The organism is Streptomyces sp. NRRL S-350 (genome assembly GCF_000719705.1).
In the GTDB taxonomy this organism is placed as follows: Bacteria; Actinomycetota; Actinomycetes; order Streptomycetales; family Streptomycetaceae; genus Kitasatospora.
Map to the genome: position 1 here is coordinate 1 of NZ_JOHO01000013.1, position 106,089 is coordinate 106,089.

At 70.6% G+C, this 106,089-nt stretch carries 137 protein-coding genes and 9 tRNA genes (1 of these 146 only partly in view); 79 read left to right on the plus strand and 67 right to left on the minus strand.

Translation table 11 applies throughout. The features are described from left to right. The first annotated feature begins 80 nt into the window (after positions 1 to 80). The 15 genes from IF30_RS46700 (at position 81) to IF30_RS0115105 (ending at position 7,991) form a co-directional block, all read left to right on the plus strand. Positions 81 to 680 carry a hypothetical protein gene (locus IF30_RS46700; RefSeq protein WP_030237569.1) on the plus strand — a complete coding sequence of 200 codons (600 nt, stop codon included), beginning with the start codon at positions 81 to 83 and terminating at the stop codon, positions 678 to 680. Between the two features lie 341 nt (positions 681 to 1,021). Continuing rightward, positions 1,022 to 1,225 (plus strand): hypothetical protein, encoded by a 204-nt coding sequence (locus IF30_RS0115040; RefSeq protein WP_030237571.1) that lies wholly within the window; start codon positions 1,022 to 1,024, stop codon positions 1,223 to 1,225. Between the two features lie 91 nt (positions 1,226 to 1,316). Then, positions 1,317 to 1,553 (plus strand): hypothetical protein, encoded by a 237-nt coding sequence (locus IF30_RS0115045; RefSeq protein WP_030237573.1) that lies wholly within the window; start codon positions 1,317 to 1,319, stop codon positions 1,551 to 1,553. Between the two features lie 61 nt (positions 1,554 to 1,614). Next, positions 1,615 to 1,794: a hypothetical protein gene (locus tag IF30_RS0115050; RefSeq protein ID WP_030237574.1), complete on the plus strand. Its 180-nt coding sequence runs from the start codon at positions 1,615 to 1,617 to the stop codon at positions 1,792 to 1,794. Between the two features lie 89 nt (positions 1,795 to 1,883). Beyond that, positions 1,884 to 2,114: a hypothetical protein gene (locus IF30_RS0115055; RefSeq protein WP_030237575.1), complete on the plus strand. Its 231-nt coding sequence runs from the start codon at positions 1,884 to 1,886 to the stop codon at positions 2,112 to 2,114. A gap of 112 nt (positions 2,115 to 2,226) precedes the next feature. Next, positions 2,227 to 2,517, plus strand: coding sequence for a hypothetical protein (locus IF30_RS0115060; RefSeq protein ID WP_030237578.1), 291 nt, complete (start codon positions 2,227 to 2,229; stop codon positions 2,515 to 2,517). Between the two features lie 265 nt (positions 2,518 to 2,782). Then, positions 2,783 to 3,415 carry a hypothetical protein gene (locus IF30_RS0115065; RefSeq protein ID WP_158835081.1) on the plus strand — a complete coding sequence of 211 codons (633 nt, stop codon included), beginning with the start codon at positions 2,783 to 2,785 and terminating at the stop codon, positions 3,413 to 3,415. A gap of 83 nt (positions 3,416 to 3,498) precedes the next feature. Beyond that, positions 3,499 to 4,071, plus strand: a complete 573-nt coding sequence (locus tag IF30_RS43595; RefSeq protein WP_051710328.1) for a PH domain-containing protein — start codon at positions 3,499 to 3,501, stop codon at positions 4,069 to 4,071. Beyond that, positions 4,068 to 5,414: a PH domain-containing protein gene (locus tag IF30_RS0115075; protein ID WP_030237593.1), complete on the plus strand. Its 1,347-nt coding sequence runs from the start codon at positions 4,068 to 4,070 to the stop codon at positions 5,412 to 5,414. The genes IF30_RS43595 and IF30_RS0115075 overlap by 4 nt, the downstream gene beginning before the upstream one ends. A gap of 257 nt (positions 5,415 to 5,671) precedes the next feature. Beyond that, entirely contained in the window at positions 5,672 to 6,031 is a 360-nt protein-coding gene (locus IF30_RS0115080; protein ID WP_030237594.1) for a hypothetical protein, read from the plus strand. 64 nt (positions 6,032 to 6,095) lie between these two features. Further along, the gene (locus IF30_RS0115085; RefSeq protein WP_030237596.1) at positions 6,096 to 6,443 is read left to right on the plus strand and encodes a hypothetical protein; all 348 of its coding nucleotides are present in this window, start codon (positions 6,096 to 6,098) and stop codon (positions 6,441 to 6,443) included. Positions 6,444 to 6,592: 149 nt separating this feature from the next. Further along, a complete protein-coding gene (locus IF30_RS0115090) occupies positions 6,593 to 6,928 on the plus strand; it encodes a hypothetical protein (protein WP_030237598.1) in 336 nt (111 codons plus the stop codon). Then, positions 6,925 to 7,197, plus strand: a complete 273-nt coding sequence (locus tag IF30_RS0115095) for a hypothetical protein (protein WP_158835083.1) — start codon at positions 6,925 to 6,927, stop codon at positions 7,195 to 7,197. Before IF30_RS0115090 ends, IF30_RS0115095 begins: the two co-directional genes overlap by 4 nt. Positions 7,198 to 7,255: 58 nt before the next feature. Continuing rightward, complete coding sequence (locus IF30_RS0115100) at positions 7,256 to 7,519, plus strand: hypothetical protein (RefSeq protein ID WP_030237601.1); 264 nt, start codon at positions 7,256 to 7,258, stop codon at positions 7,517 to 7,519. A 46-nt stretch (positions 7,520 to 7,565) separates the two neighbouring features. Beyond that, complete coding sequence (locus IF30_RS0115105; protein ID WP_158835085.1) at positions 7,566 to 7,991, plus strand: 6-carboxytetrahydropterin synthase; 426 nt, start codon at positions 7,566 to 7,568, stop codon at positions 7,989 to 7,991. 303 nt (positions 7,992 to 8,294) lie between these two features. Here IF30_RS0115105 and IF30_RS0115110 read toward each other — a convergent pair whose 3' ends face one another. Next, entirely contained in the window at positions 8,295 to 9,185 is an 891-nt protein-coding gene (locus IF30_RS0115110) for a hypothetical protein (RefSeq protein WP_158835087.1), read from the minus strand. A 232-nt stretch (positions 9,186 to 9,417) separates the two neighbouring features. After that, complete coding sequence (locus IF30_RS0115115) at positions 9,418 to 9,615, minus strand: hypothetical protein (protein ID WP_030237606.1); 198 nt, start codon at positions 9,613 to 9,615, stop codon at positions 9,418 to 9,420. 282 nt (positions 9,616 to 9,897) lie between these two features. Here IF30_RS0115115 and IF30_RS0115120 point away from each other — a divergent pair, with 282 nt between their 5' ends. From IF30_RS0115120 to IF30_RS0115130, 3 genes are read left to right on the plus strand one after another with little or no spacing between them, the layout of a single operon-like run. Next, on the plus strand, positions 9,898 to 11,241 hold the full coding sequence (locus IF30_RS0115120; protein ID WP_158835090.1) for a hypothetical protein: 1,344 nt from the start codon (positions 9,898 to 9,900) through the stop codon (positions 11,239 to 11,241). 14 nt (positions 11,242 to 11,255) lie between these two features. Continuing rightward, positions 11,256 to 11,729 carry a hypothetical protein gene (locus tag IF30_RS0115125; RefSeq protein WP_030237612.1) on the plus strand — a complete coding sequence of 158 codons (474 nt, stop codon included), beginning with the start codon at positions 11,256 to 11,258 and terminating at the stop codon, positions 11,727 to 11,729. 13 nt (positions 11,730 to 11,742) lie between these two features. Further along, positions 11,743 to 12,201: a hypothetical protein gene (locus IF30_RS0115130; RefSeq protein ID WP_030237616.1), complete on the plus strand. Its 459-nt coding sequence runs from the start codon at positions 11,743 to 11,745 to the stop codon at positions 12,199 to 12,201. 59 nt (positions 12,202 to 12,260) lie between these two features. On the opposite strand, the gene IF30_RS0115135 is transcribed toward IF30_RS0115130, so the two are convergent. Then, the gene (locus IF30_RS0115135; protein ID WP_030237618.1) at positions 12,261 to 12,692 is read right to left on the minus strand and encodes a hypothetical protein; all 432 of its coding nucleotides are present in this window, start codon (positions 12,690 to 12,692) and stop codon (positions 12,261 to 12,263) included. A 36-nt stretch (positions 12,693 to 12,728) separates the two neighbouring features. Here IF30_RS0115135 and IF30_RS47825 point away from each other — a divergent pair, with 36 nt between their 5' ends. The 3 genes from IF30_RS47825 (at position 12,729) to IF30_RS0115150 (ending at position 14,587) form a co-directional block, all read left to right on the plus strand. Then, a complete protein-coding gene (locus IF30_RS47825; RefSeq protein WP_158835093.1) occupies positions 12,729 to 12,884 on the plus strand; it encodes a hypothetical protein in 156 nt (51 codons plus the stop codon). A gap of 730 nt (positions 12,885 to 13,614) precedes the next feature. Beyond that, positions 13,615 to 14,001, plus strand: a complete 387-nt coding sequence (locus tag IF30_RS0115145; protein ID WP_030237620.1) for a hypothetical protein — start codon at positions 13,615 to 13,617, stop codon at positions 13,999 to 14,001. Positions 14,002 to 14,266: 265 nt separating this feature from the next. After that, complete coding sequence (locus IF30_RS0115150) at positions 14,267 to 14,587, plus strand: hypothetical protein (protein ID WP_030237622.1); 321 nt, start codon at positions 14,267 to 14,269, stop codon at positions 14,585 to 14,587. Between the two features lie 308 nt (positions 14,588 to 14,895). Here IF30_RS0115150 and IF30_RS0115155 read toward each other — a convergent pair whose 3' ends face one another. From IF30_RS0115155 to IF30_RS0115195, 9 genes are all read right to left on the minus strand, one after another. Further along, complete coding sequence (locus IF30_RS0115155) at positions 14,896 to 15,381, minus strand: hypothetical protein (RefSeq protein ID WP_030237623.1); 486 nt, start codon at positions 15,379 to 15,381, stop codon at positions 14,896 to 14,898. Then, positions 15,378 to 15,596, minus strand: coding sequence for a hypothetical protein (locus IF30_RS0115160; RefSeq protein WP_158835096.1), 219 nt, complete (start codon positions 15,594 to 15,596; stop codon positions 15,378 to 15,380). Before IF30_RS0115160 ends, IF30_RS0115155 begins: the two co-directional genes overlap by 4 nt. Before the next feature lie 23 nt (positions 15,597 to 15,619). Further along, a complete protein-coding gene (locus IF30_RS0115165; RefSeq protein WP_030237625.1) occupies positions 15,620 to 16,048 on the minus strand; it encodes a hypothetical protein in 429 nt (142 codons plus the stop codon). A gap of 73 nt (positions 16,049 to 16,121) precedes the next feature. Further along, positions 16,122 to 16,712, minus strand: a complete 591-nt coding sequence (locus IF30_RS0115170) for a hypothetical protein (RefSeq protein WP_030237626.1) — start codon at positions 16,710 to 16,712, stop codon at positions 16,122 to 16,124. 81 nt (positions 16,713 to 16,793) lie between these two features. After that, positions 16,794 to 17,279: a hypothetical protein gene (locus tag IF30_RS0115175; protein ID WP_030237627.1), complete on the minus strand. Its 486-nt coding sequence runs from the start codon at positions 17,277 to 17,279 to the stop codon at positions 16,794 to 16,796. 44 nt (positions 17,280 to 17,323) lie between these two features. Next, positions 17,324 to 17,917, minus strand: coding sequence for a hypothetical protein (locus tag IF30_RS0115180; RefSeq protein ID WP_030237629.1), 594 nt, complete (start codon positions 17,915 to 17,917; stop codon positions 17,324 to 17,326). A 146-nt stretch (positions 17,918 to 18,063) separates the two neighbouring features. Beyond that, entirely contained in the window at positions 18,064 to 18,792 is a 729-nt protein-coding gene (locus tag IF30_RS0115185) for a hypothetical protein (RefSeq protein ID WP_158835099.1), read from the minus strand. After that, positions 18,773 to 19,294, minus strand: a complete 522-nt coding sequence (locus tag IF30_RS0115190) for a hypothetical protein (RefSeq protein ID WP_030237635.1) — start codon at positions 19,292 to 19,294, stop codon at positions 18,773 to 18,775. The genes IF30_RS0115185 and IF30_RS0115190 overlap by 20 nt, the downstream gene beginning before the upstream one ends. Positions 19,295 to 19,417: 123 nt before the next feature. Beyond that, entirely contained in the window at positions 19,418 to 20,074 is a 657-nt protein-coding gene (locus IF30_RS0115195; protein ID WP_030237638.1) for a hypothetical protein, read from the minus strand. 100 nt (positions 20,075 to 20,174) lie between these two features. Here IF30_RS0115195 and IF30_RS47830 point away from each other — a divergent pair, with 100 nt between their 5' ends. Together IF30_RS47830 and IF30_RS0115205 are read left to right on the plus strand one after the other, a co-directional pair. Beyond that, positions 20,175 to 20,336, plus strand: coding sequence for a hypothetical protein (locus tag IF30_RS47830; protein ID WP_158835102.1), 162 nt, complete (start codon positions 20,175 to 20,177; stop codon positions 20,334 to 20,336). 149 nt (positions 20,337 to 20,485) lie between these two features. Next, entirely contained in the window at positions 20,486 to 22,006 is a 1,521-nt protein-coding gene (locus tag IF30_RS0115205) for a nuclease-related domain-containing protein (RefSeq protein WP_158835105.1), read from the plus strand. Between the two features lie 16 nt (positions 22,007 to 22,022). On the opposite strand, the gene IF30_RS46705 is transcribed toward IF30_RS0115205, so the two are convergent. From IF30_RS46705 to IF30_RS0115230, 5 genes are all read right to left on the minus strand, one after another. Further along, positions 22,023 to 22,727 (minus strand): hypothetical protein, encoded by a 705-nt coding sequence (locus IF30_RS46705; RefSeq protein WP_030237644.1) that lies wholly within the window; start codon positions 22,725 to 22,727, stop codon positions 22,023 to 22,025. Further along, the gene (locus tag IF30_RS0115215) at positions 22,724 to 23,242 is read right to left on the minus strand and encodes a hypothetical protein (protein ID WP_030237646.1); all 519 of its coding nucleotides are present in this window, start codon (positions 23,240 to 23,242) and stop codon (positions 22,724 to 22,726) included. The genes IF30_RS46705 and IF30_RS0115215 overlap by 4 nt, the downstream gene beginning before the upstream one ends. Continuing rightward, positions 23,239 to 23,877, minus strand: a complete 639-nt coding sequence (locus IF30_RS0115220; RefSeq protein ID WP_030237649.1) for a hypothetical protein — start codon at positions 23,875 to 23,877, stop codon at positions 23,239 to 23,241. Before IF30_RS0115220 ends, IF30_RS0115215 begins: the two co-directional genes overlap by 4 nt. A 159-nt stretch (positions 23,878 to 24,036) precedes the next feature. Continuing rightward, complete coding sequence (locus tag IF30_RS0115225) at positions 24,037 to 24,462, minus strand: hypothetical protein (protein WP_030237653.1); 426 nt, start codon at positions 24,460 to 24,462, stop codon at positions 24,037 to 24,039. 35 nt (positions 24,463 to 24,497) lie between these two features. After that, positions 24,498 to 24,869 carry a hypothetical protein gene (locus IF30_RS0115230; protein ID WP_030237656.1) on the minus strand — a complete coding sequence of 124 codons (372 nt, stop codon included), beginning with the start codon at positions 24,867 to 24,869 and terminating at the stop codon, positions 24,498 to 24,500. 185 nt (positions 24,870 to 25,054) lie between these two features. Between IF30_RS0115230 and IF30_RS0115235 the strand changes: the two genes are divergently transcribed. Further along, positions 25,055 to 25,351: a sigma factor-like helix-turn-helix DNA-binding protein gene (locus IF30_RS0115235; protein ID WP_030237659.1), complete on the plus strand. Its 297-nt coding sequence runs from the start codon at positions 25,055 to 25,057 to the stop codon at positions 25,349 to 25,351. Between the two features lie 374 nt (positions 25,352 to 25,725). Here IF30_RS0115235 and IF30_RS46715 read toward each other — a convergent pair whose 3' ends face one another. Next, positions 25,726 to 26,373 carry a hypothetical protein gene (locus IF30_RS46715; protein WP_234322708.1) on the minus strand — a complete coding sequence of 216 codons (648 nt, stop codon included), beginning with the start codon at positions 26,371 to 26,373 and terminating at the stop codon, positions 25,726 to 25,728. A 109-nt stretch (positions 26,374 to 26,482) separates the two neighbouring features. Between IF30_RS46715 and IF30_RS0115245 the strand changes: the two genes are divergently transcribed. Together IF30_RS0115245 and IF30_RS47835 are read left to right on the plus strand one after the other, a co-directional pair. Beyond that, a complete protein-coding gene (locus IF30_RS0115245) occupies positions 26,483 to 26,920 on the plus strand; it encodes a hypothetical protein (protein ID WP_030237663.1) in 438 nt (145 codons plus the stop codon). 132 nt (positions 26,921 to 27,052) lie between these two features. After that, positions 27,053 to 27,349 (plus strand): hypothetical protein, encoded by a 297-nt coding sequence (locus IF30_RS47835; RefSeq protein ID WP_158835108.1) that lies wholly within the window; start codon positions 27,053 to 27,055, stop codon positions 27,347 to 27,349. Between the two features lie 53 nt (positions 27,350 to 27,402). On the opposite strand, the gene IF30_RS0115255 is transcribed toward IF30_RS47835, so the two are convergent. From IF30_RS0115255 to IF30_RS43600, 7 genes are all read right to left on the minus strand, one after another. Further along, complete coding sequence (locus IF30_RS0115255) at positions 27,403 to 27,759, minus strand: hypothetical protein (RefSeq protein ID WP_030237666.1); 357 nt, start codon at positions 27,757 to 27,759, stop codon at positions 27,403 to 27,405. 81 nt (positions 27,760 to 27,840) lie between these two features. Continuing rightward, positions 27,841 to 28,149 carry an integration host factor, actinobacterial type gene (gene mihF, locus IF30_RS0115260; RefSeq protein WP_030237669.1) on the minus strand — a complete coding sequence of 103 codons (309 nt, stop codon included), beginning with the start codon at positions 28,147 to 28,149 and terminating at the stop codon, positions 27,841 to 27,843. A gap of 257 nt (positions 28,150 to 28,406) precedes the next feature. Continuing rightward, positions 28,407 to 30,605 (minus strand): hypothetical protein, encoded by a 2,199-nt coding sequence (locus IF30_RS0115265; RefSeq protein WP_030237672.1) that lies wholly within the window; start codon positions 30,603 to 30,605, stop codon positions 28,407 to 28,409. A gap of 16 nt (positions 30,606 to 30,621) precedes the next feature. Beyond that, a complete protein-coding gene (locus IF30_RS0115270; protein ID WP_030237675.1) occupies positions 30,622 to 31,644 on the minus strand; it encodes a hypothetical protein in 1,023 nt (340 codons plus the stop codon). A 16-nt stretch (positions 31,645 to 31,660) separates the two neighbouring features. Further along, on the minus strand, positions 31,661 to 32,107 hold the full coding sequence (locus IF30_RS0115275; RefSeq protein ID WP_030237678.1) for a hypothetical protein: 447 nt from the start codon (positions 32,105 to 32,107) through the stop codon (positions 31,661 to 31,663). Positions 32,108 to 32,249: 142 nt separating this feature from the next. Further along, the gene (locus tag IF30_RS0115280; RefSeq protein WP_030237681.1) at positions 32,250 to 32,465 is read right to left on the minus strand and encodes a hypothetical protein; all 216 of its coding nucleotides are present in this window, start codon (positions 32,463 to 32,465) and stop codon (positions 32,250 to 32,252) included. Between the two features lie 137 nt (positions 32,466 to 32,602). Continuing rightward, positions 32,603 to 34,297: a hypothetical protein gene (locus IF30_RS43600; protein WP_051710331.1), complete on the minus strand. Its 1,695-nt coding sequence runs from the start codon at positions 34,295 to 34,297 to the stop codon at positions 32,603 to 32,605. A gap of 123 nt (positions 34,298 to 34,420) precedes the next feature. Here IF30_RS43600 and IF30_RS0115290 point away from each other — a divergent pair, with 123 nt between their 5' ends. Continuing rightward, positions 34,421 to 34,618, plus strand: a complete 198-nt coding sequence (locus IF30_RS0115290) for a type II toxin-antitoxin system Phd/YefM family antitoxin (protein WP_158835114.1) — start codon at positions 34,421 to 34,423, stop codon at positions 34,616 to 34,618. Positions 34,619 to 35,043: 425 nt separating this feature from the next. Beyond that, complete coding sequence (locus IF30_RS0115295) at positions 35,044 to 35,829, plus strand: hypothetical protein (protein ID WP_051710333.1); 786 nt, start codon at positions 35,044 to 35,046, stop codon at positions 35,827 to 35,829. A gap of 386 nt (positions 35,830 to 36,215) precedes the next feature. Here IF30_RS0115295 and IF30_RS0115300 read toward each other — a convergent pair whose 3' ends face one another. The 5 genes from IF30_RS0115300 to IF30_RS0115320 form a co-directional block, all read right to left on the minus strand. Then, positions 36,216 to 36,761, minus strand: a complete 546-nt coding sequence (locus tag IF30_RS0115300) for an AAA family ATPase (RefSeq protein WP_030237693.1) — start codon at positions 36,759 to 36,761, stop codon at positions 36,216 to 36,218. Between the two features lie 60 nt (positions 36,762 to 36,821). Further along, positions 36,822 to 37,097 carry a hypothetical protein gene (locus IF30_RS47840; protein WP_030237695.1) on the minus strand — a complete coding sequence of 92 codons (276 nt, stop codon included), beginning with the start codon at positions 37,095 to 37,097 and terminating at the stop codon, positions 36,822 to 36,824. Positions 37,098 to 37,310: 213 nt separating this feature from the next. Next, positions 37,311 to 37,448 (minus strand): hypothetical protein, encoded by a 138-nt coding sequence (locus tag IF30_RS47845; protein ID WP_158835117.1) that lies wholly within the window; start codon positions 37,446 to 37,448, stop codon positions 37,311 to 37,313. Positions 37,449 to 37,507: 59 nt separating this feature from the next. Further along, a complete protein-coding gene (locus IF30_RS0115315) occupies positions 37,508 to 38,338 on the minus strand; it encodes an endonuclease/exonuclease/phosphatase family protein (RefSeq protein WP_030237699.1) in 831 nt (276 codons plus the stop codon). Then, complete coding sequence (locus IF30_RS0115320; protein WP_234322709.1) at positions 38,335 to 39,423, minus strand: aldo/keto reductase; 1,089 nt, start codon at positions 39,421 to 39,423, stop codon at positions 38,335 to 38,337. Before IF30_RS0115320 ends, IF30_RS0115315 begins: the two co-directional genes overlap by 4 nt. A 61-nt stretch (positions 39,424 to 39,484) precedes the next feature. Here IF30_RS0115320 and IF30_RS0115325 point away from each other — a divergent pair, with 61 nt between their 5' ends. After that, positions 39,485 to 40,096, plus strand: a complete 612-nt coding sequence (locus IF30_RS0115325) for a hypothetical protein (protein WP_234322710.1) — start codon at positions 39,485 to 39,487, stop codon at positions 40,094 to 40,096. 53 nt (positions 40,097 to 40,149) lie between these two features. On the opposite strand, the gene IF30_RS0115330 is transcribed toward IF30_RS0115325, so the two are convergent. The 12 genes from IF30_RS0115330 to IF30_RS43605 form a co-directional block, all read right to left on the minus strand. Beyond that, on the minus strand, positions 40,150 to 42,339 hold the full coding sequence (locus tag IF30_RS0115330) for a radical SAM protein (RefSeq protein ID WP_199807869.1): 2,190 nt from the start codon (positions 42,337 to 42,339) through the stop codon (positions 40,150 to 40,152). Positions 42,340 to 42,512: 173 nt separating this feature from the next. Continuing rightward, entirely contained in the window at positions 42,513 to 43,148 is a 636-nt protein-coding gene (locus IF30_RS0115335; protein ID WP_030237711.1) for an HAD family hydrolase, read from the minus strand. Beyond that, on the minus strand, positions 43,148 to 45,091 hold the full coding sequence (locus tag IF30_RS0115340) for a phosphoribosyltransferase (RefSeq protein WP_158835120.1): 1,944 nt from the start codon (positions 45,089 to 45,091) through the stop codon (positions 43,148 to 43,150). Before IF30_RS0115340 ends, IF30_RS0115335 begins: the two co-directional genes overlap by 1 nt. Beyond that, positions 45,088 to 45,870 carry a class I SAM-dependent methyltransferase gene (locus IF30_RS0115345; RefSeq protein ID WP_030237715.1) on the minus strand — a complete coding sequence of 261 codons (783 nt, stop codon included), beginning with the start codon at positions 45,868 to 45,870 and terminating at the stop codon, positions 45,088 to 45,090. The genes IF30_RS0115340 and IF30_RS0115345 overlap by 4 nt, the downstream gene beginning before the upstream one ends. Further along, positions 45,867 to 46,334, minus strand: a complete 468-nt coding sequence (locus IF30_RS0115350) for a hypothetical protein (protein ID WP_158835123.1) — start codon at positions 46,332 to 46,334, stop codon at positions 45,867 to 45,869. Before IF30_RS0115350 ends, IF30_RS0115345 begins: the two co-directional genes overlap by 4 nt. After that, entirely contained in the window at positions 46,327 to 47,832 is a 1,506-nt protein-coding gene (locus IF30_RS0115355; RefSeq protein ID WP_158835126.1) for an NAD(P)-dependent oxidoreductase, read from the minus strand. Before IF30_RS0115355 ends, IF30_RS0115350 begins: the two co-directional genes overlap by 8 nt. Positions 47,833 to 47,879: 47 nt before the next feature. Continuing rightward, a complete protein-coding gene (locus IF30_RS0115360) occupies positions 47,880 to 48,743 on the minus strand; it encodes a GNAT family N-acetyltransferase (protein ID WP_030237724.1) in 864 nt (287 codons plus the stop codon). Positions 48,744 to 48,779: 36 nt separating this feature from the next. After that, positions 48,780 to 49,172, minus strand: a complete 393-nt coding sequence (locus IF30_RS0115365) for a LuxR C-terminal-related transcriptional regulator (RefSeq protein ID WP_030237727.1) — start codon at positions 49,170 to 49,172, stop codon at positions 48,780 to 48,782. 134 nt (positions 49,173 to 49,306) lie between these two features. Beyond that, complete coding sequence (locus tag IF30_RS0115370; RefSeq protein ID WP_078891403.1) at positions 49,307 to 51,223, minus strand: glycoside hydrolase family 15 protein; 1,917 nt, start codon at positions 51,221 to 51,223, stop codon at positions 49,307 to 49,309. Between the two features lie 129 nt (positions 51,224 to 51,352). Continuing rightward, the gene (locus IF30_RS0115375; RefSeq protein WP_030237733.1) at positions 51,353 to 51,763 is read right to left on the minus strand and encodes a roadblock/LC7 domain-containing protein; all 411 of its coding nucleotides are present in this window, start codon (positions 51,761 to 51,763) and stop codon (positions 51,353 to 51,355) included. Positions 51,764 to 51,776: 13 nt separating this feature from the next. Continuing rightward, complete coding sequence (locus IF30_RS0115380) at positions 51,777 to 52,583, minus strand: ATP-binding protein (protein ID WP_030237736.1); 807 nt, start codon at positions 52,581 to 52,583, stop codon at positions 51,777 to 51,779. A 1,038-nt stretch (positions 52,584 to 53,621) separates the two neighbouring features. Beyond that, complete coding sequence (locus IF30_RS43605) at positions 53,622 to 54,224, minus strand: ATP-binding protein (RefSeq protein WP_234322711.1); 603 nt, start codon at positions 54,222 to 54,224, stop codon at positions 53,622 to 53,624. 466 nt (positions 54,225 to 54,690) lie between these two features. Between IF30_RS43605 and IF30_RS0115390 the strand changes: the two genes are divergently transcribed. From IF30_RS0115390 to IF30_RS0115400, 3 genes are read left to right on the plus strand one after another with little or no spacing between them, the layout of a single operon-like run. Further along, complete coding sequence (locus tag IF30_RS0115390; protein ID WP_030237742.1) at positions 54,691 to 55,566, plus strand: helix-turn-helix domain-containing protein; 876 nt, start codon at positions 54,691 to 54,693, stop codon at positions 55,564 to 55,566. Further along, on the plus strand, positions 55,563 to 55,820 hold the full coding sequence (locus tag IF30_RS0115395) for a DUF397 domain-containing protein (protein ID WP_078891405.1): 258 nt from the start codon (positions 55,563 to 55,565) through the stop codon (positions 55,818 to 55,820). Before IF30_RS0115390 ends, IF30_RS0115395 begins: the two co-directional genes overlap by 4 nt. Positions 55,821 to 55,860: 40 nt before the next feature. Further along, positions 55,861 to 56,106, plus strand: coding sequence for a DUF397 domain-containing protein (locus IF30_RS0115400; RefSeq protein ID WP_051710339.1), 246 nt, complete (start codon positions 55,861 to 55,863; stop codon positions 56,104 to 56,106). Positions 56,107 to 56,294: 188 nt separating this feature from the next. Here the strand turns inward: IF30_RS0115400 and IF30_RS0115405 are convergent, their stop codons facing one another. From IF30_RS0115405 to IF30_RS0115440, 8 genes are all read right to left on the minus strand, one after another. Beyond that, the gene (locus tag IF30_RS0115405) at positions 56,295 to 56,579 is read right to left on the minus strand and encodes a hypothetical protein (protein WP_158835129.1); all 285 of its coding nucleotides are present in this window, start codon (positions 56,577 to 56,579) and stop codon (positions 56,295 to 56,297) included. Positions 56,580 to 56,740: 161 nt separating this feature from the next. Continuing rightward, positions 56,741 to 57,712 (minus strand): hypothetical protein, encoded by a 972-nt coding sequence (locus IF30_RS0115410; RefSeq protein WP_030237752.1) that lies wholly within the window; start codon positions 57,710 to 57,712, stop codon positions 56,741 to 56,743. A 353-nt stretch (positions 57,713 to 58,065) separates the two neighbouring features. After that, positions 58,066 to 58,404 carry a hypothetical protein gene (locus tag IF30_RS0115415; protein ID WP_030237754.1) on the minus strand — a complete coding sequence of 113 codons (339 nt, stop codon included), beginning with the start codon at positions 58,402 to 58,404 and terminating at the stop codon, positions 58,066 to 58,068. Further along, entirely contained in the window at positions 58,401 to 58,679 is a 279-nt protein-coding gene (locus IF30_RS0115420; RefSeq protein WP_030237756.1) for a hypothetical protein, read from the minus strand. Before IF30_RS0115420 ends, IF30_RS0115415 begins: the two co-directional genes overlap by 4 nt. A gap of 827 nt (positions 58,680 to 59,506) precedes the next feature. After that, positions 59,507 to 60,484 carry a hypothetical protein gene (locus IF30_RS0115425; protein ID WP_158835132.1) on the minus strand — a complete coding sequence of 326 codons (978 nt, stop codon included), beginning with the start codon at positions 60,482 to 60,484 and terminating at the stop codon, positions 59,507 to 59,509. Between the two features lie 223 nt (positions 60,485 to 60,707). Next, positions 60,708 to 60,962 carry a hypothetical protein gene (locus IF30_RS0115430; RefSeq protein ID WP_030237761.1) on the minus strand — a complete coding sequence of 85 codons (255 nt, stop codon included), beginning with the start codon at positions 60,960 to 60,962 and terminating at the stop codon, positions 60,708 to 60,710. An 8-nt stretch (positions 60,963 to 60,970) separates the two neighbouring features. Further along, positions 60,971 to 61,345, minus strand: coding sequence for a winged helix-turn-helix domain-containing protein (locus tag IF30_RS43610; protein ID WP_051710342.1), 375 nt, complete (start codon positions 61,343 to 61,345; stop codon positions 60,971 to 60,973). Then, on the minus strand, positions 61,342 to 61,824 hold the full coding sequence (locus tag IF30_RS0115440; protein ID WP_158835135.1) for a replication/maintenance protein RepL: 483 nt from the start codon (positions 61,822 to 61,824) through the stop codon (positions 61,342 to 61,344). Before IF30_RS0115440 ends, IF30_RS43610 begins: the two co-directional genes overlap by 4 nt. 1,424 nt (positions 61,825 to 63,248) lie before the next feature. On the opposite strand from IF30_RS0115440, the gene IF30_RS0115445 reads away from it, so the two are divergent. The 5 genes from IF30_RS0115445 to IF30_RS43615 all read left to right on the plus strand — a co-directional run bounded on the left by IF30_RS0115445 (position 63,249) and on the right by IF30_RS43615 (position 66,527). Next, positions 63,249 to 63,542 (plus strand): hypothetical protein, encoded by a 294-nt coding sequence (locus IF30_RS0115445; RefSeq protein ID WP_030237771.1) that lies wholly within the window; start codon positions 63,249 to 63,251, stop codon positions 63,540 to 63,542. Between the two features lie 41 nt (positions 63,543 to 63,583). Further along, complete coding sequence (locus IF30_RS0115450; protein ID WP_030237774.1) at positions 63,584 to 64,213, plus strand: GNAT family N-acetyltransferase; 630 nt, start codon at positions 63,584 to 63,586, stop codon at positions 64,211 to 64,213. Positions 64,214 to 64,478: 265 nt separating this feature from the next. After that, positions 64,479 to 64,613 (plus strand): hypothetical protein, encoded by a 135-nt coding sequence (locus tag IF30_RS50220; RefSeq protein ID WP_267884537.1) that lies wholly within the window; start codon positions 64,479 to 64,481, stop codon positions 64,611 to 64,613. A 184-nt stretch (positions 64,614 to 64,797) separates the two neighbouring features. Then, positions 64,798 to 65,181, plus strand: coding sequence for a glutamate ligase domain-containing protein (locus IF30_RS41535; RefSeq protein WP_199807870.1), 384 nt, complete (start codon positions 64,798 to 64,800; stop codon positions 65,179 to 65,181). Continuing rightward, positions 65,178 to 66,527 carry an NUDIX hydrolase gene (locus IF30_RS43615; RefSeq protein ID WP_051710345.1) on the plus strand — a complete coding sequence of 450 codons (1,350 nt, stop codon included), beginning with the start codon at positions 65,178 to 65,180 and terminating at the stop codon, positions 66,525 to 66,527. Before IF30_RS41535 ends, IF30_RS43615 begins: the two co-directional genes overlap by 4 nt. A 159-nt stretch (positions 66,528 to 66,686) precedes the next feature. On the opposite strand, the gene IF30_RS0115480 is transcribed toward IF30_RS43615, so the two are convergent. The 11 genes from IF30_RS0115480 to IF30_RS43625 all read right to left on the minus strand — a co-directional run bounded on the left by IF30_RS0115480 (position 66,687) and on the right by IF30_RS43625 (position 77,311). Next, entirely contained in the window at positions 66,687 to 66,875 is a 189-nt protein-coding gene (locus IF30_RS0115480) for a hypothetical protein (protein WP_030237780.1), read from the minus strand. Positions 66,876 to 66,915: 40 nt separating this feature from the next. Further along, positions 66,916 to 67,605, minus strand: coding sequence for a hypothetical protein (locus tag IF30_RS0115485; RefSeq protein ID WP_158835138.1), 690 nt, complete (start codon positions 67,603 to 67,605; stop codon positions 66,916 to 66,918). A 213-nt stretch (positions 67,606 to 67,818) separates the two neighbouring features. Further along, positions 67,819 to 68,553 carry a protein phosphatase 2C domain-containing protein gene (locus IF30_RS0115490; protein ID WP_030237786.1) on the minus strand — a complete coding sequence of 245 codons (735 nt, stop codon included), beginning with the start codon at positions 68,551 to 68,553 and terminating at the stop codon, positions 67,819 to 67,821. Positions 68,554 to 68,639: 86 nt separating this feature from the next. Continuing rightward, positions 68,640 to 68,981, minus strand: a complete 342-nt coding sequence (locus IF30_RS0115495; RefSeq protein ID WP_030237789.1) for a MazG-like family protein — start codon at positions 68,979 to 68,981, stop codon at positions 68,640 to 68,642. A 54-nt stretch (positions 68,982 to 69,035) separates the two neighbouring features. After that, entirely contained in the window at positions 69,036 to 70,259 is a 1,224-nt protein-coding gene (locus tag IF30_RS43620) for a lanthionine synthetase C family protein (protein ID WP_051710347.1), read from the minus strand. Continuing rightward, complete coding sequence (locus IF30_RS0115505) at positions 70,252 to 73,056, minus strand: lantibiotic dehydratase (protein ID WP_078891407.1); 2,805 nt, start codon at positions 73,054 to 73,056, stop codon at positions 70,252 to 70,254. The genes IF30_RS43620 and IF30_RS0115505 overlap by 8 nt, the downstream gene beginning before the upstream one ends. Before the next feature lie 72 nt (positions 73,057 to 73,128). Further along, entirely contained in the window at positions 73,129 to 73,296 is a 168-nt protein-coding gene (locus tag IF30_RS48645) for a hypothetical protein (protein ID WP_199807871.1), read from the minus strand. Between the two features lie 72 nt (positions 73,297 to 73,368). After that, positions 73,369 to 74,604, minus strand: coding sequence for a methyltransferase, FxLD system (gene fxlM / locus IF30_RS0115515; RefSeq protein WP_037900071.1), 1,236 nt, complete (start codon positions 74,602 to 74,604; stop codon positions 73,369 to 73,371). Between the two features lie 71 nt (positions 74,605 to 74,675). Further along, positions 74,676 to 75,344: a hypothetical protein gene (locus IF30_RS0115520; RefSeq protein WP_051710351.1), complete on the minus strand. Its 669-nt coding sequence runs from the start codon at positions 75,342 to 75,344 to the stop codon at positions 74,676 to 74,678. Next, positions 75,341 to 76,384, minus strand: a complete 1,044-nt coding sequence (locus IF30_RS0115525) for a phosphotransferase (protein WP_158835141.1) — start codon at positions 76,382 to 76,384, stop codon at positions 75,341 to 75,343. Before IF30_RS0115525 ends, IF30_RS0115520 begins: the two co-directional genes overlap by 4 nt. Positions 76,385 to 76,621: 237 nt before the next feature. Further along, a complete protein-coding gene (locus IF30_RS43625) occupies positions 76,622 to 77,311 on the minus strand; it encodes an ATP-binding protein (RefSeq protein ID WP_051710352.1) in 690 nt (229 codons plus the stop codon). Positions 77,312 to 77,520: 209 nt separating this feature from the next. On the opposite strand from IF30_RS43625, the gene IF30_RS0115535 reads away from it, so the two are divergent. Both IF30_RS0115535 and IF30_RS0115540 read left to right on the plus strand, forming a co-directional pair. Further along, the gene (locus IF30_RS0115535; RefSeq protein WP_030237805.1) at positions 77,521 to 78,768 is read left to right on the plus strand and encodes a hypothetical protein; all 1,248 of its coding nucleotides are present in this window, start codon (positions 77,521 to 77,523) and stop codon (positions 78,766 to 78,768) included. Beyond that, on the plus strand, positions 78,765 to 79,280 hold the full coding sequence (locus tag IF30_RS0115540; protein ID WP_030237809.1) for a GNAT family N-acetyltransferase: 516 nt from the start codon (positions 78,765 to 78,767) through the stop codon (positions 79,278 to 79,280). The genes IF30_RS0115535 and IF30_RS0115540 overlap by 4 nt, the downstream gene beginning before the upstream one ends. 79 nt (positions 79,281 to 79,359) lie before the next feature. On the opposite strand, the gene IF30_RS47850 is transcribed toward IF30_RS0115540, so the two are convergent. Further along, positions 79,360 to 79,791, minus strand: coding sequence for a hypothetical protein (locus tag IF30_RS47850; protein WP_158835144.1), 432 nt, complete (start codon positions 79,789 to 79,791; stop codon positions 79,360 to 79,362). A gap of 408 nt (positions 79,792 to 80,199) precedes the next feature. Further along, the gene (locus tag IF30_RS0115550; RefSeq protein ID WP_030237816.1) at positions 80,200 to 80,547 is read right to left on the minus strand and encodes a hypothetical protein; all 348 of its coding nucleotides are present in this window, start codon (positions 80,545 to 80,547) and stop codon (positions 80,200 to 80,202) included. Positions 80,548 to 81,071: 524 nt separating this feature from the next. On the opposite strand from IF30_RS0115550, the gene IF30_RS0115555 reads away from it, so the two are divergent. The 4 genes from IF30_RS0115555 (at position 81,072) to IF30_RS0115570 (ending at position 83,247) form a co-directional block, all read left to right on the plus strand. Then, positions 81,072 to 81,881 (plus strand): hypothetical protein, encoded by an 810-nt coding sequence (locus tag IF30_RS0115555; protein WP_030237819.1) that lies wholly within the window; start codon positions 81,072 to 81,074, stop codon positions 81,879 to 81,881. 27 nt (positions 81,882 to 81,908) lie between these two features. Next, positions 81,909 to 82,049: a hypothetical protein gene (locus IF30_RS47855; RefSeq protein ID WP_158835147.1), complete on the plus strand. Its 141-nt coding sequence runs from the start codon at positions 81,909 to 81,911 to the stop codon at positions 82,047 to 82,049. Continuing rightward, positions 82,046 to 82,573: a hypothetical protein gene (locus tag IF30_RS0115565; protein WP_030237821.1), complete on the plus strand. Its 528-nt coding sequence runs from the start codon at positions 82,046 to 82,048 to the stop codon at positions 82,571 to 82,573. The genes IF30_RS47855 and IF30_RS0115565 overlap by 4 nt, the downstream gene beginning before the upstream one ends. Positions 82,574 to 82,698: 125 nt before the next feature. Further along, entirely contained in the window at positions 82,699 to 83,247 is a 549-nt protein-coding gene (locus IF30_RS0115570) for a hypothetical protein (protein ID WP_030237823.1), read from the plus strand. A 154-nt stretch (positions 83,248 to 83,401) separates the two neighbouring features. On the opposite strand, the gene IF30_RS0115575 is transcribed toward IF30_RS0115570, so the two are convergent. Beyond that, positions 83,402 to 84,082, minus strand: coding sequence for a hypothetical protein (locus tag IF30_RS0115575; protein ID WP_030237825.1), 681 nt, complete (start codon positions 84,080 to 84,082; stop codon positions 83,402 to 83,404). A 238-nt stretch (positions 84,083 to 84,320) separates the two neighbouring features. On the opposite strand from IF30_RS0115575, the gene IF30_RS0115580 reads away from it, so the two are divergent. From IF30_RS0115580 to IF30_RS0115670, 21 genes are all read left to right on the plus strand, one after another. Then, positions 84,321 to 84,908, plus strand: coding sequence for a hypothetical protein (locus IF30_RS0115580; RefSeq protein ID WP_051710354.1), 588 nt, complete (start codon positions 84,321 to 84,323; stop codon positions 84,906 to 84,908). Between the two features lie 75 nt (positions 84,909 to 84,983). Next, entirely contained in the window at positions 84,984 to 85,496 is a 513-nt protein-coding gene (locus tag IF30_RS0115585; protein WP_030237829.1) for a hypothetical protein, read from the plus strand. Beyond that, the gene (locus tag IF30_RS0115590; protein ID WP_030237830.1) at positions 85,493 to 85,951 is read left to right on the plus strand and encodes a hypothetical protein; all 459 of its coding nucleotides are present in this window, start codon (positions 85,493 to 85,495) and stop codon (positions 85,949 to 85,951) included. The genes IF30_RS0115585 and IF30_RS0115590 overlap by 4 nt, the downstream gene beginning before the upstream one ends. After that, on the plus strand, positions 85,941 to 86,378 hold the full coding sequence (locus IF30_RS48650; RefSeq protein ID WP_051710356.1) for a DUF6283 family protein: 438 nt from the start codon (positions 85,941 to 85,943) through the stop codon (positions 86,376 to 86,378). The genes IF30_RS0115590 and IF30_RS48650 overlap by 11 nt, the downstream gene beginning before the upstream one ends. Before the next feature lie 64 nt (positions 86,379 to 86,442). Continuing rightward, positions 86,443 to 86,838: a hypothetical protein gene (locus tag IF30_RS0115600; protein WP_030237835.1), complete on the plus strand. Its 396-nt coding sequence runs from the start codon at positions 86,443 to 86,445 to the stop codon at positions 86,836 to 86,838. A gap of 159 nt (positions 86,839 to 86,997) precedes the next feature. After that, positions 86,998 to 87,228 carry a hypothetical protein gene (locus tag IF30_RS0115605; RefSeq protein WP_030237837.1) on the plus strand — a complete coding sequence of 77 codons (231 nt, stop codon included), beginning with the start codon at positions 86,998 to 87,000 and terminating at the stop codon, positions 87,226 to 87,228. 13 nt (positions 87,229 to 87,241) lie between these two features. After that, positions 87,242 to 87,844, plus strand: coding sequence for a hypothetical protein (locus tag IF30_RS0115610; RefSeq protein WP_030237839.1), 603 nt, complete (start codon positions 87,242 to 87,244; stop codon positions 87,842 to 87,844). Between the two features lie 173 nt (positions 87,845 to 88,017). Then, positions 88,018 to 88,227 carry a hypothetical protein gene (locus IF30_RS0115615; RefSeq protein ID WP_030237842.1) on the plus strand — a complete coding sequence of 70 codons (210 nt, stop codon included), beginning with the start codon at positions 88,018 to 88,020 and terminating at the stop codon, positions 88,225 to 88,227. Further along, complete coding sequence (locus IF30_RS0115620; protein WP_030237845.1) at positions 88,224 to 88,622, plus strand: hypothetical protein; 399 nt, start codon at positions 88,224 to 88,226, stop codon at positions 88,620 to 88,622. Before IF30_RS0115615 ends, IF30_RS0115620 begins: the two co-directional genes overlap by 4 nt. 24 nt (positions 88,623 to 88,646) lie before the next feature. Then, entirely contained in the window at positions 88,647 to 88,946 is a 300-nt protein-coding gene (locus IF30_RS0115625) for a hypothetical protein (RefSeq protein WP_030237848.1), read from the plus strand. A gap of 9 nt (positions 88,947 to 88,955) precedes the next feature. Beyond that, positions 88,956 to 89,474 carry a hypothetical protein gene (locus IF30_RS0115630; protein WP_030237851.1) on the plus strand — a complete coding sequence of 173 codons (519 nt, stop codon included), beginning with the start codon at positions 88,956 to 88,958 and terminating at the stop codon, positions 89,472 to 89,474. Further along, positions 89,467 to 90,000: a hypothetical protein gene (locus IF30_RS0115635; protein ID WP_030237854.1), complete on the plus strand. Its 534-nt coding sequence runs from the start codon at positions 89,467 to 89,469 to the stop codon at positions 89,998 to 90,000. The genes IF30_RS0115630 and IF30_RS0115635 overlap by 8 nt, the downstream gene beginning before the upstream one ends. A gap of 161 nt (positions 90,001 to 90,161) precedes the next feature. Beyond that, positions 90,162 to 90,239, plus strand: a tRNA-Met gene (locus IF30_RS0115640). 81 nt (positions 90,240 to 90,320) lie between these two features. After that, positions 90,321 to 90,396: transfer RNA gene (locus IF30_RS0115645), tRNA-His, on the plus strand. Position 90,397: 1 nt separating this feature from the next. Then, positions 90,398 to 90,470 (plus strand) — tRNA-Leu (locus IF30_RS47860). Between the two features lie 5 nt (positions 90,471 to 90,475). Further along, positions 90,476 to 90,550: transfer RNA gene (locus IF30_RS0115650), tRNA-Leu, on the plus strand. 5 nt (positions 90,551 to 90,555) lie between these two features. Then, positions 90,556 to 90,640: transfer RNA gene (locus IF30_RS0115655), tRNA-Ser, on the plus strand. A gap of 51 nt (positions 90,641 to 90,691) precedes the next feature. Then, positions 90,692 to 90,778: transfer RNA gene (locus IF30_RS47865), tRNA-Ser, on the plus strand. A 1-nt stretch (position 90,779) separates the two neighbouring features. Then, a tRNA-Trp gene (locus IF30_RS0115660) sits at positions 90,780 to 90,854 on the plus strand. Positions 90,855 to 90,859: 5 nt separating this feature from the next. Further along, positions 90,860 to 90,931, plus strand: a tRNA-Gln gene (locus IF30_RS0115665). A gap of 4 nt (positions 90,932 to 90,935) precedes the next feature. Beyond that, positions 90,936 to 91,010, plus strand: a tRNA-Leu gene (locus tag IF30_RS0115670). 107 nt (positions 91,011 to 91,117) lie between these two features. Here IF30_RS0115670 and IF30_RS0115675 read toward each other — a convergent pair. Next, complete coding sequence (locus tag IF30_RS0115675; RefSeq protein WP_037900076.1) at positions 91,118 to 91,555, minus strand: DUF3307 domain-containing protein; 438 nt, start codon at positions 91,553 to 91,555, stop codon at positions 91,118 to 91,120. Between the two features lie 214 nt (positions 91,556 to 91,769). Between IF30_RS0115675 and IF30_RS47870 the strand changes: the two genes are divergently transcribed. The 6 genes from IF30_RS47870 to IF30_RS0115705 all read left to right on the plus strand — a co-directional run bounded on the left by IF30_RS47870 (position 91,770) and on the right by IF30_RS0115705 (position 95,454). After that, entirely contained in the window at positions 91,770 to 91,931 is a 162-nt protein-coding gene (locus tag IF30_RS47870; RefSeq protein WP_158835150.1) for a hypothetical protein, read from the plus strand. A gap of 181 nt (positions 91,932 to 92,112) precedes the next feature. Then, complete coding sequence (locus tag IF30_RS0115685) at positions 92,113 to 92,670, plus strand: hypothetical protein (RefSeq protein ID WP_030237860.1); 558 nt, start codon at positions 92,113 to 92,115, stop codon at positions 92,668 to 92,670. A gap of 82 nt (positions 92,671 to 92,752) precedes the next feature. Beyond that, positions 92,753 to 93,064 carry a hypothetical protein gene (locus IF30_RS0115690; RefSeq protein ID WP_030237863.1) on the plus strand — a complete coding sequence of 104 codons (312 nt, stop codon included), beginning with the start codon at positions 92,753 to 92,755 and terminating at the stop codon, positions 93,062 to 93,064. Positions 93,065 to 93,205: 141 nt separating this feature from the next. Next, positions 93,206 to 93,652 (plus strand): hypothetical protein, encoded by a 447-nt coding sequence (locus IF30_RS0115695; protein WP_051710358.1) that lies wholly within the window; start codon positions 93,206 to 93,208, stop codon positions 93,650 to 93,652. A gap of 117 nt (positions 93,653 to 93,769) precedes the next feature. Beyond that, positions 93,770 to 94,339: a ParB N-terminal domain-containing protein gene (locus IF30_RS0115700; protein WP_051710360.1), complete on the plus strand. Its 570-nt coding sequence runs from the start codon at positions 93,770 to 93,772 to the stop codon at positions 94,337 to 94,339. A gap of 11 nt (positions 94,340 to 94,350) precedes the next feature. After that, positions 94,351 to 95,454, plus strand: a complete 1,104-nt coding sequence (locus IF30_RS0115705; RefSeq protein WP_051710361.1) for an AAA family ATPase — start codon at positions 94,351 to 94,353, stop codon at positions 95,452 to 95,454. Here IF30_RS0115705 and IF30_RS43635 read toward each other — a convergent pair. Both IF30_RS43635 and IF30_RS0115715 read right to left on the minus strand, forming a co-directional pair. After that, complete coding sequence (locus tag IF30_RS43635; protein WP_051710363.1) at positions 95,410 to 96,075, minus strand: hypothetical protein; 666 nt, start codon at positions 96,073 to 96,075, stop codon at positions 95,410 to 95,412. The two genes, IF30_RS0115705 and IF30_RS43635, sit on opposite strands and share 45 nt — an antisense overlap. Continuing rightward, on the minus strand, positions 96,072 to 96,563 hold the full coding sequence (locus tag IF30_RS0115715) for a hypothetical protein (RefSeq protein ID WP_030237877.1): 492 nt from the start codon (positions 96,561 to 96,563) through the stop codon (positions 96,072 to 96,074). The genes IF30_RS43635 and IF30_RS0115715 overlap by 4 nt, the downstream gene beginning before the upstream one ends. A 99-nt stretch (positions 96,564 to 96,662) precedes the next feature. Between IF30_RS0115715 and IF30_RS0115720 the strand changes: the two genes are divergently transcribed. From IF30_RS0115720 to IF30_RS0115760, 9 genes are all read left to right on the plus strand, one after another. Beyond that, entirely contained in the window at positions 96,663 to 96,992 is a 330-nt protein-coding gene (locus IF30_RS0115720) for a hypothetical protein (RefSeq protein ID WP_030237880.1), read from the plus strand. Continuing rightward, positions 96,989 to 97,624 (plus strand): hypothetical protein, encoded by a 636-nt coding sequence (locus IF30_RS0115725; protein WP_234322712.1) that lies wholly within the window; start codon positions 96,989 to 96,991, stop codon positions 97,622 to 97,624. The genes IF30_RS0115720 and IF30_RS0115725 overlap by 4 nt, the downstream gene beginning before the upstream one ends. Before the next feature lie 90 nt (positions 97,625 to 97,714). After that, complete coding sequence (locus IF30_RS0115730; RefSeq protein WP_030237885.1) at positions 97,715 to 98,218, plus strand: XF1762 family protein; 504 nt, start codon at positions 97,715 to 97,717, stop codon at positions 98,216 to 98,218. A 37-nt stretch (positions 98,219 to 98,255) separates the two neighbouring features. After that, positions 98,256 to 99,833 (plus strand): phage terminase large subunit, encoded by a 1,578-nt coding sequence (terL, locus tag IF30_RS0115735; RefSeq protein WP_078891409.1) that lies wholly within the window; start codon positions 98,256 to 98,258, stop codon positions 99,831 to 99,833. Then, the gene (locus IF30_RS0115740; protein ID WP_234322713.1) at positions 99,769 to 102,414 is read left to right on the plus strand and encodes a phage portal protein; all 2,646 of its coding nucleotides are present in this window, start codon (positions 99,769 to 99,771) and stop codon (positions 102,412 to 102,414) included. Before terL ends, IF30_RS0115740 begins: the two co-directional genes overlap by 65 nt. A 50-nt stretch (positions 102,415 to 102,464) precedes the next feature. Further along, positions 102,465 to 103,748, plus strand: coding sequence for a hypothetical protein (locus IF30_RS0115745; protein WP_030237894.1), 1,284 nt, complete (start codon positions 102,465 to 102,467; stop codon positions 103,746 to 103,748). A gap of 49 nt (positions 103,749 to 103,797) precedes the next feature. Further along, positions 103,798 to 105,522, plus strand: coding sequence for a hypothetical protein (locus tag IF30_RS0115750; protein WP_030237897.1), 1,725 nt, complete (start codon positions 103,798 to 103,800; stop codon positions 105,520 to 105,522). 77 nt (positions 105,523 to 105,599) lie between these two features. Then, the gene (locus IF30_RS0115755; protein WP_030237900.1) at positions 105,600 to 105,878 is read left to right on the plus strand and encodes a hypothetical protein; all 279 of its coding nucleotides are present in this window, start codon (positions 105,600 to 105,602) and stop codon (positions 105,876 to 105,878) included. Beyond that, a protein-coding gene (locus tag IF30_RS0115760; protein WP_030237902.1) for a hypothetical protein crosses the window boundary here: on the plus strand, positions 105,875 to 106,089 show its 5' portion. It continues 40 nt past the right edge of the window; the window shows 215 of its 255 coding nt (coding positions 1-215); it begins with the start codon at positions 105,875 to 105,877; the stop codon falls past the right edge of the window. Before IF30_RS0115755 ends, IF30_RS0115760 begins: the two co-directional genes overlap by 4 nt.

Consider the following 106,089-nt stretch of genomic DNA (forward strand, 5'->3'; position numbering starts at 1 on the left):
CTTGACACGTTAGTGCCTAGGCACTAACTTTGTCCATGTCGGGCCGCACAAGAGCAGCCCACCGACAAGGGAGACAAGCAGTGACGTACTCCAAGCCCCGCAAGGTCACACCCCGCAAGACGGCCGCCCCCGCCCCCCAGGCGGGCAGCAAGGCCGGACGCGGGCTCGCCGCCGTCGCGCTGATCGGCGCGGTCGGCGGAGCGGCCCTGATCGGGCGCTACACCGCCCACTCGGCGGGTACCAACGCGAGCCTCCCCGCCGCAGCCGGGACCACCCCGGCCAGCACCCCGGCCAGCACCATCCCCGCCTGGCCGTCCGAGTTCCCGACCGCCCCCAGCGGCCTGGATCTCACCCCCCAGCCCGCGATGTCCCCGGCAGCGACCCTGCCGACCATCGCGACGCTGACCGGCAACGCGACGACCCCGAACCTCGCCACGCTGCCGACCGCCCCCCAGTTCAGCGCCCAGGCGCCGTACACGGTCGCAATGCCGACCGTCACGGTGACCGCGACGGTCACAACGACCGCAACGGTCACGGCGACCGCGACCGTCACGATCGCGGCCCCGTTCCCGAGCGTCACGAACAGCCCGACCGCCCAGGACAGCCCGAGCGCACCCAGCACCCCGGCACCCGGCACCCCGTCGAGCACCCCGTCCCACCCGGGACCCATCGGGGGCTAACACCCAACCAGCTGACCCCCGCCCGGATCGGGCGGGGGTCAGCCCTTTTGCGTTTCCCTGGGAAACACCCCCTCTCATGTCACGGGCCGCCAGGGGGCCGCCAGCGAGCGCCCATGAACACTCACGCATTGCCCGTACCGAGCACACCCCCAGAGCTCTGGCGACGCCCCCTCGGGCTGCCTCGCTGCGCCGTCGCTCCGAGACGCACGCGCCCGCCAGCCGGCCCACTTCGAAGACCCAGTTCGGCAAGTTTCTTCCTTGACGACTTAGTGCCTAGGCGCTAACTTTGTCCATGTCGGGCCGCACAAGAGCAGCCCACCGAGTGAGAACGGACCAGCCCAATGCAGCTGATGCGCCACTTCAAGCCGTACGAGACCGTCGCCCTCCGCACCTACGGCCAGCACTCCCGGCCCGTCGTCGCCCCCGGCACCGTCGGCCGCGTCGTCGAGACCGACACCCGCCTCGGGCTGGTCGCGATCACCTGGACCGGCGGGATCGAGGACGTCATCTCCTTCAACGACGGCGACATGATCCGCCTCGCCTGACACCCCGGCCGCCCCGCCCGACCGGGCGGGGCGGTCCCCACCGCCCGGGCCGCACAAGAGCAGCCCACCAACACCGAGAGAAGGACACACCGTGCCTGCCGAACTGACCGCCACCCTGTTCATCAACATCACCGACTCCCGGTGCGGGAACTGCCGCAAGCCGACCATGCCGAGCGACACCCACCACCGCGACATCTCGGGCTGGAACCGCCGCCCGGGCGGCGGCTGCGGGGCCCGATTCATCAACACTGCCTCGGACTACGCGCTCGTTCCCGCCGAACGCCTGCGGGAGATGCGCCCCGACCTGCCCGTCCGCAACGACCGGTAGCCGCTCTGCTGTGCCCCGCCCAGACCGGGCGGGGCACAGCCCCACCCCTCTGGAGACTCGAATGATCAAGAAACGGACTGCCGTCCTGATCCTGCTGACCGTGACCGCCAGCGTGTGGCTCGGCGCGAACACCTCCTACTACGACGCCCCCGGGAACGCTGGCATCGCCATCGGCCCGAGCGAGTCATGCCAGCTCGGCTACGAGTGGCGCGGCACTCCTGGCTTCTTCGCCTACTGCTGACAGCCGCCCCGGCGACCCGAACCCGCCGGGGCCCAGCCCCGCCTCCCCGGGCTGCACCGAGCAGCTCACCGCCCCGCAAGGACGACACGATGACCAACCCCACGCCAGAGCTGGACCTCCCCGTGGTGCGCTCCCTCGCCAACCTGCTGGCCGCCCTGATCCGCAACTACCGCAACGACCCCGAGATGACCGCCAACGTCGAATACCTGGAAGGCGTGGAGACCGAGCTGCAGAGCTTCCTGCGCAACCCCACAGACCCGGAGCAGCGCGAGCGGATGATCGCCGTCCTGGACGAGGTCACCCGCTTCACCGGGCAGTAGCCCGCCCGGCTGCGCCCCGGCTACCCGAACCGGCCGGGACGCAGCCGGCCCGGGGTGAGCCGCCCTTCGAACCGTCGCGCTGCGAGCGCTTCACCCGAGAGAGAGGGACCTGATGTCCACCAAAGCCGAGCGTGCCGCACTCACTGAACTCCTCGTGGAGGAGTGGCACGACTACGCCGAGATCCTGCGCGAGCGCGGCGAGACCTGGGACACCATCAACTACCGGGAATGGTCCGACGGCATGTACATCACCAGTGCGCGCGTGAACGTCCTCCTCAAGGCGGCGAAGATCATCGGCCTGCGCATCGACTACGCCGCCATCGACCGGCTCTACCGGGCGCAGCGCGATGCCCGGGCGCGGGCCCGACGAGACGAGCTGTTGGCCGACCAGAGCGGCTCCTGAGCCGATCGGCGCACGGGCACGATCTGCCGCTGCGGTCCGGCGACCCGAACCCGCCGGGGCGCAGCGGCCCGGCCCGGTGTCTGCCCCGTGCGGGCTGCGCCGCGGCGACACGGGAGCGCTGCGGCCCATCTGTTCAGCAAGTTTTTTGCTTGACACATCAGTGCCTAGGCACTAACTTTGTCCATGTCGAGCTGCGCACGACGGCAGAACCGACGGCCAATCAGCCGCTGGCAACGAGAGAGGGACAACCGCGGTGGTGCACTACATGAACCTTGTCGAGCCCATCCCCGAGGACAACACCGGGCTCCGGGAAGCGGTGGCGGCCCACGACGCTGCCCTCGCCGCCCGAGACGCCATGACGGTGCGCACCGGCACACCGGAGACGATCGCGGCGCACCGGCGAGTGAACGCCACCCGCGCCGCAGTCCGCGCCGCCAACACCACCTCCTTCGAACTCAACAGGTGGCAGATGGCCGCCTACCGCCGGGCCATGCTGCGCCTGGGCATGACCGTCGCCAACAGCTGTCCCGAGTTCCCCGCACTCCCGGCCGGCACCACCCCGGGCGATCTCGACGTCGCCGCCCACCCGGACCGGTACGAGGACCGCGAGCCGAAGCCGGAAGTCATCGCCTACAACGAGGCGCGGAAGAAGGCCCTGGCCTGGCACACAGATCCGCCGCGCGCCATCGAGGCCCACAAGTTCGCGACAGCCCACCAAGGCTGGCTCATCACCCCCGCTGAGATCTTCGCCGCCCTGACCGTCTACCGACGCGGGCACTCCGCGAAGGAGGTCATCGACATCCTCCACGCCGCCGACGTCAGCGACCTCGACCTGTGGAACCGCTGGATCGACTTCATGACCCGGGCGCAGCACCAGGGCGGCTTCAGCGTCTGGTGACCGCTCACCCTGCTGGGCTCCCGGCGACCCGAACCCGCCCGGGGCCCAGCTGACCCCCTCCGAACCGAAGGACCAACCCTGTGATGTACGAGACGAACGACCCCCCGGCGCCGGCGACCGAGCGGCCCGAGCCTGCGCCGCTGCCCTTCCAGCCCAACGGGGTGGTCTTCACCCCCTTACCCCGCGCAGCACTGCGCCTGTGGCGCGCCACCGCCGTCGGCCTGGCGATACCGGTATGCACCGTCGGCACGGCCACGGCACTCATCGTTCCCCAGGTCTGGTCGCACGGCCCTTCCTGGCTGGTCTGGCCGGTCTGGCTGGGCTGGGCGGTGGCCGCACTCGGCGCCGTGCGCTGCGCCGTCCGCTGGTGGCGCCTTCGGGCGCGGTGGGAGTTCGCCGGCTACGCCCTGACCGAAGACCGGCTGTGGGTGCGCGGCGGCCTGTGGCACCGCGGCCTGTACGAGTTGGCGTATGGGCGGATCCAGACGATCGAGGTCGAGTCCGGTCCGCTGCAACGGCGCTTCGGCCTGGCCTCCGTTCGCGTCACGACCGGCGCGTACCACCAGCTGAGCGTGCACGATGTGCAGGCCGACGACGCGGAGCGCATTCGCGAGGTGCTGTCCGTCGTCGCGCGCGAGCACCAGGTCGCCCTGTGAGCGGGGACAAGGAGACCGTCCTCGAGGGGCACCTGCACCCCGTCACCCCGTGGCGGCGCACCTGGGCTGTGGCCTGCGGCGTGGTCGGGTTCCTCTTCCGCGATCTGCAGGAGTGGGTCCACTCCGCCCGGACCTGGCCAGCGTGGGTGACGGTGTCCCTTGCGACCGCGGCAACGCTGGCCGCAGGCGGTTACGGCTACGCATCCTGGCGGTCCACGTCCTGGCGCCTGGAGGCGGACGCGTTGCACGTGCGCACAGGGATCCTCTGGCGCCGCCGGCATCGCTTCGAGCTGGCCCACCTTCAGGAAGCAGACGTGACCCGCCCGTTCCTGGGACGGCTGATCGGCGTGTGCTCGCTTCGCCTATCGGTGTCGGGCCAAAGCGCCCGGTTGAGTTACCTATCCGAGGAACAGGCCGGAGCGCTGCGTGAGGCACTGCACGAGCGGATGGCTGTCGACGGCGCGGCCCCGGCGCCGCCAAGGCCCGAGCGGTTCCCCCACGATGCTGCCACGGGGGCAGAGCCAGTGGTGACCGTCGCGCCCCGGACGCTGGCTCTGGCGCTGCTGCTGGAGGTCCACACGCTGCTCCGCGCTGCGGTGACGTTGGGCACGGGTCTCGTGCCGTACCTGCTGTCCAGCGAGCCGCTGACCTTGCTGTCGGTGCTCGGTGCCGCGGGCGCGGCATGGCGGATGACCGGCTCACGGTGGGCACGCTGGCACGGATGGACCCTGCGGGCGCTGCCCGGCGGCTACCGGGTCGACTACGGGCTGTTCGACCGGCAACAGCAGACCCTGCGGCACGGCCGCACACACGCCGTCCTGCTGACACAGCCCGTTCTGTGGCGCAGCCGCGACTGGGTGCAGGTCCACCTGGCCACCGCCGGGCATCACCGACCGATGCTCCTCGCGCCGGTGGCCACCCGAGACCAGGCCGATCAGCTGATCAGGCACCTGTATGGGCCAGACGGGCTCGAGGCGACCCGGATGCGGATCCCCGCGCCCAAGCGGGCACGCTACGCCGCCGTCCTCAGCCACACGCTGTCCTGCGTCGCACGCCACGGGTACTTCACCGTCTGGCGCGGGCTCTTCCTGCGCAACGTCGTCCATCTGTGCCCTGTGGCGAAGGTGCAGTACACCGGCCTATCTCAGGGGCCGTGGCAGCGTCGCCTGGGCCTGGCGACCGTCCACGCCGGGCTGGCCGGCGGGCCGCACCTGGCGGCCCGTCACCGCGATACCGGCGAGGCCGTGAACGTCGTCGCGTACCTGCGTACGGTCGACGGACAGCATCGGCTCCTTCCCGAGCAGGCTGCTGCCCCCAGCCAGCTGCCCGAAGCAAGCGTCTGAGCGGCCGCGGGAGCGCGGCCTGTGGCAGGTTGCCGGACTGCTCGGCCGGGCAGTGGTGTCAAGAATAAACTTTGACAAGCAAGCCCCTAGGCACTAACGTTGTCCATGTCGGACCGCACTCCGATCACCACCCCCGTTCCCCCGGCCCCCGACAGGGGAACGGCCCATCAAGCCGCCGCCCCCGGCACCCCCCTCCGGGGGCGGCACCTGTTTCCCCGAGAAACACTCCCGCACCGGAACCACCCCGAGAGGACCCCATGGCCACGACCATCGCGTTCAACGAGGTCATCACCTACGTCACGAACAACTCCACGGCGGCCGATCTCGACCGCTTCGACGACAACGCCGAGAAGCGACGCAAGCAGCTGCGCTCCGACCGGGAAGCCAGCATCACGGCCGGACAATCGGTCCGCCTCGGCGGCCTGAAGGACTTCACGCTGAACGGACTGCGCGGCACCGTCGCCAGCATCGACAAGCGCGCCAGGGGCAAGGCCAAGGCCAGCATCCGCCTCGACGCCGAGAGCACGACCCGGTACCGCAGCGAGCACTACCTTGCCACCGACGACGCCGAGTACACCCTGCCCGGCATCCCCCTCGCGTGCGTCTACCCCATCTGACACCTACCCCGCACCAGGAACCCGCGCCGCGACAGGCGCAGCACACGAAAAGGGAACAACCGAGTTGAACGTCACCGCCGAGACCGTGCGCGACTACCTGGCCCATGAGGCCAGCGAGGATGAACTGGACCGATACCTGGAGGTAGCCCGAGAGCGCCGGAGCCTGCTGGTGACAGCCGGAATGGCTGCGATCCAGGAAGGCGTCGGGGTCGCCCTCGGCAAGATGCGCCCGAGCTACCTGACGGGACTGACGGGAACCGTCAACCACGTTGAGTGGGCCGGAAGGCGTCTCGCCACCATCCAGTTCGATGAGAAGTCGACTGCCGTGCTCCGGGCGAACGGGCGGGCACCCGAGGGGGTCACCCGCCACTACCTGACGGGGATACCCGTCAGCGCCTGCCTCCCGCGCTGACAGCAGGACCGCCCGCTGCGAGAGCAGGCAGTGGGTGACGCCGAGCACGGCGACCACACCAGCTGGGGCCCGGTCACCCGAACCGACCGGGCCCCAGCGAACCCGCACCACCTTGCCCACCCGCCTCGACTGGACACCCGGAGCCCAGCATGACCACAACGACCTTCGAAGGTGAAAAGCGCTCCTTCACGTACCGCACCAACGACGCCAGCCCCATCACGGACTCGGAAGGCCGGGACCGCACACCGCGCGCGGTCCGGATCGGGCAGTGGACGGTAGTCACCGAGTGGTGCGGCAACAACGGCAGAGAGCCGGTGGTGATCCACGCCGTGGGCGACACCGCGGCGGCCGGCCGGGAGGACGCCGCGAGCCAGCTCAGGGAGATGTACGACGACCGCCAGGAGCTCAACATCGGCCACGGCGATGACGGTGACGCCTACATCGTCGCGATGTTCCCCGGCCACCACGCGGCGATCCAGTGGTGACGACACAGCGCCCGCTTCCTCTCCTTCCGCCGCCCGGGACCGTCCGGTTCTGGGTGTACGTCTACCCGGCCGACGAGGACCCGGAATGGGCGAAGCTCCTGGATAAGCGCATCGTCCGGGATCTGAAGACCGCCGAGGAGTTCGAGGAACTTGTCGGCCGGGTCATCGAAGGCAGGGTGGTCGGCCTGGTGGAGATCGCCGCCGAGATGCCCGACCAGCCAGCGCCCGGGCTGATCAAGAGCTGGACGGCCGACGGGACAGCGCAGTAACAACGCATCCCCAACCCGGGGCGACTCCGGCCGCCCTTCGCACCTTCAGGGAGGACCCATGGGCAACAGCAGCAGGCCGGGCACGATCGTCGTGCGCGAGACCGACCAGATCGGCTCCCTCCTCGCCGGCCTGGCCGCCGACGTCACCTTCGACCACGTCCGCCAGGAGCTGGACTACGGCCCGCCCGGCATCGGCCACCTTCCGCCGCTTCCTACGCGCCGACCCCGGGGCCGGGCGATCACCGACTGGTCGATCGCCTCCGTCGTCCTCACCGACGCACCCACCTACTCCACCGCTCTGCTCTTCCCCGCACCGCGCTAACGCGTTCCGGTCACAGCGCCGTCCGCCCGGTGACATGCTGGCTCCCATGCTGACGATCGCTCAAGAGCTCTGGGTCGAGGCGCACCACTCCATCCCCGACCTCCCCATCTGGCACCACTGCCACAAACACCACGGACACCATTGGACGATCAGGCTCGAGGTCGTCGGGGCCGAGGGAGAGCTGCAGGCGGCGGACGCCGAGCAGCTGGCCGCCGTGGCGAAGCTCCTGGAGAGTCACGAGGGGCCGATCAGGATGCGCACCCTCAACGACATCACCGACCCGCCCACGCGCACCCCCGACAACGCGTGGCTCGCCGCCTGGCTCCACACCTGGGTCAGCGGTCATCTCCGCGTCGGCCTCGCTGAACACCTGCGGGTCACCGTCACCGCAGACGGGTACACGGCGGTCCACCAGGGCGAGCTGGCGGTACAGGAGGGCGACGCCCGGCCCGCCATCATCCCCTCCCCCTGACAGACGCTCAGCCGCGGGTGACAGGCGCCTCCTCGGCCTCCTCGGCCTCTTCGCGCCGATCGGTGTAAGCGGGGGAGGAGAGCGAGGCCCGGACGGGTCAGACGGGCCTTCGGTGTTCGGCGTCAGCAGGTCAGCAGGCCGCGTACAGCGGCAGCGGGGGGAGCCGGAACGGGGCGGGAAACACGATCGGACACCAGGCTGTGGTCCCGTCCGGTTGTGGGAAGCCCCAGTGACGGCCTCGGGATATCAAACACCTGCGCTCATTGTCCCGGCAGGCGTAACCAGAGGGGGCGCCCACTTCGGCTACAGGTCGGCCGGCGTCAGATCGGCCCTGAGTCGGATCGCTCGCGGCCGATGGCGGTACCTGGAGAATTCGGTGGGCGCCGCCTGGTCTGCCTCGATCTCAATGACGACCGTCGGCTCGATTGGCAGGTAGGCGATCGGTGGAGCACCCGGCAGGCCGCCGACCGTTCCGGGCAGCTCGGCGAGCGGGCCGGCGGGGCGCAGCAGCGGCGCGACCTCCCCCCGCAGCTCCGTAGGGATCGGCAGGGTGACGCCGACCGTGCGGAGCCTGCCTCGTATCGGCTGAGCGAGAACGAAGGCCTGCTGGGCGGCGGCTGCCTGGGTCACTCCGACGATCACTGCTTCGACGGTGTGTGTGCGCCTCCACTTCTGCCAAGCGGACCTGCGGCCTTCCCGGTACGGCAGGTCTGGCTTCACCACGAGACCTTCAATGCCACCGCCCAGGCCGCCGACCCAGCTCAGCGCCTCGGCGCGGTCCGCGGTCGCCGGCACCGGACGGATCGGCGCCGGCGCATCGGCGAGGAGCCGTTCGACCTCGGCGCGGCGTTCGAGGTACCGCCTGCCACGCCAGTCGGTGTCGCCCACGGCCAGCAGGTCGAAGACCGCGTACTGGACGATGAAGTCCTCCCCGCGCCGGGGCCCGCGGCCCCTGGTCTGCAGCTTGGAGAAGACCAAGTTCGCGTCGGCGTCGAGCGCGATGATCTCGCCGTCGAGGACTGCCTCGGGCAGCTGGGACAGGGCGCTGGCGATGTCGGAGAACGCCGTGGTCAGGTCGGTCCCTCTGCGTGACCAGATCCGCGAATCGGGTCCCGTCAGGGCAGAACCTCTCCACCCGTCGAGCTTCCCCTCCCAGAGGCCGGTGGTGGCTACGGGCAGCTCGGCGACGGGCATGGCGAGGGCCAACGGCGGCGGAAGGGCGAACGGGGCCATGCTTACGCAAACGCACTGGTCAGGGCCACTATTGCCTGACGGTAGTTCAGCCTCCGCCAGAGTCGAAAAGCCGTTCGATACGAGTCCTGGCTACATACCACGCAGTCTCTCCGGTGGTGGGCAGCTCGGCGGCCGGCCCGCCAGGCGCAGAATCGGCCGGTGACGGGACAGGCGATGCCTGGCGTCGCTGCGGCTACGCATCGTCGTCGGGTACGTAGCCCGCGGGGAAGTCATCGGCCCCGGGCATGTCGCGGAGCCACATTGTGGTCGGTGAGGGGCGGCCGAGGGGCACCGGGGCGATCAGCGGCCGCTCCGGCGTCGCGGCCCGGTAGCCGAGGGGGCCGAGGACACCCTGCCAGGCCACGGCGGCCATCGGGAGGGTGTGGGGCATGGACGGCACGGTAGGGCCGTCAACACGGTGGGCTGGCGGTACACGCCGGGGTGACAGATTCGTGTGACCGCACCTTTCCCCGCCCGGCCGTGCGCTATGGTGCTGCCTGGTCGACCGCTGCGGGAGGCCAGGGCTCAGCTTGTCCGGCCCCGTGATCCGGACGAGCGGTGAGGCCCCCACCACGCTCAGCGGGATCTGCAGCCACCACACACCTCCTGGTTCGCCCTCGCAGTGCTGGCGCGCCCGGGTCACGGGACCGGTGCGCGCGGAGGGATGGACCCCGTGGGTGAGAAGAACCGCGCGTTGAAGGCAGCCGTACGGCAGCGGATGGCCGAGACCGGCGAGCCGTACCGGGCCGCAATCGAGGCGGTGAAGGCGGAGCACCAGGACGGGGCGAACGACACCCTGTTCGTCGTGGACTACCCGAAGCCGCAGCTGGCCGGGGCCGCCCCCTGCCCCGACTGCCACGCCTCCGGCCTCGGCCCCAACCGGTACGAGCAGCGGACGGACAGCGGCATCGTCCTCGTCCTCGACACCGCTTGCCCCACCTGCCTCGGCTGCGGCCGCGCCGAGCACGAGAGCCGCTGCCTGCCCGGCGACCACGCCACCGACGACCTGGACGAGATCTCCGATTATCAGGAGCTCCTGGACTACGACGCGGAGCAGCGCGGGGAGGAGCCGGAAGAGCGCTGCTTCTCCTGCCAAGGCCGACGCTTCTGGTGGTCGCAGGCGGTGGACGGGGAAGCCGCGGAGCAGGGTCTGACGGAGCTGCAGAAGCTGGTCAAGGCACGCGGGCTGGAGATGGACCAAGTGCAGGCCGCCGGGGCCTGGGGCGAGCTGGACGACCTCCTCGGCGAGGGAGCGCAGCGGCTCTTCCACCAGGGCCTGGAGCACGTGCGGATGCCCTGCGGCTGCACAGAAGGCGAAGGCCGGCGGCTGACCCGGGCCGAGTTCGAGGCCGAACAGGACGCGGCCGAGGTGGTGCCCGCGCCCCGGGACGGCGGCGCGGCCGGGGACGGGGTGCACGAGGTGGAGGTCGGCGACCGGCTGTTCCGCTTCACCGGCTGCCCGGCCGCCATCACCTCCTTCGGTCCCCCGCAGGGCGGGGACGAGGAGGAGCCGGGGAACATCGTGATGCGCGAGCGCCCCGACGAGCCGGGTGTCCTCGACGGCTTCGCGCGGGAGGGGCGGCCCGGCCGGGTCGTCACCTACCGCTGGGTCGCGTCCGGGACGGCGGAGGGTGTCCTGCCGCAGGTCCTCGGCGCACTCACCGGCCGCTGGGTGGAGCAAGTCGGCGACGTCGAGGGCCTGTACCAGGCCGCGCCGGAGCCGGAGCCGGTGGATCGGCAGGTACGGGAGAAGCGGTACGAGGGCGGCCCGTTCGACGGCCGCCGGACCGAGGAGTCGTTGGCGTTCGTGGTGGGGCAGCAGGAGATGCCGACGAACGGCGGCGGCATCATCGGCGCCTGGCACGGCGCATGGCCGCCGGACGACCAGCCCCGGTACATGCCGGTGCAGGACAGCCCCCGGTCGCTGCGCATGGTCTGGGCCACCCCGTCCGAACCGGGGGCACCGAGGGCGTACGAGCGGCCGGAGCCGCTGGACGACTTCGGCGACCACGACTGAGCGGGGGTCAGGCCATGGAAGACCTCGAGTACAGGTTCCCCAAGCAGTGGGCTGGCCCGTTGAGCCTGTGCGAGTACCACGCACCCTTCTTCACCGAGGCGGAGATGGAGGCGGTCAGGGAGTTCCACGCCGCCTACCCCCTCGCCCTCGCCTACAACGAACCACCCGACCTCGACGCGGACGACCCGGCGGCCGCGCTGCGCGAGCACGCCGCCTTCCTCGGCCGCTGGCACACCGACCTGTCCGCCCTCCTCCTCGACCCCCGCCTCGCCCGCCCGCACGATCCGCAGGGCCCGGGGGCGCAGCCGAGGTACACCGAGGCCGTGACCCGGCTCCTCACCATGCTCGGCGGCAACTACCACCTTCAGCGGCAGTACTTCGAGGACTGCACCACCCGCTGGGCCCTCGGCCTGCGGGAGGAGGGTGCGTACCCGCCGCTCACCCGGAGGGTCGACCTCGTCGGCCGGACCCTCACGGCCCTGGACTGAGAGGGGCGACCTGATGAGCTTCGAACTCTCCGAGGGAGTGCCGGCCTGCTCCGCGCTGGTGCGCACCGCCGCGCCGGACCCGGACGGCGACGGCCTGGTGCCGATCCTCGCCATGGTGGTGGAGCCGGAGGTGTCGGGGGTGGCGGTGGGGGTGTTTGCCGCCCGGCACGCCTTCGCCCCCAACGGCACCGTCGCCCGCGCCGCCGACTCCCGCGTTCGCTGGCGGGTGGAGAGGGACGGCCGGGTGGTGTTCTCCCTGCTCGCCGCCGACAAGCGGTTCTCGCGGATCGTGATGCACCCCGGCCCCGGCCTCGACGTCTGGATCGCCCTCGCCCGCGCCCGGGGCGGCACCGTCGCCCTGGCCCTCATCCCCGGCCTGCACTCGCACGCCCTGCCGGACATCGCCCGCGCCCTCGGCTCGGCCGATCCGTCGGCGTACTGGCAGGTGAGCGCCGGCCTCCTCCAGAGCTGAGCCGGGGGAGGCCGGGGGTCGTGGTGACGACCCCCGACCTCCGCTGTTCTGGCACTGGGTCAGCCGCGGTCGCCGAACTCCTCCGGGTGCGCGGCCATGTACTGCTCATGGGCCTTGTCCGACAGGACCTGCTGCCGCTTGCGCCCGGCCATGATCTTCTTCGCCGCCGCCGACGCGGCCGCCCGCTCCTCCTTCACCAGCTTCTCCCAGGTGTTGAGGCGGATGGAGAGGCGGGAGGAGACGTCGTAGTCGGAGGTGCCGCCCATGGGGCCGCCCCGGAAGGGGGCGTCGAGGTGGTCGGGGCAGGTGTTCAGGTACTCGCTGCCGCCGATCGCCGTGCTGTCGCACTCCGAGCACAGCTGCTGGCTCTCCCCGAACGGGGTGAGGAGGAAGCGCAGCGGCACGATCCCCTCGTCCACCCGCACCGTGAGCTCGTAGACGAGGGTGTCGTGGGTCTTGAACTGCGGCTGCCCGGCCTTCTCCACCACCACCCGCCCGGACCGGTACTTCTCCTCCGGTGTGGCACGTTGGTGGAGGTCGAGGAGGAGGGCGTGGTGGGCGGCCCGAACTCCACCTCCCGCCCCGGCTCGCTCTCCACCTGGAGCATCACCCGGCGGGTGGGGATGTGGCCGGAGGTGTGGCGGAGGCGGAGGTCGTACAGCTGGATGCAGGCCGGTGCTTGATCGCCAGTGGAGGCGGGGCCCACCCCGGGGGTCGGTGTCGTCACCCGGGTCAGCGTAGGGGTTCGTGCACCCGCCCGTACCACGCTTGTCCCCGTCCTGGCGGTGACTGGGCCAGCCGCAGCGTACGGTCGGCTGTTGACCGGTGTGGGCTCGCTGCCGGTACGCTTCTGCCCGGGGCGGGTCCGTTCGGTTCGGGACAGACTCGCCCCTTCGGCTGCCTGGACCTTGCCGACAGAGCGGCCAACTGTTTCCCAGGGAAACACCTGTCGCCAGCGGCGCACAGCAGGCTGCCCGTTCCGATCGCCTGGCTGGGCTCGGCCCGAGCGTGCGTGCCGTCCACCATCAGTACCCCTCCGGGGGTGAGTCCCAGCCCGCGACTTCCGGCGCGGGAGTTGCGGGCTGGGAGGACCTGCCCGACCAGTCCAACACCCGGCTTGGGTTCGCCCTCGAGCAGAACACGGCTGTGCTGGAAAGCGGACTACTCCCGCTGTCCTGACGCGGCACCATGGCCGGGTGGGTAGCAGTCGGGCGCCCCTCTGAGATCCCCGTTGGCTTCACCAGGGATACGAGCCCTGACGGTGGTGAACAGTCCGCGCTGAGGCCGCGCGTGCTGGTACGCTCCGGTCGTTGTTCGGGCTGTCACGCCGGCCCAGGGGCGATGGCGACGCCGTCCCCCTCGTAGAAGGTGCTCCGCGCCGCGCTGTGTCCACACCCGCGCCCTTGGAGCATCATGCCCGACAACCACGCCCGTAAGAAGGCCGTCCGCGCCCAGCAGGCCGAGACCGGCGGCAGCTACCGCCAGGCGGCCCTTGCCGTGAGCCGCGCCCTGGCCGCCGCCCTCACCTGGCCTAACCACGACGACGGATCCGGCTGGGGCCACAACTGCCGCATCGGTGACTGCCCCGACTGCGCCCACGGGCGACTCCGCGCCGAACAGCAGCGCGCGGCCTACGACGCTGAGCTCGCCGTGTACGAATGCCCAGGTCCCGCCACCTGCTCCATGGGTGAGTGCCCCGAGGGCTGCAACGACGAAGTCGGGCTGTCCATGTGCCGAGTGTGCTGGGCCGTCGACCTGCTCTGGGACGGCCCCTGCCCCCACTGCCACGCTCCCCGGTGACCAGACCACTGTCGCCGCCAGCCCCAACCCGGACCGCTGGTCGGGCAGGCAGGACACCACCTGAGGCCCTGGCCGGCTGAGGACGGGGGCGCGTTCCTGGGAGGGCGCGCCCCCGGGCCAGCTCCGTACGCGGCCTTCGGCCTTGCCTTTCGCCGACACCGCTACACTCCCGCAGAGTGGAGCGGGTGCGGGAAAGCACACCCCCCGGGCAATAGCTACTTCGGGGCCTTCTTGCCGGTCTCCGCCCAGTCGTAGGTTCGCCGACATGACGACCAACCACACCGGCACCGGCGATCAGCCGCGCATCCGGATCACCCTCGCGTTCTTCAAGGACTTCCCGACCGTCGCGGGGCTACTGCGGGAGACCGGTGCGCGCCGTGTCGGCTCCCGCGAGTTCGTGCTGGAGGAGCCGATGGCCCTTCCGCAGGTGGCCGCGCTGATCGAGCTGCAGCAGCACAGCCGCCGCCAGGACAGCAACCCGGTCACGGTGACCATCGAGCCCAAGCCGAGCGAGCACCGGTTCTACGAGCAGCAGGACGAACTGGACGCCTGGTGGGGGACGGTCGACGCTCCGAACTGGCGGTAGCGCCGCTCTCGGCCGATGTTCACAGGGCGGACCGTTTCATCCGGACCGGACGGCGCGGTCGCAGATCGGACAGACCCGTCCGGCCCACCGCGGCGGGTACCACCGGCTGCCAGGCCCGGGTGGCTGCCAGTGTTCGATCAGCATCGTGTCGCTGTCGCGACCGCACAGCGTCGTCGGTCCGGGATCGCCCGGCACGTCAGGATCGGATGGCGCGGCATGGACCTGCCGGACCGCTGAAAGCTCGACTGGTTCCCCACCCGCCGTGATGCTCCTCGCGTCGGAGGGCTCCGTGAGCTCCAGGAGCACGATCACCATGGGTCCACGGTGCATCGCGGCGGGAGCCAGCGCACTCGGGGGCGGCCGGTAGGTCTACGCAGGGCGCCAGCTTCGCGCGCGGCGCCCCGCGAGCCGTCTGCGCGGCCGCCTATCCGCTCGGCATGAGAGCGGCCGGCACCGGCGGTTCCGCTGCGACGAGGCTTGGGGTCCTCGTACGGCGCCGAGCGCCCGGCGAGGATCCGCTTCACTCGGCTGGCTGGGACTCCGGTGGCCCGGGCGATGGCACGCAGCGTCGCCCGCCGCGGCAGCAAGGCGGCCACCGCTTCGCCCAGGGCCGCCTCGTACGCGGCCTCGGCCGACCGCAGGTGCTCCAGCTCCGGCGTCACCGCGGTGATCGTGACCTTCGCGGGCACCCCGACGAGGGCGAGTCCTTCTTCGGTGTTCTCGCGTGCCGCCTTCAGCGTTCGCCCGTGCCCGTACACCTTAGGCGGACCGAACGGGGAGGTCACGTTGGTCACGAGAGGGTCTCCTGGTGGTCGGCGCAGGCATGGGTGGACCAGGCGTACTCGAGGGAGGTGCGGGGCGAGCCCGTGCTGCTCCAGGTGCAGGTCGTGCAGCGGGCGAGGTAGTCGCCGCGGCCGGCGCACCCGCTCTCGGGGTCGCGTGGCTTGCCGCTAGAGGTCAGGCGGTGGGAGCAGGCGGTCTTGTCGGGGTGCCTTGACTGGATGAGCATGCGGCGGACGGTGTGCCGGGGCATCAGTCGATGTCCTCGCTCGGCTCGGGCAGTCCCCAGCGGGTCAGCATCTCGCTGACGATGCTTTGGAACTCGTCCTGGTGTCGCTCCCGCAGCACCTGGAGGGCTCGTTGCTGGAGGCGCTGCAGGGCGGGGAGGGCGGTCAGCACGGTGTCGGCGCCGAGCACCTTGTACCCGACGCGGCTGTGCGGCATGTACCAGCAGAAGCCGTTCTGCTTACGGTAGGGGTAGGGGAAGCCGAGGCCTTGGAGCTCGCTCTTTCGTACGGTCCTGGCGGACATGCGTCGCATGACGGGCCCGAGTGCGTGGGGGTTGACCCGCGGGGCGTCAGCGTCAGTGCGGGCGCCGTTGATCTGTACGGCGATCTCGTAGATGTCGAGCGGGCGGTCGGCGCGGGCGAGGACGGTGAGGATTTCTCGGCTCAGGTTCATGGAGGTCTTCCTGGGTGGGGGCGGGGGCTGCGTCCGGCCGGTTCGGGTAGCCGGACGCAGCTGGTGCGGTAGGTCAGCGGGGCAGGCGTCCCTCGAACTCGACAGTGAGGGCGGCGACCGACAGGCGGCGCCAGGCGACGGCCCCGGAGGGGGGCGAGAACACCTCGTCGTAGTGGGCGGGGCTGATGCTGTCGGCGGGGTAGTGCTCGATCACGCGGATCGCGGTGTCCGGGTGCCACAGCGTGCGTAGGGCGGCGGCAACCTCTCGTGCGGCGTTGGTGATGCTCATGCCGGTGCCGTGCTCGGTGACGAAGCAGGTGACGTGGCGGGGGCCCGTGCGGAACGCCCGTATGGGCCTGGTCGCGGGGCCGGAGGGGGTGTCGTACACCACCTCCGTCTGTTCCAGCTGGAGGTACCTCGGCTCGCCGGCCGTCGGGTTCGGCTGCGCGGGGCATTGCTGGCTGTGGTCGAGGACGGCCCGCAGGAGCGGGTCGAGCTGTTCGTCGGGGGCGATGTACGCCGTCGGGCCGTTGCAAGCTTCGTGGATCAGCAGCAGGTCCGTTTCGTTGGCGGCGCGGCTGAAGACGTAGGTTCCGTGGGCGAGGAGCCGCAGAGCCTCGGCGAGTTGTTGGTCCGGGGTTGATCGGTTGTCGGCACTGGACACGGTGGGCCCTTCGAAGGCGGGTTGGGGGTGAGCTGGCTGGGGCGGTGATGTTGCCCTGGTCGGCGTGAGCCGCGGTGATGATCAGATGCGGAGCGACGCGTCGATCCGGCCGGTGCGCAGTTGGTCGTAGATCTGTTGAGTCATGCCCGCGAACTGCTCCGGGTGGCTCTTGGCCAGGGCCTGCAGGGCGGCCTCCCGGGCCTGCTCCCAGAGCGCTTCGTCGTTGTGCTGCTCGTTGCGTTCCTGGATGGCCAGGGCTCGGCGTGCGGTCACGTAGTAGGTCGTGCCGACCTGTAGGTAGCCGCTGGTGTATCCGCTGTCGCGCCACTCGTGAGCGAGCTTCCCGACGATCAGGCCATCGCTGGCCATTCGGTCGAACAGGCGCTCCGCGGCCGGGTAGTCCATGGTCCTTCGGGCCCATGAAACGGTCGCGGTCGTGTCATCGGGAAGGCCGAACAGCTGGGCGCAGGCCAGGAGCGCCTGGGGCTTGGTGATAAGCACGGTGCGGGCGCTGTCCAGGACCAGGAGGATCTGTTCCTTCGTCGGGGTCGGCTTCTCAGCGGCCACTGTCGTGAGGGGCTGACCGACGACGGGGTAAGAACGGGCTCGGGTCACTGCTGCTCGCTGGCGGGACGCTCGTCGGCGATGAGCACACGTCGGACCTCTGCGAGGCGCTCCTGCAAGGTGGTGCTCGCCCGCCGCTCAGTTGCGGTGGATTCCGATCCCTTGCCGCAGAGCATCGCGAAGGTCTCGGCGTACTTCTCGAGGAACTTCAGCTCGTACCGGGAGATCGAGATGGTGAGGGTGTAGCCCGTGCCGTGGGTACGGCGGCGGCCGCCGCCGTAGACCGTCTTGAAGTCGATGGCGTCCTGGCCCGCCTCGGCGGTGTCCTGGTAGGAACCGGTGCCTTCGAACCAGTCGCAGAACGGGCCGGGCAGAACGATGGTGGTCTTGGGGTCGTCGCTCATGCAGGTCTTGGTCTCTTTCAGGTGGAGGAACGGGTCGTTGGTGAAGCCGTGCACGGGGTCTTCGTAGACGGTGTGCAGCGCTTTGACGGCCAGCACTTCTCGGCACACGCAGCAGTCGCAGGCCGGCCAGGCCCGGCACACCGGGCAGGCGTGGGAGTCGCACAGCGCGTCGGTGGTGAGTCCGTCCCAACGGGTCTGGACGTAGTGGAGCCGGTCGTAGAGCGCTCCGTGGCACATCGGGTGTCCCGGGCAGCGGCCTTGTCCGCCGTGGGCGTTGGCGGCGGCCCGGTTGGTCCAAGTCGCTCGGCACTCAGAGCAGCGAAGATGCCCACCCGCGACGGTCACCAGCTCGTGAGAGGTCACGGCGCTGGCTGCGGGCTCGGTCATGTCGCTGACGTGATGCGGCGCCCGGCGGTGCCGAACACAGCCCTCAAGGCGGCTTGGTGGCTGCGCCGGGCCTGGCTGTCATCGAGATGCTCTCCGCGGATGCAGCCGGGCTGTTCGCAGGCCCGGATCACCGGCCCGACCGGTTCACGCTTCCAGTGCGCCCTGAACGCGATCCGGTTGGCCGTGTAGCTGACGCCGTTGAAGGTGAGCAGCTGCTGGCCTTGGGAGGTGACCGTTCCGGTCCACAGGACATGGCCGTCCTTGGTCGGCTCGGTGAGAGCAGCGAGCTTCTCCTCGGCGCTGGTGTACTGGATGCGCGGTGTGTGCACGGGCCGATGGTCGGCCGTGTCGAGCTGATGCGTCGGCTCCACGCAGTTCGGCATCCCGCAGCCGGGCTTCGCGTAGCCCTCCGGGTCCTTGCCGTGCGCGATGCGGTAGGCAACCCTGGTGGCGCTGTAGGCCTTGCCGGAGTGACGCATGACTGGCTTGCTGCCGGCCGCGGTCCTCTCGCCCGTCCACTCCAGGTGGCCTCCGGAGACCTTGCGGGTCCGCTGGCGCCACTTCTGTTCGACGGTCAGCGGCTGCCGCGGGACGTCGGGCAGTCCGAGTTCGCGGCGGATACGGCCGACGGTCTGCCGTTCCATGCCCTGCTGCTTGCCGATGGCCGTGTTGGTGAGGCCCGCAGCAATCAGCTCGCGGACAGCTTCAGTCTTCGGGTGAGACATCGGGGCTGTTCCCGTCCGGCGTTGTGGCGTCCTCTGCGGGGACCTCCCACGGCTTGATCATGTGAGGCCAGTCGCCGGTCTGGGCCATGAACTCGGCAGCGCCCAGGTGCTGGGCGTGGCCATCGGCCAAGTCGAAGGCGTTGCCGTAGCCGAGCCCGGCGGAGCGCAGGCCGTCTCCGTGTGCCCAGCGGCGGACGATCTCCTCGCGTTTCTCGGCGACGGCTTCCACCAGGCCGAGGTCCTCGTCCAGGTCTTCGCAGGATGCGAGGTCGGTTGCCCGGTCGGAGACTGCGTTCCACTCGCGGTTTGTGGCGATCCGGACGGCTGCGGTGCGCAGCAGGTTGAACGACAGCGGGCGGGAGTTGTCGCTGTGGCTGACAGCGGTGATCAGGGACTCGGCGGCCGTCTTGGCGGCCTCCTCGGCGGCGAGCAGGCTGGTCGCCCGTTGACGGCGGAGGTGCTGGGCCGCGTGTTTCTCGGCCGCGTTGGCGTGACGTGTCATCAGAGCGTTCTCGGTTCTCAGACTGGATGTGAGGGGTGCCGCGGTTGGTCGGCGTGGCTGCTTGAGGAGGGTGACGCTGGGGGCTGCGCCCGGCCGGTTCGGGTAGCCGGGCGCAGCGCTGGTTCAGCGGACGCGGGCGCCGCCGTGGTCCCTCGCCCGGTCGAGGTAGTCGATCCACCGGGCCCATGCCTGGCGGCTCAGGCGGCAGGCGTCGAGGACCCGGGTGATGTCCGACTCGGGTTGGGCACGGTAGGCGGCGAGACCGGCGGTGATCTCGCCGGGGGTCACGAGCCAGTAGTCGTCGCTGCTGTCGTCGAGCTTGTGGCGGGCGATGCCCTGGGGCTGTCCGTCGCCGTGCCAGCTGCGCACTTGGTCCCGGGCCTGCGTGAAGGCGACCGCTTCGGGCAGCGGGGTGCGGGTGGGGAACTGGTCGGGGTTCATGGCGATGGCGATCTCGCCGTCGGTGAGCCCTTCGGGCTCCTCGGGCCAGTCCGGGTGGGGGCCGTAGTCGTGGCACAGCCCGAGGAGCTGGCTGGCGATGGCGTGGAGGCCCATCTCCCCGCGCTCGAAGCAGAAGATCGGGGTGGGGAAGTTCTCCATGATGGCCGCGGTGCGGCTGACTTCCGCCTGGGCGGCCTTGTAGGCGGCGTGGTCGGGCGGCACGTCGAGGGCGTGCAGGGCACGGCGCGCCTTGATGGCCGCGTTGCGTGCAGCCTCGAGTTCGGCTTCTTCCTCTTCGGTGGGAGGGGGTGCGTGTTCGAACAGCAAGTGGTGTCGCATGGGGTGTCCCTTCGGTTTTCGGGCTGCACGGTGTCGGGCCCGTGCACTAAAATTAGTGTCTAGGCACTTAATTGTCAAGAAAAGAAATGGACAAACGATCATGGATCGCGCTCGCCACACCAGCTACGCCCTGCCCGTCCTCCTCGCGCTCGCGGCCGTGACGCTGCTGCTCGCGCACCCCACCAGCGCCACCCTGGACTCACCCCAGGACCACCCCACTGCGACCGTTGTCCCCGGAAAGCCGCCCGACCCGAAGCGGTGACCCGGCTCTCGGCTCGGCTTCGATCCGAGGAGCGATGGAGACCCGTGCACCCTGGACAGGGCGGGGCGCCTGACGTTGGTCCCGGACTGCCACACGCCCCGCGCGATAACGGGGAGACAGCCGCCTCGTCCGTCGCGGATCCTAGGAAGATGCACACGAGTGAGCAGGCAGTTCGGGACCGAGACTTCGTGCGGCGCGTCCGCCGGTACAGCCCCAGCAGCCTGCTACCGCTGATCGCTTCCACGTCGGCCCAGTACAGCGACAAGCAGTGGTGGAAGCCCGTCCGCCGACTCTTCCCGAGTTACCGGCCCTACCGCCCGTGGGCCCTCGCCGAGGTCGCCCGGGTGTCCCTCGCCTGCGGAAGCGAGTTCAACCGCAAGGAAGCAACAGCGAAGGACCTGGAAGCTCTCCTCAACCTGCACACCGGCCTGTCCGATCCGTACGTGCACAACGACGCCCGGACCGATCCGGACGCGCTCTGGAGCTTCATGCTGCGGATCACCAGCGAGCAGTTCCTGTACCAGCAGCCGGTCTACCCCAACCTGGCGCGCACCGCGGCGGTCCTCACCTTCACCGAGCCGAACAAGCCCCTGGAGCGGCTGGTCGACGGCTGGGAACAGGAGCTCCTCGGCTGCTCCCTCAGCGAGTACGTCGGGATCACCTTGCTGCTCCACACCGCGACGCAGCTCAACGCCGGCCGCGTCGACCTGGACTCGTTCGCCCTGCCCGAGCACCGGTTCATCACCGACGTGCTCCCCGCCGAGCTGATCACGAAGGTCGCTGAGCAGCACTTCGTCACGGACCAAGAGCGCTTTCAGCGCGCCAACGAACGCCGGGTCACCAACCACCCCGACATGAGGCGGTACGAGTACAACCCGCTGCGGAGCACCCCGCTGGTCGACGGCTACGGGCCCGGCCTGATCGCGCCGTGCTCCCACCTCGTGGCTCCGAAGGCGAGCCTCCTCAGCCTCTACTACGAGGGCGGCGAGCGGTTCGGCAACGCGTTCGCCCGTGACCTGGGCACCCTCTTCGAGCAGTACGTCGGGCGCCAGCTGCGACTCATCACGAACGCCGACGTACACCCCGAGCTCACCTACGGGCCGAAGAAGAACCCGCTGAAGAGCGTCGACTGGATCGTAGTCTTCGACGACCTGGTGCTCCTGGTCGAGGTCAAGTCGACCCGGCCGGACCAGGAAGTGCGGCTGGGCACCGACAAGAAGATCGACCGGCTCCTGCAGAACCTCAAGAAGGGCTATGAGCAGATCGACAGGACGGCGGACGCCATCCGGTCCCGGGCGACCGGCCTCGAGAGCATCCCCGCCGACCGGCCTGTCCATGGCCTGATCGTCACGATGGAGTCCTTCGACACAGCCAACGCACCGTTCCAGCGCCAGTACCAGCCGCAGACCGACACCTTCGTCACCGTGACGAGTGCGGCCGAACTGGAGGACCTGGTCGTTCTCACCGACGGCACGCTCAACGAGTTGCTCCTCACCCGCGCCGCAGACCCGGAGCGCTCGACCTACTCGCTGCGCGAGGCGCTCACGGGCCGCACGGTGGGGCACAACCCGGTGCTGGAGGAGGCATGGGCGAGCTACCCGTGGTCCAGAATCGCCACCGGCGGCCCGGGCACACCGGAAGGTGACGACGGCGCCGCAGGCCTCGGGTAGCCCGCCATGCTGAACGTCAGGACTGGCGGTCGCAGTCCAGGACCACGAGGTTGTAACGGTCCACGGTCATCCACTCATGGATCTCATGGTCGTCCCCGCAGCTGGCACACGGAGAGACACCCCACCAAGGCGTTCGCCCGGCGAGGCGCCGGATCGTCTCCGCGTCGAGCCTGCGCCGTCGGCGGCGGGCCACCCAGCTGGCGGCCTCCTCCAGCGTCCCCCAGGTGGACTCCCAGAGGAAGGTGACCGGCTCGGTCTCGGCGAAGAGCAACTGCGGTGGCGGCGGGTCGGCGGGCCGGGTCCGGCCTTCCCACCGCCCGGTCTCCGCGTCGTACGTCACCTCGCCGATCACCTCAGCCCGCTCCGGCCGTCGCACGCCCGGTCGGGTCACCAGGTAGGAGCGCGACTGTCCCTCCACGTCGCCGTCGCTCTCCGGACCGGGCCACAACCGGACCCCCGCCATGTCGCGGTGGCCGCGGTTGAAGCCCGACTGCCGGGCGGTGGTGGCCTGCTGTTCCCAGCTGGCAGTGGCATAGACGTGCTGCGCCGTGCAGACCGGACAGCACAGCCGGATCGCCAGGCTGCTGTTCTGCTTGTCGGGACGCAGCTGCACCTCCCACTGCCCGGAGCAGCGCTCACCAAGGGCGGTGGTGATATGGCTCGGCTCGACCCAGCCGAGCCAGGTCTCCTGAAGGGTCAGCAGCGGGGTGTTGCCGCTCATGCGCGGGCCTCCACGGTGATGACGCCCTCAGCGTCGGCGGCCGCGCAGTCCTCTTCGTTGCCGCACTGGTGGTTGTCCATGGCCAGGCGGTTGATGAACTGCTGCACCGGAAGGGGAGTGTCGTCGGGGTGGGTGATCGCCTGCCGGTACCAGGCGTGGTCCGGGTTGTCGTCCTCGCTGCCCGGGTCGAGGATGTGCCACGCCGCTGGTCCCGCAAGGTTGTCGGGTTCGGCCTTGGTGCCCTGGACGAACACGTGGACTTCGGTGCCAGCGTGATCGTGGTCCACGACGACGTCCACCCGGGGCCAGTACGGGATTGGGCGGGACGTGCCGGAGGCCATGTCGATCTCGACCGCGGTATGGGCCTGGACGTCGTAGACCTCGAAGCAGTCCACGGGCTGCGGCTCAGGGCTGCGCATGGTCTCGATCGCTTCCCTGACGGCGGCTTCGGGGTCGGCGCCGGAGACCTCGATCGACCAGGTCACGGTGTAGGCGCGGCTGGGTTCGGTGGTCACTGCTCTTCGCTCGCTTCCTCGGTGATGTCGTGCTCCTCGCCGTCCTTGTCATCGGTGGGGCAGTTGCCGTCGCAGCCGGTGGCTTCCCGGTGATAGCCGAGGGCGATCTCCTCGATGGCTTCCCGCACGGTCATCGGGGTGCCGGCCTCGTGGTCGATCCGGGATTGGTAGAGGTCGTGATCGGTGGCGTCGTCGGAGTCGAGGTGGTGCTCAACGATGTGCGTGCCGTGCTCCTCAGCGTCCGAGCCGTCGAAGTAGACGTGAACGCTGATGGAGCCGTCCTGGTCGTCGACGATGACGTCCACCCGCTGCGGACGGCCGTGCTCCTTCGCTTCGGCGAGGTCCTTCTCCAGCCGGGCGATCTGGCGCAGCAGGGCCCGGCGCTCGACCTGCCAGTCGGTGTCGTCGGCCTCCGGGTGCGGCTGCACGTCGGTCGGCAGTGCGGCCAGCAGCTCCGGCGGCAGGGCGCGCAGCGCCATGTTGAGGTCCCCGAGTGCGCCGCAGTTCGGGTGGCGCAGTGAGGCCTCGCGTGCGCCGGCCGCGAGGCCGTGCAGGTGCTGGTTGTACTGGCGGATCAGCTGGCGGTGCTTCTCGTCGGGCTGGTCCTGGAGGACGGGGGTATTGGCGCTGGTCATCGGCGTCCTTGGTCGAGCGGTCGAGGGACCGGTGGGCGGCGCGGCTTCCTGGGGGATGGCGGCCGACGCACCGTGGAAGGCGGGGTGGCGTGGCGGAGGTGTCCGGACAGTGCGCTGCGCCCGGCGGGTTCGGGTCGCCGGGCGCAGCGCGGCGGCCGGCTACAAGCTGAGGTCGAGCCGTGCGGTGCCGTCGGCCCGAGACCCCGGGGACTGGACGTCGAACTCGAACGGGTCGCTGGTGCACGTCGGGGCGGCCTCACGGGGCCGGTAGAACTCGGCGCCGCGCCTGGCCCACTCGGGGGCGTCCGCCAGGGAGGCGCCTCCGTGGGCAGGCTGGCTGTAGTAGGTGCTCTGGGCCGCCAGCTTCCCCGGCTGGTCGTTGGCCTTGATGACGATGCCGAAGAGTTCGATGGTGTGCACCGCCCAGGCGTCGCCGTCCGGCCGGTACTCGAAGCGGATGGTGTCGGCCTTCATCGTTCGGCCACGGTGGGCAGGGCCGGTGATCACCGTCCGCGGCTCGCCCTCCAGCGGGATCCTCTTGACCCGGCTGGTGTCCCACTGTGCGCTGTCAGGGTTGATCTTCATTGGGGATTTCCGTTCGGAGAAGGTGCCGAAAGTGGTCAGGACGGCTCGACGGCCCCGGCGATGAGGCCGGCTGCGGCGGCCAGGCGGTTAGCGGTCTCGGCGTAGGTGTGAGCGGTGAGCGGGTCGGGGCAGGTGAGGGCGCGGCCGAAGGTGCGCGCGACGTTGCCCCAGTTCTGGGCAGCCATCTCCAGCTGGGCGGCGAGGCCGTGGTAGTGGTCGGCGGACTGCCGGGCGGCGAGCACGGTCACTGGCGCGTCGGCTTCCAGGACCGATGCGTAGCCCTCGGCGCGCAGCTTGGCGGCCTTGGCGAGCAGGTCGCGCTCGCACCAGGCGGCGCCACGTGCGGAGCTTCGCCAGACCTCGGTGTCCGGCGCGGGCGGGTCGACGTGAGTCGTTGCTTGCAGCATCTGTGGGGTCTCCAGGGGTTGGTGGGGCCATCAGGAGTGAGTTCGATCGGCACTCGAACGGTGCTCACCCTTTCGAAAGTAGAGCCTAGGGGCTAATTCGTCAAGAAACTTACTTGCAATACTCGGGGATGGGCACTTGCCCGGTGGGCTACCAGCTGGGTACTGTCGGAGCCATGGCCGCCCTGATGACTGACCCGAAGCCGCTGCCCGAGCTGTTCAAGTGCCTCGAGGAGCTTCTGCACTACCCCGACACCCCCGAAGGCCGCATGAACGCCGCGAAGCGGCTCACGCAGGCCCTTCGCGAGGTTCCCGATCTCCAGGCGTCGCTCAGCGACTACCGCCAGCGGGTGGTCCAGGAGATCTACCTGCGCGAAGGGATGACGTACACGGACATCAGCAAGGAGCTGGGCGTCGGCGCCGAGCGGGTGTCCGCCATCGCGCGCGGGCAGCGCTCGCCGGACGGCCGTCGCAAGGCGAGGTAGGCGCCGGCACTGCGGCCGCGGCCTGGTCCGAACGTTGAGATGGCCCGCACCCTCCTTGGGTGCGGGCCATCTGGTCGTCTGGCCGCCCTACAGGCCGCCGGGTCGCGGACCGCCTGGGCAGCTCCATCCGCGGGAACACCTCCCACCACGGGACCGGCCGGGGATTCTCGGTCCTCTCTCCGACTCGGCCTGGTGACCGGCTCCACAGCCCCGCCCCGAGGCGCGGCCAGCCTGTTTCCCCGGGAAACACGCCGGGGGCTCCGTACGCGAGCGAGAACAGCAGCACTTCGTCATCAGTTCGGGAGTTACCAAGACCGACTGACCCGAGCTGTGTTCACGCGAGAACGGACAGCACTGGGGAGCGTTGACCTCGGTCAGTCCAAGTCGGCTGAGACCAGGGTGACCGCGAGCGCGATGTGCGGAACGGCGCTTAGGCAGAGCTCGGCCGCCGTGCTCGGGTCGGATGCGGCCCGTGCCTCCTGCAGCGCCAGCAGCCCGGCCGTCACGGTGGCGGCCGCCGCCTCGTCGAGAACCTCGTCGGCGGTGAACTCACCACCGGCCACCAGCTCGCGCACCAGGGCGACGGCCTGCGCCGGATCGTCTCGCCACCGGGCGGCGAACTCGTCGCCCGCACTCGCCAGGTCCAACGCGGCACTCTGCTCCACTGTCGGTAGCGGTACGCCGTGTTCAGCGGGCGGCCCGGCCTGCGTCTGGTCGAGGAGCGCCTCGGCCTGCGCCACGGCGCACCGCGCCGCGTAGGTCCGTCGGGCCTCGTTCCGCTCCCGGGCGACGGCGGACGGCCACCGGGCGTCGTCCTCGGCGCGGGCCAGGTCCAGCAGGGGGGCGGCGGTAAGGCTGACCTGATGGCACGGCAGAAGGTTCACCTCCACGGCCTCCTGGTCGACAGGGGCGGCGGCGATGGGTTGGTACACCGCGTCGGCTGCCTCGGCGCAGGCTCCGATCAGCGTGGTCAGGGCGGCGATCAGGCGTGCGTGGCGGCGACGGCGTGCGGGCAGGCCCAAGCGATCCGATGTAGAGGTCACCCCCGCACTGTCGCGCAGCGGTTCCCAGTGCTGTCCCGTTCTCGTGAACTCGCCCCGGGCTACAGAGGTTGGCATAGCCTGGCCTGCCATGGACATCGAGCTGACTGACGATGAGCACCTGCGAGCCCTAGCCGCCCTGGAGGCCGTCGTCGGAAACGACACCGATGCCCTCAAGGTTCTGGCAGGCGGCGCTGGCGAGCGCCCGCTGCCGGCGCTGTTGGCCGCCTACGGGCAGCACACACTCCACCACATCCTGATCGCCGCCTTCGGCATCGACGCCACCATGGACTATGACGAAACGGGCCGACTGGTCGCGGAGATCAACAGTGACCCGATGGCTCGTATGGTCTTTGTCCTGACCGATGCCCTGCACAACCAGGCCGCTGCCGCAGGCCACGACCCAGTGACCGCGAAGCTGGTCGCCCGATCCATCCTGCTGGCGATCCACGCGTTCACCGACGCCGACGACCAGGACGCCCTGGCCGTGTTGCGCGCATTGCGCAACCAGGTCCTCCGGCGCGACTGAACGACGCAGCCTACGTGGAGCAGGTCACGACCTGAACAGGCCCCGAGCACCGATCCGGCGGGGCCTGGCACGCCAGCGGGTGATCAGGGCGAACCCAACCAGGCCTAGCGTCCCCGCGACCTCAGTGGTGGCGTGACCGGCGATACCAGTCACCTGAACCGTCAGCCCAACGACCGCCGTGATCACGGCAGCACGCACGCGCAGTGGATGCAGGCGGCGCCGGACCCCGGCGCGCAGCGCGTTGACCTCAGCGGCATACCCTTCCGCGTCCGCGAGGGCCACGGCGCGGGCACGGGATCCGGCGGGGAAGAGAGCGGCTTCCTCAGCGCACCGGCGCATCTGGTCCCGGAGGTCTTCGATCTCTCGGTCGCGGCCGGCCATCGCTCTCCCCTTGGTGACAGCTACCCGCCGTCAGCACAACGCTGCTGACGGCCCGACAGGTCATCGTAGGCGCCGCCTCTTGCGGCCCGCAGTGGAAGTGGTCAGGCCGTGCCCGTTTCAGAGTGGCCGAGGATCGGCTTCATGTCGACCAGGAACTCGCCGTCGACCTGGCCGAAGTACGCCACGAACGGGAAGGGGTCGGCGACGTGCCACCGGTCGGCAAGGTCGTTGTGCACCGCCTCGGCCCAGCCGAGCAGCTGCGCCGGCAGCCGGTACTGGCCGTTGGGGATGACGATGACGGCCAGGCGGCGTTCCGGCTCGTACACGATGTCCTCCACCTGGACACGCCACCAGGCGGTGTGCGGCGCGTGCTCGGACGATATCTCGGGGACGCTGAAGGTCTTGAGCCGCATGGCGTCGGTCAAGAAGCGCTGGTAGTCGGCGCCCGCGCGCAGCACTCTCAAGGTCTCCCCAGGGTGTTTCTGATAGACGGAGGGCCCCCGGCGAGTGCCGGGGACCCGTGGTCTTGTCCGTCAGCTTTAAGCGGCGAAGCGCTCCAAGAGCACTTCGCGCTGGCGAGGGCCGAGGCCCTGGACGCGGCGGGTCTCGGAGATGCCGAGCTCGCCCAGCAGGCGGTCGGCGCTGACTGCTCCGACCCCGGGCAGAGCCGTCAGGAGACGACGGACCTTGGTCTTGGCGATGACGTCGTCCTGGCGCGCCAGGACCTCCGGCAGGGAGAGCGTCCCGGCCTTGAGCGCGGTCAGGATGTCGGCGCGCTCCTTGCGCGCTGCCATCGCCTTCTTCAGAGCCTCGGCGCGGACCTCAGGGGTCAGTGGAGGCAGAGCCATGCGAATCCCTTCGTCGTGCGTGAGGTGATCATCATCGCCCACCGCGTTGGTGATCCACCAGCAGGTTTGGCTGCCCGGCCGCTGCGCTCACCGAGTGGAGCGGTGGTCCGAATCGCTTCCTCTGGCTGCCCGACAGAGTGGTCTCCTGAGCCCGCACAGCGTCCGGCTCGCAGAGGTCCGGGCCCGGGCCCCGGGGCGTTCCCGGGGCCCTTTGCGCTCGGATTAGGCAGATGTCGGCAGTGGGTTCTCCCATCCACTCAGGCCATCGCGAACTCCGGGCTCCGCGCGACGCCCTGCCACTGCCCGGTACCGTGCTTGACCACCAGTTTGTCGTCGGCGAGCCGCGTCAACGCCGAGCTGACCGTCTTCGCGTTGGTCAGGCCGGTCATGTCCATCAGTTCGGCATTCGTCCAGACCCGGTCCACGTCGGTGCGCAGGGCCGCAAGCAGGTCGGCGCGGGCCGAAGACCGCAGGCCGGCCTTCGGCGTGATCAGCGCTGCCTCAGCTCGCGCGGCTTCCTCCCCGCCAGCTGGAATCCCGGCCACCGTCGACGCGGGCACGGCAACCGGCGGGGCGACAGGCGAGACGGCAGATGCCTTGGTGAGCTGAACGTTCACCGGCACCCGGACACGGCCCAGGCGTCGGTCGGCGCGCCGCTCGCGCCACGTAGCGAACATCTCGCCGAGCGCGAGTTCATCCTCGGCCTGGATCTCCGTCAGGTGCCCCGTCGAGGCCCAGTGGTACGGATCCTCGACCTGGAAGGTCCTGAACGCACCGCGGCGGGCACCGGGAACGTGCGCGAACCCCAGGCCGGCCGTTGACGATCCGTCTGGCCATTCCTTCTGGAGCAAGTGCGGTTGCACCGGCAGCGTGCCGTTGAAGGCGGCCTGCCCGGAGGACGGCCCGCCGGTACGGAAGACGATCACGTTCCCGGAGGCGACCATCTCCCGAAGAAGTGTGCTGTGGCCCATGGTGTCCAGGGTCGGCACCGGGGTGACCACCCGCAGACGGCCGCCGCACTTGCGGCTCATCGCGCCGAACTCCTCGGTGGCCCGGACCATCTCACTGTTGATCTTCAGTACCTTGTGGGCCTCCTCGATCGTCGTGCTGAAGATCGGCAGGCCGAGGGCGACCGGGTCGAACGCGGAGACACCGCGCCGGATGCGGCCGTGCTGGTCGACCCACTCCAACGTCGCCAGCCGCCGGGAGCGGTCGTACATCAGAGCCACGGCGGCCTGCATCATGCCCAGGATCTCGTCCGGGTCATCGGCGTACCAGTGCGTTTCGTCCTGCCAGTCGGGCAGGCTCTGGCCGCCCTGCGGGTCGCCAACGAAGGACAGCATGTGCTGGGAGTGTCGCTCGTAGGCCAGCAGCATGCTCACCAGGGAGCTCTTGCCGGAGTCGGTGGTGCCGGAGATCAGGTCGTGCACGGGGCCGCTGCCTGGACGCCACATTCGGTACCGGGTCGGCAGCAGATCCTGGTAGAGGCCGATGGGTGCGATGCCGGTGGCCGGGTCGAGCAGACTGGGGCCGTCCCAGGGCTGGGAGGTGGCCAGCGGGTCGCGCTCGAAGATCGACAGCTGGGCGCGGCGCGAGGAGCCGGAACTGGTGGAGTCGATCGACACCGACACCTCCGGCACGTCGTAGGCGGAGGCGATCCGGTCGGCCGCGGCGTGCGCGGTGGCCAGCGAAGCCCGGCCGCGCGGCAGCAGGATGATTCCACTCCAGCCGTTCGCGGTGACCGTGACCTCGACCAGTTCCGCACCGGGCAGCGGCCCGCCGGGGCTCGACACGAACTCCTCCCACACCTGGTGCTGGTCGCCGCCCGTGACGGGGTTGCCGTCCTGGTCGATGACCACCGGCGGCGCCTTCACCGGTTCGGCCTGCAGCACCTCCACCCCGTCGTCCTCCTCGCCCTGCGGGGTCAGCGCCCGGCGGCGGCCCTCGAGCCACCCGAAGGTGCCCACCGTGATGGTCGCCCCGAAGGCGAACAGGGCGGGCAGCGGCCGCTCGGTAGGACCCTCGGTGAGCGCCGCGCCGAGCCACGTCCACGTGCCGGCCCACAGCACCACGGCGCCACCCAAGAGCTTGGGCGGCGGGGTGGCGGTACGCACCCACCAGCCGCCGCCCAAGGCGCTTGCCGCAGCACCAGCCACCGCCAGTCCCGGAGAGACGTGCTCACCGTGGCCGAGGGCGGCCGCGCCCCACACGGCGCCGGAGACATACACCGGCAGGGTGGCCCGCCACTGCCGTACTGACCACCGGCCGGCTGTCCAGGTGCCGACCACCAGTCCAGCGGCGGCCTTCATCGGCAGCGGCAGCGCCCGCCAGCCGCTGTGCTCGGCAGCGCCAAGGGGCTGGCGGCGCGCCGCTGGCACCTGGTCCGGGGCGCGGAAGGCTGCCAGGGTGTCGTTGATGCTGGCGCGCTGACGATCCGTCTCCTCGTTCTGGAACATCTCCTTCTCCTTCCCGTCAGCCTTCGAGGAACTGCTGGGACGGGATCGCGCCCTTCGCGGCCTGGGCACGGTGCTGGTGCACGTACTCGTGCCAGCGTGCGGTCACTCCGCGGAGCGCGATAGCGGCGTTACCGGCGCGCAGAGCCGCTGCGCTGGCGAGTGCCTGGTTGGCGGCGGCTTCGCTGCGGGCGGCCTCGGCGATCGCCTGGAGCTCGGCGATCGTCGCAGCGTCGAGGTTGTGCCGGACGGCGCTGTCAGCCAGCTGGTCGAAGTACGTGGCGGTGACGGCGGACCTGGCGGCGTCGTTCTGGGCGATCTCCAGGTCGTCCAGAGCAGAGCTGGCGATCAGGGTCAGGGTGGTGCGAAGCGAGTCGTAGCCGACGAGCTCGGCGGACATGGCGGGGGTGCTCACGATGACTCCGGAGTGGGTGATGACGGTGACGGGCAGCAGGCCCGGCGTACCGCCGGACGCGGAAGGCGGCGCGGCCACGGTGGTGTCGTTCTTGGTGCCGGGCCAGTCACCGGGCGCGGGGTAGGGGTAGCTCGACGGCTCCAGCCCGGCCGGCGCCGACGGCGCGGACCGCTTCGGCTTCGGCTTCGGCTTCGGGGCACTGGACGGGGCGGTTGGAGCAGTCCCTGTGCCCGGCTTCGACGTCGGCCTGGCGAGGCCGGGCGGTTGCTCCGGGTCGGGGTCAGCGTGCCGGTCCTCCCCGTACCAGTCCGCGACCAAGTCGTTGACCCGCTCCCTGGCTTCCGGGAACTCGATCTTCCAGGCGCGCGCGTAGGCGGTAGCTCGCTGCGTCCACCAGTGGACGCGTTCGGCGTTGCGCTCTCCGGCCTCTTCGAGCCACTCGACCAGGTCTTCGCCAGTCTCGCTCACCCACCAGCGCACCTTGTTCCGGGTACCGCTGACGACTCGTCCGGTCTTGGCGGCCAGCTCCTGCTTCTTCGCGGCTGCAGTCTGCCGACCGTAGGCGAGGGTGCGGGGCCCGTAGGCGCGGGCGGTGGCTAATGCCGATCCGATGAGGATCTCGATCATCTGGTGGTCCCCCTTGTCAGCGAGCGAACCAGGAGCCGACCCATTGGCCGAGGGAGGCGGCCAGCATGGACAGCACCGACACCGACCAGGCACCGAAGCTGCCTGGGATCAGCGAGGCCGCAAACGGGACCAGACTTGCCATGGTGAGCGTGTTCTTGTCGATCTTGTTGTTGATCAGGTCGAGGAGCAGACCGACAACGCAGAAGGCGGCGGCGAGAGCAGAGATGGAGAACCCGATCCATCCGGCCTGGGTCGACCAGTGGTCCACGGTGTTGGCGATGGCGCGCAGCGGAACGCTGAGTAGCCCGGTGAGGCCCATCCCGCAGACGAGAGTGAGAGCGGCGATGAGGCGCGGTATCTGCCTGCGGATGATGGTCGGGCCGACGCTGACGCCCTTGGTCAGCAGCAGCCAGGCCAGCACTCCGGCGACGCAGCCCGTGAGTCCGCTCACTGCGTAGTGCATCACAATCTCTTTTCGATTATTGACAGTTGATGGTTCTGCAGGTAAATCGCGCGCGCGCCTGCGCCTGCGCGCGCGCAAGGTGTTTCACCGCAGTCCGTCCGCACCCCCGGTGCGGACTGTGCGGACTGCGGACCGTGCGGACTCAGCGTCGCCGGTAGTCGGCCAGCGTCGCCCGCAGCTCTCTCAGATGGTCCTGCACCAGCCGCAGCACCTCGGCCTGCCGCTGGTCGGGCACCTTCCCGAATACGGCCCTCACCCGGTCGAGCTCGACGGCCAGAGCCTCCATCGGGTTCGCGGCAGCGGCCAGTCTCTCGGAGTAGAAGTCGTCCCGGCGCTGCTTCCCCTTCGCACCTGCCATGGTCGTCACCTCCGCCCTGTCGGTCGGTTACGGACGGGGGCCGCCGACCGTGCCGGGTGCCACGGAGCCCGCGATTCCCTGCGGACTCGAAGCCGGCGGCCCTTCTTCACATCCCCGATTTGATTACTGTGCGTTAGTTAAGCGGCGACATCGATCTGGTACGCCGCCTCCGGTTGTGCGCTCTCGCCGGCATCGCTCTCCTCCGCAATCTGCTTCTCGATCTTCGCCCGGAAGTCCGGGTCGTTCTTCAGCCGGAGCTTGGCCGACGCGATCCGCGCCTGCCCCCAGCGTTCGCTGTTTCCGTACTGGCGACCCAACTCGATGCCGGTCAGCGCGATGCCCTGCAGCTCGTTCCGTGCGGCCCGCTCTTCGGCTTCCTCGCGGATCCGCGCTCTGGCCTGACTGCGCGATTCGTGCGGGTCCGCAGCGACTGCATGCGCCGATTCGTGCGGCGTGCGTGCGGCTGGCAGGAGCGTTTCATACGCCGTCCGGGCGTGTCCATTCGGTTGACTGTTCGATTCTGCGTGCGGTACGGGGACCGTTCCGTGCGGCTCCCGGAGCGTTCCGTGCGGCACTCCGTGCGCCTCGATGAGCGGGTTCTGTTCGCCAGGGATAACGGGCCGCACCGTGCGCCGTGCGGCTCGGTCTGCAGAGTCTGCACGTCTGCGTTCGGCCTCCAGCGCACGCCGCTCCTCTGCACGTTTTGCCTGCTCAGCAGCCATACGTGTTTGCTCTGCAAGAGCTTGCGCCTCGGCCTGCGCGCGGATTCGTGCGGCCTCCGCCTCGGCTTCCGCCCTGACCAGCCGCTCCTTGCGTGCGGCTTCCCGTTCGGCTTCCTCGGCCGCACGGGCAGCCGCACGTTCGGCTTCCTCGGCCGCACGGGCAGCCGCACGCTCGGCAGCCTCAAGCCGCAACCGTTCGATTTCGGCAGCCGCACGGACCTTGCCGTCGGCCTCGGCCTGTGCGGCCTCGACTGCCGCACGTGCGGCCTCCGCCGCAGCCGCACGGTTCGCTTCGGCGGCCTGCGCGTCCAAGCGCCGCCGCTCCAGATCGGCCGCCCGTTCGGCAGCCAGCCTCGCCTCCTCAGCCGCACGAACCTCCGCACGAACCTTGTCGTCGTGCGCCCGCTTCTTCTCCAGCTCGGCCGCCCGATCGGCCCGATCCTGTTCGGCCTTCTTCTCGGCGCGCTCCTGCAGCTCGATCCTCTGCGCGTCCGCCTTGGCCGCCCTGTCCGCCTCGCGCTGCTCCTCGGCGGCGCGCTGCTTCTCCGCCCGCACGAACGCGTCCCAGTTACGGATCGTCACCTCGCACAGGGCGATACGGCGTGCGAAGTACCGCCTGTATCCGGCGGCCGCCTCGGCCAGCAGGATGACCAGGATCGGCACGACCGAGTGCAAGAGGACTCCGCCCGGGTCCGCATGGGAGAACTCCAGCTTCCCGGTGGGGAACACCGACGGCCAGACGTTCATCACCCACGTGGCCAGCCCGGCGAAGTTCCGCAGCAACAGCGGCCAGCCCGACGGCCGGTAGCCGGAATGCCGGGACAGGCGGCCGTCGACGTACAGAACGAGGAGCAGCGCCGAGGACACCAGCGGGTCGAGCAGCCACGCGATCTCCAGCAGGGTGCCGTGCCGGGTGGCGAACTGCGTGACGTTGACCGCCGTGAAGGTCAGGCCGCCCACGCCGATGCTGACCAACCCCGCGGTGACGATCTTCGCGAGCCTCTCGAGCTCGGCGATGTCCGCGCGAGCGCGCTCGACATCCTGCTGGCTCGGGGGACCGGCCGGCGCCGTGGGGGCGGCGGCCGGGGCGGTGCGTCTGGCGATCCTCACGGTGGGTCTCCTGCTCGGTACGGCGTCCGAGGCCGGGGCTGCTGACTCCTCGGCACAAGATCACGGTACACAGTGTAATCACGGTACACAAGTTACTGTGTGTACCGTGTGTATCCTCTGACCATGTCGAAGAAGGCCGCCACCATGGGCATCCGCGAAGCGAGGAACGATCTTGGTCGGCTGGTGGAGGAGGCTCACTTCCAGAACGCCCCGACGGTGCTCACGCACTACGGTGAGCCGCGCGCTGTCCTGGTCTCACATGCCTGGTATTTGAGGGCGTGCCAGGCGCTGAACGAGGAGCCCGGGACAGCAGCGACGTGACACTGTCGGCTGTGCAGCGCGGTTGTGACGGCGCTTCAGTGCGGAGGCAGAAAGGCCTGGAGGTCTGGCGGCCGTGTGCTCAGCCGGACGTCTGCGGTGCGCGGTCTCGCCCGGCAGTGCTCAGACGGATCCATTCAGCAGATGGTGATCAGCTTACGAGGCCTGTCCTTGTGAGCTTGTGTCATCTCCGCGCCGCCCACCGTTCCGTGGCGGCACATTCCTCAGGGCGACCTATTTCGGCCCGCCTGCCCGATACGCTGGCATCCGGCTGGACACGCACTGCCGATCGTCGCTGCCTGATCCCCGCCCACGCCGGGACACCGGGCGCCGCCGACCAAGGGACCTGAGGGTGCCCGTGCTCTCGTTCGCCGCGTGCCATCGTCCGGCGGGGAGCGCGTGGGGCAGGCCCGCCAGGAACGAACACCGTGACGAAGAAGAACCGCCGAGGAGCGGCCCGGGCCGCCCGCGCGGCGCAGCAGGCCGGCACTGACATGCCGTACACCGAGCTGCTGCGCGCCGCCGACACCCAGATCCATCCCGCCGTCGAGCCCGACCCGGCTCCGGCCCTCGCTCCCACCGCCACGCCCGCTGGAGGCCTTCGCATGCTCAAGCCCTGGTCCTCGACCACCCTTGTCCGTATCGACTCCGCCTACGACCAGGAGATGGCTGATCGGGCGGGCGGCAGCCGCTTCGCTGCCTACGTCCAGCAGAACCGCAAGTCCTTCGCCCCGTGGGACGACGAAGACCCGGACCCGGTCGAGTTCGCGGTCACGGCCTGGCGCACGGCGACCGGGCCGGTCATGTCCCCGGGTTACGTCCGCCTGCGCCCGGACCTGCACCGCGTACGCGCGGGCCGCGACGACTACGCCGGCGACCTGGCGATCACCATCGAGGTGCCGCTGCGCCACCACCACCTCGCGGCAGACCGGCTGCCCTACGGCTGGGCGGACTGGCAGGCGGCCCGCTACCAGCGCGGTGAGGACCGCTACCCGGCGCTGGAGGAGCCGGAGACGCACCAGAGCACGGTCGCGGTGCTGACGACCAGCACGGTACAGATCCTGGCGAGGGGCTGGCCGCTGCCGTCGCCCACTCTGGCCGACATCCAGGGCACCGGGCTGATCGCTCATGCCCGTGAGGCAGTGGACGTCCTGGTCGACGGCATCAATGACCACGGCGGGCCGGTCGTTGCCTGCCTTCTCGGCCAGGACTGACAGTGAGGAGTCGGCCGCGGCGAGGGGCCGCGGCCGGCGGCCGTCAGGTAGCGGCCATGGCGCGAAGTGCCGTGTGACCTTCACGGGAAAAGTCGTTGTGGCCAGCAGCAGCGGCTGAGACGGCGATGGCAGCGGCGTCCCCGATCCCGCACCAGCGTCGGCGTCGACCAGTTGGGGTGCTGCTTTGCCGAGAGCGGGTGTCCAGGTGCGCAGTGCATGCAGCTCGCGGGTGAAGCAGTCCGGGCTGCTGTTCGCCTTGAGAACCAGGTGCTGGCCTCCGGGGCGGCGCAGGAGGCGGTCGGTTGCAGTGGTACCGGGCCGGCTGAGGTCGGCGACGACCTCAGCCGGCCCAGTGAGGCGCGCTATCGCCTCGGAAAGGTTGCTGGTCACAGCGCGCCGATGGTCTTGAGGGCTTGGTCGGCGACCTGGCGGGGGGTGAGGTGGGTGGTGTCGATGACCTCGGCGTCGGCGGCGAGCCAGCCGTCGTACGCCTCGGTGTAAATGGGCAGCTTGCGGCGGCGGAAGACCCTGACCTTCTCGCTGCGCTCCTCGTTGTCGGGGAACTCGACGCTGCCGTTGATGCGGTCGAGGAGGGTTTCCGGGTCGGCGTGGAGAAGGAGGTGCTGGAGCGGAACGCCAGCGGCCTTGATGGCCCCGTGGATCTCGGCGGCGTAGTTCTGGCGCAGCAGGGTCATCGGGATGATCACCGGGTGGCCGTCGTTCTCCTGGTGGCAGCGGACGGCGAACTCGGCGACCAGGGGGCGCCAGGCGGGGTTGTCCTGGAAGTCCCGGTACTTGCTGGGGAAGACCTGGCGAAGGAGGAAGCCGACCTCCTCGGCGTCGAAGAGGACGGCGCCGGGCAGCTCCTTCTGCAGGGTGGTGGAGCAGGTGGTCTTGCCGCCGCCGAAGGGGCCGTTGAGCCAGATGATCACTGGTTTCTCTCTTTCGTCGCTGGAGCGCTGGTTGTTGCCAACTGCGGGAGCGGCCGGGGGTTACGACGTGCCGGCGCCGCTGACGGCGGTGTACTGCGGGGCGTGGGCGGCAACCGGGCTGGTGCTGGCGGCGATCGGGCTGGCCGGGTCGCTGCCGGTGCTGCTGATGCTGTCCGTGCTGTCGGGGGTGGTGTCGCCGTTCTTGCAGATCGCACTGTCGACGCACTTCGCGCTGTTCCCTCCAGCCGCCCGAAGGCGGCTGCTGACGGTGGATCGGACCGTGATCCGTACCTGCGGGACAGTCTCGATGCTGTTCGTCCCGGCGCTGGCCGCCACGGGTCCAGGGGCCGCGTTCCTGGGCCGCGTTCCTGGGCAGCGGCCTGGCGGTGGCGGCGGTCGGCGGGGCGGGTGCCGTGCTGGTGCTGGCTCGGGGGCGCCAGCCGCTGCCGGAGGCCCTGCCAGTGCCGGAGATGGCGGCCCGTGGCTGAGCGCGGACATGGGCCGGGCCCCGCGGTGCGGGGCCCGGTCGGTGTGCTGGTGGTGCTCAGGTCAGCTGGTGATCAGCTGCCAGTGGGTGACGGTGATGTCCTCCACCGCCCGGGCGCCCTGGCCATGTTCCGCGAGGCCGAAGCCGCCATGAAACAGGCCGAGTCCAAGACGAAGGCCCACGGGGCCGACGAGGAGCATCACCTCGACCCGGCGGCCGGACGGGAGGGTCGCCGGGTGGGTGGCGGTGACGAGGGCGGTTACGGCGCGGTCTCCTGTTGCAGGTCTACGACGAGTTCCATGGCGGAGTGGTCGCTCAGGCCACTCTCACGCGGTTCATGCAGGTAGCGGCAGGTGAGGATCCGCGTGCGGTGAGCGGCGGTGACCAGGGCGTGGTCGAAACGGTAGCCGTCGCCGGAGCGGCGTCCGAACCAGCTGTGCTCGACTGCCTCGGGCCACTGGGCGCGGAAGGCGTCGGTGAGGCCCGCCGCGGCGAAGGAGGAGTAGAAGTCGTACTCCCACTGGCCATAGACGCGGTGGTGCGGGGTGTGGTCGGGCTCCACCACGTTGAGGTCGCCAGCGACGACGACCAGGCCGCCATGGGCGGTGAGGGCGGGCAGTGCGGCGCTCACCGCACTCTGGAAGGCCCGCTTGTCCTCGTTGCGTCGCTCCTTGGGCCCGCGGGAGGGCACATACAGACCAGCGACGGTGATCGGGGTGTCGGCGAGGCACAGGGCCGCGGCGGGGAAGCGATGGGGCAGGAACTGCACCGGGCAGAGTGCGGCGGCGAGGCCGGGGTGGCGGGAGGCGATGACGGTGCGGTAGTCGTCACCGCCCCATGGGGCGATCACGGCCCGGTAACCGGCGTCGCTGAGCTCCTGGACCAGCACATCGCCGCTGCTCCCGCCGGAAACTTCCGTGAGGACCGCGACGTCGGCGCCCTCCTGGCCGGCCAGCCAGTCGACCTGCCGCACGGTGCGGGCGGCCGCTGCGTGCTGGACGTTCCACGTCATCAGCCGCAGCCGGTCGGTGGCCGGCTCGTGCACGGCGGTGCGGTGGGTGAACAGCGAGGCTTGGTCGGCGGCGGTCACGGCTTCTCCAGCTCGTCGAGGAAGACCTCCCCGGCGGCGTCCAGCTGCTTCTGGACGCGCCCGCAGGTCTCCCGGATGAACGCCATGTCGTCGCCGGACAGCTCCTCGCCCAGGCACAGCAGGTTCTTCTCGACCTGCTCGGCGGTGGTGAACCCGGTCAACACGGCGCAGTTGTCGGCGTGCTGGAGAACGTACCGGATCGCGACGCGAGCCAGGTCCGCCGACGAGGGGCCGAAACGCTCGCGCAGCGGCTCCAGGCCCTGCTGGAGGATCCGCAGGAACGGCTCGGTGAACCACGCCTTGCGCCCGCGGATGTCGCCCTCGCCGAAGGCCGGCGGCCGATCGGGGTCGTACTTGCCCAGCAGCAACCCCTGCGCGAGGGGCTTGTTCGCCAGCACTGACACGCCGCGCTCCGCGGCGAACGCGAACAGGTCCTGCTGGCCTTCGCCCGCGAGCGGGGTCAGGGCGTTGAACCGCACCGACAGGTAGTCCGGGCGGATGACCTCGAACAACTGGCGGAACCGCGCGTGCTTGTCCTCCCGCTGCGCCTTGGGGAGCGTGAGGCGGTCGGTGGCCAGGCGGTGCGGGCCGCGCATCCCGATGGCACGGATCAGACCCCGGCGCTGGAAGTCGCGCATCTGCTCGACGGCGCCTTCCAGGTAGCGGTCCGCCTTGCCGAAGGAGTTCGTGTGGAGGAAGTAGATGTCCAGGTGGTCGGTGCGCAGGTTGCGCAGGGTCGTCTCCAGTTGGTGGCGCATGTGTTCGGGCTCGTAGGCGTGCTCGGCGGTGCCGGCGAAGTACCCGACCTTGCTCGACAGCACCACGGAGTCCCGGTCGACGTCGGCCAGGAACCGTCCGATCAGCCGCTCGGAGTGGCCGTGGCCGTACACGTCGGCGGTGTCGAACAGGTTCGCGCCGAGCTGGTGCGCCCGGCGCAGACCGAGCAGCGACTCGCGGTCGTCCGCGTTCGCCCAGCCCATAGGCAGGCCCAGGTTGTGGCCGGGGCCGCCGATCGCCCAGCAACCGACCGCCACCGGGTTGACCGTCAACTCCCGTGTCAGGAGACGGCTTTCTACACCATTCACTCTTCTACCCTTCCGTAAGTTTCCGCCACAAACCATGACGAAAGTGACTATGGTGTGGCGCGTGAACACCGACACCGAACTTGATCTCAGCGCGATCATGGCCGCCGGTTGGGCGACCCCCGCAGACTTCACCCCCGCCGAGTACGCGCGAGCCGAAGCGTTCTACGCCGCGATGCGCGCCCACGACACCAGGCTGCTGGCCCTGCGGGAGCAGGCCGCTGGCCTGATCCGACAGTGGACGGGACGCGAGCCACGCGACGTCGGCTCTCTGGGCACCCGCCTCAACCTCGAGACGTCCGACCTGGACCTCGGCATCGGCTACCCGGTCGCCGACCGGGACCACCTGATGCAGGCCCTCGCCGACCGGACGACGTTCCTCGGGGAGCGCAAGACGTCGTTCTCCACGACCCGGCTCGTCTTCTCCTTCATCTTGGAAGGGGTCGAGGTCGACCTGTCCGCGCTGACGGAGGAGGACTTCGCGGTCGCCTGCCGGATGCTCGACCAGATCGCCGAGACGATGACCGAGGAGGAGCGCGTCTGCCACCTGTGGGTCAAGCACCTGCTGCGCGAGCAGGGCCGCCTTGACGACTACGCGAAGTGGAAGCTCGTCACCTACGCCCGGTTCTGCCCCGAGTTCAACTGGGTGCCGATCAGGGAGAAGGCCAGTTCCTGATCCGCGCCGCCCCTGGGTGGGCCGCCCCCGGCACCGGGGGCGGCCCACCTGCGTCAGGTCCCGCAAGGGTCGGCCGCGTTGATCAGCGCCCACTCGCGGTTGCCCAGCCAGCGCCGGTGCTCGGCCCGCAGCAAGGCGGCCCGGTCGTCGGGCAGCGCCAGGGCCGCCTTGCGGACGGCGCCGTCCACACGGCGGGCCAGCTGCGCGATCTCCTCCTCCAGCACCGTCCGCAGCCGCCCCTGCAGGCCGGCCCCGCCGCCCTCCACGCCCATCGACAGGGGGGTGCTCTCGATCGCGTGCAGCATGTGCCCCAGCACCGTGTACGCCGAGTCCTTCAGGACCACCCGGGCCGCGCGCACAGCCCGCCACGCGTCACCCTGCTCCAGGACCTTCTCCAGCGACTTGAGCGTGTAGTCCAGGGCGAAGTTCCGGTCGATCCACAGCTGCGCCCACTCGGAGGCGATGCCGATCCGCCAGTCCGCGAAGTCGGCGTCCTGGCGGCCCATCGAGGGCCGGACCGCGCCTGCCAGGCCCCGGTTCTGCACCTCCCGGGTGTACGCGGCGCCGATCAGGCACTCCATGGAGACGAGCATGTAGGAGATGCCCTGGTGGAGAGGCCGTCCGGTGGTGTACTTCGCGACGAAGGCTTCGTCGCGCACTCCGGCGACGATCTCCTCGACGGACAGGTGCGGCAGGGGGCGCAGGAGCAGGTCGGTGCGGCCCTGGAAGGTATGGGTCGCCTTCAGCTCCGGCAGAGTCATCAGATGGTCGAACGTGATGTACGTGTAGCGGGTCGGGACACCGAGTGCGGACAGGGTCCGGATCGCCAGCGCGTTCTGCTCGGAGGTCGTCTCCTTGTTGAAGCGCTCCAGGATGGAGTCGACGCCGGACTCGACGCCGAACAGGCACCGTCGCAGGCCCCGCTCGACCAGCTCCCGCCACATGGCCGCCCTCTCCACGTGCCAGTCCTTGTCGTGGTCGGGGTGCACGACCTGCTCGATGCGGCAGCTGGTTTCCCACTGGAATCCGGCGTCGTTAATCGTGCCGGCCACTGCCAGCGCCCTGGGGACGGCGTCCGGACCGCGGCCGACGTACTCCTCGTCCACCACGTACAGGACGCGGCTGGTGTCGGGGTGGCGGTCGAAGACCAAGCCGACCTCGTGCAGGAACCACGGGAGCAGGTTGGCGTTCGCCCCTGCCCACTTCCCCTTGTGGTCGCGGGGGCAGAACGAGCACGCGCTGACACAGCCGCGCGAGCATTCGGCCTGGGCGACCCCGTGGCAGTCCAGGGTGGCGTCCAGCAGGTCGAGCTCGGGCAGCAGGTCGCTCTCCTCGCTGCGGGCCGCGGCCGGCCGGGCGGTGCGGCGGATCGCCAACGTGCCTTCTCCGCGCGCGGCGCCCTGGTAGCCGATGCCCGGGATCTCCTCGCGGGTGATGTCGCCGTGCCAGTGCGCGAGGATGCCGCGGATCGTCGGCGCCCCCGCGCCCCGGGCTATCAGCAGCTTCGGGTAGGCGTCCAGGAGCTGCTTCTCGTTGCGGACGGTGAGGCTTCCGCCGGCCACGACCAGCGGGGGCTCGGGCAGCGAGTAGGCCGCGTCCAGTACCTCCACCATCAGGTCGTGCTGCCCGAACGTCGCGGAGATGCCGAGGATGTCGGGGGTGTTGTCGGCGATTTCCTTGAGCAGGTCGGGCAGCGTCACGCCGAGCTGCATGTCCATCAGCTCGGTGGTGCCCATGAGGGTGGAGCGCGAGCCCCGGGCGACGTCGCTGATCCCCAGGGGGAATCGCGGCAGCGGGAAGAACTCGGGGTGGTACAGCGCTGCCAGGAGCAGCCGCGGCCGTGACAGTCGGGTGACGGCGTACTCGTCCAGGTCCGCGAGCGAGAGCCACGAGTCAGGGTCGTCGAGTTCGATGTGGCCGGTGAGCCACGCGGGCCAGTGGCGGCTGTCGTGGCCCTGTCCGGAGAGGTCGGCGACGGCCCAGCGGCTGTCGGGGCGCTCGATGAGGACGAGGCGGCGGTCCAGGGTGCCGGTGACGCGCACGCGGCCGGCGAGGCCGCCGAGGTGGGTCTCCAGGTGCCGACGCAGCTCGTTGGGCCGGGTCCGGCAGGTGTCGGCCTCGGCCGCGGCCCGGTGGTGGTCGGCGCCCGGGGCGACTGCCTCCAGGAGGGGGGTCAGCCTGTCGGCCAGCGGGCCGGGCGTCAGCCGGTGCGGTAACGGCTGGGACTCTTGGGTGTTGGACATCGGTCCTCCGAAAGGTAGAACGCCGCCACGGAGCCGGGGGACCGGCAGCGGCGAGGGGAGGGGACAGGAAGGTGCGGCGCCGATTCCGGCGGGCGCTGGTGTGTCGATTCGAGTCGTAATCAGGACGCGAGCGCCGAGCGGGTTCTGACCGCTCTCTCGCTGCGGGTTGGTCGTTATCCGCGGGCTGGTGCGAGGCACCAGGCGGCGAGGCTGGCGGGGGTGGCGAGTAGTTGGTCCGGTTGGGCGGCGGTGAGGTCCTCGAGGTTCGCGTAGCCGTAGGCGACGGCGATCGCGGTCAGGTCAGCGGCGTGGGCGTGGCGGACATCGCTGCCGGTGTCGCCGATGTACGTCCTCGCCCCGTGCCAGGTGCGCAGGAACCGGAGCTTGTCGGTCTTGCTGCCCTGCTCGTCCCTGGAGAGCAGCACGCGAGGCATCGCCTCGGTGGGCAGGTCACGGGCGAGCAGAGCGCAGACGGTGCTTCCGTGGCTGCCGGTGACCACTGCGTACCCGGGCCCGGCTGCCAGTTCGGCCAGAGGTCCCACCAGCTCTGGAATGACGCCGCGTGGCTCTTCGGCGGCGGCTTGGTCGGTCAGCTGGGCGTGGAGCTTCCAGAACCGCTCCGCGGTCTCGAAGGCGACCCAGCGGGTCAGAGAGGCGCTGAGCACGCCCTGGTAGACGACGGGGAGCTCGCCCGGGCCGGCCAGGTCAGGAAGGTCCCACAGCCCCATCTCACGGCGGGCGTCCTGGTAGCAGCGCCACGCCCGCTCGCGGGAGTCGTGCAGGACACCGTCGAAGTCGAAGACGAGCATCAGGTCACCCCGCCCAGGGACACCACGGGCACACCGCACCAGGCAAGCAGCCCGGCGCGAGGCAACAGCCCCGGCAACTCGTCCAGCACGGTCCGGGCCTGAGGCCACGCCGACGGCGCGTCCAGCGGTGCGAGCAGCAGCACATCCCCTTCCCGTACCGGATGGAACCGGCCCCGGGCCCACCGCTCGACGGTCTTCAGCACGAGCGCCAGCTCCTCACCTGCCGGGCCGGGCCCGGCCTGGGGTGCGGGAGTGCCGCCGAAGGGCAGCCGGGGTTGCACCAGTGCTGCGGGCGGCTCCGTCCACCGGGCCACGACCGGCTCGGCCGCCCGCGGGCCGGCCGCAGCCTTGTTCAGGGTGCGCTGCAGGAGAGCGGCTGCGTCGGTCATGCCGCGCTGGAGCCGGTATGCCTCCCTGGCGGTCTCGGCCGCGCGCTGCACGTTGTAGGTCCGGGGAAGCTGCTCGCCGCGCGCTGCGCCGTAGCAAAGCACGGCCACGGCGAGCGCCTCGTGCCAGGGCTGTTCGCCGGGCAGGCGTCTGGCGAGGCTGTCGGCGACGGCGTCCAGAGAGCTGCCGAACGTGATGGTGAGCGCGGCCAGGTCGATCAGCGGGGTCAGCAGCTCGTTGTCACGGCGGTAGGCGTGGGCGAGGTGCCCCGTCTTACGGAGCCGCCCGTCAGCGTCGAGGAGCCACTTCTCCCCCTCGCACCGGTTGTCGGGTAGCCCCGGGGGGAGAACGGACAGCAGGTCGTGCAGCACCGTGGCGGCCTGGGTGCCGTCCGTACCGGTCAGGGCCTGGGCCAGCGCGAGCACTCCCGCAGGGACCGGCCTGGTGGATTCAGCGGTCTGCACCGGGAGCTGACTGGCACGGGCGAGCACGTAGTCCAGCGCCTCCTCCAGTCGGTCGGGCCCCGGCTGCGGGCCAAGCGGGGCCGTGGGAGTGACGTCTTCGCTCACCACGAGCGCGGGCGCCACGGCGAGCGTGACCGGGACGACTGGGTGCTGCAGCTCTGTGGCTGCGGCACGGGCGGAGCCGCCGAAGATCCCGGGCGGCACCCATGCTGCTACTGCCGCGTGCCGGATCCCGCCGGGCGTGCGCAGCTGGACGGCGGCCCGGGCGGGCGAGCGGCGGCGAACCCCCGGCCATGGGGCCAGGGCGGAGTTCTCCCGCCCGGGTGCGGGTGCGTCCAGGGACAGTGGCTGGTCAGCGCCAGGCCACTCGGCGTGGGCCTGAAGGTAGGCGGCCAGGGCGCCGGGATCCAGGCGGCGGGTGGACTGCCACTTCTCGCGGGGCAGCACGGTGACCGCGATGCCCGCCTTCCGCAGCGGCTGGACGTCGGCCGTGTCGAAGACCGGTACCAGCACCTCGGCTTCGGGCGTTTCCCGGGCCAAGGCCAGCAGCGTGCGGCCGGTTAGCGGCGGGTCGTCCACCAGGAGAATCCGCCGGTTGTCGGCGTCGAGATGCTCGCCGGGTCGGACACTGGTCACCTGCACGTCGACGCCGGCGGCCTTGAGGTGGGCGGCGATCAGCGGGGCCAGGTAGGCGCCGCCGGTGCGCACGCCTGCCACGAGGACCGGTCCGGTGTCGTGCCGGGCGTCCAGCCAGGTCTGGGCCAGAACGAGCATGTCCTGCCACTCGACTCCCTGGACGGCGAGGGATGCGGGCAGCCGTACGACCGACCGGTCCGACCGGAGCCAGAGGGGCAGGCGGCCGGCGACGGGTGCGATGACGGTGTCATCACCGGCCGCGAGTAGCCGGGCCGCCCGGTAGGTCGCCTCGTGCAGCACCTGTTCGCCCGGCTGGCCGGTATCACGGCAGCGGGTCCACAGGGCGGCCAGGGACTCGTAGCAGTGCAGGGCGGGTACGGGCTGCCCCGCCCGGGACGCGAGGTCCCGGGCGAGACGGCTGATGGTGAGCGGCCGGATGGCCGTCGGCATGCTCACGCGGCGGCCTCACGGCGGGCGACGGCGTGTACGAGGCGGCCCAGCTCGCGGTAGGGGCTGCGGGTGGAGGCGGCCCACTCCGTCTCGAGTGCTTCCTGGTACTCATCTTCGGTGGGCGTCCAGTCGTTGCGGTGGTCGTGGAAGATCCGCACGCCCTGCCACGGCAGCGGCGTGAGCTCGTTGGCCCGCGCGAGGTCGTCCAGGTGGGCGGGGGTGTCGCCGCGGGTGGTGATGCCGAGGTTGCCGACGCTGGCGGCCTGTCCGCTCTCGATCTGGGCCCGGGCCGATTCGTACCGGCCGGTCAAGGCCTCGCGCATGCCCACGGCCAGGCTGTTCTTCGTCAGGACGCTGAGGATGCCGCCGTCGGCGACGAGCCGGGCAAGGTGGGCCATGGGGGCGGCGGAGTCGGGCAGGTACATCACGACGCCGTGGCAGACAACCGCGGCGAACGCCCCGTCCTCGAACGGCAGGTTGTAGATGTCGCCGTCGGTGAGCGTCACCCGCTCGCTGATCCCGGCGGCGGCGACCCGTTGGGCCGCGGCGGCGAGCATGTCCGGGGACTTCTCCACGCCGACCACCTGGTGGCCGGCGGCCGTCAGGCGCAGCACCATCTCGCCGTCGCCGCAGCCGACGTCCAGAACGCGGACCGACCGGTCGCCGAGCTCTGCGAGGACCCGGCGCGCGGTGAGGTCGTGCCGCAGGCGGCCGCGGCCGCCGCTGGAGTACGCGGCGTAGCCGGTCTTGACGGTGCCGAAGTCGGCGGAGGGGTCGGTGGTCATGGGGTGTACTCCTTGGTCAGGGTGGGCCAGTGCTGTACGAGGTAGCGGAACGAGGGGTAGCGGTCGCCGCTGGCCAGGGCAGCGCCGGCGGATCCCGAGGGCGTGAACGTGCCTGCGCGGATGGCCTGGCGGATGCGGATCAGGCGCGGGATCCGGCTCGCCAGCTGCGGCACCCGGTCGCGGGCGTCTGCTTGCGGGAGCCAGGCCTTCAGCTGGTCGGGGCGCATCTCCTCCCACACGACGATGTCCGCGGGCACCTCGCCCAGCTGCATCGTGAGGAAGTGCGGCACGGCGGTTGTCCCGGGGGCGGCCGTGCGGTGGCCCAGCATGGTGACGGTGCCGGGGTAGCCGGTGCGCAGGGCCCTGAGATGGCGGGCGAACACGGCGTCGAGCCGACAGATCAGGCAGCCGCATACCGACCCGGTGCCGGTGAGGTCGTCAGGGGTGAAAGTCCGCTCAGGCACGCCCGCCGCCGGTCGCCGGGCCGTAGAGCCGGTAGTAGTCGTCGACGATGCCGGACTCGGCGAGAATCTCGTTGGTGGCGGCCAGGTTGTGTCCGGGCTGCAGCCGCTCATCGCCGCCGGCGAGGGCGACGGCGCCGACCGCGAGCCCGGCCAGGACCAAGTCCACGTAGCGGTTGGACAGGGACTCGGCGTGGTGGAAGTTGATCGGCATGCCGTGCCCGAGGACAAGGACCTCCGGGCCGTCGGCCAGCTGGTAGCTGGAACCGAGCACGCCTCGGTCCGTCACGTAGGCGCTGCCCTCGCGGAGTTCGTCCAGTCCGAACTCGTAGTTCCTGCTGGTGGTGCTGACCAGGACCGCTCGCGGCGGCAGGAGCCGGGCCTGCGCGAGGCCGAAGCTGCGGCTGCCGACACAGCCGAACACTAGCCGGGGCCGGTGGGCCCGCACGAGGGCACCGAGTGAGCGGCCGGTGAGGAAGCCTTCTTCGTGCGCGGCGACCAGGCGGGTGATGTCGGCGTCGTACACGGCGACCCGCATCCGCCGGCTTTCCAGGACGCGGGCGACCTCCTGGCCGATCCGGCCGAAGCCGAGTACGAGGGCGGCCTGGCCCTCGAACTTCTCGTCCGGCAGGAGCCGCAGAGTGTTGCGGACCGCCGCGTCGGCGATGCCGTAGGACTCGATCATGCCCTTCATGTCGCTCTCGGCCACGCTGAACAGCGGCAACGGCAGCTCGAGGCCTTCGACCTTCCGGATGCCGGAGGTCGTCTGTTCCACCAGCCCGATGAAGTGACCGGCCTGGTCGGGGAGATCGCGCAGCACGACGGGTAGGACGTAGCCTCCGTCGTCCATGACCACGCTCTGCTTGCCGGCGGAGGACACGCGGGTGATGTGGTCCGCGATGCCCTCCCGCAGGTCCCGGTAGCGCCACACAGCGATGCCGTGGCGGTGAACGAGGTGGGCGTCCACGCGGTGGGTGTGCGCGTAGGGGTACTCCTTGTCGATCACGGTCATGTGCGCCGGGTCCACACCGAGGGCGAGCAGGCTGTCGACCAGGACGAGGAAGTCGCGCATGTGGTGGATCGTCAGCAGCACGCCGACGCGGGCCAGCGGCTTGTCCGGCCAGCGTTCAGCCAGGCGGCTGGTGAGCGGCAGCTCGCAGACGGCTGCGGCGATCTCGGTTGTGGTGAACGGCAGGTGCCGCGCGACCGAAAAGAAGGCCTCCGCCTCGGCGGGAGTGCCCTGTTCGAAGGTGGCGATGAGACGGTGCGCGTGCTGGGCGGCGGCGGCCGGGTCCGCGGGGGTGGCCAGGGCCAGACGCCCGCGGCCGCCGTGGACGAGGGTGCACAGCCACGACGCCGACGCCTCGTCGCGCTGCACGCTGCGCACGTCGGGGCAGGCGCTGAGGCGGGCGGCCAGATCGGCGGCCAAGCGACGGACTTCGTCCGTGCTGGCGGCGACATCGACCGCGTGGACGAGCGGCGGCTTCACGGATACGGGCACGGGGCCCTCCTTTCGGGTGGGTTCGAGTCGGTTCGGCGAAACGGGGGTCAGCAGTCGCGGTCGAGGCTGAAGGTGGCGCAGCGGCCGGTGACACGCATGCCGCAGGCGACGAAGTCGGCCGGGTCCTGCTGGGTCACCGCGCGCACGCCGGCCAGGCGCTGGACGGCCGCCGCCGTGTGCGCCGCGGTGATCAGCCGGCGCCTGACCTCCGGCGTCGCGGCCCACACCTCGGCCAGCAGCAGCTCACTGCCCACCTCGTTACGCTGGGCCAGACCCAGCAGCAGCGACCCGGTCGCTGGGTCCAGCAGCAGGTTCCGGGTCTGGAACCGGGCGTCGTCCCGCCACCGCCGCAGCGTGGCCCGGGCGAACTCCTGCCCGTGGCGGCCAAGCTGCTGTGCCGATGCCGCCACGTAGGCGTCCAGATCCTCGACGCCCTCCGCAGTGACAGCGTCGAACGCACCCTCGGCCGGTATCCCGTGCAACACGGTGATGGGGTCAAGCTGGGTCCAGTCCGACCGGATGAAGAAGTCGGCGGCGCCGTCCCGGTCGGCCGGGACGTCCGTGGTCACCAACGGCCACCGAGCCGCGCCAACCACCGTGTCCAGCAACGCCGTGCCCAGCCCGGTCCGGCGGATCGACGGGGCGACAACTGGCCCCCACAGACGTGCCCTCGTCTCGCCGGGTTCAGGCCGACGCACCGCGCACCAGCCGACCATCTCCTGACGGTCACGAGCCACCGCCAGCACCGGCGGCTCACCGGTCAGCGCGTTGGCCAGCCTGGAGCGCACCAGCGAGGGGCTGACCGGGCGGTCGTCGCTGAAACCGGCAATGCATGGCTGCGCAAGGGCGGCGAGCTCGTCGCACAGAGGGTCGTCCAACTCGTGGACTAGGCCAATCCTGGGGTCAGGCATCACACTCTCCCGGGAGAAATAGGTGGGAACGCTCGCTCATCGGCGGGGCACCTTGGACAGCACGACGGCGGGAAACAGCGGCGAGATCGCCGACAGCAGGACCAGGTCGCAGGTGACCGCGAGGAAGGCGGCCTGCGGGCGGCGGCCGGCTCCCAGTTCCTGGACGGCCTCGGTGAGGTAGCCGTGCGCGGTGTCGCGGGCTACTTCGAGCTCGTCCGCGATCTGATCGTCGGTCAGGCCGGAGAGGAGCAGTTCCAGAGCCCTGCGTACGCGCGGCGGCATGCGCAGGCCGGCACCCGGGGCGGTCGGCATGCCGATCTCGGGTGTGGTGACCAGCCGGTAGGCGGCCGCGAGGGCCGATGCCTGGGGCAGGTGCTGCGCGCCAAGCAGGTCGCAGACTTTCTGGTCGGCGCCTCGGATGTCTTCCACCCGCAGACCTGCCTTGGCGCGCCGCCCAGCCCTCGGCCCTGGGGTGAGGACGAACCGGATGAGCCGAAGGTCGTGGTCGCCCAGTCGCGGCGCCGCGGGCATGAGCGGCGCCGCGAGCGCAGTCGTCATCGTGCTCACCGGGCCGCACCCGCCAGGGTCGCGGTCCTGGTGTCGGTCTGGTCCGGCACCCCGAAGTCGTTCTCTCGCCCGTCAGATCCCGAGACCACGCCTGCGCAGGCGGCTGCGGTGAGCCGCAGGGCGGTGTCGATCAGGGGGACGTGGCTGAAGGCCTGCGGGAAGTTCCCGACCTGGCGCTTGAGCCGCGGGTCCCACTCCTCGGCGAGCAGGCCGACGTCGTTGCGCAGCGAGAGCAGCCGGTCGAACAGCTCGCGGGCCTCCTGCACCCGCCCGATCATGGCGAGGTCGTCGGCGAGCCAGAAGGAGCAGGCGAGGAAGGCGCCCTCGTGGCCGGAGAGGCCGTCGACGTTGTTGCCCTCGTTGTCGTGGGTGGGATAGCGCAGGACGAAGCCGTCCTCGGTGGACAGTTCGCGCTGGATGGTCTCGATGGTGCCGATCACCCGCTTGTCGTCCGGCGGCAGGAAGCCGACCTGGGGGATGAGCAGCAGGGACGCGTCCAGCTCGCGGCCGCCGTAGTACTGGGTGAAGGTGTTGCGCTCCGGGTCGTAGCCCTTCTCGCAGACGTCCCGGTGGATGGTGTCGCGCAGCTCGCGCCAGCGCTCCAGCGGGCCGTCGGCGGGGGACTGCTCGATCAGCTTGATGGTGCGGTCGACGGCCACCCAGGCCATCACCTTGGAGTGGACGAAGTGGCGGCGCGGGCCACGGACCTCCCAGATGCCCTCGTCCGGCTCCTGCCAGTGCTGCTCCAGGTACTCGATCAGGCGCAGCTGGAGGTGGTGGGCGTGGTCGTTGCGGGTCAGTCCGGTCATGTGGGCCAGGTGCAGGGCCTCGACCACCTCGCCGTAGACGTCCAGCTGGAGCTGGCCCGCGGCGCCGTTGCCGACCCGCACCGGCTGGGAGCCCTCGTAGCCGGGCAGCCAGTCCAGGGTGGATTCGGTGAGCTCCCGCTGGCCGGTGATGGTGTACATGATCTGCAGGTTCTCGGGGTCGCCGGCGACGGCGCGCAGCAGCCACTCGCGCCAGGCCTGGGCCTCCTCGCGGTAACCGGTGCGAAGCAGGGAGGACAGGGTGATCGCCGCGTCGCGTAGCCAGGTGTAGCGGTAGTCCCAGTTGCGTTCGCCGCCGATGTCCTCGGGCAGGGAGGTGGTGGGGGCGGCGACGATGCCGCCGGTGGGGGCGTAGGTGAGCGCCTTGAGGGTGATCAGGGAGCGGACCACGGCCTCGCGGTAGGGGCCCTGGTAGGTGCACTGGCTGACCCAGTCGGACCAGAAGTGCTCGGTCAGCGCGAGCGAGTCCTCCGGGTCGGGGACCTCCGGCGAGGCCAGGTGGGAGGGCTGCCAGGTGAGCGCGAAGGTGATCCGCTCACCCGCAGCCACGGCGAAGTCGTGCTCGGCGGGGTGATCGAGGGTGCTGAAGGCCGGGGTGTCGAGCCAGAGGGAGTCGGGGCCGGCGACCGCGGTGGTGCGCAGCGTGGACTCGGTGGTGGTCTGGTGCAGCCAGGGGCGGACCCTGCCGTACGCGAAGCGAGCTCGCAGGCTGGAGCGCATCCGGACGCGTCCGGCTATCCCTTCCACGATGCGGATCACTACCGGGGTGTTCGGCGTGGCGGGCAGCTGGCGCGGCGGCATGAAGTCGATCACCCGTACGGTGCCGTCCTGGGCGTCCCACTCCTGTTCCAGGATCAGCGAGTCACCGCGGTAGCGGCGCCGGTCGGCACGGGGTGAACTGGCGCTGTCGGAGGCCGGGGTGGGGGAGACCGTCCAGGAGCCGTGGTCGTCGTTTCCGAGCAGGGCGGCGAAGACTGCGGGGGAGTCGAACTGGGGCAGGCACAGCCAGTTCAGGGCGCCGTCGCGGCGGATCAGGGCGGCGGTGTGCATGTCTCCGATGAGTGCGTGGTCCTCGATGGGTGCCATGGGGGTCCGATCTGACGGGTGGGTGGGTGCGCGTGAGGCCGAGACGACTACTGGGGGGGTGGGCCGGGCGAGCCTGGCCGCAGTGTTGATGTGGCGCTGGGCCGGGCTGGCGGGTTGGCGGCTGGGACGTCAGGCCGCTCGGGCGGAAGCCGGTGTCATGGACTTGGCCAGACGGGCCAGTTGCTCACCCATCACGCCCAGGGGAGCTTCGCCGGTCCCGGCCAGGGCCAGCAGCGAGCCGTCGCCCGCGATCATCAGGAGCAGCAGGGAGCCGTCCTTGTACACCGACACGTTGTGGTCCAGGGCCGGTGGCGCGGTCGGTGCCAGACCCGGGGCGCAGCCGCGGGCGCAGGAGACCAGACCGGTCACGGCGGCGGCGAGGCCGTCGATCACGTCGGCGGGGCGCTCGGGCCAGTGGGCGAGGACAAGTCCGTCGGGGCTGACCTGCAGGGCGGTGGTGGCGCTGGGGATGCCGGTGAGGAGGTCGGCCAGCTGCTGGGGCGCGAGGGCCTGGACGGCGGACTGCGAGAAGAGGGACACGGAATGTCGACTTTCAGGAAGCGAAGGTGGGGGTGGGCGGCGTACCGGGTTCGGCTGCTGACACGGGCGACGGCTGTTGGACGGCGGCCGCGGGCAGGTGGAGGCGGGCGTGCGTGCCGATCCCCGGAACGGAGTCGAGTTCGGCTCGGAAGCCGCCTGCGGCGCAGGCCAGTGCGACGGTCCGCAGTCCGAGCGGCCGGTTGCTGGTCGGTGTGGGGAGCGGTGGGCGGTGCCGCAGCAGGGCGAGGGCCTGCGCAAGGGTGAGGTCGTCCATCCCGGGGCCGGGATCGGTGATGGTTACCGCGGCGGCGCCCTGCGCGGTGCGTTCGACTGTCATCGTTGCCGCCCCGTCGACTTGGGCCGCAGCGCGCACGGCGTTGTCCAGGAGCTCGGCGATCGCCGCGAGTAGTGGCTCGACCACCGCGCCCGGCACAGCGAGGGCAGCGTCGCTCGGGCCGATGTGGACGCGCTGGTAGTGGGCGATCGCGCACTGGGCGCCTCGCGCGACCTCCAGGAGCGGGACCGCATTGGCGCGGCCTCGGGGCCAGGGGGCGCCGGCCAGCGCCCTGGCGCGCCGGGCGGCCCGCAGCGCCATGGCGTTGGTGTGGTCGATCGCCACCACGTCCTCGAGCTGTTCGGGGTCGGTGACGGTGGCGTGCCGCTGGTCGAGGCGCCGGCGTTGTTCGGTCAGGACGGCGTGCAGTGGCTTGATGCTGGCCAGCAGGTCCTGTCGGGCGTCGTCCTGCGCGCGGTGGAGCAGGCTCGCGATCTGCCAGGCGGCTTGCTGTACCTCCGGTGGAGCGTCTGGGGGCAGAGGCATTCCCGTGCACACCGCGCGGGCGATCCCTGGGAGGACCGTGCGGACGAACTCCTCAACGGTGGGGGCGGGCCTGGTTCGGGTCCTCGTTGCCACGTTGTCGAGAACGGCAGGGACTCCCAGTACGGCATTACCGCACGCTTGCGGGGCGGGTAACCGCCGGACCATGGCTCTTCTTCCTCTCTCGACTCCTGGAGACGCCAGGCGGTGTTCCGCTGCCGTCGTGTCCTGGGCGCCGCCGACCGGCCGGGCGCAGTGCACCGGGGGTTCCGGCCGGTCGGCGGCGAGATGCCGCGATCGGGCCCCGAACGGGACCTTCGCGGCGGTACGGTGGGGCTTCGGCTCCCGGGGGAACGCGCAACGACGAGGGCGCGGACCACCCCGGGGGCTGCCCGGGCTTTCCGGCTGCTGGTCAGGGCCAACGGTTGCGGCCCTGACCAGCCCGGTGCCGAGGACCGCGGACCCCTCGCCTCAGGTCGCGCGAGTCCGGGGCCGACATTCCGCCGTCCTGGCACCTCACCGGCCTCGTCACTTCCTCACCGAGGCCGGGCCGGGGGAGAGACACCCGCGTGGGGCGGCGCTCCCGGAGTGCGCGGTGAGCCTGGCGCCCCGAGAATCCGGCGCTGCTCTGCCGCGTCCCCGCCGAAGCGGCGGGGGTGGCCCGGCGGCCGGCCGGGTAGTGCGCAACCGGCCGCCGGGCTTTTGAGGGCGGGCCACCGGCGCAGTGGTGGACCCGCCCGCTCTAGGGGCCGATCGGCGGTTCTACCCGCTGCGGCCGTGATATCAGCCATCGGCGGCGAACCGGCGGCCCCTGCTGTCCGATGACGTGCCGCACCAATCCCGTGACCAGGCCTCGGAGAGCCGCAGTACTGGGCCGGGCGTGAACGGTCACCCGCTCGTCCTTGGGCTCCGCGGCCGCCATCAGCTTCTGGTTGACGGTCTGGTTCGCTCGGCGGCGCCAAGCCTGCACGGTGTGCTGGGCTCGGTACGGCGAGCGCCACATCCTGGGGTGCGGGGTGTAAGCCGCCGCGAGTCGAAGGCTCACGCCGCCGCCCCGTCATCACCGATGACGCCCCGTCGGCGTGTCCCTATCGTGCCGATCCTCGGCGCCGGACGCGCATCCTTGACCCGGCGATAGGCGTCCAGGACCGCGATGCGCTGCGCCGCCTGCTGTTCCGTGGAAGTCAGGGAAACCGAGTCGATCGCCTCGTCGTCCGGGTGGCCCTGGGTGAGGGAGAGAGCGACTTCGAACCAGGTTGTCTTCTCGTCCGCCAGCGCCTCGTAGCCGAAGCTGACGGCGTACAGGTTGATCAGCAGCAGCCCCCGGCCGGTCGTGGAGTCCGGACCGGCCTCGCGCGCTTTCGGCAGCGCGTCGGCCGCGGGGTCGGTCACGGAGATCCGCAGGCGGCCGGTGTCGCTTCGGAGCTCCGCCTTGACCTTGAGCTTGGCGTCCCGGGCCGTGGTTTCGCCGCCGAACCCGTGCTCGATCGCGTTGGTCAGCAGCTCCGACAGGAGGAGCTTCACTGTGTCTGCCTCTTCCTCCTCGAGGTGGAGGCCGGCACGGTGCAGCTCCAGCACGATCTTGCGCCGGGCTTCCCCAACTGCCTTGTGGCATACCGCAGTTGTTAAACCTACCGTGAGCATGACATTCCTCCGGTGCCAGTACAGGGTGTATCCGGGGAAGCGGCCGTGACGGTCGCGTTGAAGCAGGACCGGCGGCCCAGAGGTCGCCGAGTGGTGTTGACTTCGCGCCAGGGCGCCACGGCACGCCATGGCACAGCCGAGCAGCGATGGGCAGTTCACGCTCGCTCGCGGGTTCCATCGCTGGACCTTTAGACGCGACACCACTGCGGGTGTCGCCTTGGCCAGGTAGAAGCCCCAGCGTGCAGGCGTTCAGGCGCAGCACAGCTCAAAGTGGGCCGCGACAGCCAGGGTTGACTGCCCGTCATCGACCGCACCTATAGCGTGCTCCTTCTCGCGCCAGGTGGCAAGCTTGCCGCCATAATCGGCAAGAGATGCACTGACGTTCTATCGACTGCCGCACCCAGGAGGTGCGAAACTGCACCCGGACGCTCGCTCAGCGCACCCAGAAAGGGACGGAATTCGCACGATGCCCAACCAACGCGCTGCACCCACCGTCCGCCGTCGCCGCCTCGCCCGCGCACTTCGCACCTACCGTGCCAAGGCCGGACTGAGCGGCGAGCAGCTGGCGGAGCGGTTGGGACCCAAGTGGACCGGCCCGAAGATCTCCCGGATCGAGCACGCGAACGGCGCCATCACGGCCCTCGAGGTGAACGACTGGCTGAAGGCTTGCGGAGTCTCCGATCCGGACACCATCACAGCCTTGGAGGATGTGGCACGGAACGCCGGCAAGTCCGGGTGGTGGAGCAACTACGGAACCACAGCCGTCCCGCAGCACCTCGAGGATCTGATCTACGCCGAGGGGGAAGCGGAGTCGATCCGCAGCTACCACCCGAACGTCATCCCCGGCTGGCTCCAGACGGCTGCGTACGCCAAGGAGATCACCGCCGCGACCGCGTTCGGCATCCCTCCGGAGAACCACCCCGCGATCGTCGATCTCCGGATGCGCCGACAGGCGATTCTCACGCAGCCCGGCGGGCCGAAGTGGCGCTTCGTCCTACACGAAGCCCTGCTGATGCAGCGGTTCGTCTCACACCCGAACCTGATGGTGGACCAGCTCCGTCGGTTGCTGGACGTTGGCGACCTTCCCAATGTCGGGATCCAGATCATGCCCCTGACCGCCGGACCCCATCCCGGCGCTGGCGGGACCTTCACCGTGTTCCACTTCCCTCGGCCATGGCTGCCGATTGCTACGACCGAAGACCGCCAGGCCACGCGATACTTCGAGGGAGATGAGGTCGCTCGTGACTACGACGAAGCGCTCGACCGCATCCTCGCCGCAGCACTCCCCGTCGATGCATCGCGGGAGACGATCAAGAAACACATGGAAGGACACGCATCATGAGCAACACCCCCGAACCCGACACGGCCGTCGAGGGCCCGGCCAAGGACGAGCTGTACGCGCTCGACGCGTCCGGCCTGAAGCGCCGTACCTCCTCATTCAGCCAGAACAACGGCAACTGCGTCGAAGTTGCCTCCTTCCCCGAGGGCGGCCGTGTGCTGACCGACTCCAAGCGCCCGGACCGGAACGACCTGCGGTTCACCCCAGCTGAGTGGAAGGCATTCATCGCCGGCGTCAAGGCTGGCGAGTTCGACTGACTTGAGCCGGATGCGGCCTCCCGCGCCTGAAAGGCATGCCATGGACACTTCTCTGGACCAAAGCGCCGACGAGAACGTCGTCTGGCACAAGTCGAGCTACAGCGGCAGTCAGAACAGCAACTGCTGCGAGGTCGGCCGCCCGGTCAGCGCCGAGCACGGCGCTGTCGCAGTGCGGGATACCAAGGACCGCGCAGGCGGAACCCTCCACTTCTCTCCCGAGAGCTGGAGCGCCTTCCTCAGCGACATTCAGGCCGGCGACCCGCGACTGACCGGCGACGTGCTCTAACCGCTCAGCAGCACGCAATGTGGGGACCTTGACGCAACTACCGCCGAGGTCCCCACACATCCTGCCACCAGCCGGATCTGACAACGGCGCCCGCGACGACGCCGGAAGATCACGGCGGGCATGATCAGTGTCCCCCGACTCCGGGCGGAGAGAAAAGACCTCCCACGATCGCCGCGCTGCCACCGTGCCTACGAGTCGTCGTCGCCCTGCAGGCGCCGCAACCACTCGGCCGAGTCGGTCTCGTGCATCCGGCGCCCGGTGATCTCGCTCAGCAGCTGGGTGTTTCCCGTCTCCATCGCCATCGTCATGGCGCTGCCGCGCAGGGCGTGGGCGACGTCCAGCAACTGCTCTTTGCTGTAGTCCTCCAACCGCCAGCCGAGATCACCCATCCGCTCTACCAGCAACCGCAGCGCGCCGGCCACCACCACCGACTGTCGAGCCAGCGCCGTCAGCTCGGCGTCCCGTTCGAACATCGCAACCAGCCTCCCAGTCCGCTGTACCTCCAGCTTGCCCCCGCGGCGGAGCGGTCGCGGCCCCGGGTGCCGCTTGACTACCGTCGCGAGGTCGCCGGACGCCACAGGTCAACCTGCACAAGATGCCGTGTTGGCGGCCCTGTCCGAGCCCGTGCTGGTGCTCACCGCGCTCCCTCCTCGACCAACTCCATGACGGCGCCGAACAGAACGTCGCGGCGCAGTGCGTTGTTGAAGTCGAACACCGTCTGACCGGGGGTGAGGTTGATGGTGTAAGCGGGGGCGGTGATGAAGTGGACGGTGCCCGTGGTGCGGGCGGCGGCGATCCAGCCCGGGGTGCCTGGGTCTGCCGGCTCGGGGAGGGTGTAGAGGTCGCCCCACAGTTGGTGCTGGATGCGGACGATGCGGCCGCCCCGAGTGACGATGCGCCAGCCAGGGGTCGGCTGCGGGTCGCGGGGGTTGTAGGTGGGCAGGCCGTCGGTGAGGCGGTCGGCGCGGAAGCCGAGGTCGCCGTGGGGGTGAGGGTCGCCTGGCTGGAGGTAGAACAGGGCCTGCGGCTGGTCGCTCCGGGTGATGGGCCAGGCGTACCAGTCCTCCTGGCGCGGCTTTCGGCGCGCGGGGCGCGGGAGGAGATCGGCGGGGTCGACGGGCATGCGGCGGCGGTGGCGTTCCGCCGTCAACTGCGACCAGGACCAGCAGCGGGCCGGGGCGCAGGCGGGGTGGGTGAACACCGGCATGCTGGCCTCGGCCTCCTCGCTCCCCTGGGTGACGGCGCGCAGGACGAGACCGATGTTCACCACCGGGCTGCCGTGCACGGTCTTGTCGCACAGCATGCAGGTGACCTCGGGCCCGCTGGTGGCGACCATCTGGCTGAGCATCCTGGCGCCTTCGATGCCGTGGAGGATGGTGACGGCGGCGGCCACGGGGGTCCGCACCCTGCCGCTGCTCTGCTCGTCGGCCATAGCGGCGGCGACGGTGAAGCCGATGTGGTCGTGGTCCTCGCCGGAGTCGGGAGTGCTGGCCTGGGCGCGGTGCCGGGCCCGGACCTTCTTCAGCGCGTCCTGGTACGAGGTGCCGGGGTGCTGCTGCTGCCAGCGGCGGGCGGCGTCGCGCTCGGCCTGGTTGGGCTGGGACATGGGGCTCTGCCCTTCACAGCGTGCCGCTGTCCCGTGATCCGGGCACGCCGAGGATGCTGGGCGAACCTGGTGGACCATCAACCGAGTTGCTGCCGAGCGCCGCTAGGCGGCTTCGGGCCGTCGTGGTCAGTCCGGTCACGGGCCGGACGACTAGGCCAGGGTCGTCCGCAGCAGGGCGACCAGGCCAGGGTACCGACCGGCCCGCAGCGGCGCGACGGATTCTCGTCCACTGCCCGAGGCCAGCCGACCCGACGGGATCGGTCCACGCGAGCACCTGGTGGCCCAGCGCGCCCTGCGTGACGTCGAAGGCCCGTACGGCTGGTGGTGCCGGGCGGTCCAGGACGTTCCTCGGGTCAGGAAGCCTTCGGCGCGCGGATCCCGGTGATCGTCACAACCGGGGGCCGGGTCGAGGGGCTGACCATGTAGGTGACCGCCAAGGTGCCGATCAGCGCGACTCGGTCGTCTTCGCCGTCCGGGGTCCGTGCGAGGGACAGGCCGCCGAAGGGATCACCAGCAACATCATCGAGGCCGGCCAGCAGTTCGCCGAGCACTGTCCCGGCCAGCAGGGCATGCAGTGCCTCCCGGCTGAGGACGCTGGGGATACCAGCCAGCCGCTCGGCACCGTCCAACGTGCGCAGCTGCTCGCGGACCGCGTCGGTGAGCACGACCTTGTAGCGGCGGCCGGCAGTCACCAGGCAGCCAGCGCGGCAAAGACCTCGCCCAGCTCGTGCACGGGGGCACTGCCCGTCCGCACCGCGGCCGCTGCGGCGTCTATGTCGGCGTCGGTGGCGGTCTGCGCGACTGCCGCCCACTGCCCGACCAGAGTGAACAGATCAGCAGGGTCAGCTTCGTCCAGAGCCGTCTGGAACGCCTGGCGCAGTTCGGCAGGCAGGGCGCGGCGGACCGCGCCGACCGTGCGCGGCCGGTCAATGGGCCCCAGTGGGTAGTCGTGCGCCTGCGCTGTCATGGATCCCTCCCGGTGCTGACCTGCCACCACCCTACGCGGGCCAGCAGCGGTCGTCAGCCACTCAGACTGGCTGTTCGGACTGTTCGGCACCCCTGCCCAACAGCGACGGCCGGGAGGAGCCCGTCGAGCTCGGACCGCCCGAAGCGAGGGGGCACCAAGCCCTGTAGTGCTGGACGCCCGCTGTGCGGCGTACGGTGAAGACGTGGCCTTGGCCAGCCCAAGCCTGCCCGGCATGGACCAGGCAGACGAGGCAGCTGTACGTCGGTGCGGGCACTGCAGCAAGCCGCTGCGAGCAGGCGTCCGCTCCGATGCGCTGTTCTGCGACCGGGCGTGCAAGGCAGCTCGCAGGCGGGAGCGCCAGCACCAGGCCGAGGCCGTCGCGATCGGCTTCGCCATCCTCGACGGGCGCAAGGCAGAGGTCGCGCGGGCCTGCCCGGTCTGCGGCAGGCGCTTCGTCCCAGGTCACGGGCACCGCCGCGATGCCGTCTACGACCGGCCGTCATGCCGTACAGCCGCGTGGCGCCGCCGTCGGCGCGAGCGGGTCCGCCAAGCCGTCTCCGATCAGCGGGTACATGGAGCCGTCAACATGACCGAGGTCATGAACGGGTCCAAGCCGCTGAGCAGCGAGAACGCGATGACTGCTGGTCGAGGACTCGCAGAAGGCCCCGGGGCCCACCCGGGTGCAGCCGTCACCGGCCCGGGCGGAGGTGAGTGTTTCTCCGGGAAACACTCACCTCCGCCCGGATGAGGTCTCGATCAACGTTCCTCGCCCCGGCCGTACCTCGGCCTGGGCGGGCAGAGATCAGCCAGCCAGGCGCACCAGTGCCCTAGTGGCGGACCAGTTTCACCGGCCGGTTGGTGATCGTCACCAACCGGTCGAGGTCGTAGTACGTCGCTCGCAGCCGGTGGTCCGAGATCGCGTCGGCTTCCTCGCTCACCACGAGCTCGGCGCCAGCCACGGCAGGCAGCAGCTCCTCGGTGATGTACGTCCGGTCGATCGCCGACAGGCCGCCGGGAGGCAGGTCCTCCTCAGGGACGACCTGGCGCTCCTTGTCGGGGCCGTGGCCGGAGGTCGCCCCGTCCGCGCCGGCGCACCCGAGGTGCTGCGCGGCGTAGCCGTGGACGTACACCCAGCCGTGGCGGGTCAGCATCTCGTCGGCCTGGGTGTCGGCCACCCACTGGCCGGCGGCGTCCTTCACCGATCGGTTGCCCGCGTAGTTGCGGTCGGCGATGCCGTCCATCGACAGCGGCGCCCGGCCGACGACCCAAGCGTTGAAGTCCGCGTCGACGTGGCCCAAGCGCTGGTCTTTCACCGCGACGCCCGCCCAGAACCGGGCCTCGGCGAGCCTGAAGTCGGGGTTCCAGTAGCAGGCGTGGTCGCAGCCGAAGAAGATCTGCCGCGCGCTCAGGTTCCCGTCACGGTCGCGCACCCGGGTGGGGACGACCACCGGCGGGTGCCAGAGCCCCGTCCAGTGCTGCTCCCACTCCATGTCCGGGACGAGCGGCCCGTCGGGGTCGATGAAGAGGCCGTTGCCGTTGCGGACCCTGCTGTCCTCCTCGCTGACGCCCGGCGGCGAGGCCGGCGCGAAGTACAGCATCCCAAGCTCCTTGGCGATCTCCTCGCCCTGGCCGGGCTGCACCTCGTTGAGGCTGATCACCGCGGCCTTGCGGCCGCCGTCCTGCGCCCGGCGCTTCAAGTACGCCAGGGCCTCGGCCATCTTCCAGCCGTGCTGGACGTTCCAGTGCAGCACCTCCACCAGCTCGCCCGGGTCGTCGCTGGCCAGGGCCTTCCCCCCACTGCTCACGTTGCCCTCCTGCTGCTCCATCCCGGGTCGCCCCCGCACCCCGGGATCCCTTTGGTCACGGAGATCGTCCCAGGACGGCACAAGGCGTGACGGCTCTTCAGGGAAATCCGTCGCCGCGAAGAGACGCACGCAGCTGTCGATTCGGTGCCTGGACGACCGTCAGCACGGATGAGGCCGAGACGGGCGGATGGCGCCTTCCCCCCGGGATTGGGCCTGCTGGGCTCTACCGACGCCGCGCGCGCTGGGCGATGAGGAGCCGGTTCAGACTGAGCGGCAGCAGCCACTGGTCGGCGGCCGCGGTGCTGCCGGTGAGCTGGCCGCCGGGCATGAGCTTGGGCTCGCGCAGGATGAGGCGGTAGGACCCGCGGCTGGGAGGGAACCCGTACTCGAGGTAGAGCGCGGTTCCGGCGCTCAGCGCGTCGGCGACCGTGCAGGCGATGGCGCCGAGGAACGGGGCGGCCTGACTGGCGCGCGGCACCCGGTCGGCTAGCTGACGGCCGCCAAGTGTCGCTTCGTCGGCGGCTGTGCCGCGATCGGGGGCAGCTCGCCGTCCGCGATCTGCTGGAGCGCGTCGCTGATCGCTGTCTCCATGTCGTTCTCGGTCTCGTAGCCGGCCACCAGAGGGTGCAGCGTGTACTTGTACCGGGTGGTGCGCAGGACGATGTTCAGTTCGCAGAGCCTGCGCATGGCCCTGGAGAGCACGCTCGGGCTGGTCTTCAGGGTGGCGGCCAGCTCCTGCTGGGACTCGGGGATCGCGCCGCCAGCCTGCTGGACCTCGGTCAGGAGGTCGAAGAGGTTGCGGGCCGAGATGGGCAGCCCGAGGGTCCGGATATGCCCGAGCACCTCAGTCCTCATGATCATGGCTTCTGCTCCTTCTTCGCCCGGGGCTTTCGGGGCTTCGGCGTCGGCACCACCAGGTCCGGGAAGTCTCCCGGGCCCAACCGCATCAGCATCGCAGTATCAAGCATCTCCTGCTGAGCATCTCCGTTCCCCTTGAAGCACAGGGTCGGATTGACCTGGTACACCGTCCGGTCCTTCTTGTCGCGGCGGATCATGTGCCAGTTTTCAATCCTCGTGAGCGCGGCCGACACGTTGGTCCTGGGCAGTGCGAGGAAGTTGGCGATCGTCTGCTGAGTCTTGATGACCAGGATGCCTTCCTCCTGCTCCCCCATGCAGTACAGCAGAACTGCGACCTCGGTAGGGGTCATGCCCTTCGCCGCGATGACTGGGGCCAGCACCTGGCTCAGGAACGCGTTCGAGACGACTGACCACCCGCGCTTGCCCATCATCTTGTGAGGGGCACGCGGCTTGGCGTACTCGAACTCGGTGACGACCCGCACGGGCCGCTTCTCGCGGGGGAGGTGCTCGCGCGTGGTTGAGGCTACGGCCTGCGCGAGCAGGGACTCCAGGCTCGGCCGCTCCCTGGCTGGGGACGACTTCGGCTTGGCAGGCTGCGGCTCTGGTGAGCTCTGGGCGGCGGAACGGGGCATGAGGCGGCCTTTCACAGCGCGGATGATCCGCAACTTAGCGTGACTTGCCTGCCAAGTACAGTCGACTTGCCCGTAGCGGCGAGTCGGACTACGAGGCGTCGTGGCAACACGACACTTCCAGCCCCTAGTTGCCAGAACAGGCAAGTCGGTGTCGTGAAATCACGACACCCCCTCCCGATCTCCCGCCACTCTGAGTGGGCGGCTCAGACGTGATGCATACATGCCAGGCGTGCCGTGCGCCCGTCTGTCGTGATTTCACGACAGCGAGTTCGGCGTTTCCGCAGGTCACAAGCACTATGGAGGGGAATCCCTCTTTTCCTTATGTCCGGGTCGAAAGGGGCCCCGAGGCGGTATGACCGGCAGCGGAGTGGGGATGCTTCCCATGCGAGTGTCGCCCGATGCACCTCGGAGTTGCCTGTAGAAGCAACTCGGGGCGCGAAGTGTTGATGTCGGCACGACACTCCGGCGCTGAAGTGTCGTGATTCCGCGACGGTGCTTTCGGCGTTCTTGCAGGTCAGAGCTGCGGGAAGCTGCTGGCTCTCTTTTCCACATAAACGCGCGCGGGCGCGCCCGCGCGAGCCACCGCGTCACCTGCCGCTTCCGCAGCCCTGGTTGCTCCTTGCGCCGAACGGCAACCAAGCAGCTGGCTGGACTTACCCCGCCGATCACGGAGGTCCGGCTGCCGCCGGACCCGGGCCCCAAGGGGCCCTCTCCGCGCTCATTCGGCAGGATGGCGGGCATCCGTGCTCCTGAGCCGGTACCGGCGCTTCTCGAGTGTGTCCTGGCCCTCACTGACGGCCCTCCCTCTGCAGGCTGCTCGCGGACTGTGTACTTCTCATCGGCTCGATCTGACGGCAACCCAAGACCGGTCATCGGCAGGCGCCGCGGATGGTCCAGCCGGACGGACGATGGTCCCGCCCGAACAGGCGCGAGCCACTTTGTCGATGGGCGGGGGCCAGGTCGGGCCGGCCACGGCCCGACCGGTGAGGTGGCGGGCCGATGGCGGGGCCGGCCACGGCCCTGCCATCGGAGCCGGCGGCTCAGGCCCTCGACCGGGGGCTGGTCCAGCGCAGCCAAGGCGCTGGCCACGGGTGCGGGGGCGGAGCACGCCGCGACCAGCCACCCACGATGCCGCGGCCCGCGTCGGTCCGCAGTTGCCGCCCGGCCCCGGTGAGAGGCAAGGCCCCACGGTCCGCACAGGTCACGCCAGACAGGCGGAGGCTTCAGCGCGCCCAGGTGACAACCCGAAGAGCTGGAAGCAAGAAAAAAACTAGATGAACACGCGCCTAGGCGCTAAATTGGATGCATCAAGCATCTTCGACGCATGCGACAACACCGAGGACACCATGGACATCACCGTCAAGGACCTGGCCGATGAACTAGGCCTTCGCATCAGCGAGATATCAGTCCACGTCTCCGCCCTGTGCCGCGAGCAAGAACGCGAGCAGGTCGTCCGTGAGGCCTGCTCAAGCAACGGGCCCACGCTCCTCCATGGCAAGGCTGCTGACGAGATCCGCACCCGAGTTCGCGCCCTCGCCGAATCGCCCAGGCTCACCCCGTTCGCCTGAACCGCCTACAGCACCTCTCCGTGCCTCACAGAGGAACAAGCGTGAACGTCGCACTCGCTACCCCCACCACCGACATCCGACTTCGCTCAGCGACCGTCGCCGACAAGGACGCTGTCGCCGAGCTGGTCTCCCTGGTCGATCTTCACCAACCGGCCGACAAGGTGTCCGCTGTTCTCGACGGCATGCAGCAGGCTCTCCAAGCCACCGAAGGCGAAGCACTGTCGCACAGCCGAGTCAGCTTCCTGATCGCCGAGGGACCTGACGGCCAGCAAGTCGGCCTTGCGGTCTGCGGACTGGCCAAATGGATGACGGAGGCACCCCGAGTCCTCCGGCATCAACTCATCCGCCGATTCGCGACGGTCCAGGTCCTGGCCGTCCGTCCGGATTCGAGGCAGCAGGGCATCGCACGTGCTCTGCTGCAGCAGACTGAACAAAGCTTCCGCGAGGCCGGATACCAGGCCTTGACGCTGCGTCACGGCCGAGAACTGACCTCGTTCTACCAGAAGGTCGGCTACACCAGCGCTGCGCGTCTGTCGCTACTCCTGCCAGCCGAGACGCGCCTGACACTCGCTGACCGCGGCTGGAGGCAAGCCTTCAAGATCCTCTCCCCGTCGGTCTCAACCATCGAACGGCAAGGTCACCCCGCAATCATCGACCACTTCTCGGACTGAGTGCGGCACGGCTTCGCTGAAGCCCACTCAGTGCGTTCCACGCGCTGCTCACGCCGAACGCGGACGCGAACCGGCTGGCCGACGCCGAGCACGCGCTGACTCACCTGCACCGGACGACCAACCACGTGCGCGAGCACCTGGTGGCCAGCGTGCCTGAGGCGGAGCGCGAGGCCCGGCACCAGGAGATGGTCGATTCCTGCCGCGAGGAGGGCCTGGCGGTCGTCGCCTCACCGTCCGCCTGACCGACGGCGACGCCTACCAGAGCGTGCGGATCGAGGAGGAGGGGCAGCCGGTGCGGACGTGGCGGCTGTCCGGCCGGGACCGCCTGGAGCTGCACCACGGCATGCACGAGATCGGCCGGATCGTCTGGCTGAGGCTGCGGGCGGAGGAGGGCCGGTGAGCGCCTGCTTCTGAACCCCGGCGCAATTCCGTTCGGCGAACGGTCAAAGTGACCGTTCACGTGCCTTGACCGCGAGGTCACTGCCACCCGCGACCAGCCCCGCACTGCGCCGCCGGGATCGACCTCAGCGCTACTGGCCGCGGTGGGGGAACCAGCAACCCCGGCTGTCGCGTCTTGTAACTGCATGAACTCAGAGAGTGCCGAAGGGCGGCGGACGATCGCCGTCCTCGGCGAGATGGCCGAACTCGGCCGCGATGCCCTCGCAGGACACCGCGCCGTGGGCCGCGAAGCCGGACAGCTCGGCATCGACCTGCTTCTCGTCGTAGGCGGCCCCCTTGCCCAGCAACTCGCCCTCGCCGCAGGAGAAGCTGGCGTGCCCACCGTCGGCTGGGTCGCCGACAACGCCACCGCCGCCACGTTCCTGCAAGACCAGGTACGTTCCGGCGACATCGTCCTGGTCAAGGGCTCCAGGAGCGGAATGCACTGGCAGATCGCCGAAGCTCTGGCCGGCCAGGACGTCACCGCCTGGGGCGGCTGGAACGACAAGAAGGAGAACACACCGACGTGATCTCGTACACGCTGCTCACCGAGCAGGCCCTCGCCGCTGGCAAGGACAAGCTCGCTGCCGGAACCATCGTGCGCGACCCGGATGGCCGGGTGCTGATGCTGCGCCGTCAGCAGGGCGACGTTCTGCCGGGCCTGTGGGACTACCCGGCCGGCGGCCTGCTGCCAGGCGAAGATCCGCTCCTCGGCGCCTTGCGGGAGCTGGCCGAGGAGACCGGCATCACCCTCGACCCGGCCGACCTGGAGTACGCGCGGTTCTTGGACTTCACCAACACCCGGGGCAGGGCGACCCGGCAGTTCGTCTTCACCACCGTCGTGCCGGCCGACACCGCTGTGCGGCTGTCAGAGCATGACGCCTTCGGCTGGTTCGCCCCGGACACCTTGCCCGAGACCAGCGACGGCTACCGCGAGGTGATCGGCTGGCTCGCGCACCGCCTCGCCTGCGGCTGGCAGCCCGTCACCACGTACGTGCGCACCGTCGCCCGGCCTCTGGTGTGGGCCTGCTTCTTGCTGCGCGACCCCGAGGGACGGACCCTTTGGCTGCGCAACGCGGTGGACAGTGACCGCTGGGACTCGCCCGGCGGCAACGTCGAGCACGGGCAGAGTCCCTTCGCCACCGCTCTGCGCGAGACCGAGGAAGAGATCGGCCTCGATCTGAGGGAGCTGAACCCCGAGCTGATCGCTCGGCAGAAGCTGATTGCGATGATCTACCAAGAGGCCGACGCCACCCGGCCGGTCCCCTCCATCGGCTGGGTCTTCGACGGGGGCACGCTCACCGAGGAGCAGCAGGCCAGCATCGTCCTCGATCCGGCCGAGCACACCGAATGGCGTTTCGAGACCGACTACAACTGGCGCGACCACATGACCCCGAAGCAGTACCGGGAGATGCTGCAGGTGGCCCGCGCCGCCCGCTCTGACACCGTGCTCTACCTGGAGCGCCCGGTCCCGGAACACCAGGACTTCGAAGGGATCGTGGTGTTCGTGACCACCCCCGAGGGCGAGCTGCTGATGCACCACCGCGACGACAAGCCGGGCATCGCCTGGCCTGGATTCCGAACTCCGATTGGGGGGTGGCGAGAGCACAACGAGACGCCAGCCGAGACCGCGGTGCGTGAGGTGTTCGAGGAAGCCGGGATCAAGATCACCGGCGTACGGCCGCTGCCCGGCCCCCGGCACGAGCGCGTCTCACCGATGACCCGCGTCCTCCACGCGGTCTACACCGGGCCGAAGGACGCGATCCGGCTCGGCGACGAGGGACAGGGCATCGCGTGGGTGCCGTTCGCCGAAGCCGCCCAGCTCCAGACCCCGCCGTACGTCCCGTACTACCTCGACCGGATCGCGACGGCCTGAACTCGGCTGCGCCCGTCAACATAGGCGGGCGCAGCCCCCGGTGAACGGGGGCCAGACCGGGCGGCCCGTCAGGAGGTGGAGGGCCCAGCGGCGGCCTCGCCAGCTCACCGAGCCCGTTCCTCTGGACCTGGATTACTACCCCTTCGGCGCTCGATCCTCCTAGAGCTGCGACCAGGGAGCTTTCCCAGCCGCGCGGGCCCGCAGCTCCTGCGCCCAGTCGTCGGCCAGGTCCGGCATCTGCTTGTCGAGCACCGCGAGGAGGTCGAGCAGCCCCGCGATCTGCTCCACCTCCCCTGCCGTCAGGACGACTAGGCCGGCAGGGCTGCTAGGGACAGGTGGCTGGGTCATGAAGGGGAGTCCTCCCACGGCGTCCCATCCACCTCTGCGGCTACGGCCAGGACCGTTCCAGCTCGGCTGCCAGCGCTACCAGCTCAACGCCGATCTCGTCGGCGGCCCCGAGCTGGTCGGCGACAGGGAGCAGCAGCAGGCCGATCACGCTGGCCAGGAGCGTGGACAGCTCGTTGCTGCGTTTCTGGTTGCCCTCGATCCACATCGCCTGCCGCAGCTTGTCCACGGTGACCGCCTGGTTGCCCCACCTGCGCCAGGTCCAAGCGAAGTCCGCGTCCGAGCGGGTCGGCCGCCACGTGCTGGCCGACAGCGCGGCCCGCAGCTCGCGTACCGTGCTGGCCAGCGCGGTGACTGGTCGGCCGCTGTCTGCCAGCGCTTCGGCCAGCAACTCGCGGTTGAACTGCCCGGGGTCGCCTTCGAGACGCCACAGCCCGTCCCAGGTCGGAGTCCAGGCGGATCCACAGCGCGGGCACACCAGCAGCAGCTCGCCGCCCGGGACACCCTGCGCCACGAAGCCGCTGACCATCCGGCACAGCTCGCGCGGGCACCCACTCACCTGCGGATAAGTGGTTTTCGGATAGACCGGGTTGCGGATCGTCATGTCCTCGGCGATGGCCCAGCACAGCCGCTCCATGTCCGGGTCATACCGGGGCACCTTAACCGTCCGGCGCAGCACCCCCTGCCGCACCGCGACCGTATTCGGCCTTTCGCGCACAGCCGTGCCCACCATGTGCCCCCTCCACCTCGGTGATCCCGGGCACCTGCCTACCACGGCCGGCGTACGGCAGGGGGCGCATTGGGCGAACCCGAGTGCGCCCCCTGCCGTACGCCGCTACGCCGTCACAAGGTCAAGCCCCGGGAAGGAGCGGTCGGGGGAGCCGCTGCGCTGGCACTACCGGGCAACCGCTGTCCGAGCTGCTGTCGGACCGGCAACCGGGCACGTTCAGAGACGGATGACGATGGCGGTGGCGTCGTCGTTCGCCTTCCCCCGCGCCGGTGACCGGATCGCTTCCTGCTCGCGGGTCAGCCGGATCACCTCCCGAGGCCCCTTGTCGAGCAACGTGTTCATCAGCTGCTCCCAGCTCCAGCCGTAGTGGTCGGCCAGGCGAGACGCGCCGTCGGTCAACAGCGCGACGGCGGCGACCTCCGCGCGAGGCAGGGTGCGAGTAACGGCTCGGTCGGCCGCGGCCGGGTTGGTCGAGGCCACCCAGAACCCGATGTCCGTGTTCCGCAGCTTGCTGAGATCGGCGGGTGTGTAGCCGGGGAGGTGCTGGGTGCGGGTGTCGGTGACCACCAAGACGTCGCCGGGGTGGGTGAGGACGAGGATCGGGGAGTCGCACAACACGAGGAGTTCCACCTGGTCGCCGGTGACCCGGGCGGCGGCGACGGTGGAGGACGGACTGTCGGGGCAGGTCATGTCGCAAGTCCGGCCGTGGGAGACGGCGAGGTCGGCGATGGCGACCCGCAGCACTTCCGGCAGCGGGTAGGTGGTGGCGGCCAGCTGGGTGCCGAGGTGGGCGGCGAGCTGGTGGACGTACCAGCGGACGGTGTGGGTGCAGCCGGTCGGTAAGCCGTTGGCAGTGGCTCCGTCGAGGACGAGGGCCCAGTCGTCCCCGATGAGGCCGTAGTCGTCACCCGCGGTGCCGGGGGTCGGCGCGGTGGCGTACGTGATCTCCATGAGCAGGTCCTTCTTCCGGTGGCGGGGCTGGGCTGCTGCCGTTGACGACGGCGCAGTGGGTGTCGACGACAGCAGCCCAGCAGGGGTCAGGTGAGGTTGAGGGTGCGGTCGGAGACGTAGGCCAGGCGCTCGGCGAGCTTCGCTTCGGCGTCCTCGCTGACGGTTTCCAGGGCGACGAGCGCGGTAAAGACGACGTCGCACAGCTCGTTCTCCACCTTGGTCCAGCCCTCGGGGTCCTTGCCCTTGCGCGGGTTCTGACCGAGGGCGAGGGTCAGTGCCTCATGCACTTCCCCGGCCTCCTCGCCGATCTTCCCGATGCGCATGACGACCTCGAGGTCGCGCTCCAGTGGGGTCAATCCGTCGAGCTTCGCCTTGATCTTCCGGATGGTCTCGAAGAGGAGGGGTGTCCCGGTCTGCGGGGTGGTCATGGTGCTGTTTCTCCAGTGCTCGCGCTGAGGTCGGTGTATGTGCGGGACCTCGGGTCAGGCCAGCATGAGCAGGCCGTCCCAGTGGATTTGGTGGCCGGTGGGCTGGCGGTGGGTGGCCAGTGCGAGGGCCGCCCCGGCACGGCCGGTGAGGAAGCCCGTGCCCGGCTTGGCCTCGTGGAAGGTGGCGGCGGTGTACCGGGCGGCCGCGTCGGCGAGGTGCTGGTGGTTCAGACGCACGGCTACCTCGAGGACTCCGGCGCTGCCGTGGCAGAGCCCCGGGCCGGTGGTGTCCCAGGTGGCGGGCGGACGGCGGGCGAGGCGGTCGAGGGCTTGGCGAGCCAGGGTGAGGAGGACGGGGTCGGCGAGCGCCCGGCCGGTGTGGTGGAGAACAGTGGCGATGCCGGGGGTGCCGTAGCACCAGGCGTCGCGGCGGCCCGGAGCGGCGGCCAGGCGCTCGGCGTCCGGGGGTTGCGCGAGGTCGTCGCCGCTGACGTACGGCGGCCAGGAGGGGCCGGGGGCGGCCCAGTTGAGGAGCCAGTGAGCCGCGGTGGCGATGGCCTTCTCCTGGCCGGGGACGGAGTTGCCGGCCTGGTGCGCGAGGGCGAGGAGGGAGAGGGGTCCGGCGATGCCGTGCGCGGCCCCGGTGTTCGCGGCGCCGGAAGGGGGCAGGGTTCCGGGGACGTTCAGCGCGTGGTCCTCTGCGCGGACCCACCAGCCGGGGCGGCCCGCGCCGTCGGTGGTGGTGATCAGCGTGGTGAGGGTGGTGAGGGCGGCGGTCAGCCCCGGCCCGGCCTGCGGGATGCCGAGCTGTACGGCGGCGAGGAGCGCTCGGCCTATCCCGGCCAGGCCCTTGATGGTGTCGTAGACGCCCCACATGGTTCCGGCCGGGCCCCCGAGGAGCCGGTTGGTGTGGTCTTCGGCCAGGCCCTGGGCGCGGGCGGAGAGCCAGGCGGCGGCGCGGCCGAGGGCTTCGCGCTGGCGCCGGTGCTCCGGGAGGTAGGCGCTGCCGTAGATGAGGGAGGCGGCCAGGGCGCCGGGGCCGGAGTAGACGCCGTCCGGGCGGGAGCCCGCGACGGCGCGGGCGGCAGCGTCCCAGTGCCGGTCGGCGGCGTCGATCAGGGTGGTGTCGCCATCGGCCAGGACGGCGAGGAGCAGCGCGGTGCCGGGCAGGCCGTCAGCGAGGTTGGCGGCGGCGCCGGGGGTGAGGCCGGCGGCCGCCTGCTCCGGGTCGAGGACGGCGGCCACGGTCTCCTCGACCAGTACGAGGGGGTCAGGCATGGCGGGCGAGGTCTGAGGTGCGCAGGAGGTCCGTGGCGAGCGAGCGGGCCAGTTGCTCGCGGTCTCGGTCGGTGCCGAGGAGGCGGTTGCAGTGCATGTGGATGAGGTCGGAGGCGCACAGCAGCGCCACCTCGTCGGCGAGGTGCGGGCGGTAGGCGGCCAGGGCGTCGAGCAGGGTGTTCCACGGGCCGGTGAGGTCGGCGGGGACGGTCGCTGTCCGGCACTCGGCCCGCAGGCCCTCGCGGCGGCGGCGCAGGTCGGCCGGGAGGGGGCGGGGGCGGGCGGCGGTGGGGGTGTTGAGGGTGCGGGCGATGGCGGCGGCGGTGTGGGCGGCGAGGATGAGCCGCTGGTCGTCGCCCAGGTTGAAGAGGGCGGCGCGGGAGAGCGCGGAGTCGGCGGCGAACACCGCCTCGGCCGCGCCGATCGCGCCCGGGCCGCCGTAGCGCTGGGTCTCCCGCTGGTACGGCTCGGCGGTGAGGTGACCGGTGGTCAGGTGCTGCTCGGCCAACAGACCGGCGAGGCTGGCGAGTCCCTGCTGAACCTCGGCCAGTAGCTCGGGGGTGCCGTGGTAGCGCAGGCGCAGGTGGGGGCCGAGGTCGGGGGTGGTGTACCGCAGCCAGTAGGACAGCGTGCCTGGGTACGCCGGGAGCTGGGTGAGGATCGCCTCCTGGTGCCGGACGGGGGCGGGGAGGGCGAGGGAGAGCCAGGTGCCGCCGGGGAGGTTGATGTCGGCCGCCCGGGCCCGGGCGGCGGTGCGGGGGTCGAGCGGCACCGGCGGCTCGGCCTGGTGCTGGCGCAGGCCGATGACGAGTTCGAGGTGGTGGCGGCCGTCCAGGCCGGTGACCGGTGGCTGGCCCGGCAGTACCTCGCTGACGGTGCGGCAGCCGCGGCGGACGCTGCGCCGCAGCAGCTCGCGGTGCTCCGGGTCGGCCAAGTCGACGGGCAGGTGTCGGTCGCTCTCCTCGATCACCACCTGCTGCGGCACCGGCACGGTGGTGTGGGACAGCCAGTCGTCCAGGTGGGCGTGCCAGCGGTCGCGGTGGTCGACCAGCTCGTGGAGGCCCTGGGGGAGGAGCCAGCGCTGCGGGGCGAGGACGGTGGAACGGTAGGTGACGCGTGGGGTGTAGGGCGCTTGGGCGGCGGGGCCCCAGGACCAGGGGTGCCAAGGCCTTTCGTCCGCGTGGCCGAGCAGGTGGAGAAGCTGGGCGGCCGGTGGCAGGAGAGCGCGGGTGATCCGGCTGAGCAGCACGGGGCGGACAGTGCGGCCGAGGTCGGGGGAGTAGAGGGTGAGGTGTCCGGCCGGGGTGGTGGTGATGTTCAGGGTGCGGGGGTCGAGGTCCCGGGAGTCGGTGAGGGGCAGGCCCACGGGGATGCGGTACGCCGTCCGTCCGCTCTCGACCGCCAGGGCCCCGGTGCTGGCGGTGAGGGGTCGGCAGACGATCTCGGCGAGTGCCGGCTCGCTGCCGGCCTGCTGCTCGGGGGCGAGGTTGGGCAGGTAGCGGGCGAGGCGTCCGGCGGCCGATCCGGCGTCCTGCGCCGCGTGGGTGCCGATGGCCAGGGCGAGGTGGCCGTCGTCGTCTTCCCGGACCCGCACGTGGACTTCGGCCGTGCGGGGCGGCCGCCCGTCGCCGTGGTGGGCCAGCGCGTCGACCATCTCCTCGGTCAGCTCCACCTCCTGCTCGCCCTGCGCGGTCGCGGTGAGCAGCATCCCGAGGAGGAGTTGGGTGCGGCGGTCGTCCAGGTCGGAGCGGGCGCCGATCGCGTCCTCCAGCCCCGGCGGGCCGATCCCGGTGGCCAGGTCAACGGTTTCGAGCAGCGGGACGAGGCGGTGAGGGCCGTACGCATCCCGGAACTTCGCTGTCCAGGGCTGCAGCGGCGGCGTGCGGTGGCCGATGCGCCAGAGGGTGTCGACGGCCCGCGCCGCCTCCCTGCCCACCGTGGCCGGGAGGCGCAGGTCGGCCTCGGCGATGGTGTCGCAGGTCAGCGGGCGGGCGGTGGGGTGGATCGCGTCGGCCGCGCGTCGGGCGGCGTGCAGGAGCGGCAGGCGCTCGGGGGCGCCGGGCCGGTGGTGGTCCGCGTCGGCGAGCAGCGCGCGCAGGCCGGTGAGTTCGGTGCGCAGGCCGGCGGCCGGGGGGAGCTTCGCGGCAAGGTGGCCGAGGGGGTCGTCGGCGAGGTCGGCGGGCAGAAGGTCGGTCAGGAGCAGGCCGGTGCGGATCAGCGCGGTGATCGCGGCCCGCACCTGGGCGCCGTCGGCGGTGGGCCAGCGGTTGAGCGCCGCGCTGACGACCCGTCCGGCCGGGGCGCCACCGGTGCGGCCGCACTCGCGCATCAGCCAGTCGGACACCTCGGTCAGCCGGGCTGTGCCCAGCTGCGCGGTGCCGTACGCACCCGGGTGCTCGGCCTCCAGCACGGTGCCGCGTTGCAGCGCGGTCGGGTTGGCGAAGAGGCGGAGCAGGTCGGGGCCGCCCGGCAGGTCGAGGGCGCGGTCGGCGACGGCCGCGAGCCAGGCCGCGCTGGGGAGAGTGGCGCAGCGGTGCTCCTCGCCCAACAGCAGGAGCGGTTCCCCGGCGGCCAGGCGGGCGGTGGTGGCGGCGGCCCAGACGCCATTGGGGGTGGTGCGGGTGCGCGCGCGCAGGTCGTAGGCGGCCCGCGCCAGCACGCCGCCGGAGGTGGTGTCGAGGTCGCGGGAGGCGAGGAACAACCCCTCGGCGAGCAACCCGCCGGCCTTCGTGCTGTCGGCTGGTAGGAGCGGGAGGCGGGCCAGTACCACCGGGTCGGGCACGAGACGGCTACGCACGGACGGTTCCCCCTGGTTGAGACGACCGGGTGGGCGGCACCGGAGCCGCCGGTGCCGCCCACCCGCGTGCTGCTACAGCTGGCCCGGGATCAGGCAGCCGCTGGTCGGCCCGGCCGGGGGCGAGGCCCCGCAACCGTCACCAGTGGTGTCACCCTCGGTGTCCGCGTAGTTCTCGCGGATCGCACTCAGCGGCGTGTTCACCGGTTCGAGCTCGAAGGCGTCCAGCAATGCCTTGCTCATGTGCATCCTCCTTCCAACATCGGTGGGGATGGTGCACCCGGACCGCTCGGGTCCGGGAGTGTGGGTGGGCCGTCAGTCCTTCGGCCAGGTGAGAACCATCGGCGCGCCGGGCCGTTCCAGTGCCCGGCCAGGGGCCATGGTCGCGGGGTCGGTGCCCGAGTCGTAGACGTGGAGGACGGGACCGGGGCCGCCACGGTGGTCCCGGCCCCATTCCCGCAGGTGCTCCACCAGGGCCTCGGCAAGGTCCTCGTCCTCGCCGTGGACGATCACGCCGTACTCGTAGCGGCCGCTCTGGCCCTCGACCGGACGCATCGTCACGTAAGCCGCGGCGGTGGAGTCGGTGTTCCAGGTGAGGGGGGTGCCACCCGGCAGCGCTTGCAGGGCGGACTCCTTCGGGTCCGTCAGCAGGGTGCCGTACGTGTCGAGGACGGTGGCGAACCACAGGTCGATGACGGGCCTGGTGCCCTCGCTCGCCCCCACCTCGACACCGGACCATCGCGGGCTGCCGGTGGTGTCGAGGGCCTTCGTCAGGGCCTCGGTGTCGAGCGGCTGGGTGCCGTCGACCCGGACGCGGGCGCCGGGGATCAGCGCGTGCATCTGGGTGGAGCTCGCCGCCTCCCCCCGCATCGGCACGAAGCCGCAGGGGAGCCAGCCGCCCCCGGAGTAGTGCCCTTCGCCGTCTCGGGTGAGGGCGACGAGGCGGCCGAGGCCGCGCACGCGCAGCGGGACGACGAGCACGCCGCCGGGCGCGAGCTGGTCGAGCCACGTCTGCTCGATCGCGGCCGCCTGCACCGTCACCTCGATCCGGTCGTACGGGGCCGCATCGGGGACACCCTGGGCGCCGTCGCCGGTGAGAAGGCGGACCGCGGCCTCCAGGCCGGCCGCTCGCAGGCAGCGGCGGGCGCGCTCGGTCACCACCGGGTCGATGTCGATGCTGGTCACCGCGCCCGCGTCGCCGACCAACTGGTGGAGGAGAACGGCGTTGTAGCCCCCTGAGCCGATCTCGAGCACCGAGTTGCCCGGCTGAGGCCGCAGGTACTCCAGCATCTGCGCGACCAGCCACGGCGCACTGACCGAGCTGAGGAGCCGGCCGTCGCCGTCGCGCTCGGTGGGCTGGTAGTCATCCCGGTACGCCTCCCTCAACTCGACATCCGGGACGAACAGGTGGCGGGGCGTCGCCCGGAACGCCGCAGCGATCTCCGGGCTGGTGATTCTGCCCGCCCCCTCCAGCGCGTGGACGAGCTGGTCGTTCAGCTCGCTCGAATCGGTGGCTGGCCCTGTGACGCCGCGGTCACTCACGGTCTTCATGCTGGGGAGCTTAGACACTGGCAAGCCCTGAGGGTGCGGGTTCGGAGATGCTCACTGAGTTCGCCGTTCGGTCAGTCGCGGGTGGGTGCGGCCAGCAGGCTGGCGCTGTGCAGGTCGTCCTCCAGGTCGGTGATGACGGTGCATTCGATGAGGATCGCGACCAGTTGCTCCGCGACCGTCCAGCGGAGCACGTCCAGCTCGTCGTACTGGACAACCCGCTGCACGAACTCGGCTCCAGGGCCGTAGACCTTCCCATCGACCCCGGCAATGGAGGGGCGCCGGACACGGACCGCAGTGAAGCCATGCCTAAGCGCACCGCACATCCGTACGGCCTGGGCGGCGCAGCGGGCGCACAGCGGCGGGTGGGTGGTGCCCATTCGTTCCGGCCAGTCGTTCCAGCCCGGTTCGGGCTTGTCCAGGAGAAGGAAGAGCATGCCGTCCGTCGTCACCGAGGGCGGGCCGGCGCAGACCTGGCAGAGGAACTGGCTCATGCAGCGGCGTTGTCGAGCGGAGTTGATCCCGCCGAAGTCCGGCCGGCCGTCGCCGGGCTTCTGGTCTTGGCGGATCCACAGCACACCGCGGCTGTCCCGGTCGCCGGGGGCCTCGCCCACGAAGCGCAGGCCGCGCTTGGTGGCTACCAGTTTGGTCGGGTGGTCGTGCTCGCCGGTGTACGAGATCACGTAGGGGACGATGTCCGGCTTCGTGATCGTGCCGGGGGCCGCCTGCAGCTCGGGGGTCACCTCTCCACCTCGGCCATCTCCGCGGCCGTGCGCCAGTACCACGGTGGGTCGCCCTCGTCGCCTCGGACGCAGCTCAGTCGGTAGTCGCCCTCGGTGCACCAGGCGGAGGAGCCGGTGGCGCGTTCGAGGGCGTCGATGCAGCCAGTGAGGATGTGGATCCACCGCAGGGCTCGGTAAGGCCGGCCGTCGGCGAATCGCATCACGTCGACGCCGTAGGCCTGGTGGAAAGCCTCGTAGGCGGCGTCCGGGTCGTCGTCGCGGTCCCCCTGGTGCGGGAGGGCGGGGTCGTTGGCGTAGACGTCCTGCTGCAGGGCGACGGATGCCAGGTCCACCATCGGGGGCCCGATCCGCAGGTCGGCCAGGTCCAGGAGGCCGGTACCGGATGCGGTAGCCGTGGTCTCCCGCGGGCTCAGCGCGGTGTGGATGACGCCGGACTTCGTGGGCCACCGTGCCACGTTCCACCAGGCCGCCAGGGCTTGGAGCTCGCGGATCAGGTGGCCGCGGACGGTCGGGGCCAGATCTCTCAGCGCCCGGACTCTCACGTGTAGGTCGGTGAACGGCTGGTAGAGGCGGATGCCCAGGAAGTCCGGCGGCTCCGGGAGCGAGTGCAGGTCACTGAGCACGCCGGCGAGCCCCGTCGGAGTGGCCCGGCCGCCGTCGCCGAAGTCCTCCCAGAACGACACCGCCACGCCACCGTGCGAGGTGATCGGCTGACGGCGCAGCGGGCGGGGCGTCTGCACGCCTTCCGAGCGCACCCAGTAGGCCACGGCGCACTGCTGCGCGGCGGCCAGGGCGTGTCCTCGGGCGTGGATCTTGGCCACCACCCCGCTCCCGCCCTTCCAGGTGGCCGCGGGCAGCCGGTAGACCCGGCTCCGCCCGTTCGAGAGCAGCACCGCGCCTTCGGGGTCGAGCCCCTCCGCCAGAGCCGCCGCGTACAGTGCCGGCTCCCTCGACGCGATGGATCCGCCGTACTGGGACCCGTCGGCGGGGGCCGCCGTGCCGCGCGCCCTCCGGACCGCGTTGCTGGACGTGGTGCTCACCTTCTTCAACTCTCCGTCGTCTTCTGCGGGGGGATCGAGCCGGTCTCCCGCCCGGGGGTTGGCGGGAGACCGGCTCGGCCTCGGGGTTCGACGTGTCCGACGCACGGATCCTCCGAGGGGCCTGCCCCTGGCCCGGCTGCTCCGGGCCGGGCCGCGCGGGGATGGGGCAGGGATCCGGCGGCCGCCTGCCAGGCCGCCGGGCTGATCGGGTGCCGTCCCGATGAACGGCACCCAGCTCTAGGCGCTCTTGCGGCCGGTCTGGCCGCCTCGAACGAACTCGCCCCAGCCGAGCCCAGGCGTGCGCCGAGGAAGAGGGTGAACCCGCGCCGGCCGCGATACGGCCGCCTGCCCGGCCTCGCGCTGGGCGAGGGCGCGGCTGCGCCGCACCATGGCGGTTAAGCGCTGCTCCCGCTGCTGCTCGGTGCGGAGCTGGCCGACGGTGACGTGGAACCAGACGACCTTGCCGGCCCCGGCCGGATACCAGCCCCATGCGTCGGCGAGCTCGCTTACGAGGTGGAGGCCGCGGCCGCCCTGGCTGCCCTTGTTGTGCTTCCGCTGCTGGGGTAAGCGCAGGCTGTTGTCCTGCACGTCCACTCTCAGGTGCCCTTCGCGGGTCCAGGTGACCCGGACCCGGAGCACCGTTCCGGCGTGGCGGCGGGCGTTGGTCAGCAACTCGCTCAGGCAGAGCAGCGCGTCGTCCAGCCGTTCGTCGGCCGGCAGCTCGTGGTCCTTGACCAGCTCCTTGAGGCTCCGGCGTGCTGCCGGAACCGCCGTCTGCCCGGTCTCGATCTCCAGGTTGGCGTCCACCTCGACGTTGCACGGCCAAGCCGGGCAGTCGGCGTCGCACGTGCCGTCGGCGGCCCGGGTATGCACCGCCGCCTTGCTGGCGGGGACCAGCTGCTCGGGTTCGTTCGTCGTCGTAGGCATCCGCGGTCTCCTGGGGAAGAGCGTGGCCCGCCTGCTCGCAGGGTGCGGCTCGCCGGCTGGCCCGAGGGGGCTGATGCCCAGTCAACTGGCCGGGCTGAATGTTGACGAGGAACAATCGGGGTCGTCCCGCGCGCACGGAGAGGGAACTTTTGACGATCTCATTACCCAAACGGCTGCACGATCGGTGACCGCACCGCTACTTTGAGGGCATGGGGGAGAACCTCGCTCTACGAGCCCGGATGGCCGAACTGCGGCTGACACGACTCGAGTTAGCACGGCAGCTCAACGATGAACTGGGCCGCGTCACAGGCAAGATCGGGACCCTCTCGGAGCGCACCGTCCAGAAGTGGCTGTCCGGCAAGAGCCGGTGGCCGCAGGGCAGAATCAGGATCGCGCTCACCAACGTGCTGGAGCGCACACCCGAGCAGCTCGGCTTCATCGAGCCGGGCGTCGCACCCTCGCCGGAGGAACCCGTGCTTCGTCGCAGCTTCATCGCCATCACGGCCGCTGCCCTGCCCCCGCTCCCCACACTTGCAGCCCCCACGATGGTCGGCCGGTCCGACGTCGCCCGCCTACGCACCAAGCTGGACGACCTGGTCGCCCTCGACTACCACCTGGGCGGGCATACCGCGTTGGAAGCTGCCGCTGTTGCTGGCGCGGCCGAAGCCCTCAAGCTCAAGAAGATGAACACCAGCCAGGCCATCGGCCGACAGCTCCTCAGCCTCGCTGCCGACTTCACCGCTACGGCGGCGTTCAGCGCGATCGACGACCGCCGGTTCAAGCGGGCCCAGGAACTCCTCAAGGACACGCTCACCTACGCCGGCCTCGCCCAGGACTCCACCGCCCAGCTGCGGGTGTACAACAACCTGGCGGTCATCGCCTTCCAGCAGCAACAGTGGCACGACTCCATCGCCGCTGCCCAGGCCGCCCACGGCCTGGGAGTCTCCCGGCGTGACCCCCTGGCCGCCTCCCTCGCTCACGCCCGCGCCGCAATCGGGTACGCCGCAGCCTCAGACCGCCAAGCCGCCCTCCGCTACCTCGGACACGCCCACGACGCCCTGAACCGAGCCAGCGAGGAGCAACGGCCTTCCTGGCTGGCCTTCTACGGCCGCGCTGAACTCTTCGCCCTCTCCGCAGTCGTCCACCAGCGGCTCGGCTCCGCAGAACAGGCCGAAGGCGCCGCCCACCAAGCGCTGGCCAGCATCCCCGCCCAGTACCGGCGCAACCGAGCGTCAGCGACAGGGTGGCTCGCCCTCGCCCAGCTACACCAAGGTGAGATCGAACAGGCCTGCGCCACCGCCCTCACCGTGCGGCCACTCATGGGCCACGACGAGCTGCCGACCAGAATGCGAAGCCTGCTCGGCGACTTCCACCGCGACTTGATCAGTGTGGCGCCGGACAGCACGGCTACGCGAGAGTGGACCGATCGAGTTCGCCGCCCGAAGGAGAGCCAGTGATAACGACCCGTCACCACCGCGAAGGAGAGCTTCCGGAGGGCCTGTCCGACCTGCTGATCGCCGTGCACGCTGATGCCTACGCCGACCAGGCCGACGACCCGTTCGTACAGAGGTTCCCCTGGTTCGTGAAGCACTGGATCGAGCGGCCGGGCTTCCACTGCGTGGTCGCCTACGACGACGACGGTGAGGAGCCAGTCGGCTTCGCGTACGGCGCGCCGCTCGCTGAGGGCAAGGAGTGGTGGCGCGGCCACCTCGAAGAAGAGCCGGCCGACCCCAGCACCTTCGCCGTGTCGGAGGTCATGATCCGGCCGCGCTGGCGCAAGCAGGGCATCTCTGATCTGCTCCACACCGAGCTGCTCGCCTCCAAGCCCCAGGCCCTGGCCACCCTTTTGGTCGACACCACCCACCCGCGGGTCCAAGCCCTCTACGAGTCCTGGGACTACCGGAAGGTCGGGGAGCAGCAGCCGTTCGAGGACGCTCCCGTGTATGCCGTCATGGTCCGGCCTATCTGACCGTGCGCCCGAGCGGTCAGGAGGGGAGCAGTACGTACTGCTCCCCTCCTGACCAGTTGAGCAGCCCCATCCGTCGGCGTCACGCAGACGTGGTTCGTCGGCGTCCGTAGTCGAGGGCTGCGGGGTTCGGGGAGCCGTCGTTCAGCAGCCGTGGGTGCCCGTGGGCGTTCGGCAGAGTGCCCCACTTTCGTAGGTGGTCTTCACGCCAGAGGGGATGCCATCCCCGGCGGTTGGCCTCGGGCGGCGCGATGGTGGTCATGTTCCCGAGTCCGTCCAGCCAGGCCTTCGGGCTCAGGAACGCCGGTGTCACCGTGCTGGGCCGCGACGACCAGATCCTCGCCGTATTGAGGGAGATGCCGAAGAGCCCGGGGAGATCGGTGATGCCGAGGAGCCGGACGCCGCTGCGGGTGCGATGCTCACCCGGCGGCATGACACGACCGCGGTGAGGACGAAGGACCGGCTCGCCCTTCGCCGTGACACGGCCAGCCTTGACGAGGGCAGCCTTGATCATCTTCTTCGCGTAGAGCCGGCCTGGCCGGCCCGGGCCGCCGACGGATTCACCGAGGGCATCCCCGAACCGCCCTTCGCGAGCCCAGCCCTTCAGAGTGGGCAGCGGGACATGCGGGTACTTGGCGTGGGCTTCGGCGAGCGACCACAGCGCTCCAGGGGCCTTCCTCGCGCCGGGAGCCGGCTGCGCCGGGCTGCAGGAGGCACGGTGGCGTTCGGCGTCGGAGCTGGCGGGCTGCTTCCCGCAGCTCGGGCAGAGCGCGGGGGCTGTCATGGAGGTACCTCCGGCGGCTGAGCCTGGTTCGTATGACCTGAGTGTATCGGTGACCGTGTATGGCCGCCTACGTTAACGATCCGTGCCCCGGGGATGCTACTTGCCGGTTCCGATGCGACCTGCGGAAACGCAGCACTCCTACTGGCGGGTAACAGTTCGCGCGCTCGCATCGCCATGGCGGCCGGTCGCGTGGGTCCGGGCTTTCGAACGGAGCAAGCCTTGCAGCCACGCACGTACCGCGACCGCACCGTCCAGCGTCATCCTCTGCGGCTCGGGGCCGCCCAAGCCGATCATCACGGTGGCCCGCAGGACGCGCCCCGACCGCCGGCCGATCTCGATGTGCCCGATCGGCGAGTCCATGCCGTCCTTGGCATCCACGACCACGCGATAGCTGTTCCCGAAGGCAGGTCGCTCCTCGGGGTTCAGTCCAGCCTCCTCGGCCAGGGCAATGATCCGGCGGGTAACGGGAGTCGCGGGCAACATCATCTCTGGTGCTCCTTCAAGAGGCTGGTTCGAGTCGGCAGTGCAGCGCTCGTCAGGGAGGCGAGTAGCCGGCCGCAGGGGTGGACGACGGCGCTGTCATGAATAGGCCGCCCGCAGCCTTTATTGAGATGACCTGAATTTATCAGTCTGCGACGCAAAGGGTCATCCGGTCCACCGTGGCGCCCGAGTAGGCGCGACCCTCGATCGTGCACATCGGCGGCGCCCCACCTCGGCCCGACGGCAGCGACCCTGCTGCGCACGCCCACCTCGGCCGACTCTGGCGCCAAGTCCTGTTTTCTCGCCGAATTTCGGGGGTGGGTGCCAGGCGGTGAACCCGGGGTCGTGCGGGTGGGGGTGTGTGCGCACCCGCGCCTGCGCCGGCCCCCGAGCGCCAAAGGGCCTTCTGGTGGCCCGTTTCCGGCTGTCCGTGGATGGCTCGACGGTAGGGCGGTGCCACGTGGAGCGGCCACCTGAGCGCTCGACAGTTGATAAATTTGCGTCATCCAAATTGATGCTGACGAGGAGCCATGAACCCCACCGCCATCACGCTGCCCGGCCGCCTGCACGCCTACTTGCTCGCCCACCCCGATGCCATCACCGACCCCGGACTGGCGGACCTGATGCGCGGCGCCGAGGTCCGCCCCAGGGGGGTTGGCACCGCCGCGTACATCGACACCACGCCCGACGTCGCGCTGCGCCTGGCCGACCAGTTGGACTCCCTGGACGCGAGGATCGCCGCCGGCACGTTCCCGCCCGTGCCGATCGACCGGGGCAGCCTTGGCATCGTCGCGGGCAAGATGCGCAGGGCGGCCGCCAAGGGCACCCCACGCAAGCCGAAGGGCCCTCGCCAATCCGCCCGGGCGGCGGAGCCCAGTGCCGTCTACCACGAGGCGGTTCGGATGCTCGTACGCGCCGCAGCTGACTACCTGCGGGCCGAGACCGGCCTGCCGCTGCCCGCCGTCCCGGACGAGAGGGAGTATCTGAGGATCGTGACGCTGGCGGTGGAGACGCCTCACAGCTCGGGGACCATCCGGATCGACCTGTCCGACCTGGTCCATTGCTGCACCCTCACCTTCGACCGCATCCCGCTCGACCGGGCCGCCCAGGCGTACCGGGCGGCCTGGGGTGATCCGCACGACCACTTCGACGGCGGCGAGACGCTGGAGGGCTTCCCGCCGGGCGAGAAGTTCGAGTTCGAGGACGCCAACAACGGCGAGCGGCGTACGTACGGGACGGTGCTGGTCGAGGTACTCGACGAAGGCCTGGCGCGGCTGGAACTGCCGGACTTCTCTCTCGGCGACGTTGCCCTTGCGCTGGCCTGCCTGACCTCGGACTGACCCCCGGCACCCCGAGAGGATGACCCCGTGACCACCGAAGAAGAGAACCCGCCGTGCCCCCAGTGCGGCGAAAGGGACATGGAACGCTGGCACGACCCCCACGGCTCCGGCTGGTCTTGTCACAACCAGGAATGCCAGTGGTTCGGCGTCGACGGGGAGAGCGAGTGAGCACCGTCCCCGGGCCGCCGTGGAAGCAGGCCCACACCACCGGCCCGTGCACCGACCAGTGCCACGACTACCCCCACTGGCCGGACGACCCCCTGTTCCAGGCCGTCCGCGACCAGCACCGACTCACCCTCGATCCCGTCGGCGACCTCTACGTCGGCATGTGCACCTGCGGCGGCCTCACCACCCCGCAGTGGGACGCCAACGCGGTTAGCGAGGCGTACGACCAGCACGCCGCCATCGTCCAGCACGAGCTGCGCCACCCCAAGCCCGCCGACCTGCTGGACGGGCTCGGCACCACCGACATGCGCGCTGCGCTGGACGAAGCCGCCGCCGGTCTGCCCGCCGACCATCCCGTGCGGCTGCTCTGGCAGCGCCTCGACCAGGTCCTCACCGACGGCGGAGCCGAGTGCCTGCCCGACCCCTGGGACCACGGGCACGAGAACGTGCCTCACTGCGCTGGCCACACCGACCCGGACGAGGCCGCCCTGTGCGACGGCTTCTGCGCCACCCGCTCCGGCCGGTGACGGCACCCCCACCGTCTCCTCGCCAGCCCCTGCAGAGGCCCGTCTGCGCCGCCGGGCCGCCGCCCTCCCCAAACACCTCGACCCGGGCCGGGCCCGCTCGTTCCCGGCCAGCGAACGGATCACCCATGCCCATCCAGTCCGACCTCGCCGCGCTCCTGGCCAATCTCCCCGAGCGCATGCCCGAACTCCCCGTCGATCCGCGCCGCCGACTGCCCATACCGGCCGTCTCCCAGCACGGCGACTTCCACGACTTCACCGCGATCAACGCCGAGCAGGGCGTACGGCTGGCCCAGCAGCGCCGCTGCTCGATCTGCGGCGGTGACCTCGGCTACTGGGTGGCGTTCCTCGGCGGAGAGCAGTCGTTCCAGCGCCGCGGCTACGCCGACCCGCCAATGCACCCCGCGTGCGCCGAGGCGTCCCTGACCCTGTGCCCGCACATCCGGCTGCAGCGGGCCCGGCGGGCGAGTGACAGCCACGTGATGGCTGGCGCGACCACGGGGGAGGGGTGGGTTGAGGCCAAGCCGCAGCGGTGGGTGCTGGGCATCACCCGCTCGTACGACGTCCGCATGACCGCCGCGCGCGGTGGCGGCCGTGTCCCAGTGTTCCGCCCCGCGCCGTTCAGGTCGCACCGGGTGTTCGGCTACGGCCAGAACGGGTTGATCACCGAACTCTGACCGCCCGAGTGGTGGCGCTGTGCCGGTCATCTTCACCATCCAGCAGCAGAGGCGCGCGCGGGGCGCCACTGTGCAGCGTGCTGGCAGGACCGATCACCTGGCCAGCACGCTGCACAAGGCGGTGACTGCGCGCAGAGGCAGGCCGAGCGGCTCGTCAGCTCTGCTGTGCCGGCTCGAACAGGCCGCGTCCGGAGCGCCGTGCCCGGCCCCGCGTGACGAGTCGCCCAAGGGTCGCGGTCACGTTGGTCATGTTGTTGCTGGTCTCGTCCAAGCCGATGGCGTGAAGCACTTCCTTCGCCCGGAGCGGCGTACCGGCCTTGGTCAGGGCGTCGTGAACGGCATCCGCGATGCCGTTCGACCGCTTGCCGCGCGTCTCCTTGGCAGGTACCGCCTTGGGGGCGGCCTTCGCGGCGGTGGCCTTCTTCGTCGCCGTCTTGCGCGGCGCCGGAGCAGCGGCCGCCTTCTCGGCGGTCTGCGCCTCCTCGGCGGCCTTGCGGCCTCTGCGGGGCCCCGTTCCAGCGGGCTTCGCCGCGGTGGTCCGTGCTGCTCCCCGACGGGTTGTCTTCTTCGCCGTCGGCGCCTCACCGACCGGGAGCGGCTTGTCCTCCTCGGCGGCGGGGACCGGCTCGGTGTCCGCCCCGCTGTCCGTCTCCAGGACTGCCGGGGTGAGCGCCTTCAGGCTGCTGAGGGCGGTGCGGACCGATTCGAGGTCTGCGGTGACCGACGCCAACTTGCTCTCCAGGGAGGCCTGTTCCGCCTCAAGGTCCGGGAGCTGTGCCTCCAGCAAGGCGATGGTGGACGTGACGGAGGTGTTCGTACCGAAGGTGGTTGCCAAGGCTGGTGCCCTCATTCACTCGTGCCGACGCGACCGCTTTCCGCATGGTCGCTGCAACGACTGTACGGCCCAGGTCCTGCTCGCCGCCGGGGATATCCGCAGCTAGGGGACCGCTCCTGACGGTTCATCGGTGTGTGGCTCGGGGGCTCAACCCTGCCCAAGTTGATAAACTCAGGTCATCCAAATGAGCGATTCGACTTCACGGTCGGGGCCGCCTGCGCGACAAGGAGTACCCCCCATGAGCACCCTCCTGCTGCCATACCGGCTCGGAGACCCGGAGATGGATGAGTGCCGCTATCCGGTCATCGTGTCCCCCGACACGAGCACCGACCTGGTCCTCGGGCACGTCTTCCGCTTCCACCGCCCCTGGTACGCCGTCCCCAACGGGAAGGACGAACACTGCGTCGGCCGCCCGGACAAGGGCCAGCCGGGCCACAAGAAGGCCGCCGACTACCTGATCAGGGAGTACGCCGACGGGAACATCACCCCCATACCCCTGGCCGAACTCGTACCGCGGGTCTTCGAACCGCTCGATGAGGTGCCTCTTCTCCACCCCCGGCTGCCGGTCAGCGACCGCAACATCGGCAGCGCCAAGCAGGCGTTCGCCACCATCGAGGCCCAGTTCTGGCGCGCCCGCAGCGGCTTTCCCGGCTCCGACAACCACTGGTGGCTGGAGTGCATACTCCCCGGGTGCCCCGGCTGGTCCGGGCCGCGCTACCTGTCGCACATCCGCGGCCGCAACGGCGAGCCGCCCAGCCCTTACCGCCACCCGGGCTGTCTGCCCGCGGACCAGGTGCGCAAGCTGATCGCCGCCTACCAGCAGTAGCCCGCGCCGTTCACGCCGGGCCCGGACCGCCGGGCCCGGCCCCCTCGACCGCCTTCGGGAAGGACCCAGCCCCCGATGTCACCGATCATCCGCCCCACCGTCCGGCACCCGCTGCCCGAGCAGACACGCGTCACCCACACCGCGCAGCTCTGGGCCCACCGGGTGCCGGGCGGAACCGGTGTCATCACCCGGGCGCAGCCCGGCGCCGCCGACACCACCGAGTACCGCGTGCTGCAGCCCATGGACTTCTCCCGCCGCCCCGGCCTGGACAACCCCTTCGGGCGGACCAGCCAGTGGAACTCCCAGCGCACCGTGCCGGTCTACCCGCAGCCGCCCCATGCCGAGCTCCTCGACCAGCTCGATGCCACCTACGACACGCTGACCGTCACCGGCCTCGCCCCCGAGCACCGGGTAGCGATGTGCGCGTACCTCACCGCCCGCCACCCCGACGCCCAGGCCGGGATCTGGTCCAAGCTCGACGCCGACGAGCACTACGACCGCTGGTACTGCCACGAGCCCGCGTTCCTCGTCGCCGGATACCAGGCCGCCCGCGCTCGCCAGCACCGCGAGGACGGCGCCCTCTCGTGACCGACACCAGCCCGCCCCCGATGAGCGCAGCCGACCACGATGCCGTCGCCGCCGAACGCCGCTCCCAGGCCGCCGCGTTCAACGCACTCGCCGACCAGGTCTGCGTCGATCCCGAGCTGCGGCAGACGCTCGCCGCCGTCGGTGCCCAGCACCTCGCCTCCGGCCCGGTCACCGCCGCCACCCTGCGCGGGGCGGCCCGGGCCGCGACCGACAACGCCCTGGTGCACGAGGCGACCGCCGAATGCCGACGCCGTTCCGCGGACCGCTCCCCGTGCAGATGCGGGCACCGGGACAACCAGCACGCCTTCCACCTCACGGACGCCAGCACCATCCCGTGCCGGTCCTGTGCCTGCCAGGACTACCGCCCGCTCACACGGCCCGCCCCTACACTCGGCGCGGTCCCCGACGAAGCGCTCGTCGCCCTCCCACCGGAGTACACCCACCATGACGTCTGAGATCCGGCCGCCTGCGCCGAAGGCCTGCGACACCTGCCCGTACCGGCCCGACGTCCCGTCCGGGGTCTGGGCGGAATCGGAGTACGACAAACTGGAGCGGTACGACCGGCCCAGGGCTGAGCAGCCTACGAAAGTCTGGCAGTGCCACCAGGCCGACAGGGACAGCGATCAACGCCGCATGTGCGCCGGCTGGATCGGCTGCCACGGCGGGGCTGAGCTTCTCGCGCTGCAGATCGCGCTCATCGAAGGCCTGATCGACAGCGCGACCTTCGCCGAAGCGGTCGACTACACGTCCCGGGTACCGCTGTTCGCCTCCGGGGCCGAAGCTGCTGCCCACGGCCGGGCCGACATCGACGACCCCGGCGAGGACGCCCGGCGCGCGATCGCCAAGATCGCCAAGACGCGGGGTGACGTCAGCTTTGGATGAGGGCCGAGGGCGCGCTGACGCGCCGCAGCGGACCGGATCGGCAATCAAGGCCGGCGACCTGGTCATGCAGAACTACCCCGAGCAGGAACTCCATGCCACCGTCCGCCGCGTCTACAGCCGCGGCGGACGGTGGGTGGCCGACCTGACCTGGCACTACCCGATGGCCGACCTCGACGTGGAGGGGTACGACCTGTTCCCTCTGGTCGCGGTGACCCGCGGACAGCTCGACGCGGTGACGAAGCCGATCCGGGTGGCCGAGGGGGAGCACCGGGGCTGGATCAAGGAGGCCGTCGTGACCCGCTGGGCGGGGCACTTCCGGGTCACCTGCTCCTGCAAGGACGGACTCGAGGTCTGCCGGACGGGCCGTCAGGCTGGCTGGAGCCGCACCCTGGACGGCGCCCGGGCGCTCTGGTCCTGGCACGCCGCGGGGGAAGTCGGCGCGGCCCCTCTGGGTGCGTAGAGGCCGTCTGCAGGGATTCGAGGCTCCTTCAAGGAGTCAGTTTTTTTCTTGACGTGTTAGTGCCTAGGCACTAACTTTGTCCATGTCGGACCGTGCAAGAAGACACGCAGCTCACCGACGCCGACCGTGTCCCGCCCTGACTGAAGGAGAAGGCCCCCGATGTCCGACATCCGATATCCCGACTGCACCGTCACGCTGTCCGGCACCGACGGCAACGTGTACTCGATCCTCGGCGCCGTCCGGGCCCAGCTGCGCCGCCACCTGAGCGCCAACGGCGTCGGCGGCCCCGAGCGGGCGCAGATCATCGCTGAGTTCACCAACGCCGTCACCAGCAGCGGCAGCTACCAGGAAGCCCTCAACGTCGTGCACGACTGGGTCGCCGTCGAGTAGCCACCCGGGCGCCTTGCGGGCGACAACTCGCCCCCGGCGCCGGCTTCGCCGAACCGTCCCCTTCCGCGAGCACGACTCGCCGCTGGAGTGGGAGGACGAGCTGCTGCTGCCGATCGGCCAGCAGCTGCCGACCGCCCCGCCGGCGGGCTCGCGACTGGCCTGGGCGCGGGGCGCGATCGAGGCGCTCGCTGTCCTGCGGCTGATGGTGGACAAGGTGGCCGACCTGGACGGGCAGCCGCTGGTCGGCCGGGAGATCGAGGTCCCCCGACGCGAGCGGACCGAGAAGCAGGGCACCGGCAAGGGCAAGAGCAAGGCGAAGCGCGTCCGCACGGTGGACCGGGTGACCGTTGTCGACCTGGAGGAGCCCAAGACGCCGCTGGTCCCGTCGCAGCGCGAGCCGGAGGGCGAGCACTCAGGCCGGACGTGGACGCCGCAGTACGGGCGCGAGGTGGAAGAGCGCACCCGCCAGAACCACTGCCGAACCCCGCGTCAGCACCGGGCGCTCGTGGAGGAGCTGGGGGAGTGCCCGAACCACGGGCCCGTCACCGTGCGGGCGCACCGCTGGGGCAAGAACCTGCCGCTGCGGCCGGTGAACACGGTAGGTAGGACCAGCTGAGACCCGGCAACGGGCCCCGAGGCCTTCCGAAAGAATCTTCGGAAAGGGGGTTGACATCCAGTCAGACCGAATCCAGTATTTGGTCTACTGGAACTTCTGCACCACGAAGGGCCGCCCCGTGAAACCGCCGGGGCGGCCCTTCGTGTTTCCACCACCCGCGAAGGGAGGCCCCTTTGCCCACTGCCACCGCCGCCCCCGTGCTGCTCACCGGCGCCGACATCGCCCACCTCGTGAAGCGCCCCATCGGAACCGTCCGCCGCTGGGCATCCGAGGGCCGCATCACCAGCTACGACGGCCTCTACGACTGGCGCGAGCTGCAGCCCGTCGCCCGCGGCGAGATCGCCGCACCCCCGCTCAAGACCACCGACCTGGCCGCGGCGTGACGGGCATCGCCGCGTACGACCTCGCCGTGCCCGCCAAGTCGCTGCTCACCGCCCCCCGGACCTGCCCGTGCGGCGCTGAGCTGCCCTCACTCGCCGCCAGCGCGACGCCGTTCCGCCGCCGATCGCCGGATCCGCACGCCGACTGCCACGCCCAGGCCCAGGCCCGGCTCGCCGAGAAGGTCGCCGCCGACACCGACCAGGCGGCCACCCAGTGGCAGCAGCTCCGGCAGCACCACCAGGACAATCCCGCAGCTGTCGCCGTGCTCGACCTCCACCGCCCCGAGGCCGGCCGCCACCAGCCCGCCTGCTCCCACTGCGAGCAGTACGACGGCCTCGAAGGCGCCGAGCCCGCGCCCTGGCCCTGCCCGACCTACCAGGCCGTCCAGCGCACCTGACACATCCCGGAAGGAGGCGCCCCGGTGCACCCTTCCCCGTCGACCGGCCGCATCGTTCACTACCGCCTGTCCGCCGAGGACCTGACCCGCGTCCACGAGTACGCGAACAGGCCCACCCACAACCCGCCCGTGGAGTTCGCCGAGCACCGCGTCGGCGACGTCCTGCCCGCGATCGTCGTCCGGGCCGAAGGCAACACCGTCAACCTCCACGTGTTCCTCGACGGCCCTGGCACCCTCTGGCTCCCCAACCGCGAGCACGGCCACGAACCCGGCCACTGGCACTGGCCGCCCATCGCCCCCGCGACCGCCGCCGCCCGGCACTGAAGGAGGAGCGTGATTCAGCAGCAGCCCCGCACGGGCGACATCGGCCTAACCTCCATCCTCGGCCCGGTCGGCAGCCTCATCCGAGCCGGCCAGTGGCTCACCGGCTCCGGCTTCTCCCGCTTCGAGCACGCCTTCGTCGTCGTCGGCCCGAACCAGGACGGCGAAACCGAGCTGATCGAAGCGCAGCCCGGCGGCGCCGTCCTGCGACCGCTCAGCGAGTACGCGGACCGCGACGTCGTGTACGTCTCCCCGCCGCTGACGGACGACCAGCGCGAGAAGGTCGCCGCAGCCGCCCGCAGCCTGCGCTACACCCCGTACAGCGCCCTCGACTACGCCGCCCTCGCCGCGCACCGCTTCCACCTCCCGGCGCCCGGCCTACGCCGGTACATCGCCGACAGCGGCCACATGATCTGCAGCCAGCTCGCGGACGAGGCCTACCGGCGCGCCGGCATCGAGCTGTTCAAGGACGGCCGCTGGCCCGGCTACGTCACCCCCGGCGACCTGTGGAACCTGCTGCGCCATGGCTGACGGCCACGTGCACGATCTGTGGCTCCTGCCGCAGGTCGACCTGGTGATTGAGTTCGTGGCGCCCTGCTGCGGCAAGTTCCTGATGACGAGCCTTCCGGCTGGTTGGGTCTCCTACCCCTGGGCTGACGTGGTGACCAAGGCCGCCCACCACCTCGGCGGCCGGCATCGAGGGACGTGGGGCCAGTACCGTGAGACCGAACCGCGAGGCTTGGGCCACAGCAACGTCCTCGAGGCCGAACGGCACTCCCCGGAAGGGTCCTACGACGGTCCGACCGACGAGACCGCGTTCCTGCGAGGCGGCCCATTCGACGGCGAGCTGGAGCCCTTCCCGCCGACGCTCCTGGACGACGTGTGCCCGCGCCTGGTCCGCAGACTGCCGCCTCAGCTCCTGCCACCGGACCCCGACCCGGCCAAGCCACCGCACCGTGTACCGCGAGCCGTCTACCAAGCTCTGCGGGACCACCACGGGTTCTTCTCCCGGGACGACCGGGGCCGGATCAGGTTCGACTTCTGGGGGTTCCAGTGAACGTCCCTGGGGGCTGGAGCAGCGGAATCAGCATCGTGCGCCGCGACCTCAACGTCGTGCCGACGGGCACCCGCAGCTACGTACACCAGATCTGCTGAGCGCGAGGCAGGGCAAAGGAAAACCCGTGGCCATCGGCCTGCCAGGTCCATACGCTCATTCACAGCACCGTAGAGCAGCTCGGTCAGCTCGGCGGCCTCATAAGCCGCAGGTCGCGGGTTCGAATCCCGCCGGTGCGACCACGCGTTGAGTGCTGGGACACGAACGGGCCTGTAAAGCCTGTGCCTTCGGGCTAGCGAGGTTCGATTCCTCGGCAGCGCACTGTGATCGTAGCTCAACGGCTAGAGCACCGCGTTGTGGTCGCGGATGTTGCGGGTTCGAGTCCCGCCGATCACCCCAAGGCGTCGTACCCCAACGGCAGAGGGAACCGGTTCAGGACCGGTCCAGTGTGCGTTCGAATCGCACCGACGCTACGCAAGGCGCTGTAGCCCAACCAGGCAGAGGCGGCGGTCTGAGGGACCGCAGGTTGCAGGTTCGACTCCTGTCAGCGCCACGCATGGAGGATTGGCCGAGCGGTAAGGCAGCGGCTTGCTAAGCCGTCGTCGGGGTCACACCCGCGCAGGTTCGATCCCTGCATCCTCCGCAGGCTTCCACACTCACCGGCCCGTGAGGGTACGGCCGTGGAAGCTGCCCTGGAAGGTCCGGCATGTGGCGTGCCAAGCGCTCTCGAAAAGCGTGGCGGGTGACACCGCGGCGAGTTCGACTCTCGCACCTTCCGCCAAGCGGTCGTAGCTCAGGCTGGCCAGAGCATCCGGCTCCAACCCGGAGTGCCGCAGGTTCGAATCCTGCCGACCGTGCTCGATCCCCGTTGGTGTAACCGGCAGCACAGCAGGCTCTGGACCTGCGAGTCGAGGTTCGAATCCTCGGTGGGGAGCCCAGGCCGGGTGAGCGCAACTGGCTGACCTCGCCCGCTCAAAACGGGCGGCCTGCGGGTTCGAATCCCGCCCCGGCCACCGTCCGGCCAGCTGTTTCCTCGGGAAACACCCCGGCGCCCGCATGGCCCCCGGGCGCCGGCTCAGCTCGGCGCTCGGCGGCCGACGCCACTTGAGGTCTCGTTCGGTCAGACCAAGACGATCAGGAGCGAGGCGAGCCACAGGCAGAGCCAGTGCTGACTCTGGTCAACCAGGTAGCGGCCCTGCGGGTCCTTCGCCCACTGGGGGCTACGGGTGATTCGCATGAACAGGGCAACGGGCCACCGCCGATCCCAGAATCCATGCGTCACCACCAAGAAGGCGACCCCGGCCGCGCAGCCGGTGACGCCCACCCGCAGGTCGAGCGCGAATACCACGGCAGCGAGCATCACGATCATCACGGCGTGGTAGCTCACCAGGTGGCCGAGCATGGCCCGCCAGGACTCCGCGTTGGTCGTCCCGCTGTCGGGCCCGGGCCTGCCCTTGTGCGCCGCCTGGTGGTCCGTCTGCGCGCTGTGGTCACCCCACATATGGGCAACCAGGAGCGTCAACAGGACAGCGGCGAAGGTTGAAGCGTTGGTGTTCAAAGCCCCTCCGGTACAGAAGGGGCGACCCCAATAGTCGCCCGCCATAAGCGCGACGTGTCAAGTGGTTTGTTACAAAGCAGGGCGCAGACGGTGCCCGCCGCGCCCATGCTGCTGTTGCCCGGATGGGCTGACGAACCATTCCGCATTCCTGCGGGTCCTTTGCGACCTACCGCCCGTCATCCTCACCCCACCACCTGCGAGAGCGAGCCCTGGCATGCGGATCACCGCCTCCCGCGGCGACAACAGCGTCACCATCGAGATCGACGGCGCCGACCCGAAGCTCCTGAAGCAGGCCGAAGAGGCCGCCCGCCGACTGCTCGGCGACAACGCCCCCAAGCCGCCGAAGCTGAAGATCGGCTTCGCCGCACCCGAGTGACCGTCAGGGCCCAGCCCAGCGTCACCATCCGGCTGAGCCTCACCAGCTCCGCCCCCAAGCAGACCCCGCGCGGACGCAACCGATCCGGCGGGGCCTTTGACGTCGGCCGCCGTGACTGAGGGGTCCACGGCGGCCGACCCCCCCTCCGACACGGGCCCCTCCCGAGCGAAGGACCCCTCACATGACCACCACGTACACCGGCAAGGTCGTCCTGGTCGAGCGCGTCAACCCGAGCGAGACGCACTCCTCGTACAACGACGGCCAGTACCTCATCTACGCCGAGACCGGCTCCCAGCTGTTCGGTCACCGCATGGACGGCTCCTACGGCGGCCTCGGCGTCTACGCCCTGAGCGGCCGCAGCGGTACCAGCGGCATTCCGCTGGCCGGTGAGGCCGCGTATCGCGTCGTGGCCGTCGACAACGCGGAGCAGTGGATGCTCGACGCGCTGGACAGCGCCGACGAGGAGATCCGCGCCGTCCGCGCTGGTGAGCGGAAAGCCGACTGGATCGGCGGTGTCTACGAGAGCGCGGAGAACCGCTCCCGCCAGCTCCGGAAGACGCTGGAGAAGGCCCTGGCCGAGCCCGAGCCCGAGCCCGGGGAGTCGGCGGGGTACGAGGACGAGCCGCTGGCAATGGAAGAGCACACCAGCACGGCCCTCTTCTTCGCGTCGGTCCCGCTGCCGCCCACCGTACGGATCACCGTCCCGGCCGGCGTCCAGGTCCTGGTCACCACCGAGTAGACCTCGCCTCCAGCCTTCGCAGACCTCCCACCCAACGGGTGCGGAGGTCTTCGCATGCCCGCCACCAACCTGGGAGCACCCCTTGGACACTGACCCGGCCGTCGACACCACCACCGCCACCCTGACCCGCGCCGAGCGCCGCCGCCGACACCGCGAGGAGCGCGCCGCCAGTGTTCGCCGCGCCCCGCAGCCCAGCCGCAACCGTCGCCAGCGCCGCGACCTGTTCGGCCCGCCCCCGGCCGTCCATGCCACGCACCGGCTGCCGCGCCGCGCGAGGAACGTCCTGGCCGCCGTCACCCCGACGTCCGGCCAGGCCCGCGTGAACGCCAAGCGCCTGGACCGCGCCGTGTTCTGGGCCAACGCCTACTTCGACGGCCGCCTCCTGACCGTCTGACCCAGCCCCTACCGGCCGACCCACGGCCCTGTAGACGGCCCGCGTCCGGCGGCGCGCGTGGACCCCCGCACCTGCAAGGGGGGCCACCCCGCCGGACGCGGGCGACCCACCCCCCACTCACCCCATTGCGAGGAAAACACCATGTCTGCTCTCGATTCGCTCCACGACGCCATCGACAAGCTGGAGGACGAGGGCCACAGCCTCTCGGGCCACCTGCGTACCATCGCCGAGCACATCAAGGCCGACCTGTTCGGCGCCGGCAAGAACGAGGCCACCACGCTGGAGACTCTGGTCCATTCCCTGGCTTCCGCGCTGTCGCCGGTCCTGGACGCCGCCAAGGCCGACACCATCTCCCAGACCAAGTCGCTGTTCGCCGACGCCCTGGCCGTGGCCGAGCCGGTCCTCAAGACCGGCACCACCGAGGCCCACCAGGCTCTCTCCGACCTGGTGACCGCCCTCAAGAGCGCCCTGGGCGGCGCCCCGGACCCGGCCACCACCGCGCCGACCAGTCCGGACCCGGCTCCGGCGGCGGACCCGGCGGCCGCGACCTCGACCGCCCCGGAGGCTGCGGCCACCGTCGCGCCGTAGCCCAACCCCCGACCGCCACGACGGCCGCCGCCGAGCTTCCCGGCTACGGCTCCGGTCCGGACGCGCCCGCGCTGGCGGCCGTCGTGGCACCCCAACCCCCAGAGAGGAGGGAGCGCCATGGCCGTCGAGTACGTAGAGACCCGCGCTGTCCCCCTGCGAGACCTGAGCCCGTACCCCGGCAACGCCAAGCGCGGCGATGTCCCTGCGATCCAGCAGTCGCTGCGCAAGACCGGCCAGTACCGCTCCCTCGTCGTCCGCGACACCGGAAACGCCCTGATCGTCCTGGCGGGCAACCACACGCTCAAGGCCCTGAAGGCCAACGGCGAGAAGACCGCCCGCTGCGAGGTCATCACCTGCACCGACGCCGACGCGCGCCGCATCAACCTCGCCGACAACCGGCTCTCCGAGCTCGGCACCTTCGATGACGACGCCCTCGCCGAACTCCTCCAGGCCATGGCCGACGACGGAGGCCTGGACGGCACCGGCTACACCACCGCCGACCTCGACCAGCTCCTCGCCGACGACGACGCAGCCACCTCCGCCGCCATCGAAGGCGACGCCGACCAGGGCGACGACGACCACGGCCTGTGGGGCGTCATCGTGACGTGCGCCAACGAGGACGAGCAGGTCGAACTCCTCGACCGCCTCAGCGCCGAAGGCCGGCACGTCCGAGCTCTCATCACCTGACGGAGCCCTGCATGCACGCCCACATCGAAGTCTCCACCCCGATCCACTCCAGCGCCCGCGTCCTCCAGGCCAGCGGCCTGTTCGACGTCCCGATCGAGGCGAAGACCACGCTCAGCTGGGACGCCGACCTGCCCCTGGAAGACAAGGACTGGAACGTCGGCCTGATCGTCGGCCCGTCCGGCTCCGGCAAGTCGACTCTCGCCCGGCACCTGTGGCCGGACCAGCTCGCCACCACCTACGACTGGTCGACCGACCGCAGCCTGATGGACGACTTCCCGGCCAAGATGAGCGTGCGGCAGATCGTCGCGCTCCTCAACGCCGTCGGCCTGTCCTCCCCGCCGGCCTGGCTGCGCCCCCACCACACCCTGTCCAACGGCGAAGCCTTCCGGGCGACGATCGCCCGGGCCCTGGCCGAGACCGATGACGCCGACACTGTCGTCATCGATGAGTTCACCTCCGTCGTGGACCGGCAGGTCGCCAAGGTCGCGAGCCACACGGTGCAGAAGACGGTCCGCCGCCAGAAGCGCCAGCTGGTCGCTGTCACCTGCCACTATGACGTGGAGGACTGGCTGCAGCCCGACTGGGTGTACGACGTCGCCGCCGGCTCGTTCAGCTGGAGGTCGGTTCAACCCCACCCTGAGCTCGAACTGCGGATCCACCGCGTGGACCGAGCCGTCTGGCCCACCTTCAGCCGTCATCACTATCTGAGCGCCGACCTCGCCAAGTCCGCTCAGTGCTACGGCGGCTGGATCGACGGACAGCTGGTCGCGTTCACCTCGTACATCCACCTGCCCCACTCCAAGATCCGGGACATGAAGATGGCCCACCGCACGGTCGTCCTCCCGGACTTCCAGGGCCTGGGCATCGCCGGGAAGATGGTGGAGTTCGTCGGCCAGTCACTGCACGAGAAGGGCTACCGGTTCCGGCGCGTCATCGCGCACCCGGCCGTCATCGCGTACTGCCTGCGCTCACCGCGGTGGCGCGAGAACGAGAAGCCCGGCGGCCGCAGCAACTTGCGCTCCCGCAGTGTGTCGCCCGCCTTGCGCGCCCGGTTCGCTGACCCCCGCCGCCTACTCACCCGCTCCTTCGAGTACCAGCCGCCGGCCAAGCGCTGACCCTGCAAAGGCGTCCCTCCAGGTGTGGGGCGCCCGGAACATGCCCAGCTTCCCCTGGCACGTGATGAGCTGGTCGGCGGCTATCGGCTGGGTGAGCTCCCAGTGCCACATACCCGGCACGGCCCACGACGAGGTCGAGTCCTGAGCGCAGCCGGTGACCGTGACCGCTCCGACGATGTGCCCGTAGCGACGGGCCTCGTCCGGCACGGCGATGCCGCGGGCCTTCAGCGCGGTCTCGCCCGCGTCCGCCCACCGGCGCCCTGCGTGGATCAGCAGCGGGCCGCGCAGGCGGGTGAGCCGGCTGCGGTTCTCGATGTCCTTCCCTGCGTGGATGATCGCCCAGGCCCACGGCTGTCGGACCGTCAGCACCATGGGTGAGACCTCGGCGGGGGCAGCCTGGACGCGTTCGCCCAGGAGCAGCTTGAGCCGGTGAGGCTGGAAGCGGTCGAGCCGGATCCGCGTCGCACGCTGTGGAAGAGCCACGACGGCCTTCTGCGGCGTCACCGCGACCGGCTGGAGCGTCGCGTGTGTCGCGTCCACCGCGTCGACCCGCAGCTTGCGGCCGCCCGACCGGCTGCTGATGTCCTGCCAGACCTGGCCGACCTCTACGAGCACGCTCACTGGGAGCCGTCCTTGCGTTTCGGGCCGCCGCCGGCCCCTCGGCCGGGGCGCCGGTGGTTACGGATTACCTCCGCTGGCCATGTCGGTGTGCGCCCGCGCATCGTCGCCTCCGGCAGGACACCGGGCCGCATGCGGTACGTGCGCACCGACTCCACGCTGATGCCCCAGTACACGGCGACGTCCTGCATCGTCCACACGTCCTTGCCGTTGAGCTCCTCCAGCTGCTTCGCGCGGGCGGCGTCCAGTTCCTGCTGCTGGGTCCCCGGGCGCGGATGGTCGCGGATCGTGTCAGGCTTCCACACCGGCGCCCGGTTGATCGTCTCGTCCGGATCCGGCAGGAAGCCGGCACGCGTGAAGCGGTAGGTGCGTACCGACTTCGGACTCATGTTCCAGTACACGGCGATGTCGTCGTAGGTCCAGTACGGCTTGGCGTTCAGCTCCTCGAGCAGCTCTGTTCGTTCGTCGTCGGGCTTGTCTGCAGCGCTCATACCGACAGTGTAGCGCCGACATAGACAAAGTTACGGTGTGCACTCTCGATAGTCCACGCCACATGGACATTGTTTCTGTCTAGAGATCGGGGGGAACCTATGTCGGCCGCCAGCAACGAAGACCACCAGCGGGCTGTCACCGCTCTCAACCTCAAGCTGGCTGGCGTCGACTGGGACACCATCGCGGACCGCCTCGGCTTCGCCGACCCTGTTGACGCGATCGACGCGGCCCAGGAAGTCGCCGCCACTCACTATGACGGCCAGAGCATCGACCCCGCCCTGATCCTCGAGGTCCTGCGCCTGGACAAGCTGCACACCGTCGCCTGGAAGGAAGCCCTCAAGGGCGACCTCAACGCGGCCCGCCTGGCCCTCGACATCGGCGACCGCCGCCAGCGCCTGCTCCGCGTGAACCAGAGGAGCCGGGATTGAGCAGCACTCGAAGCCAGTACCGGGAGACCGGCGAGTGGACCCAGAACCGCCGCCCACCGGACCAGTGGGACTTCCCCCGCTGCGGGGCACGCCTGCGCGGTGACCCGTCCCGTACCTGCGGCCAGAAGGCCGGTATGGGCACCGACCACGCCGGGTTCGGACCCTGCAAGTACCACGGCGGCAACACCGCGGCGCACCGGATGCGGGCCGCCACCGAGATGGCCGAGCACCAAGCCAACCAGATGCTCGCCGACATGCGCGTGCAGGCTGTCGAAGATCCCTTCGCCGCGCTCGCCAAGCTCGCCGGGCAGGCCCTGGCCTGGCAGGAAGCCCTCGGGAAGATCGTCAACCGCCTCCAGGACCGTCTCCGTTACGAAGGCGCCGGCGGCGCCGAGCAGCTGCGCGCCGAGGTCGCCCTCTACGAGCGGGCCATGGACCGGGCCGCAGCGATCCTCGCCCGCATCGCCCAGCTCGGCATCGAAGAGCGCATGGCCAGGATCACCGAGCGGCAGGCCGAACTCGTCCTGTCCGCGCTCGAAGCCGCGCTGTCCCACGTCGGCGTCACCGGCACCGACGCGGCCGAAGCCCGTGCGGTCGCCGCCCGACATCTACGCGCAGTCCCGGCCGCCTGAACCTCGGAGCCAACCAAGCGGCGCAGAGCAGGACCTATCCGATGGCCCCAACTTCGACGGTCACACCGAACGGTTCAGGGGGGTGGCCGGATGCCTGAGCCTACTCAACGACGTCTGCGGATTCGCCCGCTGAGCTTCGCAGCGGCGTGCGCGTTCGTCACCGAGCACCACCGCCACCATGCCCCGCCACAGGGCCACAAGTTCTCTCTCGCCGTCGTCGCCGAACCGGACGACCAGGTCGTCGGCGTTGCCATTGTCGGTCGACCGGTGGCCCGTCCGTTTGACGACGGCTTGACCCTGGAGGTCACCCGCGTAGCCACTGACGGCACGGCGAACGCCTGCTCTGCGCTGTACGGCGCGGCTTGGCGGACCGCCCGGGCGGCGGGCTACCAGCGGCTGGTGACCTACACCCAGGAAGAGGAGAGCGGAGCGAGCCTGCGCGCGGCCGGCTGGCGGCTGGTCGCACGCCGACGTCCGCGCCCGGGCTGGAACGTACCCAGCCGACCGCGCCGCCTACAGGGCACCGAGAACACGGGCCGACTGCTGTGGGAGAACACCACCCAACACGCTCCGCCCCTGCCCCAGGCCGACTGACGCACCGTCGCCCGCACGTGGAAGGGGTGATGACGCGGTGGTCGACTTCGCCAATGCGCTGGCACTGGCCGCATCTCGCCTGGAAGGCCTGTCACAGGCGACGGATCGCTTCCCGACCCCCCACGACCTCGCGAAGGCGCTCGACCCGCGGGTAGTCACCACGCCCGCGCTGGCACTGCTCGACCGCCACCTCATGGACGTCGCGGCCGGAAAGACCCGGCGCCTGATCTGGACGATGCCCCCGCAGGAAGGCAAGTCGCAGCGCGTCAGCCGTACCTTCCCCGCCTGGCTTCTCGCCCGCAACCCCGACCTGCGGATCGCGATCGCCAGCTACGAGTTTGGCACCGCCCGCCGGTGGGGCCGCGCCATCCGCAACGACATCTCTGCCAACACAGACCTGTTCGGGCTGCGAGTGCGCCATGACACCGGTGCAGCCCACGAATGGCAGCTCGAGAACCATGACGGCGGCGTCTACTCCGTCGGCATCGCCGGCGCCCTGACCGGCCGCCCAGTCGACGTGCTGATCATCGACGACCCGATCAAGGGCCGCGCTGAGGCGGAGTCGCTGGTGCAGCGGGAGAAGGTCTGGGACTTCTGGGTCGACACCGCACGCACGCGTTTCGGTCCCAATACCGCCGTCATCGTCGTCTTGACCCGCTGGCACGAAGATGACCTCGCCGGCCGGCTCTTGGAGGCAGACAAGGCGGTCGGGGAGTGGACCTACGTCAACATCCCGGCGCAGGCCGAGACCGCTGACGACCCGCTCGGCCGCGAGCCCGGCGAGTACCTGGTCTCCGCCCGCGGCCGCGGCGTCGCTGACTGGGAGTCCACTAAGCGGGACGTCGGCGCCCGTACCTGGACCTCGCTCTACCAGGGCCGCCCCGCGCCGGCCGAAGGCGGGCTGTTCCGCCGCGACCACTGGCGCTGGTACCAGGCCCCGAAGGCCGACCAGCGCGCCGATGGCTCGTACTGGATCCCGAACGCCACCGAGGTCATCCAGTCCTGGGACATGACGTTCAAGGACAGCAAGAGCGGTGACTTCGTCGTCGGACAGGTCTGGGCGAAGATCAACGGCCAGGTCTACCTCATGGACCAGGTCTGCGACCGCCTCGACTTCCCCGCCACCTGCCGCGCCGTCACCGCTCTTTCCAAGCGCTGGCCGCAGGCCCACGCGAAGTTGGTCGAAGACCGGGCGAACGGGCCTGCTGTCATCTCACAACTGCGCTCCACCGTGCCCGGGCTGATACCGGTCACCCCGAAGGAGTCCAAGTTCGCGCGCGCCTCCTCCGTCGCGCCGTTCGTGGAGAGCGGCGTCGTCTGGCTTCCGGCGCCCGAGATCGCCCCTTGGATCGGCTCCTTCCTCGAAGAGACCGCCGGCTTCCCGAACGCCTCGCACGACGACCAGGTCGACGCGATGACGCAGGCCCTGCACCGGCTCCTCGCCGGATCGAACAGCGCCGACCGCGCCATGGGCTGGCTCGACTCCTACACCTCGATCCCCCGACCCGCACCGGGAACCCCCCTGGACTACCTCGATGGGAGGGCACCGCATGGCCCGATGGCCCTTCCCCCGCAAGAAGACCCCGACCCCGACGCCCCAGATGACGGGCAGTGACGCCTCCAGCCTGGAGAAGTCCACGCAGGCAGCGGCCGTCCACACCTTCTCCTCGGAGCAGGTCGCAGCGCTGCTCGCCTCCACCCAGCTCGGCGCCGGCACCACGGGGTCGTTCAGCCCTCTGCCGCGCATCGAGCCCATGGTCGCGTTCGGCCCCGGCATGCCGCTGCTGCCGACCGCGTTCGACCCGGTCAACCCGGAGACCGGCCGCACTCCGCCGCGCTTCTCCGAGTACCCGGTCAGCGTCAACCTTCCCGGCATCACTGACCGCCTGGTGCCGTGGAAGGTACTGCGCGACTCCGCCGAGGTCGGCTTGCCCCGCCGCTGCATCGAGATCCGCAAGTCACACGTGGTCTCCCTGGAGTGGGCGATCGTCATCTCCAAGGACGCGATCGCCCAAGCCCAGGCTGCGAACCCGTCTGCCCCCCGCGCAGAGATCGAAGCCGATCTGCGGCGCAGTCTCGGATCCGAGATCGCGCGGTGCACCGCGTTCTGGTCCAGGCCGGACCCTGGCCAGGACGAAGAGTGGCCCGAATGGATCAGCAAGCTGCTGGAGGAGCAGCTGGTCCTCGACGCGATAGCGATCTACCCGCGCCGCACCCGCGGCGGGGGCCTGTACGCCCTGGAGATCGTGGACGGCTCCACGATCAAGGTCCTGCGGGACCACCGCGGCGGCAAGCCGCTGCCGCCGAACCCGGCCTACCAGCAGCTCCTGTGGGGATTCCCCCGGGGCGAGTACACCGCGGACACCGACGACGACCAGAACATCCTGAACCCGTACGACGACGACACGCTGATCTACAAGCGGCGCAACGTCCGCTCGTTCACCCCGTACGGGTTCTCCGCTGTCGAGCAGTGCCTCACCGACCTCGACGTGTGGCTGCAGCGCCGCAACTGGATCCGTTCGGAGTACACCGACGGCACCGTCCCCACCGGATTCCTCAAGATGTCCTCGGACGCCGTCGGCTGGACGCCGGCCCAGGTCCGCGAGTACGAGACCGCGATCAACGACATGTGGTCCGGCCAGCACGCCGACCGGCACCGCATGCGAATGTTGCCACCCGGCATCGACCTCGCCACCAACAGCGACGTCGCCGAGCGGTACAAGCCCGAGTACGACCTGTTCCTCATCCGGCTACTCAGCTCGCACTTCGGCGTCACGCTGCCCGAGCTGAACTTCAGCGAGCCCGGTGGCCTCGGCAGCACTGGCTATCACGAGGGCCAGGCCGATGTGCAGGAACGTTCCTCCACGATGCCTGACTACCGCTGGCTGCAGAAGCTGATCACCAGCATCTCCCACCGGCACCTGCACATGGCGCCGCAGCTGGAGTTCAAGATTCTCGGCCTGGAGGACGAGGACGACGCTGCGGCTGACGCCGTCGCACAGGAACGCGTGCAGTGGGGCCGCACCACCCTCAACGAGGACCGGGACCTGCGTGGCCTACCGCGCTACCCCTTTCCTGAGGCGGACATGCCAATGCTCATGACGCAGCGCGGCGTCGTGTTCCTCGAAGGCGCCGCCCGGCTGGCACCGTCAGGGGAGACCGTGGGCCCTGTCCAGGCCCCGCCCGCCACCGACGAAGACGGCGACGGCATCATCGACCGGTTCGAGGATCCGGACGCGCTTGCTGGAGACGAGGACGACGGCGCCCGCGACCAGGCGGTGAAGACCGAACTGGCCGCCTACCGGCGGTGGGCCCGACGCAACCCGCGCCCCAGCCGACCGTTCACCTTCAACACCGTCACCAAGGCCGACGCCCCCGCGCTACAAGGCGCACCAGTCGTGTTCGCCGCCGGCGGTGGTCCGGACCCAAAAGCCGGTAGCCCGGCCGTCTGGCCGGGCTGGGGCCGCGACACCGCCACCGCCGCCGCGTGGGCACCGCGTATCACGCAGGCCTTGGCCGGTGCGCTCGACTGGAATGCCCTTGCAGCAGCCTGGATCACCCACATCCACCTGGCCAAGGCCGACGACTGGGACCTGGCCCAGGCCAGCGCCTGGCTCACCGGCCAGGGGATCGACCTGAACCCGGTCATCACCGACCTCGTCCTCGGCCTGCGCACCGAGGGCTGGGCGATCGGCAGCACCGCGGCCACCGCCGCCGTCGCCGGTGAGAGCACAGCCACCTTCAACTGGACGCCTGGTGATGAGGCCGCGGCCACCCACACCCTGACCGCGACCAACCGACACGACCTGGCGGCCCATCAAGAGCAGGCCGTCAGCCAGGCCCGCGAGATCGCAACGAACCGGCTGCGCCGCCTCGCCCAAGCCCTGGCCGAGGCGAAGAACACGGGCCTCACCGCCAGCCAGCTCGCCGACGAGCTGCGCGCAGCGATCGCCGACGCCCCGTGGGCCCGCATGCTCGCTCTCACCGAGCTGCTGCACGGCCAGTCCGCCGCCACCACCAGCACCTACCAAGGTGCAGGCGTCAGCAGCGTCCAGTGGACCTGCGAAGACGAACCGTGCACCGCGTGCCTGGACAACGAGGACGCCGGCTCGCTCCAGCTCGGCCAGGCCTTCCCCTCCGGCGTCACGGCCCCGCCACAGCACCCCAGCTGCCGCTGCAGCCTTCTCCCCGCCTGACGCGGGGCTACCCACCACCGCCTCAGCCCCCAACCAGAAGGAGGGGACCCTTGAACGTTTCCTACGCCTGGTCGCCGATCACCAAGTCCGAGAAGCAGCCCGACGGCACACTCCTCGTCTACGGCCCGGCCGCCACCAGCGCCCTCGACCGCGACAATCAGCGCCTCGACCAGGACTGGCTCGACCGGGCCATGCCCGCGTGGATGTCCGAAGGCGGCAACGTCCGCGAGCAGCACGACAGCAAGCGCGCGGTCGGCGTCGGCGTCGGCCTGTCCAAGGGCATCGACGGCAAGCACCTGCTCACCGCGCACATCGTGGACCCCATCGCCGTGACCAAGGTCGAGAGCAAGGTGCTCAAGGGCTTCAGCGTCGGTATCAAGAACCCGCGAGTCGAGTTCGGGCACCCCGACGCCCCGAACGGCCTGGTCACCGACGGAGAGATCATCGAGGTCTCCGTCGTGGACCGCCCGGCTAACCCCGAGTGCGGGATCCAGGTCGCCAAGGCCGACGACACCGGGTCGCTGGCGGCCGTTCCCGACGCCGCGCTGGTCGAGACCCCTACCACCCCGGCACCAGAGCCGACCGGCGCCCCCGAGCCGCAGCCTACGGCCAGCACCCGCACCGACCCGGCACCTGCCCCGGTCGCGGCCGCGCCCGACCCCGAGACGGTGCTGCGCGCCGCCGAGGTCATCGTCCAGGCCCGCGCCCTCATCAAGGCCGACACCGCCGCCCCGGCGGCCGCCGAGGGCGAGGACGAGACCAGCGACATCAACGGCGCCCAGCAGGCCATCGCCATCATCGCCGCGCTGATCATCAGCGAAGCCGAGTCCCTGGCCATGGGCAACCTCAACGAGGCCTGCGACATCGCCACCCTCCTCGACGCGGTGAGCGCCCTGAAGTGGTTCTCCCACCGCGAGGAGGCCGAGCAGACCGGCACCGCCATGGAGTTCGCCGACACCGCGGATCTCCACAAGAACGACACCGCCACCCCGGCGGCCCCCGAACCGCAGATCACGAAGGCTGACATCGCCGAGCTGGTGAAGTCCGCCGTGGCAGAGGCCACGACCGCATCCGAAGAGCGCATGAAGACGCTGGAAGCGGATCTGGTGAAGGCCAACGGCGAGCTGGAGACCCTCAAGGCCCAGCCTCTGCCCGGCGGGCCCGCGCTGACGCGCACCGCCGCCCAGGAGGACAGCGCCCGCAGCGCCGACGCGCAGCGGCTCATCGCCGAGGCCAACCAGTACCTGGCCAAGGCCGACGCGGTCAGTGACCGCGACCTCAAGGACGGCTACCGGCAGAAGGCCAACGCGCTGCTGGACCGCGCCAACGTCTGACCCCACCCCTGACCTTCCCTTCCCTGCTGCCTCCCGATAGGAGTCAACTGTGGCTCTGCCCACCGCAGATGTACTGTTCGGCGAGTCGCCGGACGCCCCCCGCCTGGCCAAGACTGACCTGGCGGACCGCTTCGACAACCTGATGAAGGCCGTCGACGCGATGCCGACCCGGCACCTCGACCTCGCCGCCATGAACCAGGCCTTCAGCCAGGGCCGCGGCATCGACTTCACGCCGCAGCCGACCACCGTGCACGGCGCCCTGGTGAAGACCCTGGAGTCGCCGGAGATCGCCAAGTCGCTCTCCCCGGACCAGCTGAGCTCTCTCACCGCCGCACTGGGCCAGCTCAAGGCCCAGGCCCCGGACATGGTGAAGGACATCACCAACACCACGCCGATCGCGTCCGGCCTGGTCGCTTTCGACCTGGAAAGCCCGGCCAAGATGCTGGCCCCGCGCCCGACCCCGCTGCGCAACCGCATCCCGCGCAAGAAGGGCGTCGGCCTGTCCCACCGCTTCAAGGTGATCAGCGGATACACCGGCACCGGCACCGGCGGCGTCTCCACCATCCACCCCGGTATCTCGGACGCGACCCAGACGAACTTCGCGCCGCAGGGCTCCGGGAACCCGCTGTACTACGCGCGCGGCCCGAAGATCAGCTACGCGGGTTACGACGTCGTCGTGCCGTACGCCCAGTTCTCGGTGTCGGACCAGGTCACCTGGTCCGCGCAGTACCAGGGCCAGGGATACCAGGACATCCGTCAGCTGTCCCGCACCAGCCTGCTCTACGCCTCGATGCTCCTCGAGGAGCGCATGTTCCTGATGGGCCGTGGCACGGCGGCGAACAACTTCCTCGGCGCGGTCGCGGCCCCGGGCAACGTCACCGTCACCGCCCGCGCGGCCGCCGCCGGTGAGACCCCGATCAGCGGCAGCGCCGGCAACGTGTACGTCAAGGTCACCAGCGACGCCGGTGACTTCGGCCAGTCCGTACTGTCCGGCATGGTGTCCGTCGCGGTCTCCGCCGGCCAGGTCGTGGACGTCACGTGCAACCTGCCCGCCGGAGCACTCGGCCAGCGCGTCTACGTCGCGACCGGCGCCTCGGCCGACCCGGGCGACGCCACCCGCTTCTACGCGGGCCGCTCCGGCTACAGCACCTTCACCATCCAGGGCGCTCTGCCGACCAGCGGCGCTGTCGCCGCCTCGGTCGTCGCGGACACCACCGCGTACACCAACGGGTACGACGGCATCCTGCCCATCTGCACCGGCCCGCAGTCCGGCTACACCCGGCAGCTCAACACCCCCCTGTCGACCTCGAACCCGGGTGGCGAGTTCCAGACCGCGTTCGCCGCGCTCTACCAGTCGGTGAAGGCCGACCCGGACCGGGTGCTGTTCAACGGCTCGGACCGCAAGCAGCTGTCCGACTCGCTGAAGTCCGCGTCCAGCAGCAACTACCGGCTGACGCTGACCCAGGACGAGGTGTCCGGCGTGACCCTGGGCGACGTCGTGAACACCATCATCAACGAGGTCACCGGCAAGGGCGTCACCGTTGAGGTCCACCCGTGGATGCCGCAGGGCAACACCGCGATCCTCTCCGACACGCTGCCCATGCCCGACACCGACGTCTCCGACGTGTGGGCCGCCTGGAACGTCCAGGACCTGATGGGTGTGGACTGGCCGGTCACCCAGTTCGCCTACGAGTCCAGCTCGTACTGGCTCGGCACCATGGTCTGCTACGCGCCCGGCTGGAACGGCGCCATCACCGGCATCAAGGCCGCGTAACCGACCCATCCCCACCACTGGAAAGCCCGCGGCCCGCCTTGGACCGCGGGCCTTCCGCGTTCCCGGAAGGAGGGAGCATGGCCCGGCTCTGCCTGCCTGACAGTGCCGTGCGCGGCGTCGACATCAAGGGCGCCCGCCTCGGTTTCACCACCAGCTACACCCCCGGCCGCGACGGCACCGTAACCGTCGACAACCCGGCCCATGAGAAGGCCCTGCGCCAGCTCGGCGCCTTCGCCGCCAACCTCGGCGGCGCCGTGCGGCACAGCAGCGGCTACCGCTGCGCCAACTGCGGCCATGGTTCGTACTTCGCCCGCTGCGGCAAGTGCGGCACGACTTGCAAGCGGGAGGACCAGTGACCGACACCACCGAGCCGCTGGGCGCCGAGACCGCAGCTGCGCCCGATCAGCAGCCCCCGGCCGACACCAAGCCGGCACCCGCCCGAGCCAGCGCCCGCAAGGCCCCGAAGGGCGCCAGCACGCCGGTCGTGGACCTCGAAGTCGCCTTCAAGGCCGAGCCCGAGGCGCCCATCTGCGAGATCTGCATGCCCAGGGGCTGGCCCGACGGAGC

What these genes read in the sequence shown, in the direction of transcription:
- IF30_RS47830 (WP_158835102.1), top strand. Translation starts at nt 20,175, where the DNA reads ATGGATCGCGCTCGCCACACCAGCTACGCCCTGCCCGTCCTCCTCGCG.
- IF30_RS0115395 (WP_078891405.1), top strand. Translation starts at nt 55,563, where the DNA reads ATGAGCAACACCCCCGAACCCGACACGGCCGTCGAGGGCCCGGCCAAG.
- IF30_RS47845 (WP_158835117.1), bottom strand. Translation starts at nt 37,448, where the DNA reads ATGCTCCTCGTCGGCCCCGTGGGCCTTCGTCTTGGACTCGGCCTGTTT.
- IF30_RS0115165 (WP_030237625.1), bottom strand. Translation starts at nt 16,048, where the DNA reads ATGAACCTGAGCCGAGAAATCCTCACCGTCCTCGCCCGCGCCGACCGC.
- IF30_RS0115245 (WP_030237663.1), top strand. Translation starts at nt 26,483, where the DNA reads ATGGACATCGAGCTGACTGACGATGAGCACCTGCGAGCCCTAGCCGCC.
- IF30_RS0115080 (WP_030237594.1), top strand. Translation starts at nt 5,672, where the DNA reads ATGGCCACGACCATCGCGTTCAACGAGGTCATCACCTACGTCACGAAC.
- IF30_RS0115345 (WP_030237715.1), bottom strand. Translation starts at nt 45,870, where the DNA reads ATGACCACCGACCCCTCCGCCGACTTCGGCACCGTCAAGACCGGCTAC.
- IF30_RS0115190 (WP_030237635.1), bottom strand. Translation starts at nt 19,294, where the DNA reads ATGACACGTCACGCCAACGCGGCCGAGAAACACGCGGCCCAGCACCTC.
- IF30_RS0115130 (WP_030237616.1), top strand. Translation starts at nt 11,743, where the DNA reads ATGAGCTTCGAACTCTCCGAGGGAGTGCCGGCCTGCTCCGCGCTGGTG.
- IF30_RS0115360 (WP_030237724.1), bottom strand. Translation starts at nt 48,743, where the DNA reads ATGCCTGACCCCAGGATTGGCCTAGTCCACGAGTTGGACGACCCTCTG.
- IF30_RS47870 (WP_158835150.1), top strand. Translation starts at nt 91,770, where the DNA reads ATGCGGATCACCGCCTCCCGCGGCGACAACAGCGTCACCATCGAGATC.
- IF30_RS0115410 (WP_030237752.1), bottom strand. Translation starts at nt 57,712, where the DNA reads ATGTCCCAGCCCAACCAGGCCGAGCGCGACGCCGCCCGCCGCTGGCAG.
- IF30_RS0115145 (WP_030237620.1), top strand. Translation starts at nt 13,615, where the DNA reads ATGCCCGACAACCACGCCCGTAAGAAGGCCGTCCGCGCCCAGCAGGCC.
- IF30_RS0115180 (WP_030237629.1), bottom strand. Translation starts at nt 17,917, where the DNA reads ATGTGCCACGGAGCGCTCTACGACCGGCTCCACTACGTCCAGACCCGT.
- IF30_RS0115125 (WP_030237612.1), top strand. Translation starts at nt 11,256, where the DNA reads ATGGAAGACCTCGAGTACAGGTTCCCCAAGCAGTGGGCTGGCCCGTTG.
- IF30_RS0115090 (WP_030237598.1), top strand. Translation starts at nt 6,593, where the DNA reads ATGACCACAACGACCTTCGAAGGTGAAAAGCGCTCCTTCACGTACCGC.
- IF30_RS43620 (WP_051710347.1), bottom strand. Translation starts at nt 70,259, where the DNA reads ATGCCTGACCCCCTCGTACTGGTCGAGGAGACCGTGGCCGCCGTCCTC.
- IF30_RS0115330 (WP_199807869.1), bottom strand. Translation starts at nt 42,339, where the DNA reads ATGTCCAACACCCAAGAGTCCCAGCCGTTACCGCACCGGCTGACGCCC.
- IF30_RS0115720 (WP_030237880.1), top strand. Translation starts at nt 96,663, where the DNA reads ATGTCGGCCGCCAGCAACGAAGACCACCAGCGGGCTGTCACCGCTCTC.
- IF30_RS43595 (WP_051710328.1), top strand. Translation starts at nt 3,499, where the DNA reads ATGTACGAGACGAACGACCCCCCGGCGCCGGCGACCGAGCGGCCCGAG.
- IF30_RS0115050 (WP_030237574.1), top strand. Translation starts at nt 1,615, where the DNA reads ATGATCAAGAAACGGACTGCCGTCCTGATCCTGCTGACCGTGACCGCC.
- IF30_RS0115390 (WP_030237742.1), top strand. Translation starts at nt 54,691, where the DNA reads ATGCCCAACCAACGCGCTGCACCCACCGTCCGCCGTCGCCGCCTCGCC.
- IF30_RS0115225 (WP_030237653.1), bottom strand. Translation starts at nt 24,462, where the DNA reads ATGAAGATCAACCCTGACAGCGCACAGTGGGACACCAGCCGGGTCAAG.
- IF30_RS0115635 (WP_030237854.1), top strand. Translation starts at nt 89,467, where the DNA reads ATGGCTGACGGCCACGTGCACGATCTGTGGCTCCTGCCGCAGGTCGAC.
- IF30_RS0115485 (WP_158835138.1), bottom strand. Translation starts at nt 67,605, where the DNA reads ATGGTGGGCACGGCTGTGCGCGAAAGGCCGAATACGGTCGCGGTGCGG.
- IF30_RS0115445 (WP_030237771.1), top strand. Translation starts at nt 63,249, where the DNA reads ATGAACACGCGCCTAGGCGCTAAATTGGATGCATCAAGCATCTTCGAC.
- IF30_RS43625 (WP_051710352.1), bottom strand. Translation starts at nt 77,311, where the DNA reads ATGCCTACGACGACGAACGAACCCGAGCAGCTGGTCCCCGCCAGCAAG.
- IF30_RS0115555 (WP_030237819.1), top strand. Translation starts at nt 81,072, where the DNA reads ATGAACCCCACCGCCATCACGCTGCCCGGCCGCCTGCACGCCTACTTG.
- IF30_RS41535 (WP_199807870.1), top strand. Translation starts at nt 64,798, where the DNA reads ATGAACTCAGAGAGTGCCGAAGGGCGGCGGACGATCGCCGTCCTCGGC.
- IF30_RS0115700 (WP_051710360.1), top strand. Translation starts at nt 93,770, where the DNA reads ATGGCCGTCGAGTACGTAGAGACCCGCGCTGTCCCCCTGCGAGACCTG.
- IF30_RS0115185 (WP_158835099.1), bottom strand. Translation starts at nt 18,792, where the DNA reads ATGTCTCACCCGAAGACTGAAGCTGTCCGCGAGCTGATTGCTGCGGGC.
- IF30_RS0115275 (WP_030237678.1), bottom strand. Translation starts at nt 32,107, where the DNA reads ATGCACTACGCAGTGAGCGGACTCACGGGCTGCGTCGCCGGAGTGCTG.
- IF30_RS0115115 (WP_030237606.1), bottom strand. Translation starts at nt 9,615, where the DNA reads ATGCCCCACACCCTCCCGATGGCCGCCGTGGCCTGGCAGGGTGTCCTC.
- IF30_RS0115150 (WP_030237622.1), top strand. Translation starts at nt 14,267, where the DNA reads ATGACGACCAACCACACCGGCACCGGCGATCAGCCGCGCATCCGGATC.
- IF30_RS0115495 (WP_030237789.1), bottom strand. Translation starts at nt 68,981, where the DNA reads ATGACCACCCCGCAGACCGGGACACCCCTCCTCTTCGAGACCATCCGG.
- IF30_RS0115715 (WP_030237877.1), bottom strand. Translation starts at nt 96,563, where the DNA reads ATGAGCGCTGCAGACAAGCCCGACGACGAACGAACAGAGCTGCTCGAG.
- IF30_RS0115685 (WP_030237860.1), top strand. Translation starts at nt 92,113, where the DNA reads ATGACCACCACGTACACCGGCAAGGTCGTCCTGGTCGAGCGCGTCAAC.
- IF30_RS0115740 (WP_234322713.1), top strand. Translation starts at nt 99,769, where the DNA reads ATGGCCCGATGGCCCTTCCCCCGCAAGAAGACCCCGACCCCGACGCCC.
- IF30_RS0115270 (WP_030237675.1), bottom strand. Translation starts at nt 31,644, where the DNA reads ATGATCGAGATCCTCATCGGATCGGCATTAGCCACCGCCCGCGCCTAC.
- IF30_RS0115100 (WP_030237601.1), top strand. Translation starts at nt 7,256, where the DNA reads ATGGGCAACAGCAGCAGGCCGGGCACGATCGTCGTGCGCGAGACCGAC.
- IF30_RS0115705 (WP_051710361.1), top strand. Translation starts at nt 94,351, where the DNA reads ATGCACGCCCACATCGAAGTCTCCACCCCGATCCACTCCAGCGCCCGC.
- IF30_RS0115420 (WP_030237756.1), bottom strand. Translation starts at nt 58,679, where the DNA reads ATGACAGCGCAGGCGCACGACTACCCACTGGGGCCCATTGACCGGCCG.
- IF30_RS0115480 (WP_030237780.1), bottom strand. Translation starts at nt 66,875, where the DNA reads ATGACCCAGCCACCTGTCCCTAGCAGCCCTGCCGGCCTAGTCGTCCTG.
- IF30_RS46705 (WP_030237644.1), bottom strand. Translation starts at nt 22,727, where the DNA reads ATGAGCGGCAACACCCCGCTGCTGACCCTTCAGGAGACCTGGCTCGGC.
- IF30_RS0115195 (WP_030237638.1), bottom strand. Translation starts at nt 20,074, where the DNA reads ATGCGACACCACTTGCTGTTCGAACACGCACCCCCTCCCACCGAAGAG.
- IF30_RS0115065 (WP_158835081.1), top strand. Translation starts at nt 2,783, where the DNA reads ATGAACCTTGTCGAGCCCATCCCCGAGGACAACACCGGGCTCCGGGAA.
- IF30_RS0115605 (WP_030237837.1), top strand. Translation starts at nt 86,998, where the DNA reads ATGTCCGACATCCGATATCCCGACTGCACCGTCACGCTGTCCGGCACC.
- IF30_RS0115235 (WP_030237659.1), top strand. Translation starts at nt 25,055, where the DNA reads ATGACTGACCCGAAGCCGCTGCCCGAGCTGTTCAAGTGCCTCGAGGAG.
- IF30_RS0115055 (WP_030237575.1), top strand. Translation starts at nt 1,884, where the DNA reads ATGACCAACCCCACGCCAGAGCTGGACCTCCCCGTGGTGCGCTCCCTC.
- IF30_RS0115695 (WP_051710358.1), top strand. Translation starts at nt 93,206, where the DNA reads ATGTCTGCTCTCGATTCGCTCCACGACGCCATCGACAAGCTGGAGGAC.
- fxlM (WP_037900071.1), bottom strand. Translation starts at nt 74,604, where the DNA reads ATGAAGACCGTGAGTGACCGCGGCGTCACAGGGCCAGCCACCGATTCG.
- IF30_RS0115400 (WP_051710339.1), top strand. Translation starts at nt 55,861, where the DNA reads ATGGACACTTCTCTGGACCAAAGCGCCGACGAGAACGTCGTCTGGCAC.
- IF30_RS0115370 (WP_078891403.1), bottom strand. Translation starts at nt 51,223, where the DNA reads ATGGCACCCATCGAGGACCACGCACTCATCGGAGACATGCACACCGCC.
- IF30_RS43605 (WP_234322711.1), bottom strand. Translation starts at nt 54,224, where the DNA reads ATGCTCACGGTAGGTTTAACAACTGCGGTATGCCACAAGGCAGTTGGG.
- IF30_RS43610 (WP_051710342.1), bottom strand. Translation starts at nt 61,345, where the DNA reads ATGATCATGAGGACTGAGGTGCTCGGGCATATCCGGACCCTCGGGCTG.
- IF30_RS0115280 (WP_030237681.1), bottom strand. Translation starts at nt 32,465, where the DNA reads ATGGCAGGTGCGAAGGGGAAGCAGCGCCGGGACGACTTCTACTCCGAG.
- IF30_RS0115105 (WP_158835085.1), top strand. Translation starts at nt 7,566, where the DNA reads ATGCTGACGATCGCTCAAGAGCTCTGGGTCGAGGCGCACCACTCCATC.
- IF30_RS0115580 (WP_051710354.1), top strand. Translation starts at nt 84,321, where the DNA reads ATGAGCACCCTCCTGCTGCCATACCGGCTCGGAGACCCGGAGATGGAT.
- IF30_RS0115730 (WP_030237885.1), top strand. Translation starts at nt 97,715, where the DNA reads ATGCCTGAGCCTACTCAACGACGTCTGCGGATTCGCCCGCTGAGCTTC.
- IF30_RS0115040 (WP_030237571.1), top strand. Translation starts at nt 1,022, where the DNA reads ATGCAGCTGATGCGCCACTTCAAGCCGTACGAGACCGTCGCCCTCCGC.
- IF30_RS0115490 (WP_030237786.1), bottom strand. Translation starts at nt 68,553, where the DNA reads ATGGAGATCACGTACGCCACCGCGCCGACCCCCGGCACCGCGGGTGAC.
- IF30_RS0115585 (WP_030237829.1), top strand. Translation starts at nt 84,984, where the DNA reads ATGTCACCGATCATCCGCCCCACCGTCCGGCACCCGCTGCCCGAGCAG.
- IF30_RS0115600 (WP_030237835.1), top strand. Translation starts at nt 86,443, where the DNA reads ATGCAGAACTACCCCGAGCAGGAACTCCATGCCACCGTCCGCCGCGTC.
- IF30_RS0115110 (WP_158835087.1), bottom strand. Translation starts at nt 9,185, where the DNA reads ATGCCCGTCGCCGAGCTGCCCGTAGCCACCACCGGCCTCTGGGAGGGG.
- IF30_RS48645 (WP_199807871.1), bottom strand. Translation starts at nt 73,296, where the DNA reads ATGAGCAAGGCATTGCTGGACGCCTTCGAGCTCGAACCGGTGAACACG.
- IF30_RS0115230 (WP_030237656.1), bottom strand. Translation starts at nt 24,869, where the DNA reads ATGCTGCAAGCAACGACTCACGTCGACCCGCCCGCGCCGGACACCGAG.
- IF30_RS0115405 (WP_158835129.1), bottom strand. Translation starts at nt 56,579, where the DNA reads ATGTTCGAACGGGACGCCGAGCTGACGGCGCTGGCTCGACAGTCGGTG.
- IF30_RS0115550 (WP_030237816.1), bottom strand. Translation starts at nt 80,547, where the DNA reads ATGATGTTGCCCGCGACTCCCGTTACCCGCCGGATCATTGCCCTGGCC.
- IF30_RS0115570 (WP_030237823.1), top strand. Translation starts at nt 82,699, where the DNA reads ATGCCCATCCAGTCCGACCTCGCCGCGCTCCTGGCCAATCTCCCCGAG.
- IF30_RS0115205 (WP_158835105.1), top strand. Translation starts at nt 20,486, where the DNA reads ATGCACACGAGTGAGCAGGCAGTTCGGGACCGAGACTTCGTGCGGCGC.
- IF30_RS0115755 (WP_030237900.1), top strand. Translation starts at nt 105,600, where the DNA reads ATGGCCCGGCTCTGCCTGCCTGACAGTGCCGTGCGCGGCGTCGACATC.
- IF30_RS47850 (WP_158835144.1), bottom strand. Translation starts at nt 79,791, where the DNA reads ATGATCAAGGCTGCCCTCGTCAAGGCTGGCCGTGTCACGGCGAAGGGC.
- mihF (WP_030237669.1), bottom strand. Translation starts at nt 28,149, where the DNA reads ATGGCTCTGCCTCCACTGACCCCTGAGGTCCGCGCCGAGGCTCTGAAG.
- IF30_RS0115220 (WP_030237649.1), bottom strand. Translation starts at nt 23,877, where the DNA reads ATGACCAGCGCCAATACCCCCGTCCTCCAGGACCAGCCCGACGAGAAG.
- IF30_RS0115380 (WP_030237736.1), bottom strand. Translation starts at nt 52,583, where the DNA reads ATGCCTCTGCCCCCAGACGCTCCACCGGAGGTACAGCAAGCCGCCTGG.
- IF30_RS0115290 (WP_158835114.1), top strand. Translation starts at nt 34,421, where the DNA reads ATGTCGAAGAAGGCCGCCACCATGGGCATCCGCGAAGCGAGGAACGAT.
- IF30_RS0115335 (WP_030237711.1), bottom strand. Translation starts at nt 43,148, where the DNA reads ATGCTCGTCTTCGACTTCGACGGTGTCCTGCACGACTCCCGCGAGCGG.
- IF30_RS0115060 (WP_030237578.1), top strand. Translation starts at nt 2,227, where the DNA reads ATGTCCACCAAAGCCGAGCGTGCCGCACTCACTGAACTCCTCGTGGAG.
- IF30_RS48650 (WP_051710356.1), top strand. Translation starts at nt 85,941, where the DNA reads ATGACGTCTGAGATCCGGCCGCCTGCGCCGAAGGCCTGCGACACCTGC.
- IF30_RS0115265 (WP_030237672.1), bottom strand. Translation starts at nt 30,605, where the DNA reads ATGTTCCAGAACGAGGAGACGGATCGTCAGCGCGCCAGCATCAACGAC.
- IF30_RS0115160 (WP_158835096.1), bottom strand. Translation starts at nt 15,596, where the DNA reads ATGCTCATCCAGTCAAGGCACCCCGACAAGACCGCCTGCTCCCACCGC.
- IF30_RS0115535 (WP_030237805.1), top strand. Translation starts at nt 77,521, where the DNA reads ATGGGGGAGAACCTCGCTCTACGAGCCCGGATGGCCGAACTGCGGCTG.